The sequence below is a fragment of the Halomarina oriensis genome (genome assembly GCF_009791395.1).
Classification (GTDB): domain Archaea; phylum Halobacteriota; class Halobacteria; order Halobacteriales; family Haloarculaceae; genus Halomarina; species Halomarina oriensis.
Genome location: NZ_WSZK01000034.1, coordinates 1 through 115,343 on the forward strand (window position 1 = coordinate 1; position 115,343 = coordinate 115,343).

93 protein-coding genes and 1 pseudogene (1 of these 94 running past the window's edge) are annotated in these 115,343 nt (G+C 67.9%); 48 read left to right on the forward strand and 46 right to left on the reverse strand.

Annotated elements, in window-relative coordinates:
* From GQS65_RS17480 to GQS65_RS17490, 3 genes are all read right to left on the reverse strand, one after another.
* Positions 1–1,997: GAF domain-containing protein (locus GQS65_RS17480; protein WP_158205914.1), on the reverse strand; the 1,997-nt coding region annotated here is incomplete at its 3' end.
* A 155-nt stretch (positions 1,998–2,152) separates the two neighbouring features.
* Positions 2,153–3,211 carry an HTH-type sugar sensing transcriptional regulator TrmB gene (trmB, locus tag GQS65_RS17485; RefSeq protein ID WP_158205915.1) on the reverse strand — a complete coding sequence of 353 codons (1,059 nt, stop codon included), beginning with the start codon at positions 3,209–3,211 and terminating at the stop codon, positions 2,153–2,155.
* Between the two features lie 80 nt (positions 3,212–3,291).
* Positions 3,292–4,353, reverse strand: a complete 1,062-nt coding sequence (locus GQS65_RS17490; protein WP_158205916.1) for a glucose 1-dehydrogenase — start codon at positions 4,351–4,353, stop codon at positions 3,292–3,294.
* Between the two features lie 183 nt (positions 4,354–4,536).
* Between GQS65_RS17490 and GQS65_RS17495 the strand changes: the two genes are divergently transcribed.
* The 5 genes from GQS65_RS17495 (at position 4,537) to GQS65_RS17515 (ending at position 11,746) form a co-directional block, all read left to right on the forward strand.
* Positions 4,537–6,231 (forward strand): glycoside hydrolase family 13 protein, encoded by a 1,695-nt coding sequence (locus GQS65_RS17495; RefSeq protein ID WP_158205917.1) that lies wholly within the window; start codon positions 4,537–4,539, stop codon positions 6,229–6,231.
* 105 nt (positions 6,232–6,336) lie between these two features.
* A complete protein-coding gene (locus tag GQS65_RS17500; RefSeq protein WP_158205918.1) occupies positions 6,337–7,299 on the forward strand; it encodes a carbohydrate kinase family protein in 963 nt (320 codons plus the stop codon).
* Between the two features lie 130 nt (positions 7,300–7,429).
* On the forward strand, positions 7,430–8,860 hold the full coding sequence (locus GQS65_RS17505; protein WP_158205919.1) for an aldehyde dehydrogenase family protein: 1,431 nt from the start codon (positions 7,430–7,432) through the stop codon (positions 8,858–8,860).
* A 44-nt stretch (positions 8,861–8,904) separates the two neighbouring features.
* Complete coding sequence (gene pyk / locus GQS65_RS17510; RefSeq protein WP_158205920.1) at positions 8,905–10,668, forward strand: pyruvate kinase; 1,764 nt, start codon at positions 8,905–8,907, stop codon at positions 10,666–10,668.
* Between the two features lie 82 nt (positions 10,669–10,750).
* Complete coding sequence (locus tag GQS65_RS17515) at positions 10,751–11,746, forward strand: aldo/keto reductase (protein ID WP_158205921.1); 996 nt, start codon at positions 10,751–10,753, stop codon at positions 11,744–11,746.
* A gap of 11 nt (positions 11,747–11,757) precedes the next feature.
* On the opposite strand, the gene GQS65_RS17520 is transcribed toward GQS65_RS17515, so the two are convergent.
* Genes GQS65_RS17520 through GQS65_RS17530 form a run of 3 tightly spaced genes read right to left on the reverse strand, consistent with a single transcriptional unit; the run spans position 11,758 to position 15,032 of the window.
* Entirely contained in the window at positions 11,758–12,885 is a 1,128-nt protein-coding gene (locus GQS65_RS17520) for a Gfo/Idh/MocA family protein (RefSeq protein ID WP_158205922.1), read from the reverse strand.
* Positions 12,886–12,891: 6 nt separating this feature from the next.
* The gene (locus GQS65_RS17525) at positions 12,892–13,854 is read right to left on the reverse strand and encodes a sugar phosphate isomerase/epimerase family protein (RefSeq protein WP_158205923.1); all 963 of its coding nucleotides are present in this window, start codon (positions 13,852–13,854) and stop codon (positions 12,892–12,894) included.
* 32 nt (positions 13,855–13,886) lie between these two features.
* A complete protein-coding gene (locus GQS65_RS17530) occupies positions 13,887–15,032 on the reverse strand; it encodes a Gfo/Idh/MocA family protein (protein ID WP_158205924.1) in 1,146 nt (381 codons plus the stop codon).
* Positions 15,033–15,419: 387 nt separating this feature from the next.
* Here GQS65_RS17530 and GQS65_RS17535 point away from each other — a divergent pair, with 387 nt between their 5' ends.
* Positions 15,420–16,802 (forward strand): hemolysin family protein, encoded by a 1,383-nt coding sequence (locus tag GQS65_RS17535; RefSeq protein WP_158205925.1) that lies wholly within the window; start codon positions 15,420–15,422, stop codon positions 16,800–16,802.
* Between the two features lie 122 nt (positions 16,803–16,924).
* Complete coding sequence (locus GQS65_RS17540; protein WP_158205926.1) at positions 16,925–17,794, forward strand: universal stress protein; 870 nt, start codon at positions 16,925–16,927, stop codon at positions 17,792–17,794.
* Between the two features lie 213 nt (positions 17,795–18,007).
* On the opposite strand, the gene GQS65_RS17545 is transcribed toward GQS65_RS17540, so the two are convergent.
* The 7 genes from GQS65_RS17545 to GQS65_RS17575 all read right to left on the reverse strand — a co-directional run bounded on the left by GQS65_RS17545 (position 18,008) and on the right by GQS65_RS17575 (position 25,030).
* Positions 18,008–18,208, reverse strand: coding sequence for a hypothetical protein (locus GQS65_RS17545; protein ID WP_158205927.1), 201 nt, complete (start codon positions 18,206–18,208; stop codon positions 18,008–18,010).
* The gene (locus GQS65_RS17550; protein ID WP_158205928.1) at positions 18,208–19,389 is read right to left on the reverse strand and encodes an ABC transporter ATP-binding protein; all 1,182 of its coding nucleotides are present in this window, start codon (positions 19,387–19,389) and stop codon (positions 18,208–18,210) included. The genes GQS65_RS17545 and GQS65_RS17550 overlap by 1 nt, the downstream gene beginning before the upstream one ends.
* Entirely contained in the window at positions 19,389–20,339 is a 951-nt protein-coding gene (locus GQS65_RS17555; RefSeq protein ID WP_158205929.1) for a carbohydrate ABC transporter permease, read from the reverse strand. The genes GQS65_RS17550 and GQS65_RS17555 overlap by 1 nt, the downstream gene beginning before the upstream one ends.
* A gap of 1 nt (position 20,340) precedes the next feature.
* On the reverse strand, positions 20,341–21,327 hold the full coding sequence (locus GQS65_RS17560; protein WP_158205930.1) for a carbohydrate ABC transporter permease: 987 nt from the start codon (positions 21,325–21,327) through the stop codon (positions 20,341–20,343).
* Between the two features lie 4 nt (positions 21,328–21,331).
* Positions 21,332–22,831 carry an extracellular solute-binding protein gene (locus GQS65_RS17565; protein WP_158205931.1) on the reverse strand — a complete coding sequence of 500 codons (1,500 nt, stop codon included), beginning with the start codon at positions 22,829–22,831 and terminating at the stop codon, positions 21,332–21,334.
* Between the two features lie 83 nt (positions 22,832–22,914).
* A complete protein-coding gene (locus GQS65_RS17570; RefSeq protein ID WP_158205932.1) occupies positions 22,915–23,997 on the reverse strand; it encodes a TrmB family transcriptional regulator in 1,083 nt (360 codons plus the stop codon).
* Between the two features lie 40 nt (positions 23,998–24,037).
* Positions 24,038–25,030 carry an aldo/keto reductase gene (locus GQS65_RS17575; RefSeq protein WP_158205933.1) on the reverse strand — a complete coding sequence of 331 codons (993 nt, stop codon included), beginning with the start codon at positions 25,028–25,030 and terminating at the stop codon, positions 24,038–24,040.
* Positions 25,031–25,131: 101 nt separating this feature from the next.
* Between GQS65_RS17575 and GQS65_RS17580 the strand changes: the two genes are divergently transcribed.
* Positions 25,132–25,962, forward strand: a complete 831-nt coding sequence (locus GQS65_RS17580) for a hypothetical protein (protein WP_158205934.1) — start codon at positions 25,132–25,134, stop codon at positions 25,960–25,962.
* A gap of 87 nt (positions 25,963–26,049) precedes the next feature.
* Here the strand turns inward: GQS65_RS17580 and GQS65_RS17585 are convergent, their stop codons facing one another.
* The 3 genes from GQS65_RS17585 to glpK form a co-directional block, all read right to left on the reverse strand.
* Positions 26,050–27,225: a Cdc6/Cdc18 family protein gene (locus tag GQS65_RS17585; RefSeq protein ID WP_158205935.1), complete on the reverse strand. Its 1,176-nt coding sequence runs from the start codon at positions 27,223–27,225 to the stop codon at positions 26,050–26,052.
* 156 nt (positions 27,226–27,381) lie between these two features.
* Positions 27,382–28,449 (reverse strand): hypothetical protein, encoded by a 1,068-nt coding sequence (locus GQS65_RS17590; RefSeq protein ID WP_158205936.1) that lies wholly within the window; start codon positions 28,447–28,449, stop codon positions 27,382–27,384.
* 3 nt (positions 28,450–28,452) lie between these two features.
* The gene (glpK, locus tag GQS65_RS17595; RefSeq protein WP_158205937.1) at positions 28,453–29,985 is read right to left on the reverse strand and encodes a glycerol kinase GlpK; all 1,533 of its coding nucleotides are present in this window, start codon (positions 29,983–29,985) and stop codon (positions 28,453–28,455) included.
* Between the two features lie 436 nt (positions 29,986–30,421).
* On the opposite strand from glpK, the gene glpA reads away from it, so the two are divergent.
* The 4 genes from glpA (at position 30,422) to tenA (ending at position 35,558) form a co-directional block, all read left to right on the forward strand.
* Complete coding sequence (gene glpA / locus GQS65_RS17600) at positions 30,422–32,164, forward strand: anaerobic glycerol-3-phosphate dehydrogenase subunit GlpA (protein WP_158205938.1); 1,743 nt, start codon at positions 30,422–30,424, stop codon at positions 32,162–32,164.
* Positions 32,154–33,419, forward strand: a complete 1,266-nt coding sequence (gene glpB / locus GQS65_RS17605) for a glycerol-3-phosphate dehydrogenase subunit GlpB (protein ID WP_368280306.1) — start codon at positions 32,154–32,156, stop codon at positions 33,417–33,419. Before glpA ends, glpB begins: the two co-directional genes overlap by 11 nt.
* A complete protein-coding gene (locus GQS65_RS17610) occupies positions 33,416–34,786 on the forward strand; it encodes an anaerobic glycerol-3-phosphate dehydrogenase subunit C (protein WP_158205939.1) in 1,371 nt (456 codons plus the stop codon). The genes glpB and GQS65_RS17610 overlap by 4 nt, the downstream gene beginning before the upstream one ends.
* An 88-nt stretch (positions 34,787–34,874) precedes the next feature.
* Complete coding sequence (gene tenA / locus GQS65_RS17615) at positions 34,875–35,558, forward strand: thiaminase II (RefSeq protein ID WP_158205940.1); 684 nt, start codon at positions 34,875–34,877, stop codon at positions 35,556–35,558.
* 5 nt (positions 35,559–35,563) lie between these two features.
* Here tenA and GQS65_RS17620 read toward each other — a convergent pair whose 3' ends face one another.
* The 3 genes from GQS65_RS17620 to GQS65_RS17630 form a co-directional block, all read right to left on the reverse strand.
* Positions 35,564–36,013, reverse strand: coding sequence for a universal stress protein (locus GQS65_RS17620; protein ID WP_158205941.1), 450 nt, complete (start codon positions 36,011–36,013; stop codon positions 35,564–35,566).
* A gap of 72 nt (positions 36,014–36,085) precedes the next feature.
* Complete coding sequence (gene ppc, locus GQS65_RS17625; RefSeq protein WP_158205942.1) at positions 36,086–38,788, reverse strand: phosphoenolpyruvate carboxylase; 2,703 nt, start codon at positions 38,786–38,788, stop codon at positions 36,086–36,088.
* Between the two features lie 99 nt (positions 38,789–38,887).
* Complete coding sequence (locus GQS65_RS17630; protein WP_158205943.1) at positions 38,888–40,027, reverse strand: TrmB family transcriptional regulator; 1,140 nt, start codon at positions 40,025–40,027, stop codon at positions 38,888–38,890.
* Between the two features lie 192 nt (positions 40,028–40,219).
* Between GQS65_RS17630 and GQS65_RS17635 the strand changes: the two genes are divergently transcribed.
* On the forward strand, positions 40,220–42,280 hold the full coding sequence (locus GQS65_RS17635; protein ID WP_158205944.1) for a glycoside hydrolase family 15 protein: 2,061 nt from the start codon (positions 40,220–40,222) through the stop codon (positions 42,278–42,280).
* Between the two features lie 63 nt (positions 42,281–42,343).
* Here GQS65_RS17635 and GQS65_RS17640 read toward each other — a convergent pair whose 3' ends face one another.
* On the reverse strand, positions 42,344–43,471 hold the full coding sequence (locus tag GQS65_RS17640; RefSeq protein WP_158205945.1) for an ABC transporter ATP-binding protein: 1,128 nt from the start codon (positions 43,469–43,471) through the stop codon (positions 42,344–42,346).
* Between the two features lie 165 nt (positions 43,472–43,636).
* On the opposite strand from GQS65_RS17640, the gene GQS65_RS17645 reads away from it, so the two are divergent.
* The 3 genes from GQS65_RS17645 to GQS65_RS17655 are packed head-to-tail and all read left to right on the forward strand — an operon-like array spanning position 43,637 to position 47,050.
* A complete protein-coding gene (locus GQS65_RS17645) occupies positions 43,637–44,944 on the forward strand; it encodes an extracellular solute-binding protein (protein WP_199268497.1) in 1,308 nt (435 codons plus the stop codon).
* A 7-nt stretch (positions 44,945–44,951) separates the two neighbouring features.
* Positions 44,952–45,971 (forward strand): carbohydrate ABC transporter permease, encoded by a 1,020-nt coding sequence (locus tag GQS65_RS17650; RefSeq protein ID WP_158205947.1) that lies wholly within the window; start codon positions 44,952–44,954, stop codon positions 45,969–45,971.
* Positions 45,968–47,050, forward strand: coding sequence for a sugar ABC transporter permease (locus GQS65_RS17655; protein ID WP_394351458.1), 1,083 nt, complete (start codon positions 45,968–45,970; stop codon positions 47,048–47,050). The genes GQS65_RS17650 and GQS65_RS17655 overlap by 4 nt, the downstream gene beginning before the upstream one ends.
* 40 nt (positions 47,051–47,090) lie before the next feature.
* On the opposite strand, the gene GQS65_RS17660 is transcribed toward GQS65_RS17655, so the two are convergent.
* Positions 47,091–47,954 (reverse strand): DUF7351 domain-containing protein, encoded by an 864-nt coding sequence (locus GQS65_RS17660; RefSeq protein ID WP_158205948.1) that lies wholly within the window; start codon positions 47,952–47,954, stop codon positions 47,091–47,093.
* A 160-nt stretch (positions 47,955–48,114) separates the two neighbouring features.
* Here GQS65_RS17660 and GQS65_RS17665 point away from each other — a divergent pair, with 160 nt between their 5' ends.
* Positions 48,115–50,205 (forward strand): alpha-amylase family glycosyl hydrolase, encoded by a 2,091-nt coding sequence (locus GQS65_RS17665; RefSeq protein WP_158205949.1) that lies wholly within the window; start codon positions 48,115–48,117, stop codon positions 50,203–50,205.
* A gap of 81 nt (positions 50,206–50,286) precedes the next feature.
* Here GQS65_RS17665 and GQS65_RS17670 read toward each other — a convergent pair whose 3' ends face one another.
* The 8 genes from GQS65_RS17670 to GQS65_RS17705 form a co-directional block, all read right to left on the reverse strand.
* Positions 50,287–50,943, reverse strand: a complete 657-nt coding sequence (locus GQS65_RS17670; protein WP_158205950.1) for a helix-turn-helix domain-containing protein — start codon at positions 50,941–50,943, stop codon at positions 50,287–50,289.
* 110 nt (positions 50,944–51,053) lie between these two features.
* Positions 51,054–52,148, reverse strand: coding sequence for a LeuA family protein (locus GQS65_RS17675; RefSeq protein ID WP_158205951.1), 1,095 nt, complete (start codon positions 52,146–52,148; stop codon positions 51,054–51,056).
* The gene (locus GQS65_RS17680; RefSeq protein WP_158205952.1) at positions 52,149–53,366 is read right to left on the reverse strand and encodes a CaiB/BaiF CoA transferase family protein; all 1,218 of its coding nucleotides are present in this window, start codon (positions 53,364–53,366) and stop codon (positions 52,149–52,151) included.
* A 270-nt stretch (positions 53,367–53,636) separates the two neighbouring features.
* Complete coding sequence (locus GQS65_RS17685) at positions 53,637–54,395, reverse strand: DUF4396 domain-containing protein (RefSeq protein WP_158205953.1); 759 nt, start codon at positions 54,393–54,395, stop codon at positions 53,637–53,639.
* A gap of 339 nt (positions 54,396–54,734) precedes the next feature.
* The gene (locus GQS65_RS17690) at positions 54,735–55,373 is read right to left on the reverse strand and encodes an isochorismatase family protein (protein WP_158205954.1); all 639 of its coding nucleotides are present in this window, start codon (positions 55,371–55,373) and stop codon (positions 54,735–54,737) included.
* Between the two features lie 89 nt (positions 55,374–55,462).
* Entirely contained in the window at positions 55,463–57,313 is a 1,851-nt protein-coding gene (locus GQS65_RS17695) for a hydantoinase B/oxoprolinase family protein (protein WP_158205955.1), read from the reverse strand.
* Entirely contained in the window at positions 57,310–59,373 is a 2,064-nt protein-coding gene (locus tag GQS65_RS17700; protein WP_158205956.1) for a hydantoinase/oxoprolinase family protein, read from the reverse strand. Before GQS65_RS17700 ends, GQS65_RS17695 begins: the two co-directional genes overlap by 4 nt.
* A gap of 440 nt (positions 59,374–59,813) precedes the next feature.
* On the reverse strand, positions 59,814–60,218 hold the full coding sequence (locus GQS65_RS17705) for a DoxX family protein (RefSeq protein WP_158205957.1): 405 nt from the start codon (positions 60,216–60,218) through the stop codon (positions 59,814–59,816).
* A gap of 107 nt (positions 60,219–60,325) precedes the next feature.
* On the opposite strand from GQS65_RS17705, the gene GQS65_RS17710 reads away from it, so the two are divergent.
* Positions 60,326–62,071 carry an alkaline phosphatase D family protein gene (locus tag GQS65_RS17710; RefSeq protein ID WP_158205958.1) on the forward strand — a complete coding sequence of 582 codons (1,746 nt, stop codon included), beginning with the start codon at positions 60,326–60,328 and terminating at the stop codon, positions 62,069–62,071.
* 249 nt (positions 62,072–62,320) lie between these two features.
* On the opposite strand, the gene GQS65_RS17715 is transcribed toward GQS65_RS17710, so the two are convergent.
* Together GQS65_RS17715 and GQS65_RS17720 are read right to left on the reverse strand one after the other, a co-directional pair.
* Positions 62,321–62,572, reverse strand: coding sequence for a hypothetical protein (locus GQS65_RS17715; RefSeq protein WP_158205959.1), 252 nt, complete (start codon positions 62,570–62,572; stop codon positions 62,321–62,323).
* Between the two features lie 135 nt (positions 62,573–62,707).
* Positions 62,708–65,393 (reverse strand): annotated as a pseudogene (locus GQS65_RS17720) (heavy metal translocating P-type ATPase).
* 621 nt (positions 65,394–66,014) lie between these two features.
* On the opposite strand from GQS65_RS17720, the gene GQS65_RS17725 reads away from it, so the two are divergent.
* Positions 66,015–67,274: a glycosyltransferase family 2 protein gene (locus tag GQS65_RS17725; RefSeq protein ID WP_158205960.1), complete on the forward strand. Its 1,260-nt coding sequence runs from the start codon at positions 66,015–66,017 to the stop codon at positions 67,272–67,274.
* A gap of 393 nt (positions 67,275–67,667) precedes the next feature.
* On the opposite strand, the gene GQS65_RS17730 is transcribed toward GQS65_RS17725, so the two are convergent.
* Positions 67,668–69,083 (reverse strand): NAD-dependent epimerase/dehydratase family protein, encoded by a 1,416-nt coding sequence (locus tag GQS65_RS17730; RefSeq protein ID WP_158205961.1) that lies wholly within the window; start codon positions 69,081–69,083, stop codon positions 67,668–67,670.
* A gap of 1 nt (position 69,084) precedes the next feature.
* Positions 69,085–70,230, reverse strand: a complete 1,146-nt coding sequence (locus GQS65_RS17735; RefSeq protein ID WP_158205962.1) for a DegT/DnrJ/EryC1/StrS family aminotransferase — start codon at positions 70,228–70,230, stop codon at positions 69,085–69,087.
* A 188-nt stretch (positions 70,231–70,418) separates the two neighbouring features.
* Here GQS65_RS17735 and GQS65_RS17740 point away from each other — a divergent pair, with 188 nt between their 5' ends.
* From GQS65_RS17740 to GQS65_RS17770, 7 genes are all read left to right on the forward strand, one after another.
* Positions 70,419–71,363, forward strand: a complete 945-nt coding sequence (locus GQS65_RS17740; protein ID WP_158205963.1) for a polysaccharide deacetylase family protein — start codon at positions 70,419–70,421, stop codon at positions 71,361–71,363.
* 166 nt (positions 71,364–71,529) lie between these two features.
* Positions 71,530–72,534: a class I SAM-dependent methyltransferase gene (locus tag GQS65_RS17745; RefSeq protein WP_158205964.1), complete on the forward strand. Its 1,005-nt coding sequence runs from the start codon at positions 71,530–71,532 to the stop codon at positions 72,532–72,534.
* 39 nt (positions 72,535–72,573) lie between these two features.
* The gene (locus tag GQS65_RS17750) at positions 72,574–73,341 is read left to right on the forward strand and encodes an oxidoreductase (RefSeq protein WP_158205965.1); all 768 of its coding nucleotides are present in this window, start codon (positions 72,574–72,576) and stop codon (positions 73,339–73,341) included.
* Between the two features lie 84 nt (positions 73,342–73,425).
* Positions 73,426–74,160: an acylneuraminate cytidylyltransferase family protein gene (locus GQS65_RS17755; protein WP_158205966.1), complete on the forward strand. Its 735-nt coding sequence runs from the start codon at positions 73,426–73,428 to the stop codon at positions 74,158–74,160.
* Entirely contained in the window at positions 74,153–74,980 is an 828-nt protein-coding gene (locus GQS65_RS17760) for an SDR family oxidoreductase (RefSeq protein ID WP_158205967.1), read from the forward strand. The genes GQS65_RS17755 and GQS65_RS17760 overlap by 8 nt, the downstream gene beginning before the upstream one ends.
* Entirely contained in the window at positions 74,965–75,960 is a 996-nt protein-coding gene (locus GQS65_RS17765) for a Gfo/Idh/MocA family protein (RefSeq protein WP_158205968.1), read from the forward strand. Before GQS65_RS17760 ends, GQS65_RS17765 begins: the two co-directional genes overlap by 16 nt.
* Positions 75,957–76,790: a formyltransferase family protein gene (locus GQS65_RS17770; protein ID WP_158205969.1), complete on the forward strand. Its 834-nt coding sequence runs from the start codon at positions 75,957–75,959 to the stop codon at positions 76,788–76,790. Before GQS65_RS17765 ends, GQS65_RS17770 begins: the two co-directional genes overlap by 4 nt.
* Positions 76,791–76,829: 39 nt before the next feature.
* Here GQS65_RS17770 and GQS65_RS17775 read toward each other — a convergent pair whose 3' ends face one another.
* The 7 genes from GQS65_RS17775 to neuB form a co-directional block, all read right to left on the reverse strand.
* A complete protein-coding gene (locus GQS65_RS17775; protein ID WP_158205970.1) occupies positions 76,830–77,774 on the reverse strand; it encodes a methionyl-tRNA formyltransferase in 945 nt (314 codons plus the stop codon).
* A 57-nt stretch (positions 77,775–77,831) separates the two neighbouring features.
* Entirely contained in the window at positions 77,832–79,043 is a 1,212-nt protein-coding gene (neuC, locus tag GQS65_RS17780; protein ID WP_199268498.1) for a UDP-N-acetylglucosamine 2-epimerase, read from the reverse strand.
* Positions 79,040–79,726: a PIG-L deacetylase family protein gene (locus GQS65_RS22180; RefSeq protein WP_158205971.1), complete on the reverse strand. Its 687-nt coding sequence runs from the start codon at positions 79,724–79,726 to the stop codon at positions 79,040–79,042. The genes neuC and GQS65_RS22180 overlap by 4 nt, the downstream gene beginning before the upstream one ends.
* 262 nt (positions 79,727–79,988) lie before the next feature.
* Positions 79,989–81,263 (reverse strand): orc1/cdc6 family replication initiation protein, encoded by a 1,275-nt coding sequence (locus tag GQS65_RS17790; RefSeq protein ID WP_158206047.1) that lies wholly within the window; start codon positions 81,261–81,263, stop codon positions 79,989–79,991.
* 1,434 nt (positions 81,264–82,697) lie between these two features.
* Entirely contained in the window at positions 82,698–84,449 is a 1,752-nt protein-coding gene (locus GQS65_RS17795) for an ATP-binding cassette domain-containing protein (protein WP_368280307.1), read from the reverse strand.
* 118 nt (positions 84,450–84,567) lie between these two features.
* Positions 84,568–85,956, reverse strand: coding sequence for a hypothetical protein (locus GQS65_RS17800; RefSeq protein WP_158205973.1), 1,389 nt, complete (start codon positions 85,954–85,956; stop codon positions 84,568–84,570).
* Between the two features lie 86 nt (positions 85,957–86,042).
* Positions 86,043–87,065: an N-acetylneuraminate synthase gene (neuB, locus tag GQS65_RS17805; RefSeq protein WP_158205974.1), complete on the reverse strand. Its 1,023-nt coding sequence runs from the start codon at positions 87,063–87,065 to the stop codon at positions 86,043–86,045.
* A gap of 132 nt (positions 87,066–87,197) precedes the next feature.
* On the opposite strand from neuB, the gene GQS65_RS17810 reads away from it, so the two are divergent.
* The 16 genes from GQS65_RS17810 to GQS65_RS17885 all read left to right on the forward strand — a co-directional run bounded on the left by GQS65_RS17810 (position 87,198) and on the right by GQS65_RS17885 (position 105,565).
* Positions 87,198–87,590: a hypothetical protein gene (locus GQS65_RS17810; RefSeq protein ID WP_158205975.1), complete on the forward strand. Its 393-nt coding sequence runs from the start codon at positions 87,198–87,200 to the stop codon at positions 87,588–87,590.
* Complete coding sequence (locus GQS65_RS17815; RefSeq protein WP_158205976.1) at positions 87,587–88,465, forward strand: right-handed parallel beta-helix repeat-containing protein; 879 nt, start codon at positions 87,587–87,589, stop codon at positions 88,463–88,465. Before GQS65_RS17810 ends, GQS65_RS17815 begins: the two co-directional genes overlap by 4 nt.
* Before the next feature lie 230 nt (positions 88,466–88,695).
* Positions 88,696–90,105, forward strand: a complete 1,410-nt coding sequence (locus tag GQS65_RS17820; RefSeq protein WP_158205977.1) for a carbohydrate-binding protein — start codon at positions 88,696–88,698, stop codon at positions 90,103–90,105.
* 54 nt (positions 90,106–90,159) lie between these two features.
* Entirely contained in the window at positions 90,160–90,462 is a 303-nt protein-coding gene (locus GQS65_RS17825) for a hypothetical protein (RefSeq protein ID WP_158205978.1), read from the forward strand.
* Between the two features lie 6 nt (positions 90,463–90,468).
* Positions 90,469–91,683, forward strand: a complete 1,215-nt coding sequence (locus GQS65_RS17830) for a right-handed parallel beta-helix repeat-containing protein (RefSeq protein ID WP_158205979.1) — start codon at positions 90,469–90,471, stop codon at positions 91,681–91,683.
* A gap of 176 nt (positions 91,684–91,859) precedes the next feature.
* Positions 91,860–92,969 carry a glycosyltransferase family 4 protein gene (locus tag GQS65_RS17835; RefSeq protein WP_158205980.1) on the forward strand — a complete coding sequence of 370 codons (1,110 nt, stop codon included), beginning with the start codon at positions 91,860–91,862 and terminating at the stop codon, positions 92,967–92,969.
* 146 nt (positions 92,970–93,115) lie between these two features.
* The gene (locus tag GQS65_RS17840) at positions 93,116–94,972 is read left to right on the forward strand and encodes a DUF6541 family protein (RefSeq protein ID WP_158205981.1); all 1,857 of its coding nucleotides are present in this window, start codon (positions 93,116–93,118) and stop codon (positions 94,970–94,972) included.
* Positions 94,969–96,075, forward strand: coding sequence for a glycosyltransferase (locus GQS65_RS17845; protein WP_158205982.1), 1,107 nt, complete (start codon positions 94,969–94,971; stop codon positions 96,073–96,075). Before GQS65_RS17840 ends, GQS65_RS17845 begins: the two co-directional genes overlap by 4 nt.
* Positions 96,076–96,237: 162 nt before the next feature.
* On the forward strand, positions 96,238–97,257 hold the full coding sequence (locus tag GQS65_RS17850) for an NAD-dependent epimerase/dehydratase family protein (protein WP_158205983.1): 1,020 nt from the start codon (positions 96,238–96,240) through the stop codon (positions 97,255–97,257).
* Positions 97,258–97,262: 5 nt separating this feature from the next.
* Positions 97,263–98,567: a glycosyltransferase family 4 protein gene (locus tag GQS65_RS17855; protein ID WP_158205984.1), complete on the forward strand. Its 1,305-nt coding sequence runs from the start codon at positions 97,263–97,265 to the stop codon at positions 98,565–98,567.
* A gap of 156 nt (positions 98,568–98,723) precedes the next feature.
* A complete protein-coding gene (locus tag GQS65_RS17860; RefSeq protein ID WP_158205985.1) occupies positions 98,724–99,908 on the forward strand; it encodes a glycosyltransferase family 4 protein in 1,185 nt (394 codons plus the stop codon).
* Positions 99,909–100,018: 110 nt separating this feature from the next.
* Complete coding sequence (locus GQS65_RS17865) at positions 100,019–101,671, forward strand: capsular polysaccharide export protein, LipB/KpsS family (RefSeq protein WP_158205986.1); 1,653 nt, start codon at positions 100,019–100,021, stop codon at positions 101,669–101,671.
* Between the two features lie 209 nt (positions 101,672–101,880).
* Positions 101,881–103,686 (forward strand): ABC transporter ATP-binding protein, encoded by a 1,806-nt coding sequence (locus GQS65_RS17870; RefSeq protein ID WP_158205987.1) that lies wholly within the window; start codon positions 101,881–101,883, stop codon positions 103,684–103,686.
* A gap of 13 nt (positions 103,687–103,699) precedes the next feature.
* A complete protein-coding gene (locus GQS65_RS17875; protein ID WP_158205988.1) occupies positions 103,700–104,659 on the forward strand; it encodes a DUF1616 domain-containing protein in 960 nt (319 codons plus the stop codon).
* 89 nt (positions 104,660–104,748) lie between these two features.
* Positions 104,749–105,300 carry a metal-dependent hydrolase gene (locus tag GQS65_RS17880; RefSeq protein WP_368280308.1) on the forward strand — a complete coding sequence of 184 codons (552 nt, stop codon included), beginning with the start codon at positions 104,749–104,751 and terminating at the stop codon, positions 105,298–105,300.
* A gap of 46 nt (positions 105,301–105,346) precedes the next feature.
* Positions 105,347–105,565 carry a hypothetical protein gene (locus GQS65_RS17885; protein WP_158205990.1) on the forward strand — a complete coding sequence of 73 codons (219 nt, stop codon included), beginning with the start codon at positions 105,347–105,349 and terminating at the stop codon, positions 105,563–105,565.
* 56 nt (positions 105,566–105,621) lie between these two features.
* On the opposite strand, the gene GQS65_RS17890 is transcribed toward GQS65_RS17885, so the two are convergent.
* Positions 105,622–106,653 carry an AI-2E family transporter gene (locus tag GQS65_RS17890; protein WP_158205991.1) on the reverse strand — a complete coding sequence of 344 codons (1,032 nt, stop codon included), beginning with the start codon at positions 106,651–106,653 and terminating at the stop codon, positions 105,622–105,624.
* 366 nt (positions 106,654–107,019) lie between these two features.
* On the opposite strand from GQS65_RS17890, the gene GQS65_RS17895 reads away from it, so the two are divergent.
* Entirely contained in the window at positions 107,020–107,202 is a 183-nt protein-coding gene (locus GQS65_RS17895) for a hypothetical protein (RefSeq protein ID WP_158205992.1), read from the forward strand.
* Between the two features lie 15 nt (positions 107,203–107,217).
* Here the strand turns inward: GQS65_RS17895 and GQS65_RS17900 are convergent, their stop codons facing one another.
* Entirely contained in the window at positions 107,218–107,907 is a 690-nt protein-coding gene (locus tag GQS65_RS17900; RefSeq protein ID WP_158205993.1) for an SOUL family heme-binding protein, read from the reverse strand.
* Between the two features lie 357 nt (positions 107,908–108,264).
* On the opposite strand from GQS65_RS17900, the gene GQS65_RS17905 reads away from it, so the two are divergent.
* Positions 108,265–108,960, forward strand: coding sequence for a hypothetical protein (locus GQS65_RS17905; RefSeq protein ID WP_394351459.1), 696 nt, complete (start codon positions 108,265–108,267; stop codon positions 108,958–108,960).
* 72 nt (positions 108,961–109,032) lie between these two features.
* Here GQS65_RS17905 and GQS65_RS17910 read toward each other — a convergent pair whose 3' ends face one another.
* Positions 109,033–109,392, reverse strand: coding sequence for a DUF7344 domain-containing protein (locus GQS65_RS17910; RefSeq protein WP_158205995.1), 360 nt, complete (start codon positions 109,390–109,392; stop codon positions 109,033–109,035).
* 125 nt (positions 109,393–109,517) lie between these two features.
* Between GQS65_RS17910 and GQS65_RS17915 the strand changes: the two genes are divergently transcribed.
* On the forward strand, positions 109,518–110,312 hold the full coding sequence (locus GQS65_RS17915) for an SDR family NAD(P)-dependent oxidoreductase (RefSeq protein ID WP_158205996.1): 795 nt from the start codon (positions 109,518–109,520) through the stop codon (positions 110,310–110,312).
* 116 nt (positions 110,313–110,428) lie between these two features.
* Entirely contained in the window at positions 110,429–111,487 is a 1,059-nt protein-coding gene (locus GQS65_RS17920) for an NAD(P)-dependent oxidoreductase (protein ID WP_158205997.1), read from the forward strand.
* Between the two features lie 50 nt (positions 111,488–111,537).
* Here the strand turns inward: GQS65_RS17920 and GQS65_RS17925 are convergent, their stop codons facing one another.
* Positions 111,538–112,503 (reverse strand): transcription initiation factor IIB, encoded by a 966-nt coding sequence (locus tag GQS65_RS17925; protein WP_158205998.1) that lies wholly within the window; start codon positions 112,501–112,503, stop codon positions 111,538–111,540.
* A 234-nt stretch (positions 112,504–112,737) separates the two neighbouring features.
* Here GQS65_RS17925 and GQS65_RS17930 point away from each other — a divergent pair, with 234 nt between their 5' ends.
* Positions 112,738–113,241, forward strand: a complete 504-nt coding sequence (locus GQS65_RS17930; protein ID WP_158205999.1) for a hypothetical protein — start codon at positions 112,738–112,740, stop codon at positions 113,239–113,241.
* A 353-nt stretch (positions 113,242–113,594) separates the two neighbouring features.
* On the forward strand, positions 113,595–113,936 hold the full coding sequence (locus GQS65_RS17935) for a DUF7344 domain-containing protein (protein WP_158206000.1): 342 nt from the start codon (positions 113,595–113,597) through the stop codon (positions 113,934–113,936).
* Positions 113,937–114,003: 67 nt separating this feature from the next.
* Here GQS65_RS17935 and GQS65_RS17940 read toward each other — a convergent pair whose 3' ends face one another.
* Together GQS65_RS17940 and GQS65_RS17945 are read right to left on the reverse strand one after the other, a co-directional pair.
* The gene (locus GQS65_RS17940) at positions 114,004–114,336 is read right to left on the reverse strand and encodes a hypothetical protein (RefSeq protein ID WP_158206001.1); all 333 of its coding nucleotides are present in this window, start codon (positions 114,334–114,336) and stop codon (positions 114,004–114,006) included.
* Positions 114,337–114,412: 76 nt separating this feature from the next.
* Positions 114,413–115,343, reverse strand: the 3' portion of a protein-coding gene (locus GQS65_RS17945; RefSeq protein WP_368280315.1) for an MFS transporter. Its footprint extends 353 nt past the window's final position; 931 of the gene's 1,284 nt are visible here — the last part of the coding sequence; its start codon lies beyond the right edge, outside the window; the stop codon is at positions 114,413–114,415.

A 115,343-nucleotide genomic window follows, 5' to 3' on the forward strand; every position in this document is an offset into this window, starting at 1 on the left:
AGCGTCCGGTCGGTCGTCCGCGCGAGCGCGAGCAGGTCCTCGATGAGGTCGGTCATCCGGTCGTGTGCGTCCTTGATGCGGTCGAAGTGCTCGTCGTCGCCCGTCTCCCGAGCGATGTCGAGGAACCCGACCGCGGCGGTCAGCGGCGTCCTGAGGTCGTGTGCGACGACGCTGGCGAACTCGTCGAGTCGTTCGTTGGTCTCGCGCAGCCGTCGTTCGCGGTCGGCGCGCGTCAGGGCGGCCTCCGCGGCCGCACCGAGGATACGAACCAGTTCCAGGTCCTGTTCGTCGTACTCGTCCTCGACGGGCGAACCGGCACCGAGGACGCCGTGGTCGCCGATGGGGACGGCGATTCCCGAGCGAACCCCCTGGTAGGTCGGGTCGACGACACTCAGGTCGTCGTAGAGGACACACTCGCCCGCTCGGAACGCCGACCACAGCCGTTCGTCGTCGGGACCAAGCACTGGGAGACGACCGAGTCGCTCGCGTGCGGCCTCGCTCCTCGTCGTCGGGTCGAGACACTGGTCGTCCTCGTCGTATCGCCAGAACGCGGCCAGCGGGTAGCCGAGCACGTCGGCGGCCGCGTCGACGGCCACTCGTCGTATCTCTTCGGCGTCGGCGGCGACGTTCAGTTCGCTCGTCGTCGTCTGGAGCGCCCGGAGTTTCCGCTCGAACTCCCGCAGTTCGGTGACGTCGTCCATCACGCCGTACACCTCCCCGACGTCGCCGTCGGCCGTCCGGAACGGCGCGGTCGAGAGTCGGAGGTCGAGCACGTCGCCGTCGCGTGTCAGGCGACGGATGGACTTTCCGTGGTACTGCTCGTCGTCGAACGTCCGTCGTCGCATCTCCTCCGCGTCGGCCGACTCGGCGGCCGGGACGAGCGGGTAGTCCTCGCCGACGACCTCCTCGGCCTCGTACCCGAACATCGCCTCCGCGCCGGGGTTCCAGCGCGTGACGGTCCAGTCGTCGCTCACGCCGACGACGGCCAGCGGTATCGCCTCGACGAGCGATTCGAGGCGGTCGGTCAGCGCTTCGAGTTCACGCTGGCGACGCGCCCGCAACAGGTCGCTCCCGACCCACTCGGCGACGAGTCTGAAGAGTGCGACGTCCGCGTCCGTGACGGGGTCGGTGCGTGGCTCCTCGCTGGCCAGACAGACGGTGCCGTAGAGGCCCTCACCGACCGTGACCGGGAGGCCGAGGTAGGACTCCATCCCCATCTCACAGTAGGCGCGTTTCTCGACGGCCCCGGCGTCGGCGGCGTCGAGGAACCACTCGACGCTCGCCGAGTCGACGACCCGCTTGCAGTAGGTCCCGTCGAGGTCGAACGTCGCCCCCGCCGCGATGTGTTCGCCGGGCGCGTGGACGGAGCGAATCTCGTAGTCGTCGTCGCTGACCCGCGAGAGGACGCCCATCTCGAACCCGAGCGTCTCACAGCAGAGTTCGAGCAGGGCCGACGCCTGTTCGTCGAACGACGCCTCGGGGTCCATCGTGACGTCGAGAAACGAGTAGAGGAACGCCCGGTCGCGCTGGAGGCGTTCGGCCGCCACGGCGTCGTCCGACCCCACGTGCCGGCCGTCGGCCCTCGTTCCCTGCGAGGAGCGGTCCGCGCGGATGGTCCGTCGCGCCCGTGCCAACTGCTCGATACGACGCGCCGCCAGCGTCGCCCGCCCGTCGAGGCCCTCGGTCGTGAGGACGTCGGCAGCACCCGCCGTCGTGAGACGGTCGAGCGTCTCGTCCCCGAGGGGGCCGTCGTGGACGGCGACGACGGCGGTGTCGGCCGTCTCGACGACCTGCTCGATACGGCTGCCGGGGCGCTCGTCGTCCGTTCCGATGACGACGCAGTGAGGCGGGTCGTCGAGGGCGACGAGCGACTCCAGTGACGACGCGCGTCGATAGGCGAGTCCGTCGACCGTGTCGAACGCCGTCGACAGCGACCGAACGACGGCACTCTCGACAGCGACGAACGCGACCTGCGCACCCGACTCGTCGGTCCCCATAGTCGGTGCGAGCTAACGAGTACGGTGATATAAACGTATCCTGAATAGTCATAGACCTCTGCCGGTCCGTCGCGGTCGTCCCCGGACGACGACCGCCACCAGAAACCGCCGGAGTCGACGACCAGCAGGCGGACGAAGCCACCGGCGGGCAGCCCTCACTCGTCGAGTCCGGGAGGGTCAGAACGACCGATGTGAATCTCGCGGGCCTCGATGTCCTCCAGCGCGGCGACCTGTCCACCGACGTCGACGAGGCCCTCGCCCGTGTCGACGGTGAGCGCGGCCGTCTCGCGGTTGGTGCCGACGGAGACGTCGACGACCTCGCCGTGGACGGTTCGGCTCGCCCCGCCCTCGACGTCGCGGCCGACGATGCTGGCGTAGAACGGGCCGTCGGTCGCCGAGAGGTCGCTCACGCACCGTCGGATGGTCGCGTAGCGACGCGGGAACGCGGGGCGGCTGTCGTCGTGCTGGACCGTCGTCGCACTCGTCCAGACGACCGTGTTGAGGAAGCCCGAGACGAGAAAGCCCAGTTCCGACCGGTTGAAGATGACGCCGTAGCGGTCGCGGTCCGACCGGAGTGCGTCTCGGGTCGCGTACACCGAGTAGCTCCCGTCGGCGACGGCGACGACGGGCGTCGTGAGTCCACGGCGGGCGCGCGTGTGCGTCGCAATCCTGGCGTAGTCGTACTCCTCCGGTCCGGGCGCGTCGACCGCCGGCGAGAGCAGGAGTTCGATGGTGACGCCCGCTTCCCGTCGCTCTTGGAGTTCCTCCTCGAAGCGACCGACGAGGTCGGGCGAGACCGAGAGTACGAGTTCGTACTCGGCGGACTCGATGACGTCCGCGAGGTAGCGTAGGATGGTCGAGCGGGACTTGACGAGCGTCACGGCCTCCGAGTCGCGGACCGGCGAGGTGTACTCGCGTTCGAGGTCCTCGACGAGGTCGTCGAGCGAACTCCGGAGGTCAGTGAACGCCTCCTGCGGGTCGACGGCGAGCACGCGCATGGGCCGTGACTCCTGGAGTTCGACGAGACCGACGTTCGCCAGCCCACGGACGGTGTCGTAGACTCGTGGCTGGGGGATGTCGGTGTACTCGGCGATCTCCGAGGCGGTCAGTTCGCCGTGCCGGAGGATGGCGAGGTAGGCCTCGGACTCGTACTCGCCGAAGTCGAACCGACCGCTGAGGCGTTCGAGTGTCGCGCGCGGGTCGCCGGAACTCATCGGTCGTCCGTTGGCGAGGTGACCAAAGAGGTTGTTCATTCAAGCGAGCCGCGTGGGGTCAACGTTCACCGAGACCGGTCTCAGTAGGTGTCGAACTGGACCGCGGTCTTCAACACGGCGTCGTCGGCGACGAACGCGTCGGGCGCGTCGTCGAGGTGGTAGACGCCGCTGACGAACTCGTCGACGAACCAGTCGGGGAGGTCGGTGAGCGTGTCGACGGCCGACTCGAAGTGGGCCGCACCGGAGTTGACGCTCCCGACGATGGCCTTGTTGTTCATCACGACGTCCTTGTGGAACGAGCCACCGTCGACCTCGAACGACCACGACTCGGGGACACCCAGCAGCGCCGCGACGCCGCCGGGGGCGAGCGCGTGGATCCCGTCGAACGCGTGGCGGGCGTAGCCCGTCGCCTCGAAGACGAGGTCCACAGTCTCGTGGCTCTCGGGCACTTCGGCGACCGGCGTCCGGCGAGAGTCGACGTACGTCGCGCCGAGTCGTTCGATGATGTCGATGCTCGGGTCGGGCCGGTCGCGCCGGCCGAGACAGTAGGTGCGCTCGTAGTCGTCGAGCATCGCCAGCGTGAGCAGGCCGAGCGGGCCGTTCCCGAGGACGAGCGCGGATTCGGGTCGCCAGTCGAACGCCGACCGCGAGACGTAGGCGTGGTGGAGCGCCTTCTCCGTGATGGAGATGGGTTCGACGAGGAACCCCAGCGGCGCGAGGTGTTCGGGGATGGGCACCAGCGTCTCCTCGGGGCTGGTGAAGTAGTCGCTCATGAAGCCGTGTGCGCCAGAGATACCGCGTTCGAGACACTGGTCGGGTGGGGCCATGTCGGCCTGCCCGCGCTCGAAGTAGTCGTTCGTCCGTCCCTCGGGTCGTCGACGGACGGTGGGGACGACCACGTCGCCCACCTCGAACGACGTGCCGTTGGGGTCCTCGACGACGCCGACCGCCTCGTGGCCCAGGACGAGGTGGTCGTCACCCTCCGGATACCCCCCGTGTGTCCCGTCGATGACCTCCCGGTCGGTCCCGTCGACGCCCACCCGAAGCGTCCTGACGAGCGCTTCCCCGGTCGCTGGCTCCGGGCGGGGCTTCTCGACGACCGTCGGCGACGTCTCGCCGCGGCGGATGGCTACTGCTCGCATGTTCGTCCTCTGCGTCCCTCACGGATAAATATTTACCCGATTCTGAGTAAACACTGAATCCCCCCGACCGACGACTCGGCGACTCGGCTGTGTCGGACGGGTGTGGCGACGGGAGAAAACCGGGCGACCACAGTCCTGCCCCAAACGGTCAGTTTAGTACCGACGGCGGTACAAGCCGGACCGATGACGTCCTCACAGTCCGACCTCGACAGGCGGTGGTGGAAGGAAGCGGTCGTCTACCAGATCTACCCGCAGAGCTTCGACGACACGACCGGTGACGGTATCGGCGACTTACAGGGGATACTCGACCGTCTGGACTACCTCGACGAGTTGGGTGTCGACGTGCTCTGGCTCAACCCCGTCTACGACTCGCCACACCACGACGACGGCTACGACGTCCGTGACTACCGCGCGATTCGGGAGGCCTACGGCGACATGGACGACTGGAACGAACTGCTCGAGGCGGTCCACGACCGAGGGATGAAGCTCATCATGGACCTCGTCGTCAACCACACCAGCGACGAACACGCGTGGTTCGTCGAGGCCCGCGAGACCCCCGACGGCGAGTATCGGGACTACTACGTCTGGCGAGAGGGCGAAACGGACGCCGACGGGAACCGGGGGCCGCCGAACAACTGGGAGTCGGGGTTCGGCGGGTCGGCGTGGGAGTACGACGAACCGAGCGGCGAGTACTACCTCCACCTCTTCGACGTCCACCAACCGGATCTGAACTGGGAGAACCCGACCGTCCGCGAGGAGGTGTACGACATGATGCGCTGGTGGCTGGAGAAGGGTATCGACGGCTTCCGGATGGACGTCGTCAACGTGCTCTCGAAGCCCCAGGAGTTCCCGGACGACGACCCGAACCGGGGATGGGTCGGGATGGGGCACGTCAGCGACGGGCCGCGACTCGACGAGTTCCTGGGCGAGATGGCCACGGAGACGTTCGACCGCCACGAGACGATGTCGGTCGCCGAGATGCCCGAGGCGACGCTCGAACAGGCCCGACGCCTCACAGGCGTCGACGGGCCGCTCGACATGGTCCTCCACTTCGAGCACGTCACGCTCGACTACCACGACGAGGACGGCTGGTGGACCGTCCGTGACATCCCCCTCCCGGAGTTCAAGCGGGTCATCACGCGCTGGCAGACCGGACTCGACGAGGGGTGGAACGCCGTCTACCTCGGCAACCACGACCAGCCACGCATCGTCTCGCGGTTCGGAGACGACGACGAGTTCCGCTACGAGTCCGCGACGCTCCTCGCCACGCTGCTGTTGACGCTCCGTGGCACGCCGTTTCTCTTCCAGGGCGACGAGATCGGGATGTCGAATTACCCGTTCGAGTCGCTCGAAGAGATGGCCGACGCCCAGACGCTCGGCAACGTCGAGACGGCCATCGCCGAGGGCCGCATCGACGACTTCGAGGAGGTGAAAGAGCTCGTCCGCTACCGCTCGCGGGACAACGCCCGGACGCCGATGCAGTGGGACGACTCCGAACACGCGGGGTTCACCGACGGCGACCCGTGGCTCCCGGTCAACCCGAACTACGCCGAGGTGAACGTCGCGGCGGCCCGTGCCGACCCCGACTCCGTCTTCCACTACTACCGGAGACTCGTCGACCTGCGCCACGACGAGGAGACGCTCGTCTACGGCGAGTACGACCTGCTGCTCCCCGACCACGAACGCGTGTTCGCCTACACCCGAACGCTCGGTGACGACCGGTGGGTGGTCGTCCTGAACGTGGCCGCCGAACCGACGCGCGTCGACCTCCCCAAAGTCGCCGCCGCCGACTTCGTCGTCGGTAACGACGGCCGTCCCGACGACGCGGACGAACGACTCGACCTGCGGCCCTACGAAGCACGGGTCTATCGGGGGTGAGTGACTGGTCGGCGCTGTCGAGTCGGTGGAGTCGAGCGACGGTGATCCCCGGTCGCTCGACCGGGTCCCGGCGTGCTTTTGATTCTCACGGGAGAGTGTCGAGGTATGACCCACCGACCCGACGTCCTCGTCGCCGGCGAGACGCTCGTCGACTTCCTCCCCGGTTCGGCCGGCCCGCTGGCGAGCGTCGAACGGTTCACCAGACGCCCCGGCGGTGCGCCGGCGAACGTCGCCGTCGGCCTGGCGACGCTCGGCCACGCGCCGTGGTTCTGGACGCGCGTGGGAGCGGACCCGTTCGGCGACCTGCTCGCCGAGACGCTCGCCGACCACGGCGTGCCCGACCGGTTCGTCGAACGCGACCCCGAGGCGAAGACGACGCTCGCGTTCGTCGAACACGACGACGCGAAGGACCGTGCGTTCACGTTCTACCGCGACGGGACCGCCGACACCCGCCTCCGGCCGGGGACGGTCCCCGACGGAGTGCTCGCGTCGGTCGGGTGGGTGTACGTCGGTGGTGTCGCACTCGCCTCCGGGTCGTCACGGGAAGCGACGTTCGACCTCGTCGAACGCGCACGCGAGCGGGGAGCGATGGTCGTCTTCGACCCGAACGCCCGCCCGGAACTGTGGGACGACGACTTCGCGGCGGTCGCCACCCGCGCGCTCGAGGCCACGGACGTCGTGAAGGCGACGCCGGAGGACCTCGCGGCGGTCGGGTTGGAGGGGTCTCCCGCGGCGCTCGCGGAGGCCGTCCTCGACGGTGGCCCGCACACCGCTCTGGTGACGCGCGGGGCGAAGGGGGCACACGCGTCGTCGACGGCCGACGCGCCCTGGGGGGCCGACACCGTCGACCACGCCGGCTACCCGGTCGACCCGGTCGATACGACCGGTGCGGGTGACGCGTTCACGGCGGGGGCGCTCGCGGCGCTCGTCGACGGCGAGTCGCTCCCGGAGGTCCTCGCGTTCGCCAACGCCGTCGCCGCGGTGACGACGACGGCCGAAGGGGCGATGACCGCACTCCCCGACCGAGGGGCCGTCCGAGCGTTCCGGAGCGACCGTGACGGCGCGTGAGTACGCCTCCGACGCCGACCGAGAACCGGGCTTCGGTACCGACGCGTCCGTGGCCGGGCGCGTCAGCCACTAGGAGTAATTAATTCGTTTGTGAGTAAACTTCTTAGGGGTGGCTCCCCGACTGACGACTATGGCAGTGGGAACGGTACATCACGGCAAGACGAACCTCATCGACGGTCGCTGGGAACAGTCGGACGCCACCATCGAGGTCGAAGACCTGGCAGAAGGCGGGGTCTTCGCCGAGATAGCGAGTGCGACGGCGGAGCAGGCGACCGACGCCGTCGCCGCCGCCCACCGTGCGAAGGCTGCGATGCGGGAGACGACCATCGTCCAGCGCGCCGGGTGGCTGGAGGAGATAGCGGCGGGACTCGTCGAGCGAAAGGAGGAACTCGCGGAGGTCATCGTCCGTGAGGCGGGCAAGCCGGTCTCCAGCGCCCGTGGCGAGGTGGACTCCGCGGCCGAACGCTTCCGACGTGCCGCCGAGGAGGCGCGCAACCAGCAGGGCGAGTTCATCGAGGGCACTACCGAGGGCCACGAGGGCTGGGAGGCCATCGTCAAGCCCCAGCCGGTCGGGACGGTCCTCTGTGTCGCCCCCTACAACTACCCGCTGATGACGACGGCGCTCCAGGTCGCGCCGGCGCTCGCGGCGGGCAACAGCGTCGTCCTCAAGCCCGCCTCGAAGACGCCCATCAGCAGCGCCATCCTCGCGGAGGTCGTCTCGGAGGTCGGCCTCCCCGACGGCGGCTTCAACTTTGTCGCCGGCTCCAGCGGCGACATCGGCGACACGCTCGCCGGTGACGACCGCATCGACGCCGTCGCCATGACCGGGTCGTCGAGCGCCGGCACACACGTCGCCCGCGAGTCGGGCATGGTCGAACTCCACATGGAACTGGGCGGGAACGCCCCGGCCATCGTCTTCCCGGACGCCGACCTCGACGCCGCGGCTGCCGACTGCGCGAAAGGCTCGTTCAAGTACGCCGGGCAGCGCTGCTCGGCCGTCTCGCGCGTCCTCGCCCACGACGACGTCCACGACGAGATGGTCGAGCGCATCGAGGCGGAGATGGACGACTGGCGACCCGGCGACCTCTTCGAGGAGGACACCGCCATCGGCCCGCTCATCGACGAGTCGCAAGCCGAGTGGGTCGAGGAACTCGTCGAGGACGCCGTCGAGAAGGGCGCGACGCTCGTCCGCGGTGGCGAGCGCGACGGCAAGACGTTCGAGCCGACGCTGCTCGCGGACGTGCCCCACGACGCCCGTATCGTCCACGAGGAGCAGTTCGGCCCCGTGGCGGTCCTCACCCGCTTCGCCGACGAGGAGGAAGCGCTGAGCATCGCCAACGGCGGTGACCTCGGGCTCGACGCCGCCGTCTTCACCGCCGACCACGACCGCGGGATGCGCGTGGCCGACCGCATCGAGGCCGGCGCGGTCCGTCTCAACGGCGCACCCTCGCACGGACTCGGTGACATCCCGTTCGGCGGCGTGAAAGACTCCGGTATCGGCCGGGAGGGCATCGGCTACTCCATCGACGCGTTCACGACCACGAAGAGCATCGTCCTCTGAACCGGCCGCTTATTTCACCCGGCGACCCCACATTCCGACCATCTATGCGCAACACGAAGATAGTCTGTACCCTCGGCCCCGCCTCGAACGACCGCGCGACCATCGACGGCCTCGTCGCCGCCGGGATGTCGGTCGCACGACTGAACGCCAGCCACGGCACTCCCGAAGACCGTGCGGCCGTCATCGAACGGGTCCGGGCGGCCGACGCCGACAGCGACGACACCGTCGCCGTCCTCCACGACCTGCCCGGCCCGGAGATTCGGACCGCGCCGCTCGACGACCCCATCCACCTCGAAGACGGGTCGGAACTCCGGTTCGTCGAGGGCGACGACGCGACGCCCGAGGAGGTCGGCCTCTCCGTCGCCCTCGACGGCGTCTCGGCGGGCGACGTGGTGTTGCTCGACGACGGCCGTATCGAGACCACGGTCCTCGCCGTCGAGGACGACGGCGTCCGCGTCCGCGTCGACGACGGCGGCGAACTGTCGGGACGCAAGGGCGTCAACGTCCCCGGCGTCGACCTCGGCCTGGACCTCGTCACCGAGCGTGACGAACGGGAACTCGACCTCGCGGCCGAGGCGGGCGTCGACTTCGTCGCGGCGAGTTTCGTCCGCGACGCCGCGGACGTCTACACCATCAGCGAGGCGCTCGAATCACGAGGTGCGGACATCCCCGTCATCGCCAAGATAGAGCGTGCGGACGCCGTCGAGAACCTCGAAGGCATCGTCGACGCCTCGTACGGCATCATGGTCGCTCGCGGTGACCTCGGCGTCGAGTGCCCGCTCGAACAGGTGCCGCTCATCCAGAAGCGCATCATCGCCCGCTGTCGGGAGACCGGCACCCCCGTCATCACCGCGACGGAGATGCTGGACTCGATGGTCCACTCCCGGCGACCGACCCGCGCGGAGGCGACCGACGTCGCCAACGCCGTCCTCGACGGGACGGACGCGGTGATGCTCTCCGGTGAGACGGCCGTCGGCGACCACCCACCGCACGTCGTCGAGACGATGGACCGCATCGTCGGGGACATCGAAGCCAGCGAGGAGTACCACGAGTCACTGGAAGAACGCGTCCCGACCGCTGGCGACACCCAGACCGACGCGCTCGCGCGGTCGGCCCGCTTTCTCGCCCGCGACATCCGCGCCAGTGCGGTCGTCGCCGCCAGCGAGTCCGGTTACACCGCCCGCAAGGCCGCGAAGTACCGCCCGAACGTTCCCGTCGTCGCCGCGACACCGAACGACGAGGTCCGCCGCCAACTCGTCCTCTCGTGGGGTATCGTCCCTCGTCGCATCGAACTGCTCACCGAGGGAGCCGACCAGGTCATCCAGAACGCCGCGCAGTCGGCGCTCTCGACCGGCGTCGCCGAGTCCGGCGACACCGTCGTCGTCCTCTCGGGGATGATGACCGACCTCGACGGGACGGACACGACGAACCTGCTCAAGGTCCACGTCGCCGCCGAAATCGTCGTCTCCGGGCGGAGCGTCGTCGCGGGCCGGGTCGCCGGACCGCTCTTCCGGAGCGGCGACGGCGACCTGAGCGAAGCGCCGGAGGGCGCCATCGTCGCCCTCACCGCCGGGTTCGACGGCGAACTCACCGGCGACTACGACCGCGTCGCGGGTGTCGTCGACGCTCGCCCCGGTCTGACGGGGTACGCCGCCGTCGTCGCCCGCGAACTCGGCATCCCGATGGTCAGCGACGCGACCGTCCCCCCGGAACTGGACGACGGCGAGACGGTGACCGTCGACGCCGAACGCGGCGTCGTCTACGAGGGCGACGTCGTCCGCGAACACGACGACCTGCGCTGGCACTGACTCCCGACCACGGCGCTCACTCGGAGCACCCGGTGTCGCTGCCCGACCAGTTAAGCCGTCGGCCCGAGGTGTGTCGACCGTCATGGAGTACACTCGACTCGGCCGGACGGGCCTCCAGGTATCGCCGCTCTGTCTTGGCACGTGGCGGTTCGGTAAGGAGAACAGCGGCGTCGTCGAGACGGGGCGCGAAGAGGCCCACGAACTGCTCGACGCGTTCGAGGACCGCGGGGGCAACTTCATCGACACCGCCAACGGCTACGGCGGTGGCGACTCCGAACGCTGGATCGGCGAGTGGCTCGACGAGCGCGACCGGGAGGACTACGTCGTCGCCTCGAAGGTCTACTGGTCGCAGAACTCGCGGTTCGGGGAGAACCTCTCGCGGAAGAACGTCCGTGCCGAGATAGCGGGCACCCTCGACCGCCTGAACACCGACTACATCGACCTCTACTACATCCACCGCTGGGACGAGGACACCCCCGTCGAGACCACGCTTCGGGTACTGAACGACCTCGTACACGAAGGGACGGTCCACACCCTCGGTGCGTCGACGATGGCCGCCTGGCAGTTGACGAAGGCGCTCTGGAAGGCCGACGTCGACGGCCTCGACCGTTTCGAGGTCACACAGCCCCTCTTCCACGCGGCGTACCGCGACGACGTGGCGGACTACCTCGACGTCTGTGCCGACCAGGACCTCGCGGTCTGTCCGTACTCGCCGCTCGCCGGCGGCTTCCTCACCGGGAAGTACGAACGCGCTGGCGACGGGAGCGGCGACGTCGAGGCCCCCGACGGTTCGCGGGGAGCCATCGACGAACTGTTCACCGACTACTACGTCTCCGACCGCGGCTGGTACGTCCTCGACGAACTCCGGGCCGTGGCAGCGGCGTGCGACGCGACCCCCGCACAGGTCGCGCTCCGCTGGCTGATGGACCAGCGCGAGTTCTCGTGTGTCCCGATCGTCGGGGCCCGGACCGTCGACCAACTCGACGAGAACCTGGGCGCTCTGGACGTGACGCTGAGCGACGAGCAGTTCGAGCGCATCGACGACGCCCGCTACGACGAGGGCGGCGAGCGGTACTGAGGGCGGCCGACTCAGTCCACGTCGACCCACTCGCCCGCGTCGTCGCTGCGCTCGACGGCGTCGAGCACGCGCTGGACGGCGAGGGCGTCCTCGAAGTCCGGGTGGAACGCCTCGTCCCCATCGATGGCGGAGAGGAACTCGGAGTTCTCGTGGACGAACGTGTGCTCCCAGCCGACGACGTGGCCCGGCGGCCACCAGTGGTCGATGTACGGGTCGGACTCGTCGGTGACCAGCACCGTCTCGTAACCCCGTGCGTCGCCCGTCTGGACCTCCAGTTCGTTGAGCCGTTCGAGCGAGAACCGGAGGCTCCCCTCGGTGCCGTGGAGCGTGATCGTGTGGTCGTTCGCGTGGCCCGTCGCCACACGGGAGGCCTCGAACGTCCCCATCGCGCCCGACTCGTACTCTGCCTGTGCGGAGTAGGCGTCGTCGACGGTCACCTCGCGCGATTCGTCCACACCCTCGACGGGTCGTCGCTCGGTGAACGTCCGGAGGTGGCCCGACAGTCGCTCGACTTCGCCGACGTGGTCGCCGACGAGGAAGCGCGCGAGGTCGACGGTGTGTGCCCCGAGGTCACCGAGTGCGCCCGACCCGGCCATCTCCTCGTCGTTGCGCCACGACCACGGGGCCTCGGGGTCGGCCAGCCAGTCTTGCATGTAGCGCCCGCGAACGTGGCTGATGTCGCCGAGTTCGCCCGCGTCGACGAGGCGCTTCGCGTAGCGAATCGCGGGCACGAACCGGTAGTTGAACGCACACGCGGCGTGTGCGTCGCTGTCGCGGGCGGCCTCGGCCATCCGTTCGGCCCCGTCGAGCGTCGGCGCGAGCGGTTTCTCACAGAGCACGTTCGTCCCCGCTTCGAGCGCCGTCACCGTGGGTTCGACGTGGAGGTGGTTCGGCCCGAGGTTGTAGAAGACGTCCACGTCGTCGACGACGTCGCGCCAATCGGTGGCCGTCTCGGCGAACCCGAATCGGTCGGCGGCGGCCGCCAGCGCGGACTCGTCGCGCCCGACGAGAACCGCCCGTTCGGTTTCGGGGGCGTCCGGGAAGAACATCGGCAACCGAGCGAGGGCGTTGGCGTGGGCCTTGCCCATGAACCGGTAGCCGAGGAAGCCGACGCGAAGCGGGGGAGAGGTGTCACTCATCGGTGGTCACTCCGCCCAGTACGCCTCGCCCGGTTGCGTCTCGAACACCGCGCGGTCGAGCAGTTCGACCGCCTTCTCCAGTCCCTCGCGGGAACTGGTCAGGGAGTCCTCGTGTTCGATGGAGAGCGCCCCGTCGTAGCCGACCATCCGGAGCGTCGAGACGAGGTCCTTCCAGTGGCTCTCGCCGTGGCCGTAGCCCACGCTCCGGAAGAGCCACGAGCGCTCGGGTTCCTCGCGGTAGTCGGTCGTGTCGAGGACGCCCTTCACGCGGCTGTTGGCCTCGTAGACCTTCGTGTCCTTCGCGTGGACGTGGTGGATGGCGTCCCCGAGGAAGCGGACCGCCTCGGTGACGTCGATACCCTGCCAGTAGAGGTGAGAGGGGTCGAAGTTCGCGCCGAGACGCTCGCTGGTCGCGTCACGGAGTCGCTGCATCCCGTGGGGTTCGTAGACGAGCATGTTGGGGTGCATCTCGATGGCGACGTCGACGCCGTGGTGGTCGGCGTGGGCCGCGAGGTCAGACCAGTACTCCGTGGCGACCGCCCACTGGTAGTCGTGGGCGTCGGCGTGTTCACCCGGCCACGGTGCGGTCACCCAGTTGGGCACCTCGTCGTTCGGTCCGCCCGCCGGGAGCCCCGAGAAGCAGGTGACGGTGTCCACGCCGAGTTGGTCGGCCAGTCGGACGGCCTCGCGCAACTCCGTGTCCGCGCTCTCGGCACGGCTCTCGTCGGGGTGGAGCGGGTTGTTGTGGGTCGCCAGCGCGCTCACACGGGTGTCGTACTCGTCGAGCGTGTCGTGTAACTCGGCCTGGGCGTCCTCGTCGTCGAGCAACGCCTCGCGGGGCAGGTGGTCGTCGCCGGGGAACCCGCCACAGCCGAGTTCGACGGTCCCGACACCGAGGGCCGAGAGGTACGCGAGCGTGTCGTCGAGCGACTCATCGCCGAAGGGGACGGTCAGTACGCCGATGTCCATACGACCGCTACTCGGAACGGGTAGGTAAAACCTCAGTCCGTCGTCTCGACCTGGACCGCACTCGGCTGGTCGACCGGGTCGTCGAGTCGGACCGCACGGCCAGTCTCCGAGGACTCGTAGATGGCGTCGATGACGCGCTGGACGGCGAGTCCCTCCTCGACGGTGACCGGCGCGGGGCCGTCGTTCCGAACCGCGTCGACGAACCGGCGTTGCTCGGCGCGGTGTCCGTTCTCGCCACGCGTCGTGACTTGCGAGTCGGAGAAATGTGCCGCACCGAGGTCGCTCGTCTCGAACAGTTCCAACTCGTCGTCGACGTGGTTGTACGTCGCCCCCGCCTCCGTCCCGCGGACGACGATGTCGCTGTTCGGTGGCCGGTTCGACGCCCAGGCGACCTCCAGCGAGATAGTCTGGCCGTCCGCACAGCGAAGCAGTGCGGTCGCGGAGTCCTCGACGTCGACCGTACCGTCGCCGGACGACCCCCACTGGTCGATGTAGGTGTAGTCCTCGTCCGTGCCGAAGGCGTCGCGCGTGACTCCCGACACCTCGACGACCTCCGGATACCCCAGCACGTACAGCGCGAAGTCGATGGCGTGGGTTCCGATGTCGACGAGTGCGCCGCCGCCCGCGACGGCGTGACTCGTGAACCAGGAGCCACGGCCGGGGACGCCACGCCGGCGGACGTAGTTCGCCTCGACGTGGTAGACGTCGCCGAACCGACCGTCGTCGAGACAGCCACGGAGGACCTGCGCGGGCGAACCGAAGCGGTTGTGGAAGCCGACCATACAGAACCCGTCGGCCCCACGCGCGGCGGCCGCGATGCGCTCGGCGCTCGCCAGGTCGTGTGCCAGCGGCTTCTCGACCAGCACGTCGAGTCCGGCGTCGAGGGCGGCGACCGCGTACTCCTCGTGGAAGCAGTTGGGCGTCGTGACGATGACCGCGTCGACGGCCTCGAACAGTTCGTGGTGGTCGCTGTACGTCTCCACGCCGAACTCCGCCTCGAACGACTCCCGTGCCTCGGCGGCGATGTCCATCCCACCGACGAGCGTCACGGCCTCCTCCTCGTCGATGACCCGGAGTTGGTTCGCGTGGTGCCGGCCGATGTTTCCGAGTCCGACGAGTCCGAGTCGGACCGCCTCGCGCTCGATTAGTTCAGTAGTGGTCTCGTTCGTGTGCCCCATTCGTACTCTCTGCGACCGGCTACAACGAGTCACCGAAAGAGGGTTGCGGAACGTCCGCGAAAGCTGACAGTTCAGAAGACGGAACGACCGGACTCCGAGGAATGGCGACCGGGACCGGTGCTCACGGTGGGCGTGGAAGACACCGCGACGGGTCGTGCCACGACCGACGGGTCACGACCGACGAGCCACGAACCACGACGGGAGTCGGGTGTCACCGCACGAGAGAGGGACGGAGGGTGTCACCGCGCCCGAATTTTGGACTGCGTCACTTTCGGCGAGAACGGAGTTCGTTCCTTGCCGAAACCGCGGTGAGCGGTACTTTTCGTCGCAAAGTGGCCGCCGGTCTTCCCAAGGGTTACTTTTCTACTCCTGCAAGTGACGACACTGATGGGATCGTCCGTACTCACAGCAGTGTTCGAGGCCTGTCTCCTGCAGTACACCGTTCCGGTCTTCGGAATCGAACTGGGGGAGACGGGAGTGACCGTCGTCGGCGTTCTCATGATTCTGTTTCTCATCATGGGGTCGGGGTTCTTCTCGTCGTCCGAGATCGCGCTGTTCTCCCTCCCGGCCCACCAGATAGACGCGATGGTCGAGGAGGGCAAGCGTGGTGCGCGGGTGGTCAAGTCGCTCAAAGACGACCCGCATCGACTGCTCGTGACGATTCTCGTGGGGAACAACATGGTCAACATCACGATGTCGTCCATCTCGACGACCATCGTCGGCATCTACTTCGACGCGGGCACGGCAGTCATCGTCTCGTCGCTGGGTATCACGTCGATAGTCCTGCTGTTCGGCGAGAGCGCACCGAAGTCCTACGCCGTCGAGAACACCGACTCGTGGGCCCGGACGGTCGCCCCTCCGCTGAAGCTCTTCGGGAAGCTGATGTGGCCGCTCATCACGATATTCTACTATCTGACGGGCATCGTGAACCGAATCACCGGCGGTAGCTCGTCCATCGAATCGTCGTACGTCTCGCGGGCCGAGATACGAAACATGATCAAGACCGGCGAGCGCGAGGGCATCCTCGAGGAGGAAGAGCGCCAGATGCTCCAGCGGACCCTCCGATTCAGGAGCACCGTCGCCAAGGAGGTGATGACCCCTCGACTCGACGTGCGGGCCATCTCGACGGACCTGACCGTCGAGGAGGCCATCGAGGAGTGTCTACAGGCGGGACACGCTCGCCTGCCGGTCTACGAGGGGAGTCTCGACAACGTCGTCGGCGTCTTCGACATCCGTGAACTGGACCGGGACGCCGACGACGCCAGTCTCGACGTCGCGGACGTGTACAACCCGACGCTCCACGTCCCCGAGTCGAAGAACCTCGACGAACTCCTCGGGGAGATGCGCGAGAACCGGTTGCACATGGTCATCGTCATCGACGAGTTCGGTGCCACCGAGGGCATCATCACGATGGAGGACGTCCTCGAAGAGATCGTCGGCGAGATACTGGTGGGCGACGAGGACCACCCCATCGAGTTCGTCGACGACGACAGCGTCCTGACGAACGGTTCGGTCAACATCGACGAGGTCAACGAGGCGCTCGGTATCGACCTCCCCGAGGGCGAGGAGTTCGAGACCATCGCCGGGTTCGTCTTCAACCGCGCGGGCCGTCTCGTCGAGCAGGGCGAGTCGTTCGACTACGAGAACGTGACGCTCCGAGCCGAACGGGTAGAGAACACTCGGGTGCAGCGCGTCCGGGTGACCGTCGACCGCGACATCCCCGACCCGGTCGAACCGGTGTCACAGACCGACGAGGACGACAGCGACTGAACGGCGGCGTCTCGGCGACGTCGTTCGGCACGGACGGCCGGTTCCACGGCCCGGTCGCGTGGCCGTGAGCGACGGGTGAAAACCATTAGGCCACGGTGGGCGTAACCCCGTCGTACCGACAGATGTTCGAGAACATCCTCATCCCGTACGACGGTAGCGACGGCGCGGCGGAAGTGCTCCATCACGCCAGCGAACTGGCCCTGTGGGCCGACGCGACGATTCAGATCCTCTACGTCGCCGACACGACACGCGACAGCGTCACGGTCGTCCAGGGCCACACCGTCGACGCACTCGAACGACAGGGAGAGGACGTCGTCGACGAAGCCGCGAGAACGCTCGACACGCTCGGCGTCTCGTACGAGACCGACGTCGTTCAGGGCAACCCGGCCCCGACCATCGTCGACTACGCCGAACGGTACGACCAGGACCTGATCGTCATGCCGACACACGGCCGCGAGGGAGTCTCGCGGTACTTCGTCGGGAGCGTCTCCGAGAAGGTGGTTCGACTCTCCTCGGTCCCCGTCCTCACCGTTCGTATGCAGCCCGACGAGACGCTCGTGTTCCCCTACGAGAACGTCCTCATCCCGACCGACGGGAGTACCGCTGCGACGCACGCTGCCGGTCGGCTCGTCGAGTTCGCGGCGGCACTCGACGCGACCGTCCACGTGCTGTCAGTCGTCGACGACGCTACGCTCGGGTTAGACGTCGGCTCGACGGGGTCCGGTGCGGAGGACGAGGCGGCCGCCACCGACGCCGTCGACGCCGTCGTGTCGGAGGCCGAGACACACGGTGTCACGGACACGGTTCGCTACGTCGAACACGGAACCCCCGTCGAGGAACTCCTCGGCTGCATCGAGTCGAACGAAATCCACGCCGTCGGCATGGGGACGACGGGGAGACGTGGGACGGACCGTATCCTCCTGGGGAGTGTCGCCGAGAAGACCGTCCGGTCGGCACCGGTGCCCGTTCTGACCGTCGCGGAACCCGAGTGAGTCCTCACGAGGGGTCGGTCTCACCGCGCGTCACGTGCGGGTCACGAGGAGCGGCGGGGCGAGTGTCGACTCCGCTCGCCCCGTCGGGAGCGTGAACGGGGGCGTCGACCGGCCGAGAACACGGCGTCGGGAGTCGGCCGTGCGTGCAGGGTCGACGTCGCGGCCGACGCCACGTGTCACGGGGCCGCGACACGGCCACGGTCCCGACGGCGGTCAGTACAGCTGTTGTTCCGTCTGTTCGCGTTCCTCCTGTCGCTCCGCTTCGGCCTGCTGCTGTTGCCGACCGCGCCGGTACTGCCGCAGGCCGGGGACGAGCCGGTGGCGAACGTCTCGGACGAACGAGACGATGCCGTATATCCAGAAGAAAAACAGCAGCGTCCCGCCACCGAAGTAGAGGAGTGCTGCCGTCTCCATCAGTCGTCGCTCCCCGCTTCGGCCTCCTCGGTCGTCGAGTCTCGGGACGTCGGGTTCACCAGTCCGTGCTGGATGGCGTCGCCCGTCTCGCTGTCGAAGAGGTGAATCTTCGCACGGTCGAGGACGACCTGGATGTCCTGGTCGACGTCCACGTCGCTGTCGGGCGAGACGCTCATGAGCAACTGACCGGCCTCCGCGGCCTCGAAGTCCATCTCGATGTCCTCCTGGGTCACGAGGTAGACGAATATCTCGTCGCCCATCGGCTCGGTGACGTCCGTCCGGGCGTCGATACGCATCGAGGGGTGGCCGACGGACTCGCGCTGGTCGACCGGGTAGACGTCCTCGGGACGGACCCCGAGCGTGACGTGGTCCCCCGGTGAGACGCCCATCCGCGCGGGGTCGAACTCGATGTCGAAGCTGTCGGAGGTGAACCCCGACTCCGTGACGTCTCCCGTCGTGAAGTTCATCGACGGCGACCCGATGAAGCCGGCGACGAACAGGTTCGCCGGTTCGTTGTAACAGACCAGCGGCGGGTCGATCTGCTGGAGTTCGCCGGAGTCGATGACCGCGATGCGGTCGGACATCGTCATCGCCTCGGCCTGGTCGTGGGTGACGTAGATGATGGTCGTCTCCAACTCCTTGTGCAGGCGCTGGAGCTCCGTCCGCATGTGGACGCGCAGTTTCGCGTCCAGGTTGGCGAGCGGTTCGTCCATCAGGAACACGTCCGGGTTGCGCACGATGGCCCGGGCAATGGCGACACGCTGGCGCTGCCCGCCGGACATCTCGTCGGGCATGCGTTCGAGCATCCCCTCCAGTTGGACGATGTCCGAGGCGCGCTCGACGCGCCGGTCTATCTCCTCCGAATCGTACTTCCGGAGTCGCAGGCCGAAGGAGATGTTGTCCTTGACGTTCATGTGCGGGAACAGCGCGATGTTCTGGAACACCATCGCTACCCCGCGGTCTTTCGGCGGCAGTCGGGTGACCTCGCGGTCGCCGATCCACACCTCGCCCTCCGTCGGGAGCGTCAGTCCGGCGATGGTCTCCATCGTCGTGGACTTCCCACACCCCGAGGGGCCGACGAGGCAGACGAACTCCCCGTCTCTGATGTCGAGGTTCATGTCGTCGACTGCGGTGACGTCCTCGTAGCGTTTCGTGACGTGTTCGAGTTTGACTCGTGCCATTATTCTTTCAGTGCTCCTGCGGTCAGGCCGCTGACGATGCGTTCCTGGGCGACGATGACGAGAATCGCGACGGGGAGGACCCCGATGATGCTCGCCGCGGCGAACAGGTTGAACGACGTGGTGTACTGCGTCTGGTAGCTCAGGATACCGCCCACGAGCGGCGACCACTGGGTGTAGTCGTTCCCGAGCGCCATGATTTGCGAGAAGAAGTACTCGTTGTACACGCTGATAAAGGTTAGCACGCCCGCGGTCGCCACACCGGGTGCCGACAGCGGGATGATCACCCTAAAGAGCGCGCCGATACGGGTCGTCCCCTCGACGCGAGCGGCGTCCTCCAGTCCGTCCGGGATCTGCCCGTAGAACGTCGTGAGGACGAATATCGAGAGCGGCAAGAACAGCGCGCTGAACGGCAACACCATCGCTGCCGGCGTGTTGATGAGCCGTGGCGGCGTGAACAGCGCTATCTCGGTGAACGGGACGACGATGGGTGAGTTGCCGGTGAAGATGTCGAACAGCGGGACGACGAACGCCGCCGGTGGGAAGTAGCTGATGGCGAGGATGAGCAACATCAGCACGCCACGGCCGGGGAACTCCAGTCGGCCGAAGACGTAGCCCGCGAAACTGGCGATGAACAGGACGATGACCGTCGTCACTGTCGCCAGGATGAAGCTGTTCAGCATGTAGAAGTGGAACGGCACCTGCTGGAACACCTCCACGAACGCGTAGACGTTGAACCCCTCCGGAACCAGGCCGATACCGTTCAGAATCTCGTTGTTCGGCGTCAGCGCCAGCACGATGAGCCAGTAGAACGGGAACATCGTGGTGACGATGAAGAAGATGGCGGCGACGTAGAACATCGCCCGGTACGTCCGCTCCGGGTTCCGAATCGAACGGCTCGCCCAGCGGTTGAGCGGCCCGTCCGAGGTCTTGGAGTCCGACTCCGTCGCCATCTCAGAACCCCTCCCGGTACTGCTGGTAGATGATGACGCTGACTACCGCAGCGATGATGATGGCCGTCACGAACGCGATGACCGCCGCCACCTCGGTGTTGATACCGAGGTTGGCGACGACCATGCAGGACAGCGACGGCACGACCTCACACTTCGAGGTCGTGTCGATGACACCGTAGACGCGCATCGCCGCCACCGTGCGAAACAGGATGGCGACCCCGATGGTCGGCAGGACCAGCGGGAACGTGATGAGCTTGAACTGCTGCCACTTCGAGGCTCCCGCGACCTTCGCCACGTTGTAGAGCGAGCGGTCGATGCTCTGGAGACCCGCGAGGATGAGCAGCGCCATGAACGCCGACGTCTTCCAGATGTCGGCGATCATGACGATGAACAGCGAACTCCACGGGTCGTTGAGCGTGTTCGTCCCCTCGATGATGCCGAGGTCCGCGAGGAACGGCGTCGCGAAGCCGATGTTCGGCTGGAACATCAGCAGGAAGATCATCCCCTGGATGACGATGGGTACCGCCCACGGGATGATGATGGCGACGCGCACCCACCGCCGGCCACGGAAGTCCTGGTCGAGGACGAGCGCCTGCCCGAGACCGATGACGGTCTCGAACAGCACCGTCACCGCGGTGAAGATGAGCGTGACCATCAGCGAACTCCGGAGTATCGCGGTCAGCGACAGCGAGGACGGCAGGAACGTCGTCGTCCCCGGTAAGAACCCGTTGAGGCCGCCGTCGAACAGCGCGACGTAGTTCTCGAGGCCGATGAACTGCGGGTCCGTGTACGGGTCGGCGAACATCGACAGCTCCAGCGTCCGCAACAGCGGGTAGAACGCGATGGCACCGAGGATGACGAACACCGGTGTCAACAGCAGGTACGCGAACGCCGTCTCGCCGAGGTTCTCGACCCAGCGAGTGACGCCGGAGAGCGCACCGCCGCTCCCGGACTCCCGTCGTCTGTCCGCGGCTGTATCCGTGCTCATGGCATCAGGCGTTGTTCTCTATCTGCTCGATGGCACTCTGGAGGTCGCTCATCGCCTGGCTCGCCGACTTCGACCCGGAGACGGCGTTGTTGGCCTCCTGTGCGATGGTCGACGACTCGTTCGGCCAGACCTGTGTCACCGGTCGTGGCATCGTGTTCTCGCCGGCGATACGCATCGTCTCCATGTAGCCGCCGAGGACCGGCACCTCCTGTGCACGGTCGGAGTTGAACAGCGCCGGTTTCGGCGGGAGCCAGCCCTGAATCTCCAGCAGCGTCAACTGGAAGTCGTCCTGGGTCATCGCGGTGAGCACCTCGTAGACGGCCTCGAGGTTGTTGGAGTTCGGGTTGACCGTCGCGTGCCAGCCACCGAGTGCGGCCGTCGTGCCGCCGGTGCCCTGCTGGGACGCCTCGCTCTCGGACACCGCGTACGGGATGGGCATCGCGCCGTAGGCGTCGGTGCCGAGGGCGTCCTCCGCGGCGTTGAGCGCGATGGCGTACGGCCAGTTGCGCTGCATCACGGACTGGCCTTCGAGGATGGCGGTCCGTGCGTCCTCCTCTTGCCAGCCGGTGACGGCGTTGGGCATGATGCCGCCCGCGTAGCCGTCGAGCGCCTCGTCGTAGGCGTCCCCCTCGACGAACGTCCGCATCATCCGCAGGGAGTCGATGACCGGCTGTTCGTTGATGGTGACCGGGCGCTCGCCGACCGGCCCGAACAGGTTGCCCCGGCCGCCGAAGTACGCGCCGCCCCACGAGGAGAGCGCCTCGTTGAACGTACAGCACGCCGTCCCCTCGTAGACGTCCCACTGGGTGACGAAGCCGTACTGCGTCTCGGTCTGTTCCTGGATGTCGGCGGTGATTTCGGACCACTCCTGCCAGGTCATCGGCTCGGTAGCCCACGTCTCGAAGTCCGAATCGCCGTAGCCGGCTTCCCGCGCGAAGTCCTTGCGGTACTGCATCGTCGGGAAGTCCGGGAACACCGGCACGCCGAACAGGTTGTCGTTCTCCGGGTTCCGGGCCGTCGCGGTGAACCCCTCGAAGTAGTTGTTGTCGACGCTGTCGACGATGTCGCCCGGCGCGTTCTCCGTGAGGTTCAGGAGCCGGTCGTTCTGGATGAAGATGTTCACCCAGCCGTTGTCCATGAGGAACATGTCCGGCTGCGCCTCCCCGGCACGGAGGATACGGTTGTAGTTGTCCCGGCGTGTCCCGGTGTCCTGTGCGCCGGCGACGAGTTCGACGGTGATGTCGTCGGAGAGGCCGTTGTCGTGTAACGCCTGTTTGATGGCGTCGCCGTTGTCCTGTGCGGCCACCGGGTCGAACCCGAACTGCACGGTACCACCGCCGCCGCCGCCGCTGCCGTTCCCACCGCCACCACCGCCGCCACCGTCGCCGTAGATACAGCCGGCCAGTCCTGCCATCGCCCCGCTCGCACCGGCGGCTTTGACGAACGTTCGGCGAGAGACGGTCCGACCCCCTTCTCCACTGGTATGCGAACCCTTGTCGGGCATATCCCCTTATCCAATCGGTAAGGGTATATACCTACTGTCGGTACAACGGCCGTTGTAAACGGAGCCGCCCGGTGATTCGTCCGTCAAGCGTCGGGACCCCCACTCGAGCGAATCACACGTTCGACCGTGATAGTCGTCGCCTCCACCTCCTCGACGATAGCGCCCCAGCCGCCGACGCTCACCTCTCGTCCGTCCGTCTCGACCAGGAGCGTCACCTGGCCGGCGAGTTGGAGGACGCCGTCGGAGGCCGACCCGGGCGTGAAGCGGGTGCCGGTGACGCGGCCGTCGAACGAGACGGGGTCGCTGCTGGTGATGTCGAACCCTTCGACCCCCACCTCGACCGTCGCTCCCTCGTCGAGGAGGCCACGGACGTCGCGGACGCAGTACCGGATGTCGACGTACTTGACCGGTGGCTCCCCCGTCGGTTCGGCGTACAGCGGGTCGCAGTGCTCCCACAGCGAGGTCATGAAGTACCAGTGGAAGACGTAGGTGTGCGTTCGGTCGTCGACGACGACGCCGTAGAGGTCGTAGGAGTCGGGATGGTGTGCGAAACACGTCTGGTGACGGTCGACGAGCGCGACGAACGGTGCCGGGAGTCCGCGGTGGCGTGCCTCGGTACACGCCCCCCGTAGTCGGTCGAGAGCCGGCGGTTCGCCGGCGGGGTCGGTGTGGATGGAGAGCCGAATCGAGACGCCACGGTCGTGAGCGTTCATCAGCGCCGGGCGGAGCCGCTCGAAGTGTGTCGGTGTGACCGAGAGCTGAATCTGGTTCGTCGCCGACGAGATGAACTCCTCGGCCCGCTTGAGGACGATACCGAACTCCCGGACGATGGTCGCGTGGTTCCCTTCGAGTTCGGGTTGCTCCCAGCGCTCTTCGACCTCTTGGGCGGCCGCGTCGAGGCGTTCGGCACGGCCACGGAGCGTCGACAGCACCTCGTCGGGGCTGTGTGCGCTCGCACGGAGCGAGTCGTTCTGGTAGGTCTCGACGAACCCGCGGCTCTCGAGCGCGTCGAGCACGTCGTAGATACGAGGTTTCGGGACGTCGCTGGCCGCCGCGAGTTCCGTCGCCGACGCCGTGCCGAGGTCGAGCAACGTGACGTACGCTGTGGCCTGGTACGGCGACAGCCCCGCGTCCTCCAGCGTGGCCACGAGTTCCTCGGAGTCCATACGGGACGTGGACGAGCCAGGAACGTTAAACTCCGCCGCCTCAGCTGTCCTTCCCCGGCGCGGGCCACCGTGGCGTGATGGGAGCCTCGATACGCGAGACGTCGGCCTCCGACAGCGACACGTCGAGCGCACCGAGGTTGTCGTCCAGGTGGTCGACGGACTTCGGCCCGACGATGGGGGCGGTGACGACGTCCTTCTGCAACAGCCACGCGACGGACACCTGTGCGGGCGTCGCCGCTCGCTCCTCGGCGACGGCCCGAATCTCGTCGAGGACCGCCCAGTTCTCGTCGGTGAACCGCTCTCTCGTGTACTCATCGTCGGCCGCTCGCCCCTCCTCGGGGGCCTCGTCGCGCTCGTACTTCCCGCTGAGGAAGCCGCCGGCGAGCGGCGACCACGGGATGACGCCGACACCCTCGTCCGCACACGCGGGCAGGACGTTCGCCTCCTCGTGGCGGTCGACGGCGTTGTACTCCGGTTGCATCGAGACGAACCGTTCGAGGTTCTCGGCGTCCGCGCGGTAGAGCGCCCGCGTGAACTTCCAGGCGGGCATCGTGCTCGCGCCGACGTACCGGACGAGTCCCTCCTCGACCAGCCAGTCGAGGGCCGTCAGGGTCTCGTCGAGCGGCACGTCGTCGTCGTAGCGATGGATCTGGTAGAGGTCGACGTAGTCCAGGCCGAGGCGGTCCAGCGAGGCCCGAAACTGGTCGAGAACGTGTTTTCGGGAGAGACCCGACCGGTTCGGGCCGTCGCCCATCCCGAAGAACACCTTCGTCGCCACGACGAGTTCCGAGCGGTCACGGTCGGCGAGAGCGTCGCCGACGATGCGCTCGCTCTCGCCGCGCGAGTAGACGTTCGCGGTGTCGAGGAAGTTGATACCCGCGTCGAGGGCGTGGTCGAGCACCTCGTGGCTCGCCGCCTCGTCGTTCAGCATCCACGGTGCGCCGCTCCCGAAGTTCATACAGCCCAGACAGAGCCGCGAGACCTCCAACCCGGTCGAGCCGAGTCGGGTGTACTCCATCTCCACGTCGGTCATACGGACGTCCACGCACGTCCGGCGCAAAGCCCTACCGGCGGGCGCGACGGCAGGTGCCACACGGCGGAACGCTCATCCCGGTCGGCGTGAAACCGCTCCCCATGTCGTCGCTCGATGCCATCCGCCGCCCCGAACACACCGGGGACCGGCGGTGCTGGCCGTGTACGCTCGTCAACGGTGTCGCGGTCCTCGCCACCGCCTTCCTCGTCGCCCGGCGTCGCCGCGGGTTGGGACTCGTCGTCGCCGTCCTCGGGGGCGTGCTCGTCTGGCTTCGAGGCTACGTCGTCCCCTACACGCCCGCGTTCGCCCCACGACTGGTCGCCGCCTCGCCGCTCCCCGACGACTGGTTCCACACCGAGACGCAGTATCGCACCGCCCCCGAGGGGAGCGACGGCCCCGAGGCACCCGGCACGCTCGGGGCCGACGCCGGTCTCGACGGCGAGGAGACGCTGAGCGTGCTCCTCGACGCCGGAGCGGTCGAAGCCGACGACGACGGCATCCGACTCACCCCCACGTTCGAGGAGGCGTGGCGTGCGGAGATGACTCCGCTGGCCGACCGCGACACCGAGGCGCTCGCGGCCTCGGTCGGCGGCGTCGTCCCCGACCGGCCCGCGACGGTCGTCGAGGGCATCGACGACGAGTGGGTCGTCCTCGGGGACGGGACCCCCGAGGAGACGTGGCTCTCGCGTCCCGTCGCCGTCGCGGAACTCGCCGCGGTCCGGGCGCTCGACGGCGTCGTCTCGGCGGACGTGGCGCGGCAGGCCGCCGGTCCGCTCCGGATGTTCCTCTCGACGTGTCCGGACTGTGGGACGCCGGTCGTCGAGAGCACGACGGCGACGTGCTGTGGTGGGTACACGACGCCGCTGTCGGCACCCGACGACGTGCTGGCGTGTCCCTCCTGTCAGCTTCGGCTCTTCACGTTCGGGGAGTAGCGAGGCGCTCGCAGAGCGAGGGCCTCGAAGAACCGAGCGGTGCCGCTGAACGCGGTATCGGTATCGAACCCGCCGTCGGCGGCACGGTCACTGTCGGAGGTCGTACAGTCGCCGGAAGACGGTCGGCGGGAACGGGAACTCGATACGACTCGGCGGGCGGCCGCGGCCGTCGCTCCCCTCGACCCGGACCCGTTCGACGACGCCGTCCTCGGCCAGTTCGTAGAGGAACCGTTTCACCGTCCCCGGCGAGAGGTCGACCGCCGGGTCGGCGGTGATGGCCTCCGTCGTTCGGCCGACCGAGACGCGCTCTTCGGGGCGTAGTTCCGCGAGTCGCCGGAGGACGAGTCGTTCGTTCGGGGGTAACGCCAGCACGCGGCCCAGCGAGATGGAGGGACTGGGCATCTCCGTCGTCGCTTCGGTGACGTCGTGTTCGGTGAGTCGGGTTCTGTTCGCCGCGTCGGCGTGCGTGGCCGCGATGAACAGGACCGCCAGTGCGTCGTGGGCGTTTCCGTCGGCCCACTCGGCGATGCGCCGGGCCAGTGTGTGTTCGAGCGCCTGTGGAGCGAGGCCCAGCGAGGACCGTTGCATCAGCACGTCCACGAGCGGTTGCCGCCGGTAGCGGTCGACTGCGATGGTGCTCGCCGTGTACTCGACCAACTGCGTCTCGGCCGGGGGTGCTCGACCGATACCGAGCCAACTCACGTTGCTCGGGAGGCCGGCGAACAGGTCGACCAGTTCGTCGGTGTCGACGCTCCCCGGCCCGGTCACGTGGTCGACGGCGACGACGACGCCGGTACGCGAGGTTCCGAGTCGTCGATGGAGGCGGGCGCGCACCTCGTCGGTGCTGATGCCGTGTCGCGGAATCGGCTCTTCGACGAGCGCGTTGAGGACGTTGCGGTAGAAGGCGAACTCGCTCGTCGCCGTCCGCATGTCGACGTAGACGAACCCCGGCGACGTGGGTTCGGCCGCCCTGGTGCTCGTGTGGATGACCGACCGGGTCTCCGTCGGGAGTCGTCCCAGCCGCGAGAACAGCGCCGTGACGACGGCCGATTTCCCACAGCCGAACGGGCCGTGGAGATACGCGTTCGGCGGGAGGTTCCCGTCGAACACCGGGTCGAGGTGGTCGAGCAGTCGCTCGAACACCGGCCCCCTGTCCGAGGGGTCCTCGACGTGGGCGACCGGCGACAGCGATTCGAGGTCTCGAAGCAGCCGTGGGCCGTCGTCCCGGCGCTGTCGCCGCTCGATTCGCTCGTCTAAGTCCATCCCTTCACGTCCGTTTCCGTGACCGTCGGTTCGTCCGAGACCGGCAAAAGAATCGCGGTCGGCGAACCGAGGGCGGGTCGGTGCTCGCTGTCCGGGGGTCGGGCGTCGAACCCGGACGACAGCGGTGAGAGCGTCTGCATAGGGTGGTGCTCGTCCTCAGAGGTACCCCGCGTTCGGAATCACGCCCAGGAGGGCGAGCACGCCGAGCAGGAGCATCACGAGCACGATAGCCATCGCGGGCGGGTCGACGTGGGTGCCCGAGTGCGAGTAGAAGATTCGCTGGGTCACCTCCCCGAGGAGTCCGCTGAGGACCCCGAACGCGCCGGCCGCGAGCAGCGTGACGATGGGACTCCCGAGCATCGCGGAGACGACCACCGCACCCGCCGACCCCATCAGCGTGATGTGGTGGGTGACGGGGATCTTCTCCACCCCGAGGTTGAGGAACAGCAGGCTCATCGCCGAGATGGCGTAGCCCATGAAGATGCTCCCCGTCTGCAGCCAGATGTACCCCCCGATGATACCGCCGACGAGGCCGATGACGGTCACGCCAGCCCACTTGTACTGGTGGGGGAGCCACGGTTCGGTCGCGGGTCTGACTCGCCCGACGCCGCCGTCGGTCACCGCCCGTTCCTCGCCGCGCTCGAACGGCGACATGTCGAGGAGACTGTTCCCGGCGGCACGGCCGACGAGCGGGTAGCCGAAGACGACGCGGGCGAGCATCGCCGTCAGGAACACCGACAGCGCGATGGTGTCGGTCGGGGTACCGAAGTTGAGCGCGACCCGGTGGACGAGCATCCCGAGCACGCCGAACACCGCACCGACGGCGAGGATGTCGGGTTTCGTCCCGAACGCGTAGGTGATCTCCTTGCCGAAGTGGTAGCCCTCGCCGTCGCCGCCCATCTCGGGGTAGCGCTTCCCGGCGTAGGCCGTCGCGGCGACACCCCCCGCGAACGCGATGTGCGGCCCGGTGATAGCACCGAACCCGATGACGCTCGTGACGCCCGTGGCGATGTTACCACTCGTTGCGACGCCCGCGTCACCGAGGTTCTGTTCGAGGACGAAGAGCCCCTCACCGAGGAAGACGACGAACCCGGTGAAGACGAACGCCGGGAGCGCCCCCAGCGCGGCCCCGAACGCCCCGCCCGCGAGCGCCGTGATGAACAGGAGCAGGAACTGCTCCAGTTCGACGCCGACGACCGGAAGCTGTAGCAGGAGTCCGTGCATACATCACTCCTCGGTCGCCCAGTTCAGCGAGCGTTCGACGGCGTCGTCCCACCGAGCGTACATCCTGTCGGCGTCGTCGGCCGTCATCTCCGGTTCGAACTCGCGGTCGACCTGCCAGTTGTCCCGGAGTTCGTCGATGGTGTCCCAGTAGCCGACGGCGAGTCCGGCGGCGTACGCCGACCCCAGTGCCGTCGTCTCGTCGACCTCCGGGCGGGCGATGTCCGTCTGGATGATGTCCGACTGCAGTTGGCAGAGGAAGTTGTTCTTCACCGCCCCGCCGTCGACGCGCAGGGACGTCGTCTCGACGCCCGAGTCGTTCTCCATCGCCTCCGCGATGTCGCGGGTCTGGTAGGCGATGGCCTCCAGCGTCGCCCGGACGATGTGGGCCTTCCGCGTCCCGCGGGTCATCCCGACGATGGTCCCGCGGGCGCGGCCGTCCCAGTGGGGCGCGCCGAGACCGGTGAACGCCGGGACCATGTAGACGCCGTCGGTCGAATCGACCGAGCGGGCGAGTTCGGCGGTCTGGGCGGCGTTGTTGATGAGGTCGACGTCCTCGAGCCACTCGATGGCCGCGCCGGTGACGAAGATAGAGCCCTCCAGCGCGTACTGGACGGGTTCACCCGACATCTGGAAGCCGATGGTCGTCAGCAGGCCGTGGTCCGAGGAGACGGCCTCGTTGCCGGTGTTCATCAGGTAGAACGACCCGGTCCCGTAGGTGTTCTTCGCGTCACCGACGTCGAAGCACGTCTGGCCGAACAGGGCGGCCTGCTGGTCACCGAGTGCGCCCGCGATGGGCACCTCCGCGTCGAGGAAGCCGTCGGGGTCGGTCGTCCCGTAGAACTCCTCGTCGGAGGACGGCCGCACCTCCGGAAGCATGGCCTCGGGGACGTCGAACTCCTCGAGGAGTTCGGCGTCCCAGTCGAGTGCCTCGATGTCGTACAGCATCGTCCGCGAGGCGTTCGTGACGTCCGTGATGTGGTTGCCCGTCAGGTTGTAGATGAGCCACGAGTCGATGGTCCCCATCAGCAACTCCCCCGCCTCCGCCCGGTCACGGAGGTCCTGGGTTCGACTCGTCGAGAGCTTCAGCGGTTCGGCGTTGTCGAGTATCCACTCGGTCTTCGTCGCCGAGAAGTACGCGTCCGCTTCGAGACCCGTCTTCTCGCGGATCCACTCGACCTTGTCCTGGTCCTGTAGCGCCTCGACCCGGTCGGTCGTCCGGCGGTCCTGCCAGACCAGCGCGTTGTGGACCGGCCGGCCCGTCTCGGCGTCCCAGACCAGCGTCGTCTCCCGCTGGTTGGTGATGCCGATAGCTTCGAGTTGGGTCGCGTCGATGCCACCCTGTTCGAGCGCCGCCTGGACGACGCTCTGGGTGTTCTCCCAGATTTCGATGGGGTCGTGTTCGACCCAGCCGGGTTCCGGGTAGATCTGTTCGTGTTTCTCGTAAGCGTTGGCGACGACCTGACCGGCGTGGTCGAAGACCATGAACCGTGTTCCTGTCGTCCCCTGGTCGATCGCGCCGATGTACGTGTCCTCCATATGGTGTTCTCCGTCGACGGTATGTGCCCCACTGCCACCGTCGTCTCGCTAACAACTGTAATGTAGAACAATAACTGTTACCCAGACCCCCATACCTTTGGTAAAGAAAGCGTAGCGGGCCGCTCCCAACGGACCCCGGAACCGAGAGAGGCGGCATGGCGGGGAGAACGACACTCGAACGAGTCGAACGGTCGAACGATGTTAAGACGAACGGACGGCCAGGAGAACCCGGTCCGACACGAGGAACGTACCGATTTCCGACCACTCTCCGGGAGGAACCGACGGACTTCGCGTCCGGACGTGGTCACACCCGAGCGAGTCGAACGGCCGCGGGTCGGGACGAAACGAGGGCGAACGGTCCAGGAACCGATATATTTACTGCCGCGACGCCACCATCGGTGAAACAAAGAGGCTGGACCCCGAAGCACCGTCAGGAATGGCATCGGTACCACACATCACGGTCGTCGGTGGGGGGTCGACCGGCACCGGCATCGCCCGTGACCTCGCCATGCGGGGCCTCGACGTGACGCTCGTCGAGAAGGGGAACCTCACCCACGGCACGACCGGGCGGATGCACGGCCTGCTCCACTCCGGTGGTCGCTACGCCGTCTCCGACCAGAAGTCCGCCCGCGAGTGCGTCGAGGAGAACTACGTGCTCCGGGAGGTCGCCACACACTGCGTCGAGGAGACCGGCGGCCTGTTCGTCAAACGTCCCGAGGACGCCGAGGAGTACTTCGAGGAGAAGCTCCAGGGCTGTCGGGACTGCGACATCCCCGTCGAGGTGCTCTCGGGGGCGGAGGCCCGCGAGATGGAACCGCACCTCGCCGAGGACGTCGACAGGGCCATCTGGGTTCCGGACGCCGCCATCGACCCCTTCAGACTCTGTGTCTCGAACGCGCTCGACGCCGAACGCCACGGCGCACGCGTCGAGACCCACGCCGAGGTGACCGACGTGCTCGTCGAGGGCGGCGAGGTGACCGGCCTGGAGGTTCGCCACGACTCGGGGCCGGGAAAGCGCGTCCACGGCTCACCGGGCGGCACCGAGCGCATCGAGACCGACCACGTCGTCAACGCGACGGGCGCGTGGGCCGGCCGCATCGGTGACCTCGCCGGCGTGGACATCGAGGTCCGTCCCTCGAAGGGTGTGATGACCGTCATGAACACTCGACAGGTCGACACCGTCGTCAACCGCTGTCGGCCGAAGGGGGACGCCGACATCATCGTCCCTCACGAGACGGCCTGTATCCTCGGCACGACCGACGAGGAGGTCTCCGACCCCGAGGACTACCCAGAGGAGGGCTGGGAGGTCGACCTGATGATCGACGAACTCTCGGAACTCGTGCCGATGCTACAGGAGGCCCGGACGATTCGCTCCTTCTGGGGCGTCCGCCCGCTGTACGAACCGCCGGAGGTCGGCAGCGAGGACCCCACCGACATCACGCGGGACTTCTTCTTGCTCGACCACGAGGAACGCGACGACCTGCCCGGCATGACGAGCATCGTCGGCGGGAAACTCACCACGTATCGGCTGATGGCCGAGTCCATCAGCGACCACGTCTGTGCGCAGTTCGGGACGACCACGACGTGCCGGACCGCCGACGAACCGCTGCCGGGCAGCGAGGATTTCACCGTTCTGGCCGACGCGATGAAGCGCTTTGGCCTCCGGTCGCCGGTGGCGCGTCGCTCCTCGCAGCGACTCGGGTCCCGCACCGAGAGCGTGCTCTCGCGGTGTGACCCGAACCCGGTGCTCTGTCCCTGCGAGGCCGTCTCGCGGGCGGAGGTCCGGGACGCCATCGACCAGGCCGGGACGGACCTCAACGCGGTCCGACTCCGCACGCGGGCGTCGATGGGGAACTGTCAGGGCGGGTTCTGCTCACACCGCATCGCGGGCGAACTCCACCCCACACACGACGAACCGACGGTCGACGACGCGCTGACGGAACTCGTCGAGGAGCGCTGGAAGGGCGAACGCCACGCGCTGTGGGGCGAACAACTCTCACAGGCCGCACTGAAGTACACCCTCCAGGCGACGACGATGAACCGCGACGCCGACCCCGTGGACGACGACGTCGACTGGGGAGCGTTCGACGCCGGCGAGCGGTCGGCCGCCGACGGAGCGGTCACGGACGGTGGTCGGCGCGACGAGGGGAGCGACGGAGGGACGACCGGTGGCGATTGAGGACGACGTCCTCGTCGTCGGTGGCGGCCTCGCGGGCGTCACCGCCGCGCTCGCCGCCGCCGACACCGGGGTTCGGGTCAGACTCGTCTCGCACAAGGAGAGCACGCTCCGACAGGCGTCCGGCGTCGTCGACGCGCTCGGGGCGCTCGACGGGACGCTCGTCAGCGACCCGTACGAAGCCGTCGAGCGACTGTCCGACGGGCACCCCTACCGGACGCTCGGGGCGGACGCGCTCCGGTCCGGGTTCGACCTGTTCGACGGCACCGTGACGGGCTACGAGGGTAGCCACACCGACGCGAACGCGCTGGTCCCGACCCACGGCGGGACGGTGAAACCGACCGCCCGGTACCCGGAGTCGGTCGCGCCGGGACTGGCGAGCGACGACCGTCCCATGCTGCTCGTCGGCTTCGAGACGCTCCCGGACTTCGACGCGCCGCGGGCGGCCGCCCACCTCGAACGGGTCGGCGTCCCGTTCGCGGTCCACGGTGTGACACTCGACTTCCCGGGGAACCTGCGTGCGGACGCCGCCGTCACGCGCTACGCGGACCTGCTCGACGAGGCGGTCCCGGTCGACGGCGGCCGCGTCGACGCCCGGACGGCGCTGGTCGAGCGCGTCAAATCCCACCTCTCGGGGGCCGAGCGGGTCGGCTTCCCGGCACTGCTCGGCCACGAGGCACACGACGAGGTCCGTGCCGAACTGAGCCAGCGCCTCGGTGCCGACGCCTTCGAGGTGCCGATGGGGCCGCCCTCCCTGCCCGGCACGCGACTGGCCGACCAGTTGTACGCCGCGATGGACGACGCCGGCGTCGGCATCGAGACGGGCAACCCGGTCGTCGACGTGACGACCGACGGCGAGCGGGTCACCGAGGTGACGGTCGAACGGACCCACACGGCGGTCCCCTACGCCGCCGAGCAGTACGTGCTGGCGACGGGCGGCCTCGTGGGCAAGGGCATCGCGTCGAACCGCGAGAGCGTCCGCGAGCGGGTGTTCGACTGTCACGTGCCCCACCCGGCAGACCGGTACGACTGGTCGGTCGAGGGGGCGTACGGCGACCACGCGTTCGCGCGGTTCGGCGTCCGTATCGACGCCGACGGGCGGCCGCTGGACGCGAGCGAGGACGTGGAGTACGAGAACCTGCGGGCGGCGGGCGGCGTCGTCGGCGGGGCGGACGTGGCGGCGGAGAAGTCGGCCAGCGGCGTCTCGCTGGCGACTGGTTTCACGGCCGGGCGACTGGCCGGCGAGGAGGTTTCATGAGTTCACCATCCGACACCGACGTAGACGACCCGACAGGCAGCGCACCGGACGACGACTGGACGTACGTGTTCGGCGAACAGGGGTCGCTCGCCCCCGGTGAGTCCGACCTCCGCCCCGGCGCGGACTCCTGTTACAAGTGCTCGTCGTGTGATACGTCCTGTCCGGTCGCCGAAGTCGACGACTCGTTCCCCGGCCCGAAGTTCCAGGGACCCGAGCAGTGGCGACTCAAGCGACAGGGCGACGAGGACATCGACCCCTCGGTGATGGAGTGTTCGAACTGCATGCGCTGTGACTCGGCGTGTCCCTCCGGGGTGCCGCTGAGTCAGATGCACAACACCGCCCGCGCCGAGTACGTCGAAGAGCACGTCAGCAAGACGTCGCTGAAGTACTGGCGGAATCGCGTGCTCTCGAACTACGGCCTGCTCGCCCGACTCGGCTCGAAGGTCCCTCGTCTGACGAACGTCGTGATGGGGTCGCGGCTCACGCAACTCGTCAACGACCGCGTGTTCGGCATCACGAGCGAACGCGAGTTCCCCGAGTTCGCCGAACAGACGTTCGTCGAGTGGTGGGACGAACGGGGCGGCGACGAGGGGTCTCGGCGGCGCGCCCGCGAGACCCGGGCCGAGCGCGACGACTGCGAGGTCGACGACGAGAAGCGCGTCGCGTACTTCCACGGCGACTACTCGAACTTCAACACGCCCGAGGTCGCCCAGGCGATGGTCCGGGTGTTCGAACAGTACGGCTACGAGGTGGCGGTGCCCGACCAGCGCTGCTCGGGCACGCCGATGTTCGCCAACGGGATGCTCGACGACGCCCGCCGCGCCGCGAAGTTCAACGTCGAGACGTTCCACGCGCTCGTGGAGGACGGCTACGACGTCGTCTGCTCGTGTACCTCCTGTTCGATGGCGCTCCGCCAGGAGTACCCCGAACTGTTCGAGTTCGAGGGCACCGAGACGGTCTCGGCGCACACCTACGAGGCCCTGGAGTACCTCCGTATCCACGAGTCCGTCCGCGAGGACGTCGCCGACTCGGCGGTGGAGTTCCCGGACCTCGCGTACCACGCGCCGTGTCACGCCCGCAACCAGGGGCTGGACCGACAGGCGGTCGAACTGTTCGGCGACCTGGAGGGCGTCGCGGTGGACGACGTCGGCGACTCCTGCTCGGGCATCTCGGGCACCTACGGCTGGAAGAGCGAGAAGTACGACACCTCGATGGCTATCGGCGAGGAGATGTTCGACCACATGGAGTCCGTCGAGGGCGAGACGGGCATGACGGAGTGTCCGACCTGCGCGATGCAGATGGAACACGGCACCGGCTACGAGATTCGCCACCCCCTAGAACTGCTGGACGCGGCACTGGTCGACTGAGGCGACACTCCCCCCGTCCCCTCCACCATCGACAACCAAGTTGTATTCGCCAGTTATATTGCGGCGACGCCGCTCCCTTCGAGCGCCAATGGCGTTCAGTGACCACCTGCTCGACGTCGGCGAACCGCTCTGGAGCGCGCAGTACGACCACCCGTTCGTGCGGGAACTGGCCGCCGGCAGTCTCGACGAGTCCGCGTTTCGGGTCTGGTTAGCGCAGGACTACCGGTACCTGCTCGACTACGCCCGGACGTTCGCCGTCCTCGGGACGCACACGAGAGACGAGACGACGATGGGCCGCTGTTTCGGCGTCGCCGACGCCGTGCTCTCCGAAGAGCTGGACCTGCACCGTTCGTTCGCGGCCGACTACGGTCTCACGCCCGAGGACCTCGCGGCGACGGAGAAGACCCCGACCTGCGAGGCGTACACGAACTACCTCCTCCGAACGGCCCGAGAGCGACCGTTCGCCGTCGGGGCGGCGGCCGTCTTCCCCTGCGGACAGGGCTACCTCGACGTGGCCGAGCACATGGCCACACTCGCCGACGAGGACCACCGATACACGCCGTTCGTCGAGAAGTACACGAGCGAGGCGTTCCGCGAGTCGGTCGCGTGGATGCGGGCGCTGGTCGACCGGTGTGCGACCGCCCACCCGTCACTGAAACCGGAGATGGAGACCGCGTTCCGTCGAAGCGCCGAACTCGAACACGCGTTCTGGGAGATGGCCTACACTCGGGAGCGGTGGCCACACGAACGGGCGACGGCCGCCGACGACTGACCGAGTCACTCCCCCCTGACGAACGTCACCGGGCAGGGCGCGTTCAGGATGACCTCCTGTGCGGTCGACCCGAAGACCGCCTTGCCGGTCGGCGAGCGTTTGCGGCCGCCGACGACGACGAGGTCCGCCTCGAACTCCTCGGCCAACCGCACGATGGTCTCGCCCTCCTGCCCGACCGCACCGTGGTAGGTGAACTCGATGCCGGCGTCGGTCATCGCGTCGCCCAACTCGCGGATGGTGACGTAGCGTTTCGCCACCACGTCGGGCGTCACCTCGGCGTCACGGTCGAAGTCGAGCGCCTGTCGTGTCTCCCGGTAGCCCTCCTTCGAGAAGACGTGGGCGAGTTTCACCGTCGCGCCCGCCGGCCCCGCGATGTCCGCCGCCGTCCGTGCCAGTGCGTCGATTCGGTCCTCGTCGGTCTCCCCGACCGCCACGAGGACGGTGTCAAGACTCATACTCGGCCCTATTCGACGCCGGTACTTAATAAAACGGAATGTAATTCGGACCCGAGTAAATTTTTCTCCAGGTCAGCCGGTGTTCTTCATCCCGGCGGCGATACCCTTGACCGTCAGGCGGAGTGTCCGGTCTTCGAGGTCCGTGCGGTGGGTTCGGTCGAGGAGTTGCATCTGGAGGTAGTTCAGTGGGTCGACGTACGGGTTCCGTCGCTGGAGGTTCTCGACCAGCCAATCGCGGCTGATGAGGCGCTCCTCTTCGGTGACGTCGAGGACGAGGTCGCGGGCACGCTCGTACTCGTCGGTGATACGAGCGAACACGGTGGTTCGGAGGTCGTCGTCGGCCAGTTCGGCGTAGCCCGAGGCGATTTCGAGGTCCGTACGGGCGAGCGAGAGCGCCGCGTTGTCGAGCATCGTCCCGAAGAAGGGCCACTCGCGGTACATCTCCCGGAGCGTCTCGACGTCGCCGCCGTCGTCGAGGTACGCCTCCAGCCCCGCGGCCAGCGAGTACCAGCCGGGGATGATACACCGGGCCTGCGTCCAGGAGAACACCCACGGGATGGCTCGCAGGTCCTCGACGGTCCGCTCGCCCGAGCGTGAGGCGGGCCGTGACCCGAGGTTGAGGTTCTCGATGACGGTGATGGGGGTGGCCTGCTCGAAGAACGCGACGAACCCGTCGGTCTCCAGCAGGTCACGGTAGGCCCGTCTGGCGGCGGGTGCGGCCGTCTCCATCGCCTCGCGCCACTCGTTTTTGACGCGCACCCGGTCGCCGTCGAGCGCCCGGTGGCGTGCTCGAATCTGCGCGTTGAGCATCTGTTCGAGGTTCCGCTGGGCGATACGCGGGTTGGCGTACTTCTCGGCGATGGCCTCGCCCTGTTCGGTGAACTTCACCTGCCCGGTGACGGTGTCGGCGGGGAGCGCCAGTAGCGCGTCGTTCATCGGGCCGCCGCCACGCGAGATGGACCCGCCGCGGCCGTGGAACAGACGCAGGTTCACGTCGTAGTCGTCGCAGATGGCGGCCAGTCGCTTCTGGTTTCGATGCAGCGACCACTGGGCGGCGAGGTAGCCGTTCTCCTTGTTCGAGTCGGAGTAGCCGAGCATGATCTCCTGCGTGCCGTTGCGGGCGGCGACGGCCGCGGCGTACGCCTCGTTCTCGAACAGCGTCCCCATGATACGCCGGGCCCCGGAGAGGGCGTACTCGGTTTCGAGGAGGGGGACGACGTCCAGTCCGCAGTAGCCCGGCAGTTCGACCACGTCGGCCTGGTCGGCGAGGAACAGCACTTCGAGGACGTGACTCGGCTCCTCGCACATCGAGATGCAGTAGGTGTCGATGGCGTCGACGCCGAACTCCCCCTGCCACTCGGCGGTCCGCTCGAACAGTTCGAGCACCTTCTCGGCCGTCTCCGAGCAGTCCGTCCGGTCGTGCACGTCGACGAGCGGTTCGTCCTGCATGATGGCCTCGGTCAGCAGGTCGACGCGCTCGTCCTCGTCCATCGCGGCGTAGTCGACGCCCTCTCGCTCCAGCGTCTCGGTGACCGCCTGCGTGTGGTTCTGCTGGTGGTCGCGCAGGTCGAGACTCGCCAGCGAGAACCCGAACGTCGACACCTGCCGACGCAACGGGTCGACGTGCGCCTCGGCGACCGACCCCGCACCGTTCGCACGGAGGTCGGCCGCGAGCGCGTCGAGGTCACGGGAGAGCGCGCCCTCACCCTCGTAGCCACCCGGCCGCACGCTGTCGACGCGCACGAGGCGTTCGCGCATCAGCTTCAGCAGTTGGCGGTACGGTTCGTCCGGGTAGCGTGACTCGGCCTCCTCGGCGACGTTCGGGAGCGCGCCCGCGTGTTCGGCGAGACAGTGAGCGACGTCGTCGCCCACCTCGATACGGGTCGCGTCCTGACTGACGACGCCCGAGAGGCGTTTCAGCTCCTGGCGATAACGCGAGAGGACGACCGCACGCTGGCGCGTCAGCGTCTCTTCGGTCACGTCCGGGGTGACGTAGGGGTTGCCGTCCCGGTCGCTACCGGCCCACGAGCGGAACTCGAACAGTTTCGGCACCTCGACTCCGGGATACGCCTCGCCGAGTTCCGACTCCAGTTCGTCGTACACCTCGCCGACCACGTCGAACAGCGTGTTCTCCAGATACCACTGGACGTTGAGCGCCTCGTCGGTCACCTCCGGACGGCGTTTGCGGACCTGTTGGGTCTGCCAGAGACTCGTCACCTCGGCTTCCAGCGCCCGGTCGATGCGCTCGCGTTCGTCGTCGGTCAGTCGGCGTTCGTCGAGCGTCTCGATGTGCCCGGCGATGGAGCGGAGTTTCGCCTTCACCGTCTTCCGTCGCGCTTCCGTCGGGTGGGCGGTGAACGTCGGTTCGATGAGCACGTCGTCGAGGACGCGCTGGACGAGTTCCGGGTCGGCCTCGGCGTCGACCAGCGTGTCCACCGCCGCCGCGACGCTGTCGGCGAGCGTCCCCGACTGCGTCCCTCGGCGGACCGCCCGGACCCGTTCGCGCTCCTCGGCGAGGTTCACCAGTTCGAAGTACGACGTGAACGCCCGTGTGACCTCTCCCTGCCGCGAGGCCGAGAGGTCGGCGAGCGCGGCGTCGAGCGCCTGTCGGGTCTCGGCGTCGCCCCGACGGTAGTCGATGGCGGCCCCGCGGACCTCTTCGACCGTCTCGAACGCACCCTCGGTGGACAGGTCCGCCAGGACGTCACCCAACAGCGCGCCGAGTTCCCGTACGTCCTGGTCGACCCTCCTGTCATGCAGTCCCGTGTCACTCATACACACTCCGGAACGCGTGCCACTGTCTAAAAAAGACTACTACTCAGTTCCGAGTAAATTTTGCACCAACCGGAGGTCCGGGCGAGCCGTCGTCCGTGTTCAGTGTCCCCCGGGGGGTTCGGTGTCGGCCACGTCGACCGACGAGTCGTCGCCGGGGTCGGCGACTTCGAGCGTCACCTCGTCGGCCTCGACGTCCTCGACGAACGCGCCGCGCCCGCCGACGGTGTACCGACCGGTCTCCGTCTCGACGACGAGCGAACTCTCGACGGGGAAGGTGTTGTTCACCGGGACGACCATCCCCTGTCGAACCTCGACGAGTCGCCCGCGCAGTTCCGTGGCCGCCGGTTCCTCGGTGCGGTCGGACGGGTCGTCGGCGTCGAGCGCGCGCCCGCGTACCGTAGCGACGATGGGGGTCTCCTCTCGCAGGTGGAGCGTCGCCTGCAGGACCGCCTGCCGGAAGTCGCGGTAGGTGTCGGGAAGCGGCCGTCGGGGGGCGACGGCGACCTGCTCGGCGTTCGGCCAGTAGTTCCCGAAGAACGACCCGACCATCACGGGGGCGAGCTGTTCCTGTGTGAACGTGATGGCCTGCTCCCCGCTGTTCGAGCGCGTCACCATCGCCTGTGGCGCGATGACGCTCCGGGTCCGGTCGGCGGTGACCATCGTCGGCATCGCCTCGTACCAGACGCGGACGACACTCCCGAGACCGGCCAGTTCCTCGTCCAGTCCGGTCGCGCCGGGGTCGACGCTGGTCACTACGAGCAGGACGAGGAGGCCACGCTCGACGGCGTCACGGAGCGACGACTCGACCTCCGAGAGTTGACTGTAGGGGACCGAGAGGATGACCTCCTCGCTGGCCTCGTCGATGAGCGCCGCGATGCGCTTGCGGACCGTCACCCGTGATTTGACGACTTCGAACTCGTCGGCCGACTGCGGGGCCGTCGTGTACCGGTCTTCGAGCGCGGGGCGCATCCGCTCGACCTCCCCGGAGAGCGTCTCGATGACCTCCTCGGGCGGGTTGGCACGAATCGTCGTCGGTACGACGTGGTCGTTGACGGTGACGAACCCACGGGATTCGAGGTTCTCACTGATGCTGTAGACGTAGCGCTTCGAGACGCCCGCGTCGTCCGCGACCGTACTGGCCGTCGCCTCCCCGTGTTCCAGCAAGACGAGATAGGTGTCGATCTCCTTCTTCGAGAAACCGAACTGCTCCAGCAGGCCGGCGAGCGCCGAGTCGTCCATCGTGTGGTGCGAATCGGCGAGCGCCCCACTTAACTACCCGTGTCACCCGTCCGAGTCGGGCCGCCCGCACCTCCCGCCCACTATCGGCCACCCGTTCCGACGGCGACCGACGCCACCTCGCCGCACACGATATGAATTTGTGAACGACGATTACACCAAACACTCTTGGGGAGTGGTTCCCTCCGCACTGTCATGCAACTCCGCGACGCCCTCGACGACGTGAAACGGGTCGAGGGGACCGACGCCCGGTTTCCGGGCGAGCGCCGCACGACGACGGGTCTCTTCTCCGGTCTCACGCCCGACGAGGACGCGCGAGCAGCCGACGCGCGACTCGTCTACGTCGACCGCGACGGGACGACGACGGACTTCAGCTACCCACTGACGGGGCTGACGGGCGTCTCACGGGCACGGCTCGGTCTCAGAATCGACGGCGAGAGCGTCTGGTTCGACGGCTGTGAGACGACCGACCAGACCTACCACGAGGACACCGCCCTCGTCGTCACCGACCACCGGATCCCCGACGGCGACGTGACGGCCACGCAGTACGACCTCACCGTCGGTGCGGCCCACCTCACGCACGTCACCGTCGACGCGCCGGCCGACGCGAGCGTCGAACTGGTCGGCTTCTACGGCTTCTCGCCCGACGGTCGGGACACGCAGGTCGCTCAGCTTCGTCACGAGCGCTCGGTCGAACTGTTCCACGCCGCCGAACACGACTACCTGACGAGCGCGACGGGCTTCTCCTCTGTCACGGGACAGGTGCCACCGAGTTTCGCGGAACTGCTCGCCGACGACCCCGTCGAACGACCTCGTGGCGTCGACGCGGGCCGCTACGAGGAGGAGACACTGAGCGGCGACGTGCTCTGTACTGCCCCCGTCGAGGCCGGGGCGGCGACACTCGCCACGCTCCTGACCGACGCCGACCAGGTGGGCCGAGAGACGGCACTGACGCGACTCGATACGCTCGCCGAGGAGTTCACCGAGGCCACGGCGCTCGAACGGGCCGCTCACGAGCAGGTGACGCGGAGCGCTCCCGGCCCGTGTCCGGACGCAGCGGCCGCCGACCTGCGCGTCCTCAGCGCCCTCTCCGCGGGGACTGGTCTCCGAATCGCCGGTCCGGACTTCGACCCCTACTACGCCCACTCCGGGGGCTACGGCTACACGTGGTTCCGCGACGACGCCGAAATCGCCCTGTTCTGCCTGGAGGCCGACCAGCGGTTCGACCTGGACCTGGGCGCGTGGCACGCCCGGAGCGCGGCCGCGTACCGGACCGCCCAGCGGGCCGACGGCTCGTTGCCACACCGCGTCTGGCCACGTGACGGCCGACTCGCGCCGGGGTGGGCGAACGGTCGCCTCGAAGCCGGGGACGGCACGGACTACCAGGCCGATCAGACCGCGAGCGTCGTCACCTTCCTCGCGCGGGCGCTCGACGCCGGCGTCGTCGACCCGGCGACGGTCGAGGGGACGCTCGACAGCGCCCTCGCCAGTCTCGACGAGACGCTCGCGGCCGACGGACTCCCGAAATCCTGTCAGAACGCCTGGGAGGACGCGACGGGTCGGTTCGCACACACCGCGGCGACGTTCCTCGAAGCGTACTCGGCGGCCGGGGCGCTCGACGGCCGTCCCGTTGCCGAGGAGCGAGCGGAGCAGGTCTACGACGCCGTCGACGACCTCTGGGTGGGAGAGCGGAGCGCGTACGCCTACCGGCTCACCGGTGACGGCGAGCGCGACGACCGTATCGACTCCGCGTCGCTCGCCCTCGTCGCCGCCCACCGGGAGTACGACCGGGTCCACGGCGTCGACGACGAGCGACTGGACCGACTCGTCGCACACGTCGGGACGGTCCTCGACGTCCTCCACCGCGACCCGGACGAGAGCGCCGTCGAGGGACTGGTGCGCTACGAGGGCGACCCGTGGCGACAGGACGGACAGGACGCGCCGAAGGTCTGGACCGTCTCGACGGCGTGGGGGGCGAACGCCGCGGCCCACCTCGCGGCCCTCCTCACCGACCACGACGACCCGCGAGCCGAGACGGTCGCCGTTCGGGCGCGCGACCTGCTGGCACTCGTGTTGCCGGACGGGCCGCTCTCGACGAGCGGGGGCTACCTGCCCGAACAGTTCTTCGACGACGGGACGCCCGACAGCGCGACGCCGCTGGGGTGGCCCCACGCGCTGCGACTGGCGACGGTCGCACTGCTCGACGAACGAGGGCTGCTGGCGGCCGACCCGACGGTCGCCACGCTCGACGACTGAGGAGGACGCGAGGAGAACGGCCGGGGTGGGACGGGAGCGAGAGTGGGGGCCGACGGGTCCGACTCAGGCTTCGATCGGTTCTCGCTGTCTGGTCTCGAGGAGCGACTCGCCCGTCTCGGCGTCGAAGAGGTGGATGGCCGACGACGGGACGTCGACGAGCACCTCCTCGCCCGGTTCCGGTTCGACCGCGGCGTCGACACGCGCGATGAAGTCGTCGCCGATGTCGAGGTGGAGATAGTTGTCCGCACCGACCGGTTCGACCACCTCGACCGTCGCCGGAATCGCACCGCTCGTACCGGCGTCGACGACGGTGACCGACTCGGGCCGGATGCCGACGGTCACCTCGTCATGGCCCTGCAACGCGTCGAGCAGGCGCTGGTCGGTGACGTCGTACTCGAAGGTTCCGGCCTCGTCGACGAGAGTCGTCCGACCGGCGTCGGTGAAGACACCGACCGCCAGGAAGTTCATGCTCGGCGAGCCAACGAACCCGCCGACGAAGCGGTTGCGCGGGTTGCGGTAGACCGACTTCGGGGCACCGCTCTGCTGGAGTTCGCCGTCGTTGAGGATGACGATGCGGTCGCCCATCGTCATCGCCTCCTCCTGGTCGTGGGTGACGTAGACGGCGGTGATGTCGAGTTCGTTCTGGAGGCGCTGAATCTCGGTCCGCATCGTCGTCCGCAGTTTCGCGTCGAGGTTGCTGAGCGGTTCGTCGAAGAGGAACACGTCCGGTTCGCGGACGATGGCGCGGCCGAGCGCGACACGCTGTTTCTGCCCGCCCGAGAGCTCCGCGGGCTGCTGGTCGAGTAACTCCTCGATGTCCATCATCTCGGCGGTCTCGCGGACGCGCCGGCGGCGTTCGTCCTTCGAGAGGTCCGTCGACATCCGGAGGCCGAACGCCATGTTCTGTTCGACGGTCTTGTGCGGGTAGAGCGCGTAGTTCTGGAACACCATCGCGACGTCGCGGTCGCGTGCGTGGACGTCGGTGACGTCCTCGTCACCGATGGAGATGCGACCGGCGGTGGGCCGTTCGAGTCCCGCGACCATCCGGAGCGTCGTCGACTTCCCACAACCGGAGGGACCGACGACGGTGACGAACTCGCCGTCGGCGACCTCCAGCGACAGGTCGTCGACGGCGACGATCTGACCGCCGTCGAACTCCTTTCTGAGTGATTCGAGCGTGAGCGTCGCCATCGATACTGTGAGTTACCCTCACACTGTTTAGTCCTTTCCCTCTCGTGGCAACGTGTGGTGTTATGTTACTTCGTTCGTTCAACAGCGACCGGCGGTCCGCCCTCGTCGGTCATGAACGACCCCAAGGTTTAATATGTGAACTACTTATTCAACACTTATTCATCCATGAGCATGGAACGCAGGGATGTCCTCAAGCGAATCGGTGCACTGAGCGCGACTGGCGCGGTTGCGGGCTGTCTCGGCGTCCAGGAGCAGGGCGAGGGTGACGGGACCGACTCGTCGAGTGACGACGCGTCCGGGGACGGCACCGCGGACGACGGTTCGTCGGGGGACACCTCGACCGGCACGGAGTCCGGCCCCGCCGGGTCGGCGACGGTCTGGTACTCACTGCCCGACACGGAGACGCAGGCGCGAGAGCAGGCCATCGAGAGCTTCAACTCGAACTCGAGACACACCATCGACGGCGGTGACATCTCGGACCTCCGCAAGAAGACGACGAGCGCCATCCCCGCCGGGCAGGGACCGGCGTCGTTCGACTGGGCACACGACTGGGTCGGTGACTACGCCCAGCGTGGCTTCCTCGTCGACCAGAGCGACCAGCTATCGGTCGGCATGGACCAGTTCACCGAGGCGGCCGCGGGCGCGGTCCAGTTCGAAGACCAGGTCCTCGGCCTCCCGTACGCCGCGGAGACCGTCGCGCTCGTCTACAACGAGGAGTACGTCGACGAACCCCCGTCGTCGGTCTCCGAGATGGTGTCGGTGATGGACGAGCACCACGACCCGAGTAACGGCACGTACGGTCTGAGCTACCCGTTCGACCCGTACTTCACGAGCGCGTGGGTCCAGAGCCAGGGCGGCTACATCTTCGACCCCGAGCAGGACCCGATGCTCGGCCTCACGAACGACGCGACCGTCCAGGGTCTCCAGTTCGCGCTGGACAACTTCAAGCCGTACATGCCCAACGACCCGCAGTACGAGGCCCAGGCCGCCGCGTTCGCCGACGGCAACGCCGCGTTCGCCATCAACGGCCCGTGGTACCTGGCGACACTCAACGAGAAGGGTGTCGACTTCGGGACCGCGAAACTGCCCTCGGTCGACGGCGGCGAACCCAACCCCTACACCGGAATCCAGATGTGGTACTTCTCGACGGGGATGGAAGACGACGCGACCGCCGCGGCCGCCCGGTCGTTCATCGAGTGGCACGTCACGAACGAGGACCTCGTCCTGCAGGCCGCCGAGGAGCAGGGTGCGATTCCCGTGCTCTCGGAACTCGCCGGGAGCGACGAACTGCCGTCGAACGTCAAGGCGTTCTCGGAGGCCGTCCAGCAGGGCGTCCCGATGCCCACCCACCCGAAGATGAACGCCGTCTGGGAGCCGTACACGAGCGCGCTCATCAAGGCGTTCAACGGCGACACCGACGCGGCAGGAGCGATGGAGGAGGCGGCGTCGACCATCAGGTCGAACTGGGAGTGAGCCACCCATGAGCACGGCCAACCGCATCGGGCGTCGACTGGAGGAGGTGCCGTTCCTCGACCGGAGCGACGTCTCTCTCCTCCTCGTGTTGCCGGGCCTGTTCCTGTTCTCGGCGTTCATGCTGTTCCCCATCGTCTACCTGGTGGGTATCTCCTTTACGAACGCCGAGCCGTCGAACCTGTTCGCCGGCGAGGGCGCGTTCTCGGTGCTGACGTTCGGCGAAGCGGAGTTCGTCGGCCTGACGAACTACCTCAACGTGCTGTTCGACGGAACGTGGTCGCTCGTCCTGTTCGGCGAGACGTGGCTGACGCTGCCCATCAACGGCCAGTTCTGGAACTCCTTCGGCATCACGTGGCTGTTCGTCGCCACGAGCGTCCTGTTGAAGCTCGTCGTGAGCATCAGCATCGCGCTGGTCGTCACGGGCAAGCGCGTCCGCGGGAAGCGGGTCATGCGCTCGCTCATCATCGCGCCGATGGGGCTGCCGGCCATCTTCACCATCACCGTCTGGCGGGGCATCTTCAGCTCCGCCGAGTTCGGCCTGGCCAACCAGTTACTGACGAGTGTCGGCTTCTCGTCGGTGGCGTGGCTCAGCCAGCGCTGGATGGCGTTTCTCGCGTACAACGTCACCGAGGCGTGGCTCGCCTACCCGTTCATGGTCATCATCACCGTGAGCGCGCTCCAGGACGTTCCACAGGAACTCCACGAGGCGGCGATGGTCGACGGAGCCGGGTTCGTCTCCCGGTTCTTCCACGTGACCCTACCGTCGATCAAGCGGCCGGTGCTGTTCGCCACCATCCTCACCTCGGCGGCGTCGTTCCAGCAGTTCCTCATCCCGTACGTGTTCAACCAGGGTGGTCCCGCCCGGCAGAACGAACTCATCGTCGTCTACGGCTACAAGGAGGCGTTCTCGTTCTTCCAGTACGGTGAGGGCGCGGCCATCAGCATCATCGCCGTCCTGTTCATCGGGGCGTTCATGTGGCTCAACGTCAAGCGGGGCCGACTGGCCGACGGGGTGGACGAGGCGTGAGCCTCCTTCGTACCATCGGCCGCGGGCTGAAGGCCGACGCGACACGCGTCGTGATGACACCCGTCGAGTCGCTCCGTAACGCCCGCTACACCATCGAAGGCGTCCGCTCGGGGAAGATACCTCCGAGTCGGCCGCTGAAGACGCTCGCCATCACGCTCGGTGCGCTGGTGTTCGTCTCGCTGTTGCTGTTCCCGCTCTACTGGGTCCTGCTCTCGGCACTCTCGCCGTCCGGTGGATCCATCTACTCGACGGGCGGGTTCTCGCTGCTCCCCGACGAGGTGTCGTTCAGCGCGTTCCTCTGGGTGCTCGGGGACCTCATCCTCCCGGCGTACGATATCACGCTGGGAATTCCGTTCACGAACCTCGAAATCGTGTCGAGTACGCCCGGCATCGAACTGCTCGACGTCTCTGACTACGGCGTCACGAACCCATCGGGGTTCAAGGGGTTCTTCTGGAACAGTCTGACCGTCGCCATCCCGACGGTGCTGCTCTCGATGTCGCTCATCGTCCCGGCGTCGTACGCGCTGTCGCGGCGGAAGTTCATCTTCCGGCGGAAGATACTGTTCGGCTACGTCCTGCTGACGCAGGTCGGTGGCGGCTTGGGCATCGCGTTGCTCATCGGTCTCTACACCATCTACGTCCAGTTCGGGCTGAACGACAGCAAACTGGCGCTGTCGGTGTACTACGCCGCGACGGCCGTGCCGTTCAACACGTGGCTGTTGAAGACGTACATGGACGGCATCCCCGTCTCCTACGAGGAGGCGGCAGTCGTCGACGGTGCGCCGCCGTGGCGCGTCGTCACCGAGGTCATCCTGCCGCTGTCGAAGGCGGGGCTGGCGACGGTGTTCATCTTCACCTTCCTGACGGGGTGGACCGAGTTCGTCGTCGCACAGACGCTACTCGGCACGGACAACTACACGCTACCGGTGGGCCTGTTCTCGCTGGTCAGTGAGTACTCCGTGCCGTGGGCGAAGTTCTCGGCGTTCGCGCTCACCTTCGCCTCGCCCATCGTCGTCGTCTACCTGTTCGCCCAGCGCTACATCGAGGGCGGCCTCTCGTTCAGCGGGATGGAAGGGTAGCGGACGACCACGACACTCACTTTTCGACGCCAGCACACCGTCAGCGGCGCGTGACTCGGGTCGTCTCGACGACCGACCCGTCTTCGGCGACGGTCACCCGCAGCGTCTCCCCGTCGCGGTGAATCGGAACGGCGACGTGAAGCGGGTCCTCGCCGACGACGAACACCGCCGCGTCGTCGATGCAGAAGTCGAACGCCCAGAACGGTCGGTCGTCGACGCGTTCGCCGTGGTCGGCGAGGAAGCCCACGACTGCGGGGTCGGCGAGCAGTCGGAGGCCGACGGCCGTCGCCACCTCGGCGTCGCAGTCGACACACGCGCTGACCGCCGGGTAGTCGAGGTGGTGGTCCGAGCCTCGCTCGACGCGAGTGTGTGTCCGACCGCGGCAGAACGGACAGACGCCGCGGGCGGCGAGCGTGAACTCCCGCCACAGCACCTTCCCGTAGGCGGCGAACAGCGCCTCGGGGTCGCGGCCGGACACCGCCCGCGGCGGGAAGTAGCCGTAGTGGACGAGCGTCTCGCAGTCCGGGCAGACGAGTTCGACGTCCTTCTCGGCGTACCTGCCGTGGAGTCGCCCCTCACACTGCGGGCAGTCGGCGTCGAGCGGGTGGTCGACCACGGCCGGTGTCGACCCGAACCGCTCGTCGGTGACGATGTCGACGGCCTTCGACCCGGCGGCGGTGAGCCGGTAGCCCGCCTCTGTCTTCCGGACGAACTCCTCGAGCAGTCGGTCGAGGTGGTAGTTGAACCGACCGCTGTCCTCGAACCCGGCCGCCGTCTGGAGGTCGACGAACGGTCGGACGCGGCCGTTGCGAAGCGCGAGCAGGATGGCGATACGGTCGGCGTCCGCGAGCGACCCCAGTGCGCTCGCCGCGCGTTCGGCGTCCGGTCCGTCCCCTCGGTTCATACCCCGAGGAGGACGACCGGAGTAAAGAACGCTTCACATCCACCGGGCGCGAGTTCCGGGAACGGGTCGGGAGAGGCCACGAGACGGCGACGGGGAGACGGCGGCACCGAAGATCTCTTCAGAACAGCTTTATCGACGCTCCGTGCGCCGGTTCGAGCACATGCACCACCCCGGACCACCACGGTTCACGACCGTCGGGAAGTCGGTCGAACTCGCCCCCCGGAACCCGCCCGAGGACGCCGGCGACGCGTTTCGCTGGCGACTGACCGTCGCGCCCGAGAGCAGCGACGTACTGCTCGACGCGGGACCGGTCGCCCACCTCGCGCCGGACGTCCCCGGCACGTACCGCGTCGAACTCGACGCGCCCGACGGCACCCACCGCCAGACCATCCGCGCGTTCCCGGACGACCGCCGGGACGTCCGATTCCGCGTCGACGAGGACGACGTCGAGGGCGACGTGAGCGGTGTCGAACGCTGTTCGGTCATCGCGGCGTTCAACGACTTCACCACGGGCGTCCTCTTCGCCGAGCGTGAGGGCGAGGGCTGGGCCGTCGACGTCGCCCTCCCGCCGGGCGACCACGACGCCATCTTCACCTTCGACGACGGCTGGGAGCACTGGGCGAGCGACGGCGTCACCGTCGAGGGACCGGGCCGACCGCGACTCGCGCTCGACGGGCACGTGGAGGACGGCAGCGTCGTCGTGGCGGCCGACGCCGCGGCCGCGCCGAACGGCGACGACCCGAGCGTCGAGTTCCACCTCGACGACCGGGACGGCCTGACCGACGACGCGGTCGAAATCGCGGACGACGAACTGCGCGTCCCGCTCGCGGCGCTCCCCGACGACGAGACGGTCCGCGTCCACGCCGTCCCGGTCGCCGAGCGCCACGGGGTGGCGGACACCGTCGAACTGCGGCGGGTGGGCGACGACGTCCACGTCGCCGTTCCGGGGTCCCCACCGGAGTGGACGCGCGACGCGACGATGTACCAGATATTCGTCCGGTCGTTCTGCGGCGACACGCTGGAGACGACGTTCGCCGAACTCGAACGACGGGTGGCGTACGTCGAGTCGCTCGGCGTCGACACCGTGTGGCTGACGCCCGTCCTCGCCTCGCCGACGACCCACGGCTACCACATCACGGACCTGTTCGACACCGCCGCCGATCTCGGGACGCGTGCCGAGTTCGAGTCGCTCGTCGACCGGTTCCACGAGGCCGGCATCCGCGTGGTGTTCGACCTCGTGGTCAACCACACCTCGCGGGACCACCCCGCCTTCCAACTGCACCGCGCGGGAGTCGAGGAGTACGCCGACCACTACGAGCGTGTTCCCCGCGAAGCGGACACGACGGGCGTCGACTGGGCCGGCGAGGACGCCCCGGGCGTCTACTTCAACTGGGCACGCATCCCGAACGTGAACTACGACTCGCTGGCGGTCCGGCGGTGGATGCTCGACGTCGTCGACGAGTGGGCCCCCGTCGTCGACGGCTTCCGCTGTGACGTCGCGTGGGGCGTCCCCCACGGCTTCTGGAAGGAGGTCCGCGAGCGCGTGAAAGCCCACGACGACGAGTTCCTCCTGCTCGACGAGACGGTACCCCGCGACGTCGCGTTCGCGGAGAACGAGTTCGACGCCCACTACGACACGGACCTCTACGACGCGCTCAGAGACGTCGGGACCGGCGAGGCGTCGGCCGACGCCGTCCTCGACGCGGTCGGTGACGCCGAGCGGTACGGCTTCCCCGACGACGCCGCCCACATGCGCTACGTCGAGAACCACGACGAGGAGCGCTACGCCAGCGAGTGCGAGACGGGGACGCTCAGACCCGCGGCCGCCGCGACGTTCACCCTGCCCGGCGTCCCGATGATATACTACGGGCAGGAACGCGGCGTCCCCGAACAGCGTGGCCCGATGCGCTGGCACGACGGCGACGCCGACCTGACCGACTACCACCGCCGACTCGTCGCACTCCGCGACGCGTTCCCCGTGCTCCGCGAGGGGACCGTCGAACCGGTCGACGTCGACGTGCTGGAGGGAGCGACCGAGCGTGTCGTCGCCTACGCACGGACGGACGAGGACGCCACCGGAGACTCCTCGGACGACCTCCTCGTCGTGTTGAACTTCGCGGACGAACCGGTCCGCGTCGCCGTCGACGGTGGGGCGACCGACCTGCTCGCCGACGAGGACTTCTCGGACGACGGGGACTCCTCGGACGACGGGCCACTGGTTGTCGAAGATGCCGCCGTGGTGCGCTACTGAGCGCACTCGAACCGCATCGAACAGGCAGTTCGGCGGACGCCGTGCCGGCAGGCGTTCGGCGGACGCCACGAACCTGCCCGACTACGAGGTGCCGGCCGGGTCGGTGAAGCCGGTGCGGTCGGTGCGGGGCTCCGTGTCGTCGAGTGCCGCAGTGATGAGTTTCGACTCGGCCTTCCGGAGGTGTTCGAGCAGCGTCGCGCGACTGATGTCGAGTTCGGCGGCCAGTTGCTCGCTGTTGATGCGTCGGGGCCACTCGAAGTAGCCCAGTTCCAAGGCGACGGAGACCACCTCCCGCTGGCGGCCGGTGAGCTGGTGGGACGGTTCGTCGAACCGGGTTATCTTCCCGAGAGTCACCGCCCCGACCTGTCGGAACTCGTCGATCATCGCCCTGAGGTCCTCACGCCGGAACAGGAGGACGGTGTAGACCCGGTGGGTCGGCGTGATGTGGTTGCGGCGTCTGAGGATGCCGTGGTTCTGTTCGACCGCCGCGTACGCGCCACACGAGCGTTTCGTGACGAGGAACCGTCCAGACTCGAGTTCCTCGACGCGCTCGACCTGGTCGGCGGTTTCGAGGAACGCGACGTGCTCCGGTCGAGCGTCGTCGAGTTCGAGCACGAACGTCACGAGGTGGTCGTGGTGCTCCTCGATGGCGATGTCGAACGTCGCGTCGAATCGGTCGGCGAGACCGTGCAGGACGCAGTACTTCTCCTGCTGGAGATGGATTTCTGCTTGGAACATCACCGGGTGTCTCTTCCCGACAGTCGACGGTGAGACGGATTAAGCGTTTAGTAGCGATTCGGATGAGTCGACGGGTCGTGTCACTCGTCGGTTACGACCGGACGTGCTCGCTACTCCTCACCGAACCGCTCCGTGGCGAGAGCGAGTGCCCCGTCGAGGCCGAGGGGGCCGCGGTCGGCCAGCGCCTCCCGGTAGGCGGTGACCCGTTCCTCGCTCGTCGAGACGCCGGCGCGTTCGAGGAGTTTTCGTGCGCCGCTCTCGCCGGTGCCCGCGCCGAAGACGAGGTGGCGTTCCCCACCGAAGCGGTCGGGCGCGTACGGCTCCATCGTCGCCGGGTCGGTGAGCATCGCGGTCGTGTGAATCGAGGACTCGTGTTCGCCGACCGTCCGGCCGAGGACGGCCTTCCGGTCGTCCCACGACTCGCCGAGCGTCTCCAGGACGGTCCGACAGGTCGGAACGAGGTCGGCCGTCTCGACGCCCAGGTCGTCGTCGTGGTCGACCGCACAGGCGACGACGACCTCCTCCAGGGGGCTGTTTCCGGCGCGTTCGCCCAGTCCGGCGACGCTCACGTCGACCTTCCCGACGCCCGCTTCGTACGCCGCCAGCGCGTTGGCCGTCGCACAGCCCAGGTCGTCGTGGAAGTGGACGCCCACACCGCCGAGGTCGAGGTCCGTCGACAGCACGTCGAGGTAGTCGCGGACGCTCGCCGGTGTCCGTGCCCCGACGGTGTCCGCGAGCGTGAGGGACGGCACGTCGGCGATGGTCTCGGCCACCTCGAGGACGTGTGCTTGCTCGGTACGGAAGGCGTCGGCGAGCGTGACGTGGACCGTCGCCCCCCGGTCGTGAGCGTAGTCGACCGCCGAGGCGAGCATGTCGAGCATCTCCTCGCGGGCCATCCCGAGGAGGTGGTCGAGGTGGCGCTCGGACACCGAGACGAACAGTTCGACCACCTCGACCTCGGTGTCGACGACGGCGTCGACGTCCTCCTCCAGCGCGCGTGCTAACCCGACGACGTCCGCGTCGGTCGTCCCCGCGAGTTCCGAGAGCACCTGCTGGTCCTTCTCGCCGGTCGCCGGGAACCCCGGCTGGAGGAAGTCGAGGCCGAGTCCGTCGAGTGCCCGTGCACACTCGACTTTCTGCTCGGCGGTGAACTCGCGTCCGGGGAGTTGGTCGCCCTCCCGCAGCGTGACGTCCGAGAGGCGCATCTAGATGACCTCGTCGGCTTCGAGCGTCGCTATCTCCGCCGCCGAGAGACCGAGTTCGCTCCCGTAGACCTCCACGTTGTGTTCGCCGTGCTGTGGCCCGAGGAACTCCACCGCGCCGGGCGTCCGCGAGAACTTCGGGACCGGCGCGAACGTCCTGATGGGTCCCACGTCGGGGTCGTCCACCTCGACGAACGAGTCGCGGGCCTGGAACTGCTCGTCGGCGAAGATGTCGGCCATGTCGTAGACGGGGCCGACGATGGCGTCGTGTGATTCGAGGACGTCGATGGCCGCCTCGGTGGTGCGCTCGCGGGTCCAGGCCTCGATCTCCGCGTCGAGCGCCTCGACGTGCTCGACGCGCGTCGAGTTGTCCGCGAACCGCGGGTCGTCGACGAGTTCGGGCTTCCCGATGGCCTCGGCGACCCGTTCGAAGATCTTCTGGTTCGACGCGGACATCGTCATGTAGCCGTCCGCGGTCTCGTAGATGTTGCGCGGGGCGGTGTTGGGGTGGCGATTCCCCGTCCGCTCGTGGGTGTGGCCCATCCGGTCGTAGGCTTCGACCTCGCCGAAGAACAGTCGCCACAGCGGTTCGGTCAGCGAGACGTCGATGACCTGCCCCTCGCCGCTCCCGCCACGGCCGACATCACGCTCGAAGACGGCCATCAGCGTCGACTGGAGGGCGAACTGCGCGGCGGTGAGGTCCGCGAGGCTGATAGGCGGGAGGAGGGGTTCGCTGTCGGGGAAGCCGTTGGCGTGTGCCCACCCGGAGATGCCCTCGGCGACGGTCCCGAAGCCCGGTTTCTCTGACTTCGGACCGGTCTGGCCGTACCCCGACAGGCGGACCATGATGGCGCGTTCGTTCACCTCGTGGACGTCCTCGGGGCCGAGACCCCAGCGTTCCATCGTCCCCGGTCGGAAGTTCTCGAACACCACGTCGGCGTCCTCGACGAGGTCGAGGGCGAGGTCACGGCCACGGTCGGCCCCCAGGTCCAGCGTGATACAGCGTTTGTTCCGACCCAGTGACTTCCAGGCGAGGGACTCGCCGTCCTCGGTCTTCCGTGGCCACTCCCGGATGGGGTCGCCCACCTTCGGGTGTTCGACCATCACCACGTCCGCGCCGAAGTCACCGAGCATCGTCGTTGCGAACGCCCCGCTGATCATTCCCGACATGTCGATGACACGGAGACCGTCGAGCGGTCCCTGCCGTTCTCGTGCGGTCATTGTGCGTTGCTACCAACTCACCCCCGTGTCGAAAAACCGTTGCACCAACCTGAGTAGGCTATTTATAAGTCCGACGGCCGGTCGGTCGTCCAGACGGGGGAGCGATCAGACGCGAGTTCCGGACCGAGACACCCGGCGGTAGCGGCCACACCGAGCGTCGAGAGGACGGCCCGTCGCTCCACGAGTCACTCCTCGCGTGTGGACCGTCCCGACCTGTCGTTCCTCGTGACCCTCGTGGGAGCATCACCCCGTCCGTGTCGGGGGGTGCTCTCAATCCGTCGTCGCCCGCCCGTCGCCGTGGCCGTTCGACGGGGAGGCGTCGCCCATCTCGGCGGGGTTCTTCATCCCCTCTTTGACACCGGCGTAGACGAGGGCGACGTTGACGGGGAACGCCGCGAGAAAGCCCAGCGAGAGCGAGAACGCCAGTGACGCCCAGAACAGCACGTCGCCGACGTGGGCCTGCGAGGCGAGCAGGAGGTCCGTCGAGATGGCGACGACCTCCATCACCGTGATAGAGGGGGTCTCGCTGTAGAGTGCGTCCTTGATCGCCTCCCAGAACACGACGCCCTCCTGTAACAGTGGGCCGACGGTGAGCGCGTAGCCGAACGTGTAGGCGAACCCGAAGGTGATGGCGGCGACCCACCCGACGGCGAGTCCGAGTATCGCCTGCGCGAGCAGGATACCGACGACTTCCCCCGCTCCACAGCCGGAGTAGCAGTGCGCCGTCGAGCGGAGGCCGCGCCGCCACAGCGAGTCGCGGGTGATCTGGGTCCGGCCGGCGAACCAGTAGATAGCGAGCCCGAACGGCCCGGAGTACAGCACGACGAGCGACCAGACGCCCTTCATCGTCGACGGCAACGCCTGGTTGCGCTGGCGGAGGTCCCAGAGGAGGCCCCCGAGGGAGAACAGAACGACGACTCCCCAGACGACCAGCAGTGTGGGTTCGGACAGAACCGGCTTCAGGACCTGCCGTACCGGCTCGAACGCCCGTTCGACCTGCGTGAAGAGTGAACTGAGTTGCGTGGTCATCGTGAATCGAACACCGTGGGTCGCGGAGTCTCGACTCCGTCCCGGTGTGGGGCTTCGGGCGGGCCACTCTCCACCGTTGTGGACGAGATTCGAAACCGAACGACGCGTCGAACCTTCGAAAGTCGGAGGCGGTGTCGGCGGTAGACGCGACGATGAAGGGACGAAATCGGTCGATACTCCTCGAAAGCGACGACAGAGGTAGCGACTCGGTGGACTCCGAGAGCGAAGCTCCGGTTTCGATTCGAAGGGGCCTTCGGTGGGTTGTGAAGGTGGACTGTCGACGAGTGACGTGGCGGTCGAAGAGGCGAGGAGGCGAGGAGCCGAATCGAGAGACGACCGTCAGTCGAACCGCTCGGCGAGTGCTGTGACGACGGTGTCGACGTCCACGACGTCGCCGTACTTCGCGTCGATGTCGAACAGGTTCGCACGGTGGGGCCCCTCCGCCCGGTCCCCGACGGCGTCGGCCGGGACGACGGTCCGATACCCGTGCTGGAGGCTGTCGACCGCCGTCGCCCGGACACAGCCGCTCGTCGTCACGCCCGCGAGGACGAGCGTGTCGACACCGTTGGTCGTCAGCTCCGTCGCCAGGTCCGTCCCGAAGAAGGCGCTGGCGTACTTCTTGAGGACGACTCGCTCGCCGTCTTCGGGGGCGACCCGGTCGTCCACGCGGACGCGGTCGGTCCCGACCCGGAGTTCGCGCAGCGCGGGCACCTTCTCGACGAACACCCCCGCGTCGCCGTACGACGCCTCGTACGCGACGGTCGTGAAGTACCGCGGCAGGTCGTGTTCGCGGAACGCGGCGAGGAGTCGCGCCGTCCGGTCGAGGACGCCCTCGACGTCCGACCCGAGGTTCGACTCGGGGTCGGTGAACGCCTCGATGAGGTCGATGACGACCAGCGCGGGTCGGTCGCCGAAGCCGACCCGCTCGGCGAACTCGCGGTCCGCGTAGAACGCTTCGACGTCGTCGGTCCAGTCCATAGCTGTGGGTGCGTGTGGGGGAGTGATAGGTCGTACCGTCGACGTGGGCGGCGACGAGGAGGCCGGAGTCACGCCGACTCCCGACCGTTTCAGCGCCTTTCGAACGCGCGACGCTCCTCGGCGATGCGCTCGGCCAACTCCTCGTCGTCCGGGAGCGGGCCGTAGTCGAACTCCGAGAGCGCCTCGCGCTCGTCTCGCATCGTCGCCCGCCGGTCGTCGGTCGCCGCCTCGTCGACCGACCCGTCGGCCGCGAGGACGACGCCGTACGATTCGGTCGCGGCCGGCTCCGAGACGAGTCCACGTCGGACTTCGCGGGCGACCACCTCGGGGGCACGAGTCAGCGGGTCACCGAGTCCGCCGCCACCCGCCGTCCGGAAGACGAGTCTGTCGCCCGCGGAGACGGGTTCGTTCTCGACCTTCGAGGGGAGGTCCTCCTCCGTGCCGTCGGTGCGAATCAGCGTCTTCTCGCTCCGTTCGCCGTGGGTGCCGCCGTCGACGCCCCACGGGTAGGTGTGGGCGCGGTCGTCCTGGAACGTTATCGCGCCGTCCTCCTCGAACGTGAACACCTTCGTGATGCCGTGGCCGCCGCGAAACTCGCCGGGGCCGCCCGTGTCGGCGCGGGTGCTGTACTCCTCGATACTGAGCGGGTAGTACGCCTCCTGGTACTCCGCCGGGACGGTCCGGAAGAGCGGCCACCACGAGTGACCGTCGAGGCCGTCGCCACCGGGACGGGCCGGGATGCCGCCGTAGAGAATCTCCAGCATCTGGAACTGGTTGCCCTCCGAGTCGGTACCCGCGTAGACGAGGTTCGGCGAGGTGCCGTAGCTCCCGGCGACCGAGAACTGGTCGATGAGCTTCGAGAACGTCGCCTGCAGCACGTCGAACTGCCGGGCCATCATCGGCAGGCGGTTGCCCAGCGCGGCGGGGTACTCCGGCTGGACGACCGTCCCCTCCGGCAGTGTCACCTCGAACAGGTCGTAGTAGCCGTCGTTGAAGGTGAGCAGGGGGTCGAACGCCATGATGAGGAACACCCCGGTGAACATCTTGAACATCTTCTCGTTCAGGAGGAAGTTGACCGTCCCCGGCACCTGCGCGTCGGTGCCCGTCCAGTCGAGGTGGACGGTGTCGCCCTCCCGGTAGATTTCGAGGTGGAGTTTGATGGGGCCGTTACCCATCCCGTCGTCGTCGACGTAGTCCTCGAACGTGTAGCGCTCGCCCTCGGGGACGAACTCCCGGATGAGGTCGACCATCCCGTCGCGCGTCCGGTCGAGGATGGCGTCACAGCTCTCCAGATACGTCTCCGTCCCGAAGCGCTCACAGAGTTCCTGGACGCGCTCCTCGGCGACGGCCGTCCCCGCCGCGAGCGCCTTGATGTCGGCCTCGGCGTGGTCGGGCAGTCGCGTGTTGTGCGCGAACGATGCCAGCAGTTCCTCGTCGAGTTCGCCGGCCTTGTAGAGTTTGACGGGCGGGAGTCGGATACCCTCCTCGAAGACGGTGGTCGCCTGGACGGGCATGCTGCCGGGGGTCTTCCCGCCGACGTCCATCAGGTTGCCCCACTGACTGCCGAAGCCGACACGCTCGCCCTCGTAGAAGATGGGGCGCAACAGCAGCATGTCGGGAGTGTGGGAGACCGCTCCGGCACAGGAGTACGGGTCGTTGGTGGCGACGACGTCGCCCTCCTCCAGGTCGTCCCAGTCGAACGGGGAGTTCTCGATGATGGTGTCGATAGCCGACCCGAACTGCCCCATCACCATCCGTCCGTGGCGGTCGGCGATGAGCGGGAACTGGTCCGATTGCTCGCGGATGACCGGCGAGATGGCCGTCGTCTCCAAGACGCGGTCCATCTCGTAGCGGGTGTTCTCTAGCGTGCTCTCGACGATGTCGAGCGTGGTCGGGTCGACGTCGTGGTCGCCGACGAAGTCGGGGGGTTGGGTGCTCATTGGTCCTCCTCGCGGGTGATTTCGATGTTCGCGTAGCGGTCGACGGTCGCACGGTGGTCCGGTTGGACGACCACCGTCGAGTCGTCCTCGACGACGATGGCCGGCCCGGAGAGTTCGTTGCCTGGCGTCAACCGTGAGCGGTCGTAGATGGGTGTCTCGTGGTACTCGCCGTCGAAGTAGACGTCGTGGTGGCCGGTGACCGCCCCGCTGGCGTCGGCGTCCCCGAGGTCCCGTGCTTCGAGTTCGACGCCCTGGACCGCTCCCTTGCCGACGACCCGGAGGTTGGCGATTTCGAGCGGCGCGTCGAGCGAGAAGCCGAACTGGCGGTCGTGGCGCGTCTCGAAGTCGTCTTTTATCTCGGCGAGGCCGGTGTCCGCACGCAGGGCGTCGATGTCGACCGGGATGGACATCTGGATGTCCTGTCGGTAGTACCGGCAGTCGGCGAAGTACTCGAAGCTGTGGTCGGCCTCGGCGACGCCCTCGCTGTCGAGCCACGCGGTCGCCTCGTCGCGGATGGTCGCCAGTTCGTCGGCGACGTCCGCACCCGAGACGTCCCGGTCGGTCTGGAGGTACGTCTCGGAGAACTCGTTCTGGATGTCCGACGTGAGGAAGCCAAAGGCCGACATCACGCCCGGTCCGGGCGGGATTATCAACGGGTAGGCGTCCATCACGTCGACCAGCGCGTTGGCGTGCATCGGCCCCGCACCGCCGAACGCGACCAGACCGAACTCGCGGGGGTCGTAGCCGCGTTCGACCGAGACGACACGCAGCGCGCTGTACATGTTCTCGTTGACGATGTCGAGGATGGCCTGTGCCGCCTCCTCGACGGACGTGCCGCGGTCCTCGGCGATACCGGCGACGGCGTCGCGGGCGGCTTCACGGTCCAGTTCCATACGCCCCCCGAGTTGGACCGACGGGGGGATGCGTCCGAGGACGACGTTCGCGTCCGTCACCGTCGGCTCTTCGCCGCCCTGTCCGTAGCAGGCCGGGCCGGGGTCCGCACCGGCGCTCTCGGGACCGACCTGCAACGACCCGCTCAACTGGACGCGGGCGATGGAGCCACCGCCCGCGCCGACCGTGTTCACGTCGACGGCCCGCGATTTGAACTCCCGGTAGCCGACCTTCGTCTGACGGGTCGTCCCCGGTTTGCCGTCCTCGACGAGCGAGACGTCCGTCGAGGTGCCGCCCATGTCGAGGGTCAGCACGTCCGGGACGCCCTTCAGTTGCGCGATAGTGGCCGCGCCGACGACGCCGCCGCTCGGCCCCGAGAGCGCGAGTTCGACCGGCCGTTGCGTGGCGGCCCTCGGACTCATCAGCCCCCCGTCCGAGCGGACGACGTTCATCGTCGCCGACGAGCCGGCGTCGGAGAGCGACGCGTCGAGGTCGTCGAGGTAGCGAATCACCTGCGGACGGGCGTAGTCGTTGATGACCGTCGTCAGCGTCCGCTCGTACTCGCCGTACTCCGGAACGATCTCCGAGGAGATGCTCACCGGGAGCTCAGGCGCTTCCTCGGCGACGATGTCCCGGACCTGCTGTTCGTGGGCCGGGTTGAGATACGAGTTGAGCAGGGCGACGGTCAGCGACTCGACACCCGCTTCCTGGAGTTCGCGGACCGCCTCGCGCACGCCCTCCTCGTCGAGCGGGGTCGTCTCCTCGCCGTCGGGCGAACTGATGCGCCCGGCGACGCCCCGCGTGTCCACGAGGTCCGCCAGCGGGTCGGGTTTCTCCATCCCCATCCACCCGTACAGCGGGCCGGGGGTCCACGCACGCGCGAGGTGGAGGACGTCCTCGTGGCCCGCGCTGGTGAGCAGGCCGACGCGTGCGCCCGTCTCTTCGAGCAGCATGTTGGTCACGACGGTCGTTCCGTGGAAGAGGAGACCGAGGTCCGCCACGCTCGTTCCCGCCTTCTCGACGGCCGACTCGATTCCCTCTACGACGCCGTGTGACGGGTTCTCCGGCGTCGAGAGCACCTTGTCGATGGTCAGTTCGTTCGTCGCTTCGTCGAATACGATGACGTCGGTGAACGTCCCACCCACGTCGACGCCGAGATTGTGTGTCATACGGTATCGTATATGACATCGCTCTGTCGCTCTCAGGGTAAGCGTTCTCCCAACCCGAGTTGGGGGTTCTTATACTGCTCCTCGGACGCGTCGTGCTCCTCGGCCGGGAAGAGCGGCGGAAGGTGGTGGGGGAGTGGGGGGGAGCGTACTCGGCCGAATCGGCCGCCACGTGCCTCTGACTGTGCCGTCGACCGGCAGTGGTCGTTACTCGCTGTACCGTAAATCGGTGGTGCCTACCCCTGTTGGCCGATCAAGTCACTCCGGCCTCGACGTGTGACGACCGTCGCAGTGAGCGTGGTCGTCGGTCGAGGGGCGAAACCGGTGGCTCCGCCGTTCACGAGCCGTGAACCGAACGAGAGAACCACGGGCGACCGGACGGGAGCGACACGACCCGCGAGGAGGTGACCGGGGCCGAGCGTCGCGGCCGGTCGGAGCGACGGTCACTCCTCGCGGGCGAACGCCTCCCGGAGGAAGACGAGCGCACCGCCGAGCATCGCCAGGTTCCCCCAGAACGCCAGTCGTTCGCCGTCGCGGGAGTCCTCGTCCGCGTTCCAGAAGTCGTGCATCGTCAGCGTGACGACGGTCAGGAAGGTGACGACGGCACCGGTCGCCACTCTGGGCGCTCGCCAGAGCGCCAGCGCGACGCCGCTGACGAGCATCATCCCCGACGCGAACGGGGCGGCGAGTTCCGGCATCGGGACGCCAGCGGATTCGGCGTACTCGACGTTGTCCTCCATGTCTCGGAAGTCCTCGGAGGCCTGTAGCGCGAGCCCGAGGCCGAGCAACACCCGGCCGAGCCGTGACAGCGAGCGACGGCCGTCGCCCGCGTCTCCATCGGATACCATACCACAGCGCAGTCGTGCCAGCGACAAAACGCTTCGCGCCGAATCGAGCGTCGACGTCACGAGCGCCAACCGCAATCGGGATACGGGCCGCCGGTGAACCGCCTTCAATGGTCGGTGAAGCCGAGTCGGACGGCGTCGACGCCGCGGACGACCACGCACAGCTCCTCTCCGAGTTGGACGCACACGACCTCGCGTTCGCGATGGACGTCGTCGAGGTGAGCGACACGGCGGCCTTCTCGGCCGCCGAGGACGCCGACCCGGACGAGACGTTCCCACAGTCCGTCGCCAGCGGCGGCCCGACGCCCTCCGGCGTCATCCTCTGGACGCGACTCTCGCCGGACGCCTTCGACTCCGACAGCCCGCTCGCCGTCCGGGTCGCAACCGACCCCGACTTCGAGGACGTCGTCTTCGACGGCGTCGTGACCGACGGCGACCGTATCCGCGCTCACGACTACACGGTGAAGGTCGACCTCGACGGCCACCTCGACGCCGGTCGGACCTACCACTACCAGTTCGTCTACGATGGCACCGCCTCGCGGAGCGGACGCTGTCGCACCCTGCCTCACCCCGAGGACGCCCCGGAGTCGGTCAGCTTCGCCGTGCTCGCCTGTCAGAACTACCTCAACGGCTACTACGGCGCGTTCCACCACGTCGCCGAGGAGGACGTCGACTTCCTCGTCCACGTCGGTGATTTCATCTACGAGTCCGACGCGGGCGACTTCAAGGGACTGGGGTCGTACGACTACGAGGGCCGGACGCTGGACCTACCGAGCGGCCACAGTCGGGTCGACGACCTCGACGACTACCGGTACCTCCACCGCGTCTACCGCGAGGACGGCTTCCTCCAGGCGGCCCTGGAGCGCCACACGCTCATCGCGGGCTGGGACGACCACGAACTCGTCAACGACGTCTACTGGGACTACACGACCGACGCGCCGAACGGCGACCACCCCCGAAGCGACGACCCGGAGTACATGACCGAACTCATCGCCGACGCGATGCACGCGTGGTGGGAGTACATCCCCGCCCGCGTCTCGTACGACCCGAACGGTGAGGCGCTCCAGGAGCGGTTTCAGCTCTGGCGCTCGTTCGAGTTCGGCGACCTCGTGACGCTGGCGATGACCGACGAACGCCTGTTCCGCGACCCGCCACGCGAGGCCATCCCGACGCCCGACAACGTCGGCCCGCAGTACGAACCGCCGGGTCGGACGATGCTCGGCGACGAACAGCGCGAGTGGCTGGTCGACACCGTCACCGGGTCGGAGACGACGTGGACCGTCTGGGCCGACGAGGTGCTGACGGTGCCGTTCCGACTCGGCTCCGGCCCGCTGTCGGTCTACCCCGTCCAGGGTGGCTGGGACGGCTACACGCGCGAACGACAGCAGATTACCGAGGCCATCGGCGCGGCCGACGTCGACAACTTCGTGACGCTCACCGGCGACATGCACTGTTACGTCGCCGCCTACCAGCAGACCTCCTACCCCGGCCGCGTCTCCGGCGGCGAGGGGGTCGCACAGGGCGAGCGCATCGGCGTCGAGTTCATGACGCCCGCCGTCACCTCGCTCAACGCCGCCGAAGCGCTCCACATCACGCGCGGGTGGCGTGGCCGACTCACCGAGTCGCTGCTCACCAGACTGGTCACCGGGATGAACCCCCACATCGAGTTCTTCGACAGCCACGGCTGGGGCTACTCGGTCGTCGAGTTCACTCGTGAGGACTGCACCTACGTCGGCTACGCCGTCGACAAGACGGTCAACTCGCCGCTCGCCGACCGGTCGGTCGTCACCGCCTACCGCGTCCCCGAAGGGGACGTCGAACTCGAAGACGTCACCTCGTCGTACCGCGGCGAGTGAAGCGCTCTCCGACCGACCCACCGGGCCGCGTGACGGGGCGAGGCGAGCGCTACCGAAGCGGACGACCACCCGCACCGCAGCCACCTCAGCTAACGTAGCCGACTGAGGTGCGGTCGGCTCCCCGCGGTGGACGGGCGTCCGAGAACAGCGTGTCGAGACGGCACTCGGGACGGGGTCGGAGAGGAACGTGAGACGTTGCAGGCCGCCTTACGGCGGGGAGGGATGGTCGGCGGGGGGGGGCGTACCGCGTCACCGGCGCGACGGGAGTTTCGCCTCGACGGCGACGCCCTGTCCACGGGACACGACAGACGTCCCTACGGGGAGCATGCCCGACGCCACGGGGACGAGTTTGAGGCTCCGACCGCTCGGCGTCTTCACCCACTCGGTCCCGTTCTCGTCGTCCCAGCAGTACGGCGTCCACGACCCGTCCTCGAACCGTTCCCAGATCTGCGTCTCGCTCACGTACTCCCCCGTCGAACAGCGATAGATTGCTTCGTTCATCGATACCTCTCCCGGAAAGGACGTCGACCAGGAGCGACTACTTGCCCGTTGAGAGGACAACGTGGACTACCCCCCGTCGAAGAATCAATCCGTTCGCTGACACTCCGAGCCGGAGGTGCGACCGGCCGTCGGCGGTCACTCGTCGGGGGTGAGGTCGGGGGTGACCGACGAGAGGCGCATCGCGTTGCCGGTGACCCCGACGGTCATCCCCGCGTCACCGAACAGGACGGCGGCCCAGATGGGGAGGCCGAACGGGACGGCCACCGCGAGGGCGGCCTTCGCGGCGAGACTGGTCCAGACGTTCTGTCGGATGACACCGTTGGCGCGGTGGGAGAGGTCGTAGAGGTAGGGGAGTCGGGAGAGGTCGTCGGCCATCAGCGCGATGTCCGCCGTCTCCAGGGCGGTGTCGGTGCCGGCCGCACCCATCGCCACACCCACGTCGGCGGTGGCCAGTGCGGGTGCGTCGTTGATGCCGTCGCCGACCATCGCCACCGTGCCGTACTCGCGCCGAAGCGCCTCGACGGCGGTCACCTTGTCCTCGGGGAGCAGTTCCGCACGCACGTCGTCGACGCCGACCTGCTCGGCGATGGCGTTCGCGGTCCGTTCGTTGTCGCCGGTGAGCATCACGACGTGCTCGACGCCCAGTTCGTGGAGCCGCTCGACCATCGCGGCGGCGTCGGGACGGACCTCGTCGGCGACGGCGATGACACCCTCCAGTTCGGCGTCCGTACCGCCGGACTCCGTCCGGTCTCCGGTCGAGGGCCGCCCGGTGCGGCCGACGAGGACGACGGTCTTCCCCTCGGACTGGAGGCTCGGGACGGTGTCCTCCAGGAGGTCGAGGCAGTCGTTGCGCTCACAGAGCTGCTGGGTCGTCGTCGTGACCTGCCCGCCCTCCGTCGTCGCGTGGACGTGCGAGAGGTCGAAGCCCAGTTCCTCGAACAGTCCCGGCTTCCCCGCGACGTGGGGCGTCCCGTCGAGGGCCGCACGGACGCCCTTCCCGGTGAGGCTCTCGAAGTCGGCGACGTCGCGGTCACCGACCTCCCGACCGTCCGCCTGCGCGACGATGGCCTCGCCGATGGGGTGCTCCGAGCGCCGCTCCAGCCCGCCGGCACACCGGAGTACGTCCGCCTCGCTGTTCCCGTTGAGCGGAATCACGTCGGTGACGACGAGTTCACCCTTCGTCAGCGTCCCCGTCTTGTCCAGCGCGATGGCGTCGACTTCGCCCATCGCCTCCAGGTGGTCGCCGCCCTTGACGAGCACGCCGTTCTTGGCGGCGCTGGTGATGCCGGAGACGACGGAGACGGGCGTCGAGATGACGAACGCACACGGGCAGGCGAGGACGACGAGCGTCAGCCCGCGGACGAACCAGACGGTCCAACTCCCACCGAACGCCAGCGGCGGGACGACCATCGCCAGGAGTGCGACGCTCACGACGACGGGCGTGTAGTAGTCCGCGAACCGCTCGACGAACTGCTCGCGGTCGGTCTTGTTCGACTGGGCGTCCTCGACCATCGAGACGACGCGGGCGATGGTGTTCTCGCTGGCCGTCGCCGTCACCTCGATTTCGAGGTAGCCCCCCTCGTTGACCGTCCCGGCGTACACCTCGTCGCCGAGCGTCTTGTCGACGGGGACCGACTCCCCGGTGATGGGTGCCTGATTGACCGCGCTCTCGCCCTCGATCACCTCGCCGTCCATCGGTATCTTCTCACCGGGACGGACGACGACCACCTCGCCGACGTCGACCTCCTCGACGGGGACCGTCGTCTCCGTCCCCCCCCCTGCGGACCGTCGCCTCGTCGGGCGAGAGGTCCATCAACTCCCGGAGGGAGTCGCGGGTCCTGTCCATCGAGTGACGTTCGAGGAGTTCGGCGACGCTGAACAGAACGGCGAGCGTCGCGGCCTCGAAGTAGAGCGCCGCCCCGAAGCCGACGGACGCCACCAGCGCCCCGACGATGGCCCCACTCATCAGCAGGTCGATATCCAGGTTCAGGTTGCGTGCGGAGTAGTAGCCGTTCCGCAGGATGGTCTGCCCACCGACGGCGACGCCGACCAGGAACAGGACGTCCGCGGCCAGCAGTTCGCTCCCGAGGACGCTCGCCACCTCGACGTTCGAACCCCGCAGGACGAACTCGAACAGCAGTCCGACGACGACGACGACGCCGCTGACCCACGTCTTCACCGCGCGGGTGCTCCGCCAGACGCTCCCGGCGTCCGGGGACGCGTGAGCGTGACCGCGTCCGTCCTCGTCGGCGTTCGCTGTGGCGTTCTTCACCTCGTATCCGGCCCCTTCGATGGCGTCGACGACCTGCCGACGCGAGACGCGGCGCTCGTCGAACGTCACCCGGACGGTCCCGCTCGTCGGTCGGGTCTCGCAGTCGTCGACCCCGGCGACGCTCCCCAGTGCGTTCTCGACCTTCCCTGCACAGGACGCACAGTCCATGTCGGGAACGTCGAACGTCACCTCGCACGGGCCGTTCGACCCCTCGACCCGGTAGCCCGCACGCTCGACACGCTCGCCGATGGCGGCGGCGTCGGTCCGCCGGGCGTCGTACGCCACACGTAACCGGCCGCTCGTCACCCGCGGGTCGACACGGTCGATGCCCTCCAGACGCCGGACGCTCGACTCCACCTTGCTCGCACACGACGCACAGTCCATCTCCGGAACGTCGAGTTCGACGGTGGCGGAGGTCCGGGATCCCGTCTCCGACGCACGGTCCGTCTCGGACCGCCCACCGTCGGTGACCGGCCGGCCACCGCCGTCGGACCCTGCGGCCGCTGGGTCGTTCCGACCGCCGGCGGACTCGTCGCACTGCTCGGACATACTCGACGGTAGTCGGTGCGGGGTTATCAACTCGGCTGTTACGAACCGGCGTTCGATGTGGTGATTTTCACAATTCATCGGCTCTAGTTTAACAACAGCCGTCGGGGACTCCGCCACGTCGCTCGGCCGGCCGAGACGAGGAATCGGCCAGCGTCTCCGAGACCGGCCGACCGTCGCCCGTCTCCGGTCGTGTCACGCCCTCCGTCGACGGCCGCTCACCGCCGTCGTCGTGTAACTGCTGTTATCGCTCCCTTGCAACGGCGTCCTCACGAGAAACTGTCGGCGGAGTGGATCCGAATCCGGCCGCTACGGCCCCCGAACCGGACGAGCGAGTCGATATATAGAGCTTCGAGACGGTTGCAGGCGTTCTCGCCAGCGCCGACTCGCCGACCGGTCGAGAGTCCCACGTTCGACCGCGACATCGCCGCTCCGACGGGTCGGGGACCGAATCCGGGTTGATATCCGACAACACGCGAGCGGAATAACATGTCTATAGACTTTACACTACGAGACCCACCGACACTAAGGGATGATTGGGGGAGTATCGTCAGTAGCTCGACAGGAGTGTATCGCTCGGTCGACCGGTCGGAACGCACGGGGAGACGTGGCGAGGGAGGAGCGATGAGCGAGGAGTTGGCGGGTGTTCGGGGTCAGAAGCCGCTGTTGGCCCGTCTCGCCGTCGGACTCATCGCCACCGGTGAGAACGACGAGCGCGTCCTGCACGAACTGTTCTGGGCGGCGACGAACGACCAGGAGGTGTACGTCACGTACTCGACCCAACCCGTCCCCGCAGTCGTCGAGTTCGCGCGGCGTGCCGGCGGCGTCGTCATCGACCCCCACGACTGGACCGGCGACATCGACACCATCGAACGCCAGTTCGTGGAGGCGATTCGCGTCAGGACCGACAGACCGGTCGTCGTCCACCGGGAGCATCGATACACCGGCTCCGACAGCCTCCGGGGACGAGTCGGTATCTCGGACACCGTCGTCGCGGTGCCGGCGTACAACGAGGCCGGGAGCATCGCCGACGTCGTCGAGAACGCACTCGCGGTAGTGGACACCGTCGTCGTCGTCGACGACGGCAGCGAGGACGACACGGCACTCGTCGCGGAGCGAGCGGGGGCGACCGTCGTCAGCCACGACCGGAACGAGGGCTACGGCGGGGCGCTACGGACCGCGTTCCGGACGGCCGCCGAACTCGGTGCCGAACACCTCGTCACGCTCGACGCCGACGGACAGCACGACCCGCGGGACATCCCCCGACTGGTCGACCGGTTGGGAGAGAAGAAAGCCGACATCGTCATCGGGAGTCGGTACGCCGACGGCGGCGGCAGTGACTGCCCACGGTACCGACGAGTCGGCCTCTGGGTCATCAACACCCTCACCAACCTCAGCCTCGGATTCTGGCGGTCCGACGTCCGGATCCACGACACCCAGAGCGGGTTCCGCGCGTACAACGCCAGAGCCATCGGTGAACTGGCGACGAGCCCCAACGTCGGCGACGGGATGGGCGCGAGCATCGACATCCTCTACCACGCCCACCACCACAACTACACCATCGAGGAGGTCGGAACGGCCATCTCCTACGCCGTCGAGAAGGGGAGCACGTTCGGCCCCGTCTCACACGGCTACACGCTCGTCCGCAACATCTTCCGGACGGTCGAACGCGACCGACCGCTCTCGGTGCTCGGCGTCCCTGGCTTCGTGACGATACTCCTCGGACTCGTGCTCGGCTACTCGGCCGTCACGACGTTCTCCCGAGCGGGCACGGTGCCGGTCGAACTCGGACTGCTCGCCACGTTCTCGCTCATGATGGGCTTTCTCGCCTGCTTCACTGCGGTCATCCTCCACGCGCTTCACACCTACTTCGACCCAGTCTGAGCGCCGTTTCTCGTCGACGACCGTTCGAGACCACAGCGACCGGGAGGCCGCCGCCCGACGAGACACCGGAGGAGCCACGCGAACCCACTCGGCAGTCGTAGTGAGTCCCGTGAGACGAACGGACCTCGACGAGGCCGGCCCCGGCCGAGGGCCGCGAATGACATCGTGGCAATCCCGTGTCTGGGGTCGCCGGTCGAACCCACCGAAAGAACGGGGATAGCTCTCGTGTCGACACGACGCCGACCGGCCGGGCCGAGCGAGGACCCCCGGACGACCACGACCAGAACGACCACGTGCTCGAAAGCGCGTGCTCCGTCTCGTCGGCGTCGTGTACGTTCGTGAGCAGTAGTTCGTGACCGGCGTCCGTGCGTGAAGGAGACGGCCGCACCCTCGTCAGTCGGCGTGAGCCTCGACGTCGCTGTCCTCGACCGCCGTCTTGTAGTTGCTGTAGACTTTGTCCGTGTAGTCCTCGAACTCGCCGCGCTCGAAGGCCTCGCGGAGCTCCACACAGGCGCTCTCGATGGTGTGTTCGGCCTCGTAGTCGAGCACGTCGCGGAGCTTCGAGAAGTCGACCCGATAGCTCCGGTCGTCCTCCCGGTCCGCGTTGACGTCGAGCGACGCGTGCGGGTAGTGGTCGGCGACGATGCGTCCGATGTCCTCGACGCAGTAGTTCTGCGCGTTCGACCCGACGTTGAACACCTCGTGAGCGACCGTCTCGATGGGCGCTTCCAGACAGGCCACGTAGGCGCGTGCGGCGTCGGCGACGTGGACGTTCGGCCGGTACTGGTCGCCGCCGAAGATGGGGACGACCCCCTCGGTGTGGGCCTTCGCGTTGAGGACGTTGACGACGAGGTCGAAGCGCATCCGTGGCGAGAGACCGTACACGGTCGCCATCCGGAGGACGGTCGGCGCGAAGTTGCCGTCCATGTTCAGCAGTTCTCGCTCGGACTCTATCTTCGTCCGCGCGTAGAGCGAGACGGGGTTGAGGTCGTCTCCCTCGGTCAGCAGGTCGCCGCTCCCGGACTTCCCGTAGACGCTACACGTCGACGCGAACAGGAACCGGTTGATCTGGTGGTACTTGCAGATGTCCGCGACCAGTTTCACCGAGTGGAGGTTGAGCGCGAGCGTCCGCGACGGGTCGAGGCTCGATGCGGGGTCGCCGACCAGTCCACCGAGGTGGACGACCGCGTCGGCCCCCTCGATGGCGGTCATCACCGTCTCGATGTCGCACATGTCACCTTCGACGAGCGTGAACCGCTCGTCGTCGTAGTACTGGGAGATGCCGTGGTCGCCGAACAGCAACGGGTCCAGCACGCGAATCTCGTACCCACGTTCGAGCAACTGTCCACAGAGCACCGACCCGATGTAGCCCGCCCCGCCGATGACGAGGACGGTGTTGACGCTCCCGTTCGAGGGACGGGTGGGACCGGCGATCTCCCCACGCTTCGAGAGGAACGTGACGTCGGTCACCCGGTCGTCCTCGTCGACGATGGGGACGACCAGCCGACCCGTCTTCGGGGCCGCCGCTTCGAGTCTGGTCCGCGAGAACCGCGCGGCCACCTCCCGACGGTCCCACGACGCGCGGATGGCGACCGGGTCCTCGTTCATCACCGCCTCGACGGGCGCGTCGAGGCTCACACCGTCGAGGATGCCCCGACGGATGTCGCCGTCGGTGGCCGTCCCGACGAGGCGGGCGTCGTCGTCGACGAGGACGACGAGACCGAGGCCCACCTGGTCGATGCGGAGCATCGCGTCTTCGAGCGGCGTCGACCGGTGCGTGAGGATGTCCACCCGCGACGTGAGCCCCATCTCAGGCCACCTCGCGCTGTTCGACGAGTGCCTCGTCCACGGCGTCGACGACGCGCGACGTCTCCGTCTCCGTCAGACCAGGGAACATCGGGAGCGTGAGGACACGCCCCGCCACGTCGTCGGTCACCGACAGCGGCACGCGCAGGCTCTCGTCGTCGCCGAGATAGTACTCGGACTGGTGGACGGCGGGGTCCCAGTACACCTTCGAGGCGATGTTCCGGTCGGCCAGCCGCGAGATGAGCGCCTCCCGGTCGACCCCGCGGGCGAGTTCGACCGTGTAGAGCTGGTAGACGTGTCGACCCGAGGGCGACGTGTGGGGCCTGACGCCGTCGACGTCCGCGAACCCCTCGTTCAGGCGTGTGGCCGCCGCCCGGCGGCCGGCGACGAGGTCCTCGACCCGCTCCATCTGTGCACAGCCGATGGCGGCGACGACGTCGGCCATCCGCAGGTTCGCGCCGAGTTGGACGTACCGGCCCGTCTGGGCGGAGTCGAAGTAGCGTTCGGAGGCACGCCCGTGCGAGCGGAAGAGTCGTGCGTTCCGCGCCACCTCCGGGTCGTTCGTGACGACGGCCCCGCCCTCGCCGGTGGTCGCGATCTTGTTCTGACAGAAGCTCAGCGCGCCCGAGTGGCCGAACGTCCCGAGTGGCTTCCCGTTGGAGTCCGCCCCCAACACCTCGGCGGCGTCCTCGACGAGCAACAGGTCGTGTTCGGCCGCGAGCGCCACGAGTTCCTCGATGCGACACGCTCCGCCGTAGGGGTGAACCGGGAGGATGGCGGCCGTCTCCGGTCCGATACACTCCCGGACGGAGTCGGGGTCGAGGCCGAACGTCTCCGGTTCGATGTCGGCGAAGACGGGCGTCGCGCCCGCCAGTCTGACCGCGTTGGCCGTCGCGATGAACGTGAACGACGGAACGACGACCTCGTCGCCGGGGCCGACGTCGTGGGCGACGAGGGCGGTGACGAGGGCGCTCGTCCCGGAGTTGACGACGACGGCGTGTTCGACCCCGAGATAGTCGGCGATTCGCTCCTCGAACTCGTCGACGAACGGCCCGTTCGCCCAGTGACTCCCACGCCTGATGGACCTCGTCGCGTACTCCACGTCACGGTCGTCGGCGTCGATTCTGAACAGCGGGATTGTCTCGTGCATCGTCACTCACCTACTGCTGCTACTTGGCTATCTGCTGTTTAGTTATTGTTACATGACATTTTTACACCGCCGTCGTATCGGCGGAAAGGACGGCGTTCAGACGTCGGTCCGGAGCCGACGAACAGTTGCACAGTAGTTATCCTGTTGATATTTATCCCCTCGTGGGCGAGAATCACCGATAGAGACCGATGCGCGTCCCGATGTACCACTACGTCCGGCCGACCGTCGACCGGCCACCCGGCGGCTACTACCGACTCGCCCTCGCGGACTTCCGGGCGCAGCTCGACCGGCTAGCGTCGAGATACGACCTGCTGGACCGTGAACAGGCTCTCGCCGTGCTCCGCGGCGAGCGACCGCCACCGGACGACGGCGTCCTCCTCACCTTCGACGACGGACTCGTCGACCACCACGAGTGGGTGTTGCCGGAGCTCCGTGACCGCGGCGTCTGTGGCGTCTTCTTCGTCACGACCGGACCGCTCGACGGGTGCGTACCCGCCGTCCACCGTGTCCACGCACTGCTCGGAGCCGTCCCCGCGCGGGAGGTCCACGCGGCCCTGCGCGAGACGATGGCGGACCGAGACGTCTCGCCGGACCGCGGCAGGTCGGCAGACACCTACGACGAGGGGGGTGTGACCGGTGACGACGCCGAGGCGGCGGCGGCGGTCAAACGACTCGTCAACTTCGAACTCCCGCCGACCTCGGTGTCGAAGTTAGTCGGTGCCGTCGAAGAGCGACTGTCGAAGCCGACGCCGAGTGTCGACTCGTACTACCTGTCGGCCACACAGCTTCGAGACCTGGACGAGGCGGGGATGCTCCTCGGGGCACACACCGTGACGCATCCGGTGCTCTCTCGACTGCCGCCGGCCGCACAGCGCGTGGAGGTTCGAGATTCGTTCGACCGCCTCGAATCGCTCGTCGGCCCGCTCGACGTCCGACTGTTCGCGTACCCGTACGGCGGAGCCGAGACGTTCACCGACGAGACGACGGCGATACTCCAGGAGTCGGGCTGTGACCTCGCGTTCACCACCGTCTCGGGGACCGTCGACGCCGAGTCGCTCACCACGTCCCCCTACGAACTCCGTCGACAGGACTGCAACGAGTTCCCCCACGGCGGTGCGACGTTCGACCTGTGAGTCCGTACTACGAGACTGTTTCACCCCGAAATCTCCGGGTCGGCTCTCCGACGCCGGGACGACGGCACGTTCCGCGAGCGGCCGGCACACCCCCGCGAGGGTGAACGACACGCCCGGCGAGAGGACGGGGCGGCTAACATTGTATCCCCAGGCCGTTCGACGGGTGATGGAGAGACGCCACGGCAAGCCGGTCGACCCGAGGCAGTTCAAGCAGGACGACCTCGCCGACCTCGCCGGGGCCGTCGAGACGAACCGACGACGCGCCGAGTCGTTCGACGAGGACGAACGCGTCACCGTCGAGCGCTGTCCCGTGTGTGACGCCGGCGAGCGGTCCGTCGTCAGACGGGCGTTCGGCTACGAGTACGCCCAGTGTGGCGACTGCACGCACGTCTATCTCACGACACGACCGACCGAACGAGCGCTGTTCGACCACCTTGCGACGAGCGAGACGCTCTCGTCGGTCTACACCGATGACCGCCAGCGGGCGTACCGCCGCGAACACATCACGGAACCGAAGTTCGACTTCGCGCTGGAGCACGTCGACGCCGACACCGGCCGCTGGCTGGACGTCGGGTGTGGCATGGGCGAGTCCGTCGACTACCTCCGGTCGAAAGGGTGGGCCGCCGAGGGCATCGAACCGAGCGAGGAGTGCGTCAGGGCGGCACGAGAGGCGTTCGATGTCGACCTGATAGACCGGTCTCTGGACGAGTTCGCCGCGACGACTCCCGAGGGGAGCTACGACGTCGTCTCGCTGTTCGGCATCCTCGTCATGAACCCCGACCCGCTCGCACAGTTACGGCAGGTTCGGCGACTCCTCGGCGAGGACGGCTACGTCGTCCTCGGCGACGCCCACTACGACTCGGTGTCCTCGATGGTCCAGCGGACGATACCCGACCGGGCACATCGCCACTCGATCCCACCCGTCGGCATGCACCAGTTCACCGGCGACTCCATCGGCCGCATGTTCGAGGTCGTCGGGTTCGAACCCGTCGCGGTCTGGTACTTCGGCCTCGACTTCTACGACTTCCTCACCCACCTCCAGTTGGAACTCGACGGCTTCGCCGACAGCGACCTCTCCGACTACTTCATGGACAACCTCGACGACTTCCAGCGCACCATCGACGAGGACGAACGGAGCGACTACGTCGTGGTCGTCGGCCGGCGCGTCTGAGGCCAGAATGTTCTTCATTCGACACGACGAGAGGGCGTCATGGACGGACTGTTCGAACTGACCGGCCGGACGGTGGTGGTCGCAGGCGGCGCGGGACTCATCGGGACGGCGCTCTCGGAGGGGCTGGCGGCGCAGGGTGCGGCCGTCGTCGTCGCCGACGCGGCCCGTGACCGCGGCGAGCAGGTCGCCGAGACGGTCGGCGGTCGATTCGTCGAGACGGACGTGACCGACGAGGGGAGCGTCGAGTCGCTGTTCGAGACGGTGCTCGCCGAGGCGGGTCGTCTCGACGGCCTCGTCAACTGCTCGTACCCGCGCAACGAGAACTACGGTCGGCGCTACGAGGACGTCACCTACGCCGACTGGCGGGAGAACGTCGACCTCCACCTGAACAGCTACTTCCTGCTCGCCCACCGCGCCTCGCTCGTCATGCGCGAACAGGGCCACGGCAGCATCGTCAGCTTCGGGTCGACCTACGGCGTCCAGGCCCCCGACTTCTCGGTGTACGAGGGGACCGAGATGACCAGCCCCGTCGAGTACGCCGCCATCAAGGGCGGCATCCTCAACCTCACGCGCTACATGGCGTCGTACCTCGGGCGCGACGGCGTTCGCGTCAACACCATCAGTCCCGGCGGCGTCTTCGACGAGCAACACCCCACGTTCGTCTCCGAGTACGAACGACGCACGCCGCTCGACCGGATGGCCCGACCGGAGGACTTCGTCGGGGCCGTCGTCTACCTGCTCTCCGACGCCGCCGGATACGTGACGGGGCACGACCTCCGCGTCGACGGCGGGTGGACCGTCTGCTGAACGTGACGCGTCGTTAAGAGTGAGTTACAGGATTATCGCTACCGCTACTTATCTCCCCACAGTCGCAACTTCCGAGCCGTTCAGATGATTGACACCCACCGCGTCGTCGCCGTCGTCCCCGCCCGTGGCGGGAGCGAGACGGTGCCGAACAAGAACGTCCGGGGGTTGGGGGGGAAGCCACTCGTCGCGTGGCCCATCGACGTCGCTCGGGCCACGCCGGCCATCGACCGCGTCGTCGTCACCACCGACGACCCCAGCATCGCCGCCGTCGCCCGCGAGTACGGGGCCGACGTCGTCGACCGGCCCGCGTCACTGGCGACCGACGACGCACTCGTCGTCGACGCGCTTCGGCACGTCGTCGAGGAACTCCGCAGCGAGGGGGAGGACGCCGACCTCCTCGTGATGCTCGAACCGACCTGTCCGTTGCGGCGTCCCGAGGACGTGATCGCGTGTCTCGAACGACTCGCGGCCGGCGACTGTGACTCCGTCGCGACGTTCACCGAGGCGGCGGTCAACCCACATCGCATCTGGCGCATCGATGGCGGTGACCCCGAACCGTTCGTCGACGGAGCCGACCCGTTCCAGCCACGGCAGTCGCTTCCCGACGCCTACGAACTGACGGGAGCGGTGTACGCGTTCGCCGTCGACGCGCTCCCCGCCGAGGGGAGTTCGTTGCTGTTCGGCCGGCAGGGAGCCGTGACGATGCCCCGGGAACGGAGCGTCGACATCGACACCGAACTCGACTTCGCCGTCGCCGAGACGCTGCTCGCGGAGGGCGTCGTGACCGGCGGCCGACCCGTGGAGGCGACCAATGAGTGACACCACCGAACGGCCGACCGTCTGGGACCTGTTCGACCTGACGGGGCGGACCGCCGTCGTGACCGGTGGTCCGGGCAAACTCGGCTCGCAGATGTGCGAGGCGCTCGCCGAAGCGGGCGCGAACGTCGTCGTCACCTCTCGGACCTACGAGGACTGCGAGGCGAAAGCGCGCGAACTCTCCTCGCAGTACAACGAGGCGCTCCCCGTCGCCGCGGACGTGACCGACGAGGAGTCGGTGAAGGACCTCGTCGACACCACCGTCGACGCCTTCGGCGGCATCGACGTCCTCGTCAACAACGCCTACCACGCGACGGGCTACGGCACGGCCTTCGAGGAGTTGACGGCCGAGGAGTGGGCCGAGACGCTCGAAGGCGTCCTGACCCAGACGTTCGTGACGACGCAGGCGGCGCTCCCGGCTATCCGCGAGAGCGACGCGCCGAGCGTCGTCAACATCGGCAGTCACTACGGCGTCGTCCCGCCGGACCAGCGCGTCTACGGCGAGACGGGCATCAACAACCCGCCGACGTACGGGTCGGCGAAGGCCGGCGTCATCCACTTCACGAAGTGGCTGGCGTCGTACCTCCACGAGGAGCGGGTTCGGGTGAACTCCATCAGCCCCGGCGGGTTCTACAGCGAGGCGATGGAGGAGGTAGAGGGGTACACCGAGACGTTCGTCCCGAACTACGAGTACCGGACGATGCTCGGGCGGATGGGCGACGACACCGACATGAAGGGGATAATCGTCTACCTCGCCAGCGACGCGAGCAAGTGGATGACCGGCCAGAACGTCGTCCTCGACGGCGGGTGGACCTCGTGGTGACCGTCGTCCGCGAGGACGGACTCCGAGTCGTTGCCGACGGCGACGACCGGGACGAGGGCGGCCTCTCGCTCGGCGTCGTCGGCCTCACACCCGGCAACGGTCACCCCTACTCGTTCGCGGCCATCGTCAACGGCTACTCCGACGCCGGGTTCGCCGACTCCGAGTGGGGCGTCGTCCACGACTACCTCCGCAAGAAGTCGCCCGCCGAGTTCGGCTTCGACGGCGTCCGCGTCACCCACGCCTGGACCCAGGAACTCGCGGAGACCCAGCGTCTCGCCGCCGCCGCCCGCATCCCGGCCGTCGTCGAGGAACTGGAGGAACTCCACGACGAGGTGGACGCCCTCCTGCTCCTCCGGGACGACTTCGAGCGCCACGCGGAGATGGCACTCCCGTTCCTGGAGGACGGAACGCCCGTCTTCGTCGACAAACCGCTCGCGCTGGACGTCGAGGAACTGGAGCGGTTCCGCCCGCACCTCGAATCGGGACGACTCGTCTCCACCTCGGGGATGCGCTTCGCGCGCGAACTCGACGGTCCGCGGGCGACCCTCGCCGACTACGGCGACGTGACCGTCGCTCGTGGTACGGTCATCAACGACTGGGAGCACTACGGCGTCCACATGCTCGACGCCGTCTACGGCGTCCTCGACCAGCGCCCGGTGACGGTGTCGTCCTACGACGTCCCCCACGACGCGTTCGCGGTGGAACTCGACGGCGGGACGCTCGTCGAGATCGACGCGCTCGGCGAGGCCCCGTTCACGTTCGACGTGGCGTTCTACGGGTCCGAAGCGCACTCGACCCACCAGCTCCGTGATAACTTCACCGCGTTCCGCCGGACGCTCTGGGCGTTCGTAGAGACGGTCCGGACCGGCCACCCCGTCGTCGAACCCGAAGACACCCTCGACGTGATGCGGACGCTCGTCGCGGGGCGACGGGCACGCGAGACCGGCGAGGACGTCGCCATCGAGGACCTCGGGATATGAGCGACGACCGGGGAGCGGTCGACCTCGTCGACCTGCGTGTGGACGGCGATACCGCCGGAGCGGACGGCGACTCCGACGTCGAAGCGGACGACGGGGTGGACGACACGGCCGACGACGAGCGCCCGACCGTCGTCTTCCTCGGGGCGAACAACGTCGGACTGGAGGTGTACGACTGGCTCTGTGACCGCGAGTCGGTCGACGTGCTGGCGATGCTGACCGAGAAGTCCCAGCTCCCGCTGGTCGAACGCCTCCACCCCGACTTCGTCGTGGCCTGCGGGTTCACCCACATCGTCCCGCCGACGGTGCTCGCGGTGCCCGAGAGGGGCTGTCTCAACCTCCATCCCGGACTCCTCCCGTACGCGCGAGGCTACAACCCGAACGTCTGGAGCATCGTCGACGACGTGCCGGCGGGTGTGACGCTGCACTACATGGACGACGGCGTCGACACCGGCCCCGTCGTGGCGACCCGCGAAGTCGAGGCCCACTTCGACGACACCGGGAAGACGCTCTACGACCGCCTCGAACGGGCGACCGTCGACCTGTTCGCCGAGGCGTGGCCCGGCGTCGAGGACGGCACCGCCACGGCCCGCGACCAGGACGACTCGCTGGCGACGACCCACTACAAACGCGAGTTCGTCGACCTGTGCGAACTCGACCCCGACGAGGAACTGACGACGAAGGAACTGCTCGACAGACTCCGCGCACTGACGTTCCCGCCGTTCGACAACGCTCGCATCGACGTCGACGGCGAGACGTACTACGTCGAGGTGTCCATCACACACGAGGACGACACCGAATCGGGCGACGACGGTCGGCTGTCGTCGTACTGATTCCGCGACCGTTCCCGCGGGGGTCGGAGGACGCTCCCGCTACTCCACGAGGTAGTCCCGCGCGTCCACGAACCGGTCGCCGATTGCCGCGTACCCCTCTTCGACCAGCGCACTCGCCGGCAGTTCCTCGCCGTCGACACCGACCCGCGTCACCTCGACGGCCCCCTCCCAGACGCCGACGCGAAGCGCGTCGCCGTCGACGGACAGTAGCGCTCCCGGTTCACAGAACGCGTGCTCGGCGGTCGGTGGGGTCGCCGCCCAGAGCCGGACCTCGTGGCCGTTCAGTTCCGAGAACGCGCCGGGATAGGGGTGGGTCTGTCCGCGAATCCAGTCGTACACCTCGCGTGGCGGGCGGGTCCAGTCGACCAGTCCGTGTCGCGGGACGCGTTTCGGCCACCACGTCGCCGCGGCGTCGTCCTGTGGTTCGCGGGGCACCTCGCCGGCCTCGAATCGCGGGTACGCCTCCCGAATCAGCGACCGACCGGCCTCGACGACCTTCTCGTAGAGCGAGGCCGCGTCGTCCTCGACGGCGACGGGAATCGGCCGTTGACCCACGAGGTCACCGGCGTCGGCCTCCTCGGCGAGGTGGAAACACGACAGCGCCGTTTCGTCGAGGCCCTTGACGAGACTCCACGCGATGGGCGCACGTCCGCGCCCGCGGGGGAGCGGCGCGGGGTGCATCCCGAGCGCCGCGACGTTCGCCAGGTCGAACACCGCGGGGTCGACCAGACGCGACCACCCGACGACGAACAGCAGGTCCGGGTCCTCGGCCGCGATGCGTTCGCGGACGGCATCGGCGTTGACGTCGTCGACCTCTTCGAGCGGGACGTCGTGTGCCGACGCGAACCGCGAGAGGTCCGTCTGGTCGCTGATGCCCGGTTGCTGTGGCCGAGTGACCACCCGCCTGACGTCCGCGCCGAGGTCGACGAGTTCTTCGAGACAGGCGAGACCGAGGTCGTTGTGGGTGACGAAGACGACGCGCATACCCCCTCCAGTACGCCGAGGAGCATCAACGTGTACGCCGTTTGATGGTTCGGAGAGTCAGTAGGTCAGTCGCTTGCGGAGCAGCGACTCGTCCAGTTCGACCGACGCGAGACGGTCGGCGACGGTCCGACCGGCCCCGCCGTGGTCGTAGGGGTTCTCACAGTCGGCGACCCGCCGGCGGAAGGCGTCGTCGCTGAGACAGCGGTCGACGGCCTCGTGGACTGCGTCACGGTCGTGGGGCACCCGAATCGTGTGGTCGGCGCGCTCGCGGCCCTCCTGGCGGGGGCCGACGTCCACGACGGGGAGGTCGAGCGACGCGGCTTCGATGATGCCGCTAGAGGAGTTCCCGACCATCACGTCCGCGGCGGCCATCAGTCCGAGGTACGTCGCCCGTGGGAGACTCCTGAACGCCGTGAGGGCCGGCCTCGCCTCGATTTCGGCGATGACGCGTCGGCCCCCCGCATCGGAGTTCGGGTAGACGACGACCGGTTCGACGTCGAGGTCGGTCAGCGCGTCGAGCGTGGCCGCCATCTGTTCGCCCGCTCGCTCGGGAGCGGAGGTGAGCGGATGCTGGACGACGAGCGCGAGTCGGCGGTCGGGCAGGTCGAGTCGCTCTCGAACCGCCTCGGGGGTGTCGTACTCGCCGGCGAGGACGGCGTCGAGGCCGGGTGCGCCGACCGTCGTGATGCGCCACTCCTCCTCGCCCAGTCGCCGGATACGCTCGGCCGACCGCTCGGTGACGGGGAAGTGGAGGTGGGCGAACTTCGTCAGCGCGTGACGGATGCTGTCGTCGACGATGGCCCCCTCCATCGAGTCCCCACCGTGGACGTGCGCGACGGGGACGTTCATGTGGGCGGCCGCGAGGCCCGCTGCGAGCGCCTCGTCGCGGTCACCGAGGACGAGCACCACGTCGGGGTCGAGACTCGCAAGTGCGTCCGCCGTCCCCGAGACGCCGAGACCGAGCGACTTCGCCATCGCCACGCCGGAGTCGCCGTCGACGAGCGTCGGCACCTCGCGGGCGACGCCGAACCCGTCGTCGCGGATGTCGTCGACGGTGTGGCCGTACTGCGGCGAGAGATGCATCCCCGTCACGACCACGTCCAGTGTGAGCGCGTCGTGAGCGTCGATAGCGCGCATCGACGACGACAGGAGACCGTACTCCGCCCGCGTCCCGGTGACGACGACGACCCGTCGGGAACTGGTGTCGTCGCTCGTCTCGGCAGCGGTCGGGTCGTGGTCGTGCTCTCGGCCACTCGCGTGGTCGGTCACGGCGCTCCTCTCCGTTCCGTGACCAGACGGAACGCTTCGGCGGCGGACACTCCCGCGGCAGCGCCACGCATCGTCGCTCGCGCGCGGAGGCTCTCCTCGGAGCGCGGGTGGGGGAACGCACGGGTCTCGGACTCGTAGGCCGCGAACCCGGCGATCTTCGTGTCGAGGTGGTCGGTCACGTCGACGTACACCGTCGGGTGGAACCCGTCGGTCCCACCGCCCACCCAGTCCGTCGACGACGGTGTCTCGTAGGCGAGGACGCGCTCGACGCCGCTGTCCGGTCGGGTAGCGACGAGCGTCGAGTCGTAGACGGCGTGGTGGTCGCGGTTGACCTCCTGTCGTGAGTGCGTGTAGACGACCGATGGCTCGACGCTGGCGACACACTCCTCGACGACGGCGTTGACCTCGACGTGTGGCACGTCGTCGAGGCGCATGTCGGGCAGGTCGCCGAAGTGGACCGTCTCGACGCCGAGTCGGTCGGCACAGACCCGTGCTTCCTCGCGTTTTCGCTCGACGTACGACGGGTCGTCGTACTGTGCGGTCGAACCTTCCGTCACGATGAGGACGTGTACCTCGTCACCCTGCGCTGCGTGGGCGGCGAGCGTCCCCCCTGCTCCCAGCACCTCGTCGTCCGGGTGCGCACCGACACAGAGCACCGTCCGGGGGGCGACGGTCCGCGTCACGCGTCCACCCCCGACTCGGAGAACGCCGTCGAATCTCTCGAAGTCATCCTGTACCGCTACTAACTGCTCGTCGCAGAGGGCTTATACTCCACGGCGCTGTCGAGGACGATGCTATCGGTCACCGCGCTGTCGAGGACGGTCACGCCGAGTCAGGGCGACGGGGCTTCTGACGGGACGACTGCTCGTGTCCGACGACCGGGTACGGGGCCTCGGGGAGTCCGTCCGGCAGCGAGGTGTCCGGTGGGACGTGGGGGCCCTGAACTCAGACGAGTTCCTTGAGTCGGCTGTCCCGGAGGACGGATTTCAGGACGATACCGGTGTCCTGGACGAGACGGTGTTCGAGGTAGCTCCCCTGTCCGCGCCCCCCGCCGGTCCGGGTGGACTCGACGACGCCGAGGAACGCCTGCTCTTTCAGCAGTTCGTAGACGCGGTGTTCGCTGAGCACCGTCGCGTTCGTCTGGTCGGCGGTCTCGCCGTACCGCTCGTAGATGCGGCTGGTCGAGAAGGCGTCCGTCTCGGGGTCCTCCTCGGAGAGTCGCGCGAGCGCGTAGAGGATGAACTTCACCTGTGTCGTCGACCCGCGGAGCAGTTCCTCGAACCGGTCGACCTCCGCCCACTCCTGAGCGTTGCGAACGTGGTCCTCGGTGACCCTGCTGGCGTTCGCCCGCTCGGCGAGCTCCCCCGCGTGCCGGAGGATCTCGATGGCCTTGCGCGCGTCCCCGTGTTCCTGTGCGGCGACCGCCGCCGTGAGCGGGATGACGTCGTCGGAGAGGACCCCCTCGCAGAAGGCGTCACGACGGTGCTCCATGATCTCGCGCAGTTGATTGGCGTCGTACGGCTGGAAGACGAACTCCTCCTCCCGGAGGCTGGACTTGACGCGCTCGTTGAGCTGGTCGCGGTACTCGATCTTGTTGCTCACCGCGACGACGCCGAGGTGGCAGTCGGCCTTGCCGGACTCCTTCGCGCGCGTGAGTTGCATCAGGATGTCGTCGTCGTCGAGGCGGTCGACCTCGTCGAGGATGATGATAGCCGAGTCGTAGGCGATGTCGAGGATCTCCCAGAGGTAGTCGTAGTACTCGCCGCTCCCGATACCGGTCCGTGGGATGTCGAACTGGGTCTTCTCGTTCTCGTTGAGCGTCCGCGTGACCGTCCGTGCGACGCGCGTCTGGGTGTTGTGCTGGGCGCAGTCGACGTAGACCGTGCCGACCGGGATGTCGTTGCTCTCGGCGGCCCGGCGGGCGCGCTCGGTGACGTGGCGAGCGACGAGCGACTTGCCCGTCCCCGTCTTCCCGTAGATCATCACGTTGTTCGGCGGGTCGGCCCGGACGATGGGACGGAGTTCCGCCGCGACGGCTTCGATCTCGTCGTCACGACCGACGATGCGCGTACTCTCGGGGACGTGGCCCACCTTCAGTAGCTCCTTGCGCGAGAAGATGTCGACCCGGTCCGGGTCCTCGCCGATGCTGAACAGTGGGTCCTCGGACGGCTCTTCGAACCGGTCGTCGAAGTCCGAGAGGTTCGTCGACTCGTCGGCCATCAGTATCGTATCGTGCAACGGGGGCCTCTGTACTTAAGCGTTCGCACCCGGCCAAGAGTGTATCTCCCGGCGAGACCGCCGTCCGCCGACCCTCGGCGGACGATAGAGCGAGACGATCGACGACGACTGTGACTCGACCACCCCTCGTCCCGAGTGTAACGGACGAGGGACGAGCGACGGTTCGATCGCTCCCGAATCGGACGCCCGTTCACCGACCATCGCCACGTGGACACCCCCCGTCAAGAGTGTATATCGGGGGGAGCGCGACGACCACCCCTCGTCAAGAGTGTATCAGCGTGTCGGTGGGTCTCCACCCGTTCGTTCACGCTCGTTCACGCTCTCGTTGATGGGGGATGTGTCACGCTCGACGACACATACTCGACGACGTTCGGTTGGCCGCCCGTTCGCGGGCCGCCCGTTCGCGCCCGTCGACGACGGACGGGGTCGGAGGTCGTGTAACGTTCCAGTCGGGCGACGAGTGCCGGCCCACACCCCTCGTCAAGAGTGTATCGTCGAGACCGTCCGAACGGTGGGGCGGATGCCAGCTTTCGGGGGTCTCGCCGGCACCCACACCCCTCGTCAAGAGTGTAACAACGAGGAGGGGGGTGGGGGGGTCTGTGCTGTGTCGTGTCGTCGGTAGAACACGAATCCGGCCTCTCGTCGGTCGAAGAGGCCGTGAACGGCCGCGAGAAGGACACCGGCGGCTACCTCCCGCCGTCTCTGTGAGTCGTCTCACAGGGAGTATGCCAGTACCAACGACATGAGTAGTATACGTCATATCTGATTCCGAATATGAAAATACTCTAATATTAAGCTAGCTAGCTTATATAGTATGAGCGCTAATATCTCAACAAGTGCATTCTTGATGAACGTAGAGTGATGGCGGCATTCACTCGTATCCATCCGAACGACTGCTGACGTCTTCCGTGGTCGTGACGCCGTCCCTTCCGAGTCGTCGTCGGACGGTGACTCGGTGGGAACCCCCGTTTCAGCGGGTGAACTACCGGTATCCGGGCAGCAGACGCTTCGCTGGACGACCCCTCCGTCACCGTCACCCGGCCACCGAACCCCCTCTTCGAGTGGAACCCCCACCCCACCCTCGCACCGTTTACACTCTTGACGAGGGGTGTGTGTCTTCGAGGTCACGGCCATCGCCGCCCTCTCCTGGGGTCGTTCGGGAATCGTCTGCTCTTGGCGGGGGTTCGAACTTCTGATGGGGTCGAGCGACACGCGAAGTGAGGTGGGTTGGCAAGTGAGGGAGTCCCACCTCGTCTATTACGAGACACAACTACACTAAAACTATTGCGTCACCGGAGATGATTTATCGAACTTCCTCGACACGTCAGTGCAGTATCGGGTCTGGTGGATAGGCCCCGCGACTCCGGAGAACGCCGGTGGTTCCTCACGGGGAGCCACCGTATCCCTGACCGTCGTTCAGTCGCCGGCTTGCATCGCGTAGAGTCGGGCGTAGGTCCCCTCGCGTTCGACGAGTCGGGCGTGCGTGCCGGACTCGACGACCCGGCCGTCCTCGACGGTGTAGATGCAGTCCGCGTTCCTGACGGTCGACAGCCGGTGTGCGATGGCGACGACGGTGTACTCCTCTAGTCGTTCGATCTCGCGCTGGACCTCGCGTTCGAGGTCCGTGTCGAGGTTGCTCGTCGCCTCGTCGAGGACGAGGACGTCGGCCTCTTTCAGCAGCGCTCGCGCGAGCGCGACACGCTGGCGCTGGCCGCCCGATAGCTGGACGCCGTTCTCGCCGATGGGCGTCTCGAACCCGCGAGGCAGGTCCGTGAGGAACTCGTCGACCTGGGCGATGCGACAGACCCGTTCGAGGTCCGCGTCCGTCGCGTCCCGTCGGCCGAGGGTGAGGTTCTGACGGAGCGTGTCGTCGAACATGAACGGGTCCTGTCGGACGACGGCGATCCGCGAGCGCCACGCCGTCAACTCGAACTCGTCGATGGACGTCCCGTCGAGACGAATCTCGCCACCGTCGGGGTCGTAGAACCGGGTCAGCAGTGAGACGACGGTGGACTTGCCGGACCCCGACTGACCGACCAGCGCGACGAACTTCCCGCGTCCGAGTTCGAGCGAGAGGCCGTTCAACACTGGGTCGCCGGTCCGGTACGAGAACGTCACGTCGTCGAAGACGAGCGAGTGGAACGACCGGGGCGGTGTCCGCGACCCGCCGTCGTCCTCCTCGTTGGCGGCGAGTTCGTCGACGAACGCCTCGGTCCGGGCGACGTGCGGCAGGTCGCTCTCGATGGTGTAGAGACGTCGGTTGAGGTTGCTGACGCGGGGTGCCAGGCGGAACATGACGAACAGGAAGACCGCGAGGCCGGCGAACGAGAGCGTCGTGAACCGCAGGGCGAGGAAGACGAGGCCGAACACGGCCAGTGCCAACAGGAGCTGGTGGACGTTGCCGACGAACGAGTCGTTGCGATGGAGCGTGATGGAGGCGTCGGCGAACGCCTCGACGGCCCGGTGGTAGTCGTCGAGCACCTCGCGTTCGACGCCGAACAGCTTGACCGGACGGATGCCCTGTGTCCCCGCCTGGACGGCCGTCTGGATGGACTCGTTGGCGTCGGCCACTCTGTCACCCACGCTGAAGCCCGGCTCGACCACGTTCCGGACGAGATACGTGATGCCACCGATGGAGACGAACGCGACGACGGTGAGCGCCGGCGAGATGTAGAACGCGAACCCGAGGTAGACGAGGCTCAACAGCCCCTGTTCGAGGACGTAGACGAGGTTGCGAATCGCGTTGCCGGCGTACTTCGTCTGTGTGATGATGGCGTTCAGCACCTCGTCGGAGCCACGAGCGTCGAAGAAGCCGACCCGCGTCCGCAGTGCGTGCTCGAACGCGCGGGACTGGACGTCCCGGATGTACGTCGTCTGGAGGTAGCCCCGTGACCAGTCGACGGCGAAACTCGACAGGTAGCGACACGTCATGGCGACGCTGACGCCGAGAATCATGTACTCCAGCGTGAACGGGACGCCGAGGAACTGGTAGCCCCGATAGAAGACGCCGACGACGCCCCCGGCGTCGGCCGTGACGTCGCTACCCTGTGCCACGTCGACGATGGGGACGAGGAGACCGACGCCGACCCCTTCGAGTGCCGCGGTCAGGCAGCCAAAGAGCACGATGAGCGCGGTCAACGGCGGGTCGTACGCGGCGACGAGTGTCACCGACCGCCGTTTCCGACCGCCAGGGGAGTTCGGGGAGCGCACGGACCCTCCGATATATCCCTGTCGGCGGATTAAACGCATCGGCCGGTGTGGCGGCCGTCACGAGCGGCGGCGGCCGTCACGAGAGGATGTCCGCGAACGCCCGCTGGACGTTCGCCAGCGGGTCGCGGGCGAAGAAGGGGGTGGTGTCCTCGACCGTCCGGCCGGTCCCGAGTCGGTCGAGCAGGTCGTCGACGCCGTCGACGGTCATCCCCCGGTCGACGAGCGCGGGCGACGAGGGCATCCACGGGAAGTCGACGAGGTACGTCTCGACGCCGAATCGGAGGCCCTCGTAGAGCGCCGTCGAGTAGACGCCGACCTGTGCGCGTGACTCCGCGAACAGGCGGTGGAGCGGTCGACCAGTCTGGTCGACGACGTCGACGCCAGAACCGACGAGCCACGGGTACTCCTCGCGCCAGCGGTCGGCCTCGCCGGGGTGGAGTTTGTAGACGACCGACCAGTCACACGTCGGCCGTGCAGCCAGTTCGACGGCCAGTTTCGAGAGGACGTGGCCGACCTCGCCGGTCGAGACGAAGACGACCTGGTCGCGTCGAGGTACGTCGGCGTACCGCTCGACGCTCCGTTCGAGGTGGGGGTAGCCGACGGCGTGGATTCGGTCGTCGGGGATGGGGAAGGCCGCCCGCCGGTTCCAGAACTCGCCGAAGGTGAGCAGGTGGTCGGGGAACGCCCGCTTCGTCCGCCAGTCGGGAAACGAGTAGCCGTACTGGTACTCGTCGATGATACCGTGCTGGAGTTCGACGACCGGGATGTCGAGTTCCCGACAGGCGTCGATGAACGGCTCACGACCGGCGTAGCTGACGACGACGACGACGAGTTCCGGGTCGACCCGTGAGAGGAACCGTCTGTACAGCGGTTGTACGGTCCGACGGGACGCGAGATAGCGTCGCGCGATGTCGTCGACCGGGACGTGGTGGTCGAACCGGTCGTGGATGGCCGCCTCCACGTCGCCGAACCCGTCGAACCGTGGCCGGTCGAGCGCCCGCCCGACGACCGTGCCCACCTCGCCCGCGATCTCGATGGCGTCGACGTAGCGGAGTGCGCGGGTCTTCGTCGGGGTGAAGTGGTGGTTGAGGTGTGGCGCTTCGACGTGGAGGTAGTCGAGCGAGAGGCGCTCGGTGATGGGGTCACAGTAGACGTCCCACCAGAGACCGTCTTCGAGGCGTTTCCGACGGGCGTGCCCCCAGAACAGCACGTCGTGGTGCCCGCTCAGAAACGGGTTCCGGTGGACGAGGTTTCTCGCCAGTAGCCGTGTACGCGCAGCGTAGAGTTCGTGCGTCCGGTCGACGCGTGTGTGTGGCTCACCCCACCCATGACGGGCGGCGATGACCCGGCGGAACACCGTGAACCGGACCTGCTCCCACACGGGAACGCCGTCGTGACGGACGCCGAACGGCCGGACCGTCGCTTCGAGGTCCAGGAGTTCACGATGAGTGTCGTCGAACGCCATCCACTGTTCCCGGTATCCTCACCAGAGATATAACTGTCTAGTCACACACGTATCGACGGACGGAGCCGTCCCAAGGAACTGCCTCGTCAGTCCCCGCTCGGTTCGCCGACGGACTCCTCGGTGATTGGGTTCCCGGCGTCGAGGGCCACCCGTGCGGTCGTTCCCAGGACGCGCTCGTAGGTGGTCGGTGCTAAGCCGTCGGCCGGGCGGGTGATGGCGACGTTCTCGGCGGTGAATCGCTCGCCGGCGTCGATGGGGACGGCGGCGTGGAGCGCCTTTCTGATGACGTCGCGGTTCTCGCGTTCGGTCCGGGTCGGGCCCTTCTCGGCGCTGCCCAGGACCGTCTCGGCGTCACGGACCAGCGCGACGGCCGCCGTCAACTCGTCGGGTTCGAGCGAGGCGCGGTGGTCGGGGCCGGAGAGGGTTCTGTCGAGCGTGAAGTGCTTCTCGACGACGGTAGCACCGGCGGCGACGGCAAACGCGGGCACCTCGACGCGCGTCGTGTGGTCGGAGTAGCCGACCGGTACCGGGAGCGTATCGGCCATCGTTCGCATCGCCCGCAGGTTCACCTCGTCGAGCGCGGCCGGGTAGGCCGTCGTGCAGTGGAGGAACGTCACCGGAACGTCCTCGTCGACGCCGCGAATCGCCGCCAGCGCGGCCTCTACCTCCTCCATGGTCCCCATGCCCGTCGAGACGACCATCGGACGGCCGAACCCGGCGACGTGCTCCAGCAGGGGGTGGTTGTCGAGTTCGCCGGACCCGAGTTTCACTCGCGGGACGTCCAGTTCGTCCAGCAGTGTCGCGCTCTCGACGTCGAACGGCGTCGAGAGGAAGTCGATACCACGCTCTCGACAGTACGACTGGAGTCGGTCGTGATCCGCACGCGTCAGTTCCAGCGACTGGAGCATCTCGTGCTGTGACTCCTCACCGGTCGTCTCCTCCTGATACGGCGCTTTCGGCGCGTCGCGGGTCGCCAACCGGTCGGCGACGAACGTCTGGAACTTCACGGCGTCGGCTCCGGCCGCGACGGCGGCGTCGACGAGTCGCTCCGCCCGGTCCATGTCGCCGTCGTGGTTGACACCCGCCTCGGCGATGAAGTAACACGTCATGCTGTTGTCGGGTTATCTACACTCGTCGAGGGGCTTAGCTTCTCCGTGCTTCGCTCTCGTCGTCGGGACGTTCAGGGAGTGCGTGTGTTCTCAATCCACATGCTTTTGACAGCTGAGTCACAACTAGTAGCGATGGAATCGCGTCGGTCGATGCTGAAGCTACTGGGGGCGGGACTCGGCGGGGTGGCCGTCGTCGCTGCCGGTGGGTTCGCACTCGACCAGTCGCGGCGAGACGACCGACCGCCCGCTCGGCCGGGGTCATCCGCCGGCGAGACGACCGACCACCCGCTCGCACCGAACGGGAGGGCCTACTTCGTCGCTCCGGACGGCGCCGACGGGAACGAGGGGACGATGGCGGCCCCCTTCGGGACGGTCGACCGGGCCGTGGGGGCGTCGAGGCGGGCGACACCGTCGTCCTCCGGCGTGGGGTCTACGAGCGCGACAGCGCACTCGTCCTCTCCCATCTCGACGGACGGGCCGACGCTCGCTGTTCGTTGGTGGGGTACCCCGGGGAGCGACCGGTGATCAGGTTCGACGGGCCGTCGCCGGGCGGGTGGCAGGTCGACAGCGGCGTCGTCCTGGAGAACTCGGCGTTCTGGACGGTTCGGAACCTCCGCATCCGGAACAGTCGACACCTCGGGTTGAGACTCACCGGGACGGGGACACACGACACGCTCGTCTCGAACGTCGAGACGTCCGGCAACTACCTCTCCGGTATCGGCGTCTACGAAGGGGCGTCGAACAACCTCCTCAGCGACGTCTGGGCGCACGACAACTTCGACCGGGACAACGGCGGCGACGACGCCGACGGCATCCAGTTCGGTGCCGCCGACGGCAACGTCGTCCGGCGAGCGGTCTGTTACGGGAACTCGGACGACGGCATCGACCTGTGGGAGAGTCGTGACGTCCTCGTCGAGGACTGCTGGTGCTGGCAGAACGGCCGCGGGAAGACCGGGAACGGCAACGGGTTCAAACTCGGCGGTGGCGAGCGCTCCTCGGGCGGTCAGACCGTCCGGTGGAACGTCGCGTTCGCCAACCGTGCGGCCGGTTTCGACCAGAACGGGGCCGACGTGCCCATGCGTGTCTACAACAACACCGCCGTCGCCAACGCCGCCGCCTACGTCTTCTACGACGTCCCACACGACCTGAAGAACAACATCGCTTTCGGAGGGAGCGTCGACGTGAACGACGCCGTCCGGGATGCACACAACACGTGGTCGCTCGACATCACGGACCCGGGGTTCGTGAGTCGTCGCCCCCGCGACGAAGCGTTCCTACGCCTCCTGCCGACGAGTCCCTGCGTCGACGCCGGGGCCGACGTGGGCCTCGAGTACGCGGGCCCCCGTCCCGACCTCGGGGCGTTCGAGTTCATCCCTCGGTCGCCGACCACGACGGGGTGAGCGCAGTGACAGACTTCGTAACATTCGGAGTTTCGGACTATGTCGAGATTCGTATGGTTCTATCGAACTGGTAGTGTCTCGTCCCTCAATATCTCTCAGAAACCCCGAATTCAGGCTTCTGTGAGTGCTGTCAGATGCTAGTGATTTACGAAAATATCAAACAGTTTTGATACTATGAGTATTGCCAGTAGTGGTAAGTCCTCGGTCCCAAACAGGCCGTCAATGTCAACATGACCGAGGAGAGCCGAACCGACGACGAGGCCGCACCGAGTGGGCTCACGTCGAGACGAACGATGCTGAAGCTGGCGGGCGTCTCCGCCGCGTCGCTCGCGGGGTGTCTCTCCGGCACCGGCGACGAGGCGTCTCAGCCGGTCGCGTACGGATACGGGGGACAGCCGATGGCACTCGGCGAGTCGAGCACGGAGCGTTCGCTCGAAGCACAGTCCGTCGCCGAGCAGTCGGCCTTCGTCCAGAGTCTGACGGGCCGGCTACAGGCCGAGAACTTCGACCGCGGCGGCGAAGGCGTCGCGTACCACGACACCGACGCCGAGAACGCGGGCGGGAAGTACCGCCCCGACAGCGGCGTCGACATCCAGACCGTCGACGACGTCGGCGGGGGGTACAACGTCGGCTGGATGCGAACCGGCGAGTGGCTGGAGTACACCGTCGCCGTCACCGACGGCACCTACGACATCAACGCGCGGGTCAACTCGCCCAGCGGCGAGGGGTCGCTGCTGGTCGCACTCGACGGACAGCGCCTCGCCGAAGTGCCGCTTCCCGAGAGCGGGGAGTGGATGAACTTCCAGACGGTGACGATTCCCGGCGTCGAAATCACGGGTTCCCGCCAGAGCGTGCTCCGTCTCGAAGCGAACGCCGACGACTTCAACGTCAACTGGATCGAGTTCATCCCGTCCGAGTCGGGGTCACCCCCACCGACGGAGACACCCACTGAGACTCCCACGCCGACCGAGACGCCGACAGAGACACCCACCGAGACGCCCACCCCGACTCCCGACCCGAGTCAGGAACCGTACGGTGGGACGCCGGCGACGATTCCGGGTACGGTACAGGCTGAGGACTTCGACCGCGGCGGCGAGGGCGTCGCCTACGCCGACGCGACCGACGAGAACGCGGGCGGGAAGTACCGTCCGGACAGCAGCGTCGACATCCAGGCCATCGAGGACGGCAACGGCGGCTACAACGTCGGCTGGATAGCGGACGGCGAGTGGCTGGAGTACACGACGACGGTCGACGCCGGTAGCTACGACGTCACCGTCCGACTGGCGGCCCCGGAGGGCGGCGACCGGCTACGCCTCTCGATGGACGGCACGGGCCTCGGTGCCGTCGCCGTCCCCGACACGGGCGGCTGGATGAACTTCCGGACGGTGACGCTCCCGGACGTCCCGCTCGACGCTGGCGACGAGCGGGTCCTGCGTCTGGAAACCGTCGGCGAGCGATTCAACGTCGACTGGGTCCGCTTCGAGCAGGTCGACCGGACCGACCCGCCGAAGGAGACGCCGACGGAGACACCCACCGAGACGCCGACGGAGACACCCACCGAGACGCCGACGGAGACACCCACCGAGACGCCGGACGACTACGGCGACCAGGGCTACGGCGACCTGGGGTACGGCGGCTGAACACACGTATCGAACTCTGAACGACACGGACACCGATCAACGACACAGACACCAATGACGCAGAACCACAGCTACGATACACCACAGCGCGGCGCGACGAACTGGGACGTCCCCCTCAACGGGAACTTCGAAGCACTCGACACGGACGTCGAAATCCGTGACCGGGACACGAACAAGGGGAACTACGAGCCCAAGCGTGGCTCGAAGTTCCTCGCAACGGACACGAAGAACGTCTACCTCGGTGACGGCTCACAGTGGCAGTTCTTCGCCACGATGGGCGGCATCGAGGGGCGCATCTTCGTCCAGTCCTCGGAACCGAACGGTTCGGAAGGCGACGTCTGGATCGACACGAGCTAACCACCGATGACGACCTACTACGTTTCGACCGACGGCAGCGACGGGAACTCGGGTTCGAAGAGCGACCCGTTCGCCACCGTCGACGAGGCCGTCGGCCGCGTCGGTGCCGGCGACACCATCTCCCTGCGCGGCGGCGTCCACCGACCGAGCGGGACCGTCAAACTCTACGGCGCGAACGGGTCGGCGGGCGACCGTATCACGCTCACGGGCCACCCCGGAGAGCGTGCGGTCGTCGACTTCGGCGGGCAGTCCGGTGGCGGGTGGAACTCGTACGACGACGGCGCGATTCGCGTCGGGTCGTCGTACTGGACCATCAAGGACCTCGCCGTCCAGAACAGCCCGTACGGCGGTATCGTCCTGGAGAACTCCGGGGCACACCACAACCGACTGGAGAACGTCGACGTCTCGTACTGCTTTCTCCCCGGCATCCTGGGGCTGGAGGGTGCGAACGACAACGTTGTCGTCGACTCGGCGTCGCACGACAACTTCAACCCCGACGGCACCGGCGGGGACTCCGACGGCGTCCAGTTCGCCGGGACTCGCAACAACGTCGTCCGCAACACCGTCTCGTACAACAACGCCGACGACGGGTTCGACCTCTGGGAGTCCGTCGGCTGTCGCATCGAGGGCTGTGTCGCCTACGACAACGGCAAGCGCGGCGGCGACGGCAACGGCTACAAACTCGGCGGCGGCGAGTCCGGGGACAACACCGTCCTCCGCAGCGTCGCCTACGAGAACACCGCCGTCGGCTTCAACAACAACGAGGCCAACCGGCAGGTTCGGGTGTACAACTGCACCTCCTACAACAACGGCGACGTCGGCTACGCCGCGTGGGACGGCGGGTCGGGGACGACTCACGTCTACCGAAACTGCATCTCCTACGACGACGGCGGGCAGGCCGACACCGACGGCAGCGACACCACCGAGGCCAACACCTGGGACCTCGACATCGGGAACCCGGAGTTCGTCAGTACCGACCGGGGTGCGGACGACTTCCTCCGACTCACGGCGGACAGTCCCTGCGTCGGTGCGGGGGTGGCGGTCGGCCCCGTCGACAGCGACGGCTCTCCCGACCTCGGCGCGTACCCGTTCGACGGCGAGGAGAGCGGCGGGTCGTCCGGTTCGACGGTCCGCTACCACGACGGCGACGACTGGCGCGAGGGGACGCTTCGCTACCACGACGGGAGCGGCTTCCGGCAGGTCGACGTGAGACAGCTCTGAGACGACCGTCCGCCTCCCGACCGCCGCCCTGTCTCGCGGCCACTGACCAGTAACTCACCAAACACTTATCCCGAACTCCGGTCACCTGTCGGTACGCTACCGATGTGTCCACCGTGTTCGACGTCGACGCTCGCGTGCTGGAGCCGAGGGGTCGAACGCCGGCGGGGTGACTCGACGTGAGTCGTTTCCGGGTGTGTTTCGTCTCGCTGGAGGCGTACACGTTCTTCGTCCCGACGGAGGGCGTCTCGACGGGCGGTGCCGAACGACAGCTCTCCCTGCTCGGGCGGGAGTTGGCCGCCGACCTCGACGTCCACTTCGTCGTCGGTGACTACGGGCAGGCCGAGACGAGTCGGGCCGACGGCGTGACGCTCCACCGAGCCTATCGACCGGCCGCGAGCGCGACGCCGGTACGGCGTCTCGGTCACCTCCGGTCGCTGTTCCACGCGATGCGCCGGGCCGACGCCGACGTCTACGTCGTCCGTGGGGACGAACTCCTGGCGACGGCCTGCTACACGTTCGCCAGACTGCTCGGCCGACGCTGGGTGTACAACCTCGCGGTGGATTCGCAGGCCGAACGGTCGCCGGGGCCCGTCGGCAGGCTGACCGACCGCGTGTTCGGCGCGATGCTGCGTGATGCCGACCACGTCATCGCCCAGTCGTCCCACCAGCAGCGCCGTCTCCGGGCGTCGTTCGCCGTGGACGCGACGGTCGTCCCGAACGGCTATCCGGTCCTCGACGGCGGGACGGAGTCGTCGCCCCGTGAGGCGTTCCTGTTCGTCGGCCGACTCGACCCCGGACAGAAACGCCCGCACCTGTTTCTGGACCTCGCCGAACGCGTCCCGGCGGCATCGTTCGTCCTCGTCGGCCCCGACTCGGCCGACGAGCGGTACTCGCGTGCGGTCGCGTCGAGGGCCCGTCGCCTCGACAACGTCGAGTTCCTGGGCCGACTCCCGCCCGAGGAGGTGTACGACCAGTACGACCGCGCGCTCGCGCTCGTCAACACGTCGACACAGGAGGGGTTCCCGAACACCTTCCTGGAGGCGTGGCGGGCCGCCACTCCGGTCGTCAGTCTCACGGTCGACCCCGGCCGGTTCCTCGACGGCGCGGCCGTCGGCTGTGCGGACGGGTCGTTCGAGGAACTGGTCGCACTGACCGAGCACGTCGTCGCCGACCCGGAGCGCTGGACGGCCATCGGCCGCGACCATCGCGCGGCGTTCGAGGCCCGCTACGGTATCGCCGAGTGTGCGACGCGGTACGCGAACGCACTCACGCACGCCCTCGACTGACCGACACCGGCGCTCTCTGCCAGTCCGAATAGTCGACGAATCCGACGCTTCGGGCCTCAGCGCTGGATGTACGAGCGAAGCATTTAGGTCACATCATGATTATCTTGATTGACATGTATCCCTCTCGGTATCTCCCTCGCCACGATTTGGGATACCATCGCCAGGTGCAGGTGGGTCTCCTCGCTCTCGTCGCCCTCTGTACCATCGCCGTCAGTCTCTGGGCTGCCTCCTCGCCGCCGGCGACGGACTACGAGACCATCTACCGCGCGTACCCGACGGCGTTCTGGGCGCTCGTCGTCACGGGGTTGGGGGCGGCGACGGTCGTGTTCGCCCTCTCGTCGGTCACCAGCGACGGCTACTGGAAGGTCGCGCTGTTGCTGGTCTGTCTCCTCTACTCGGTGTTCCTGTTGCTCCCGCTGTTCCGTGGCTGGGCGTTGTACGGCCGGTTCTCGGCGGACGTGCTGGCACACATCGGCTTCACGTCGGTCGTCGTCGAGTCGGGCCACCTCTCGACCATCGACTACTACCCGGCCAGTCACCTCCTGATGGCGGAACTCGAACTCCTCGGCGTGCCGACCCGTGTCGTCCCGACGTTCCTCTCGGCGCTGTTCACACCGCTGTACATCGTCGGTATCTACCTCTTCAGCCGCCGCCTGTTCGACGACCACGGCGTCGCCGTCGCCACGCTCGCCTGTGCGGTCCCGCTGTTCTACACCGAGTTCCACCACTCGTTCCTCCCGGCCATCTACTCGTTCCTGCTGGTGCCCGTCTTCTTCTGGACGTTCCTCGGCTACGTCGAGACGCGTCGTGCCTCGCTGCTGGCGTTCACCCTCGCTCTGTCGGCGTTCGTCGTCCTGTTTCACCCCGTCACGGCGCTGTACGTCGTGGTCGCGCTGTTCGTCGCCGTGTTCGCGCGCTGGCTGTACAGCGTGGTGCGTGGCGGGCCCGTGGCCGTCGGCCCGCACCTCCTCGTGCTGGTGTTCATCGGCGTCGTCTGGGTGGCCTGGTTCGGACAGTTCACGTTCATCACGGAGTCGCTGGTCGAAGTCCTCGCGTTCGCCGACTCCGGTGGAAGTACGGTCGCCGACGAGTACGGTGCCGACCGGGTCGAGCAGACCCGCAGCCTCGGCCAACTCGTAGACGGGTTCGTCAACCTCTACGGCCCTATCTTCCTCGTCTGTGCGCTCGCCGGGTTCGGGGGGCTGGTCGTCGCCCTCCGGTTCTGGCGCGACGAGGCGACGAGTGCCGAAGTGTGGATCGCCGTGCAGTTCCTCGTCGGCGTCGTCATCAGCGTCGTCTCGCTGTTCACCTACGTCGTCGCGTTCGACCCCATCCGGAACTCCCGGTACATGATCCTCATGGCGACGCTCCTCGCGGGACTGTTCCTCTACTGGCTGCTGGTCGGGGAGACGAGCGGTGGACCGACGCTCGACTCCGACCGCTGGGGACGTGCTCGCCGGGTCGCACTGGTCGTGTCGCTCGTCCTCCTCGTCGCCGCCGTCCCGGTGGCGGCCGCGAACTCGTACGACACGAGATATCACATGACGTATTCGGAGCGCGACGGCGCGTCCTGGCTGTATCAGCACGAGACTCGAGACCGGCTGACCGTCTCGCACCACGTCAACGACAACAAGATGCTGATGTACACACAGCGGACCGTCGACTACAGTCCCTCCACCGTCGTCGGTATCGGCGAGGCCGGTTCGCCCGTGCCGAAGTTCTTCGGCTATCCGTCGAACGACACCCTCGGCGAGACGGTCGGCGACGAGTCCGTCTATCTGGTGACCAAGGAGTACGACACGGAGTACCAACTCGTCCAGCGGGAGTTCCTGCGCGACGAACTGGTCGTCTACGACCGGGCGACGCTGGACCGCCTCCACGGGGATTTCACGGCCGACAAGCTCTACACGAACGACGGCTACACCGTCTGGCTCGTCACGCCGGACGGCGGCTCCGGCGAGGGTGAGAGGGGCGGTGAGGCCGACACGGCCCGGTCACGATGAACGTCGGCTACCTCATCGGGACGTTCGGTCGTGGCGGCGCGGAGACGATGCTGTTGCGCCAACTCGAACACGGCGTGGGTGAGCGCGTGGTCTTCCGACTCGGTGGCGCGGACGACCTCGAAGCCGACTTCCGCGCGGCGGGGGCGACGACGGTGAACCTGGAGGTCGGCTCCGTCGTCGACCTCCGCGCGCTGAACCGGGCGCGACGGACCATCGCTCGCTACGACCTCGACGTCCTGCACGCGCACCTCCCACACGCGATGGTCGTCGCTCGACTGGCGGGGCGTGCGGCCGGCGTGGACGCCGTGGTCTCGACGCACCACAACGTCCTGGCCTCGGCGGACTACCGGTCGATATCGACGCTGGAACGCGCCACGCGCCCGCTCGACAGCCACGAGGTCGCCGTCTCGGAGGCGGTCCGTGAGAGCCAGGCGACGGTGTTCGACCGGCCCCCGTGGTCGGTCGTCTACAACGGCATCGACGTCGCGGGGTTCCGTGACGCCGTCCGGTCGGCGACCCCGCCCTCGCTGCCGGGCGACGACGGGGCAGGACCGACGTTCCTCAACGTCGGTCGGTACGACCCACAGAAAGGCCAGAAGTACCTCGTCGAGGCGATGTCGTCGGTGGTCCGGGAGCGCCCGGACGCTCGCGCGGTCGTCGTCGGCCACGGTGCGGAGCAGGCGGCGCTCGAACGACTCGTTCGCGCCCGCGACCTGACGGAGTCGGTCCACGTCACCGGGAAGGTCGACGACGTCCACGGCTACTACGCGGCCGCGGACGTCTACGTCATGCCGTCGCTGTTCGAGGGGCTCCCGCTCACCGCGCTGGAGGCGATGGCGGCCGAACTCCCGGTCGTCGGAACTCGCGTGCCGGGCGTCGAGGAGGTCCTCACGGACGGGGTCGGTCGGCTGGTCCCGGCGCGGTCACCCGAACGGCTCGCCGCCGCGATGCTCTCGCTCGCCGACGAGGACCTGTCCGCAGCCGGCGCGCGGGCGTACGACCACGTCGAACGTCGGTTCGACATCCAGACGCTCGTCGACGCACACGAGCGACTCTACGAACGACTCGTCGGTACACGGACGGTCCCGACGCCACCCGAGTGAGGTGTGGATGGCCCCGTTCGAGGGACGACCCGTCGTCCACTACGGCCGACACGTCTCGCGCCGACGCGACTCGTCCCGAGTTGGATTCACGATTGCTCGTTCAGGCTTCTGGACCGTTCGTGACAACCTATTTTAACTTGTATGTCGGTGTACTCACAGGAAATGAGTGACTGGTCCGGACAGCGAGTGTTGGTTACGGGCGGGGCATCGTTCATCGGGAGTCATCTGGTCGAGGACCTGGTCGCGGCGGGGGCGTCGGTTCGGGTCGCCGACGACTTCTCCAGCGGCCGGCGTGAGAACCTCGCGGCGGTCATCGACGACGTCGAGGTGTTCGAGGGGAACCTCAAACACTGGGCGTTCGCCGACCGGGCGACGACGGACGTCGATACGGTGTTCCACCTCGCGGCCGACCACGGGGGCCGGGGGTACATCGCCAACTACCCCGCCAACTGCGCGACGAACATGGCGCTCGACAACATCGTCTTCGAGACGGCCGCGAACAACGGTGTCGAGAACATCACCTACGCCTCCAGCGCGTGCACCTACCCGACGGACATCCAGACGGAACGCCAGCGCCTCTCGGAGGACATGGTCAGCTTCGAGGACCGTGGCGGGGCCTACGCCGACGAGACGTACGGCTGGGCGAAACTGATGGGCGAACGCTCGCTGACGGCGTTCCACGAACAGTACGGTATCGACGCCAGCATCGTCCGCATCTTCACCGCCTACGGCCCCCGCGAGAACGAGTCACACGCCATCATCGCGCTCGTCGCCAAGGCGTACGCCCGACAGGACCCCTACGAGATATGGGGCGACGGGACACAGACCCGGAACTTCACCTACGTCAAGGACATCACGACGGCGCTGCGGCGTGCCGCCGAGCGCATCGACGACGCGACGCCGGTCAACGCGGGTATCGAGGAGTACATCTCCATCAACGAGGTGGCCGAGGCCGTCTTCGACTGGTTCGACTGGGAACCCGACGAAGTCGCCTACCGGACCGACAAGCCCGTCGGCGTCGAACACCGCGCGGCCGACACGACCCGTGCGAGAGAGCTCATCGACTGGGACCCGGAGTACGACCTCCAGCGTGGCCTCGACCGGACCATCGACTGGTACACGAGTACGCAGGACGTAGAGCAGGTGAGCGCGGAACTGACCCAGCGTCTCACCAGCCGGTGACGTCCGTGGGGTCCGAGACGAACACCGTCCGCGAGACGCTGGACGCACCCCAGGGGGCGGCACTCGACCGCGAGTACGTGCTGGTGACGGAGTTCTTCAGCCCCGACACCGCCTCGACGGGCGAGTACATGACCGACGTGGCGGTGGGCCTGCGAGCACGCGGCCTCGACCTCTCCGTGCTGACCGCCCAACCGCACTACCACAGCGGCGACCACGAGCGCCAGCCACGCCGAACGACGGTCGAGGGGGTACCGGTCGAACGGCTCCGGGTGCCGCTGCTCAGAACCTCGACGACGGCCCGATACCTGTTCGACTGGGTCGTCTTCGCGCTGGCGGCGTTCGTCCACCTGTTGCTCGACGACGCGGGCGAGGACCGCGAGATACTGTTCGTGTCGAACCCACCCATCCTGACGGCCGTCGTCTGGGCCGTCTGCAAGCTTCGGGGCTGGGAGTACACGTACATCCTCTATGACCCCTACCCGCACACGCTCGTCACGGCGGGCTACATCGGGGAGGACAACCCCATTGCGCGCCTCTGGTACGCGCTCAACCGGCGCGTCTACCGCGACGCTCGTGGCGTCATCACCATCGGGACACAGCTGCGTGACCTCGTCGTCGAGGAAGCCGGACCGGGCTTCGACGCGGCGAAACTCGACGTCGTCGACCTCTGGGAGGACGAGGACGTGCTGGTCCCGCTGGCGAAAGCCGACAACCCGTTCAGCCGCCGACACGGTCTCGTGGACCCGTTCGTTGTGCTCTACTCGGGGAACATCGGCGTGATGCACGACCTGGGGACGCTCGTCCGTGCGGCGGCGGCGTTCGAAGACGAGGACGTACTGTTCCTCGTCATCGGCGAGGGAACCGAGAAGCGTTCGTGCGTCGAACTCGCCGCCCGACTCGGCCTCGACGAGGGGACGGTTCGGTTCCTGCCGTACCAGCCACTGGACGCGCTCCCGTACTCGCTGACCAGCGGCGACGTCTCGGTTGTCAGCAAGCGCGACGACATGCCCGAGGTGTCGTGTAAGGTCTACACCTCGCTGGCCGTGGGTGAACCGGTCCTCGTCGTCGCTCCCGACGCCTCCGACGAGGCGCGTATCGTCCGGACCCACGACGCCGGCCAGCAGTGCCCGCCGAGGGACGTCGAGGCCGTCGTGGAGGCCGTCGAGCGCTGGCGCTCCGATTCGGACCTGGTCGAACGCCAGGGCGAGAACGCCCGGCGAGCGTTCGAGCGCCACTACTCGAAGCCACGTGGCGTCGACGCGTACTACCGGTCGGTCACCGGTGTCGACCCGCCGGCCCCGGAGGAGTGACCGCGCCACCGTCGTCACTCGGCCCGTCGCTCGACCCCGCCACGGCCGGCCGGTCCCGGCAGCGTCGCCCCGGCAGTCTTATTCTCGGTTCTGTCATACGTGTGGGACGATGACCGTGGTGTCGTGGCGTCGGGTTCGTCGGTCGGGGCGGTGTCGATGAGCTATCGGCTCCTCGCGAGCGCGGTGAACCACCCGGACGCGGTGGACCCGTACGTCTCGCTGTTCAACCACCGGATGCTGGAGTCGCTGGCCCGTAGCGGCGTCTCGCTCGACGCCGTCGTCGCCCGTCCGTTCGCGCCGCCGGTCGGGCCGTACTCCGACTACTGGCACCTGCCGACCAGCACGCGGTGGGGGTCGTACTCGGTTCACCACCCGCGGTTCACCTACCTCCTCCCGAAACGTCTGTTCTACGCCCACGCCGGCGACTCCTTCGCCGCTCGCGTCCCCCGATACGTCGAGCGGACGTTCGACGTGCCCGACGTGGTCCACGCCTGCGACATCTACCCCGACGGCTACGGGATGCTTCGGTACTGCCAGCGCCACGACGTGCCGCTGTTCGCCGTCTCTCACGGCGTCCTGTTGAACACGTTCGCGGAGGCGAGCGAGGGCGTCCAAGAGCGGATACGCGAGACGCTCGACGGCTGTACCGAACTGCTCTGTGTCAGCGAGGCGCTGGCCCGGCGTGCCGAGCGCATCGCGCCGGGCGTGGAGACGACGGTGACCGCCCTCGGTGCGGACCCCGAGAAGTTCCCGGTGGGCAACGACGACGCCATCCGCCGGGAGTTCGGCATTCCCCGGGAGAAGGCCGTCGTCCTCTACGTCGGGCACTTCACCGAACGGAAGGGACTCGGGGAACTCCTGGAGACACTCTCGTCGATGGACCCCGAGCGAGTCGAGTTCCTCTTCGTCGGCCACGGCGGCGAACTCCGGTGGGACCTCCAGCGAGCGGTCGCCGAGCACGGGTTCGCCAACCACCACGTCTACTGGCGACTCGACCCCATCGCGGTCCGACGACTGTTCGCAATCGCGGACCTGCTGGTCCTCCCGAGTTACGCCGAGGGCCGCCCGACGGCGATCTACGAGGCGATGGCGAGCGACACCGCGGTGCTCGCCTCCACCGTCGGCGGCATCCCCGAACAGGTCGTCGACGGCGAGACGGGGAGACTGGTTCCGCCCCGGGACCAGGCCGCCCTCGAAGCCGTACTGACCGATATGGTGGGAGACCGCACGCTGCTCGCCGAGATGGGACGCGCCGGCCGGCGGCGACTGGTCGAGCAGGGGTGGACGTGGCAGGCCCACGCCGAGCGACTCCGCGCCCGACACGAGGCCGCCGTTCGCTGAACCCATCGACGTTCTAGAGACTCCGACTCACGCGGTAGCGGCGAACGCCGGACGCCGAACGCTCGCTGGTAGATTTATTAGCCACTATGATATATTAGTTGACAATAACGATGTTGGAACCTCTGTACACACTGCCACGGGCGTCGTTCGAGGCGGCCAGTCGACTCGGGATGGGTCGGCCGATGCTGGAACTGTTCGACGGCGTCGTGGGGATGCCCCGGTACGACTTCCTCGGTGGGGTCGACGAGCGCATCCGGAGCTACGAACCGGACTCGGGGGCGGCGAAGGGTGTCGTCCTGTTCCCCGTCTTCCCGGCGTTCGACGGCGTGCTCTACCGGGCGTGTATCCTCGCTCACGCGTTCCGGACTCGTGGCTACCGGCCGGTGATGCTCGACTGCAAGCGCGACTGTGACACCTGTCAGTTCGAGGACTGCCTCTACGAGATGGCCGGCGAAGTCGGTCCGACGACGCCGGTGCTCTGCCGGATGGACAGCCACGAGATTCCCGCAGCGTTCGGCCTGGAGACGTGGTCGCTGGGTGAGGTGCTCGACGACGGCTACGAACCACCGGTGGTCCCGTTGCGTCCCGACGCCACCTACCGGAAGGTCCCCGTGGGTCAGTACGCGCTGGCGTCGGCGCGCAAGTTCCTGAAGAAACACCACCTCGACCTCGACACCCCGGTCGACCGGTCGGTGTTCGGCAGCTACCTCCGGACGGCGACGACGCTCGCCGACGTCTACCACTCGCTGTTCGCGGACGACCTGTTCGACGTGGTCGTCACCAACGAGACGGTCTACGTCCACGGCGGCGTCCCGCTGTCGGTGGCCGACGCCTACGGGGTATCGGGGTACTCCCACGACGTCGGGTACCAGGACGGGAGCATCGTCTTCGGTAACACCGGCAACCGGAACACCGAACCGTACTTCTCCGACGACGCGGTGGTCGAGGCGTTCCTCGCCGAACCGCTCGACGAGGACCAGGAACGCGCGCTGACGGCGGCGATGGACGAGCGGAGCGGTGGCGAGGGGACGTTCCTCTTCTCGTCGATGGCGGACGTGAGCGTCGAGACACCCGCCGACCACGCCGTGGCCGGGATGTTCACGAACCTCGTCTGGGACGCGTCGCTCCAGGTCGGGCCCGACGACGTCGCGTTCGACGACGTCTTCGACTGGGTGGCCGCCACCGTCGACGACTTCCTCGAGCACGACGACCGGACGCTCGTCATCAAGACCCACCCCGCGGAACTGGACATCGGGACGAACGAGGACGTGACGACGTGGATTCGACGTCGGTACGGGGAGCTCCCCTCGAACGTCCACCTCCTGCCTCCCGACACCGCGGTCAACACCTACCAGCTCATGCGCGACATCGACGTCGGACTGACCTACACGACGACGGTCGGCATCGAGATGGCGTACACGGGGCTTCCGGTCGTCGTCGCCGGCGAGGCCTGCTACCGCGGCTACGGCTTCACGGTCGACCCGGACTCGCCCGCGGCCTACGTCGAACGACTGCACGCGCTAGAGGACCTGACGCTGACCGAGGAGCAACGGGCGAGAGCGCGCCGGTTCGCCTACTACGCGCTGGTCCACCAGTGTTTCCCGTTCCCGTACGTCTCCGTCGACATGAAGCGCCAGCAGTACCAGTACCACCCGGTCGCCCACGACGAACTCACGCCCGGCAACGAACCGTTCGACACCATCGTCGGGAAGATGAGCGGCGGCGACCCGGTCGTCCCCGGAGACCGGACCGACTCCGTGTAAGAGCCGTCCGGACGACGGTCTCGGAACGCGACAGAAAAGACGACCGATTGACCTGTTGCCGACACAATATATATGTGCGTCTCTGACCAACAGAGCTACTCGAAGATGGAAAGTCAGCCAGTTGAAAGGTATCGTCGACCGGTCGGCGCGACCGTGACTGCGTTCGCCACGCGGTCCGTCCCGCGTCCGACACCGGCGGCGGTGCCGACATGAGCGACGACGTCGAGCACAGGGAGGTCACGACCGAAGAGAAGTTTCGTGCCCTCAGGGCCTCGTTGGCCTATCGACCGGTGTTGACCGGGGTCGTCATGTTCCTCAGCGTCGTCGCGGCGGTGCTCGAGGGGCTCGGACTGAGCTTCATCGTCCCTATCGTCGAACAGGTCCAGTCGGGTGGGACGCCGAGCGAGGACCCGACGGGCGTGATGAGCGCGTTCTCGGAGGTGTACGGCTTCTTCGGCGTGGCGCTGACGCTGGAGTCCATCGTCGTCGGGGTGGTGCTGGTGATGATCGTCCGGTACACGACCAGTTTCGTCGTCGGGTGGATGGGGGCGTCACTGGAGGCCGACTACATCCGACACCTCCAGTCGGAACTGTTCGAGAACGCCCTCGACGCCCGCATCGCGTACTTCGACCGTAACGGCTCGGACAAGATCCTCAACAAGATCGTCACGGAGGCCTCCTACGCCGCGAAGTCGCTCCGGCAAGCCATCTACGTGTTCGAACAGTCCGTGCTCTGTCTCATGTATCTCGCCATCGCCGTCTACCTCGCGCCGGTGTTGACCGTCGGGATGGCGGTGTTCCTCGGCGGTCTCGTCTTCCTCATCCGTGGCGTGCTCGAATCCGGCTACGACGTGGGCGACCGCGTCGCGGCCGCCAACGAGCGCATCCAGGAGATCGTCCAGGCGGGAACACAGGGCATCCGCGACGTCAAACTGTTCGGGATGACCGACGAACTCTCCCGGAACTTCGGGGGAGCGGTCGACACGTTCGTCTCCTCGACGGTGACGCTCCGTCGGAACGAGACGGCCGTCGACCGACTCTACGAACTCGTCGTCGCGGTCACGGTGTTCGTCCTCATCTACTTCGCGGTGACCTTCGCCTCGATGTCCCTGGGCGCACTCGGCGTGTTCCTCTTTGCGATGTTCCGGCTGGGACCGAAGCTCAGCTACCTCAACAACCACGTCTACTCGCTGGAGGGTAACCTCCCCCACCTCGTCCGGACCCGGCGCACCATCGCCTCGCTCGCCGCGCACGCCGAACCGAACCCCGCGACCCGTCAGCTACCGACCCGCGTCCGGGGCGTCCGGTTCGACGACGTCGGCTTCGCCTACGACCCCGACGACCCGGTCGTCGACGGCCTCTCGTTCGCCGTCGACCGCGGGGAGTTCGTCGCGTTCGTCGGCCCCTCGGGGGCCGGGAAGTCGACCGTCGTCGCGCTGTTGACCCGGATGTACGACCCCGACCGCGGCGCGATATACGCCGACGACGTTCCCATCGAGGCGGCGGAGATCGGGCAGTGGCGCTCGCGGGTGTCGGTCGTCCGGCAGAACCCCTACATCTTCAACGACACGCTCCGGTACAACGTGACCGTCGGGAACCGCGACGCGAGCGACGCCGAGGTCGACCAGGCGTGTCGTATCGCGCAGGTCGACGAGTTCCTCGACGGCCTGCCGCGTGGCTACGACACGGTACTCGGCGACGACGGGGTCAGACTGTCGGGCGGGCAGCGCCAGCGTATCGCCATCGCACGGGCGTTGCTCGCCGACGCCGACGTGCTCGTCTTCGACGAGGCGACGAGCGACCTCGACACGGCGCTCGAACGCCACGTCCACCGTGGCATCGAGGAGATGGAGCGGGACGTCGCGCTCATCGTCATCGCCCACCGCCTCTCGACGGTGACGAACGCCGACCGCATCTACACGATGGAGGACGGCCACGTCGTCGAAGCGGGGACCCACGAACAGCTACTGGAGAACGAGGGGCGCTACGCCTCGCTGTACACCATCCAGACGTGACGGGGAACGGTCCGTGAGCGCGCTCGCCGACTACGTCGACCTGCTCGCCGTGGCGACTGTCGCCGCGCTGTTCGCGCTCGCGGTGTCACCGTTCGACGCGCTGGGGACGCCACCGGGTATCGTCCTCTCGCTCGTGTTCGTCGTCGTCCTGCCGGGCTACGTCCTCGTGGCCGTACTGTTCCCCCGTGGGTCGCCACCGGCGGCCGACCCGGCGGCCGACCGACCCGGTGACCGAGTCGACGGCCTCGAACGCGTCACGCTGACGCTCGTCGGGAGTCTCGTCGTCGCCGCGCTGGTCGGTTTCGCACTCACCTACACGCCGCTCGGCCTCACTCGTGGGACGTTCGTGACGACGATGTACGGCTATCTCCTCGTCGGCGTCGTCGCCGCGGCGGTCCGGCGGCGGCGGGTCCCGCGCGACGACCGGTTCAGCGTCGCGCCCGGCCCGTGGGTCCGCACTCGAGTGAGCGGCGGGTCGTCGGCCGACACGGCACTCGCCGTGCTCGTCGCACTCGCCGTCGTGGTCGCACTGAGCGCCTCGGTGTACGCGGTTGCGATGCCGATTCGCGGGGAGGCGTACACCGAGTTCTACGCGTTCACCGAGACCGACTCGGGTGCCCCCGTCGCCGCCGACTACCCACGGTCGTTCGTCGAGGGCGAGTCGCGGTCGCTCTGGCTCGGCATCGGCAACCAGGAGGGCGAGTCCACGCGCTACACGGTGGTGGTCCAACTCCAGCAGGTCGACGAGTCGGACGGTCGGCCGTCGGTCACGGCCAGCACCGAACTCGACCGCTTCGCGGTCACCCTCGACGACGGCCGCCAGTGGGAACGGGAGTACGACGTGACGCCGCCGACGACCGGCGACCGACTCCGCCTCGCGTTCCTCCTGTACGAGGGCGACCCGCCCGCGACACCGACGCTGGAGAACGCCGACGAGGAGATTCACTTCTGGATCTCCGTCGAGGCGTCCTGAGCGCCGTCGACGGGCCACACCGAGCGTCCGTCCGGACTCACGCTCGGCCGATGCGAACGCTGATACAGCGTCCGGTCTTCGGTTCGACCGTGTGGCCCTGGGGACATCTCGGCTTCGGCTATCTGTTGTACTCGCTGTCGCGGCGTGCGACCGGTCGTGGGCCGCCGACCGACGCCGCGGCGCTCGCCCTCGCGTTCGGGACGCAGTTCCCCGACGTCGTCGACAAACCGCTGGCGTGGTGGCTGACCGTCCTCCCGAGCGGCCGGTCGCTCGCCCACTCCGCGCTCTTCGGAACGCTCGTCGTCGCACTGGTCTGGTGGGTGCTCGCCAGCCGCGAGCACTCGGAGGCCGGAAGCGCGTTCGCGCTGGGGTACGCCTCGCACCTGCTCGGTGACAGCCTCGTCGACCTCTCGGCCGGGGCGTTCGGTCGGCTGACGTTCCTCCTGTGGCCGGTGCTCCCGGCCGTCGAGTACGACGACGAGGGGCTGGGGCCGCTCGTCGGCGAGTTCGCGCTCACCCCGTGGGTCCTGTTCGGACTCCTCGTCGGCGTGCTCACCGCCGTGCTCTGGGCGGTCGACGGGTTCCCCGGTGTCGCCGGCGTGACGCGGTGGTACCGTCGGGTTCGCAGTACCGTCGGCTGACTGCCGTCAGCGGTGGCTTTTCCCGAGTGGCGTCCGAACGGCGGCCGTGACCTACACGTGGCAGTACTACGACCTCGTGTTGCTGGGCGTGTTCTGTAGCATGGTAGCCGGGGCGCTCGTCGGGCAGTTCACGGCCGTTGCGACGACGACGGCCGTCACCGTCGCGGGTCTGCTCGCCGTCGTCATCATCGCACACGGCCTGTTCGTCAACGGGCCGGTCGACGCCCCCGAGGACCTCACCGACCCGGTCGAGTCGCTGAACTGAGCGGTCGCCGTTCGGTCGCGTCCGGCCCGTCGCCGTCCGGCCCGGCGAGTGACGGCTCACGCCTCGTCGCCGTTGACGCCGTGGCGGTCGGCCAGCACCTCGACGAGGTGTTTCGCCAGGCCGACGACGACCGGTCCCACGAACAGCCCCAGGAACCCGAACAGCGCGAGGCCGCCGAAGATGCCGACGACGACGAGGCCCGTGTTGAGCTGTGCACCACGGTGGACGACGAACGGGCGGATGACGTTGTCGGACCCGCTGATGACGAACGTGCCGACGACGAGGAGGACGACGGCGTCCGCGATTCGACCGACGAAGAGGAGGTAGGCGCTCGCGGGAATCCAGACGACCGACGCCCCGATGACGGGGAGCAGCGAGAGGAGGAACGTCACGAGCGTCCAGAACACGGCGTTGGTGAACCCGAGGAGGTTGAACGCGATACCCGTCAACACCGCCTGCACGGCCGCGACGACGACGGTGCCGACCAGCGAGGCCCACAGCAGGCGGTCGAACCGTTCGATGAGGTCGTCGGTCTCGGCCCGCGAGAGCGGTGTCACGTCCCGGACCCACGCGACCAGTCGGTCGCCGTCACGGAGCAGGTAGTAGAAGACGAACAGGAAGACGACGGTGCCGATGAGGAGGTGGGTCGTCTGACCGACGAGCGTGTAGACGTTCCCGAGCAACCCCTGTGACCCGGTCTGGACCGCCTCCGTGAGGAGGTCGACGAGCTCCATCGTCCCCATCTCCACGCCCAGTCGGTCCAGCACCGCGTCGCTGGTGTCGACCACCGACGACCGGGTGAGCCCGCTGACCAGCGACTGTGCCTGCGCCAGCGCGACGACGAACACGAACGCGAAGGGGGCGACGACCGACACCAGCGCGAGGACGACGGTGATGCCCGCGCCGAGCGTTCGCCCGACCAGCGCGGCGAGTCGCCGCGAGAACGGAAAGAGGACGTAGCCCAGCAGCCCCGCCAGCAGGACGTACTGGGAGAACGGGAGGAAAAGGAGCGCCGTGACGCCGCCGAACACGAGCAGTAGTGCCCACAGGAACACCGTCGACTGCGTGAACCGAACGCGACGGCTCATCGTCCCCTCCGGAGCGCCGCCGGGGCATCCCCCCGAGCGACGGTCCCGACGGACCGCCGACGCTGCCCCCACCGACGTGTCACACCGTCCGATGTTCTCATACCCGTCGTACAACGCGTCCCTACAAAACCGCTCGCTCGTGGACGTGTCCGGCGTCACACCGGATGCACCACGGCCGGACCGAGCACGCCCGCTCGCGGGTCGGGACGGTCGTGGCCGTTCGGGGCGGCGACGGGTCACCGCGGTCGGACACGTCGCCGTCGGTGAGTGTCTCGGTCGCGGCCGCTATCACTGTAGCCTCGCCTCGCCGGTGCTTCAACGCCTGTATGGGCACGACCCATACGGTCGGCGCGACTCGACCCGTGTATGCAGTCAGACAACGACCCGACCCAAGCCGACGTCGCCACCCTCGAACGGGACCTGCTCACCGCCATCGAGAACGTCGCCGCCAGCGGCGCGATGACCGAAGACGACCGCCACCTACTGAGCTACGAGGCCGAGATGCTGAGCGCGGAACTGCGCGGGTGCATCGAGTACGCCCCGGAGTGACCCGACGGGGGGTCCTCAGGTCCCGGCGTCGGCGGCGAGTTCGACGGCCACCTCGTTCCGGCGGACGAACGGGACCGACCACGGCGCGTCGTAGCCCATGAAGAAGGGGTCGCCGGTGACCGACACGTCCGCGTCGTCGAGCGTGTCGAGCAGTTCGTCCATCCGACGGGCGACCCGGCCGTCCGTCGCCCACCACGAGAACCGGAGGACCGCGAGCGTCCGCTCGGGGACGGCGCTCAGGTCCACGCGACTATCGGTCGGCCGGGGTGCGGTGTCGACGTCGTACGTCGCGGGGAGGTAGAACCCCATCCGGACCCCCTCGTCTCGTTCGGCCGTCTCGACGGGTGCGGTCATCGCCACCGACTCTCCACGGTCGTCCTTCTCCACCTCGACCGGTGTGGTCGTCGCTACCGACCGCTCCGTTCCCCCGCCGTCGACCTCGACGGGTGCGGTCATCGCCACGTCCGCCGCGCTCTCGTTGTCGCCCGCGATGTACCGGAAGAGGCGACGGAACGCCGCGCTCTCCGAGTGAGCGGTCGTCTCGACGAGCGCCGTCTCCGGATACTGCCTGACCTCCACGTCGCCGATGGTCTCGACCACGGTGTACGGGACCGTCTCGGTCGTCGCTCGCTGGTAGAGGTTCCACGCGCCGACCGCCGCGAGGACCCCACCGACCGCACCACCCGTCGCCAGCACTCGGTTCATACCGTCCCGAAGGGGACGCGTGGTCTTAACGGGACGCTCGGCGAGCGGTAGCGACCGCCGAACGTCGGTCAGTCGGTCGGTAACTAACCGGCTGTGGGGTGTCGAACCGGACGACGTGGGTTGTCAGTGTCACCGACTCCACGTCGCTCCTGTCGTATCGGTGGCGGCCGGGCCTGTCACCCCGGTCGACGCCACCACCCCTATCGTACCTCCGTTCCTCGCCGAGCCGCGCACATCGGGTAGACGTCGCTCGGTCGTCGCGGTGTCCGGCCGGTCGGCCTCTCCCGAGTCGCTCGGATGGCCCAAAGCGACGTTTGATGCTCCGGCGTGGTTATCCTCCGAGGCGTCGAACGTCGGGTGATGACGACACGACGGTCCCTGCTGACGTACTGCGCGCTCGCCACCCTCCCGCTCGCCGGCTGTCTCGGCACCGCCGACCCGGCCGACGACGAGTCGGGGGCCGACACCACCGACCCGACTCCCACGCCGACCCCGTCGGGGAACACGACCGACGACCTGCCGGGCGGCAACGCGACCGACGACGCTGGTGGCACCCGACTCCGCGGGACGGGCGGTCCCGGCGTCACCGTCGTCGACACCGACACGGTCGACGCGGCCGTCGAACACGCCGTCGAGGTCGTCACCGACGCCGCGACCGAGGACGCGCCGCCCGGACTGCGCGTCTCGGTCACCAACACGACCGACGAGACGCTCGCGGTCGGTGAGGGCCGAGCGGTCGTCTTCGCGTACGTCTCGGACACGGCCGGCTCCCTCGTCTTGCTCCCTCCAGAGGGCGAGTACCCCGCCGAAGCCGGCTGCTGGCGACTCGCGGACCCCGTCGCCGTCACCATGGAGTACCGGACTCGAACGCTCGACCCCGGCGAGACCGCCACACGGGAACTCGACGTCTACGCCCTGCCCGGCGAGGACGCCTGTCTTCCGGTCGGCGAGTACCGTTTCGAGACGACGTTCCGGACCGGCCCGGCCGACGACGGGGCGACCGGGGACGCCGCCACCGAGCACTCCTGGGGCTTCTCGGTGCTGCTGGAGTAGCTCTCGACGTACCTCCCTCCTCGATGGCTCCCGTTCCGGTGCGCGACCGACGGGACCACGCGGCCCTCGCGTTCACTCGGGGTCGTCCGCGAACTGAAGCAGCGGCAGCACGTCGCTCGCGGTCTCGGACAGTTCGACGTGCCCCGAGTCGCGGTCGTACTCGACGACGTCGTGGTTGTCGAGTTTCGGGAGGTGGAGATGGACCAGCGACGTGTCGATGGTCCGAAGTCGGTCGTCCTCGATGTCGGAGGGATGTGTCGCCTGCCGTCCGGCGGCGAGGATGTTCACCAGTTCTTCACGGGTGAGCGCCCCGTCGTCGGCTTCGAGCAGCGCGTGGACGACGTGTCGTCGCCGCGGTCGGGACATGAGCGTGAGCGCCTGCTCCTTCGAGAGGTCGTCCGGGGTCCACGACTCCGGCCCTGTACCAGTCATACTCGTCGTCGACGCTTCGGCGACGTATTATTACGAGCCACCTATACTGTAACCAGGTCCGAAGCACGCGGTCGAGTCCGCCCCCTCGCCGGTACGATTATGACCCGCTGGCACCCGTCTCTGCCATGCACGAACCGGACTACGGCGTCGCCGGACGGACCGCCATCGTCACGGGTGCGAGTCAGGGTATCGGGAAGGCCATCGCCGAGACGCTCGCCGCCAGTGGCGCGAACGTCGTCATCTGCTCGCGTGCGCAAGAGCGCGTCGACCCCGTCGCGGAGGCCATCGACGACGAGTGCGAGGGAACCGCGCTCGCCGTCGAGTGCAACGTCCGCGAACGCGAGCAGGTCGACGCGCTCGTCGACGCGACCGTCGCGGAGTTCGGTGGGGTCGACGTCCTCGTCAACAACGCGGGCGGGGAGTTCGTCGCCCCCTTCGAGGACATCTCGCCGAACGGCTGGAACGCCATCGTCGACCTCAACCTCAACGGCACCGTCCACTGCACGCAGGTCGCCGGCGAAGTGATGCGCGAGAACGGCGGCGGGAGCATCGTCAACCTCTCGTCGGTCAACGGCCAGCACGCCGCGCCCGGCGAGAGCCACTACGGCGCGGCGAAGGCCGCCATCATCCGTCTGACCGAGACGCTCGCCGTCGAGTGGGCACCACACGGGATTCGCGTCAACTGCGTCGCCCCCGGTCTGATTCAGACGCCGGGCGTCGCCGAGACGCTGGGTATCGACAGCGAGCAGATGCCCGAGCGCGAGGAGGTCGACCGCCGTATCGGGCACGGGGAGGAGATCGCGGACCTCGTCCAGTTCCTCGTCAGCCCCGCCGCCTCGTTCGTGACCGGCGAGACGGTGACGGCGAAGGGCGTCCCGAAGCCCGGTAACTCGATGAGCGAGGGACTGGGACTGGAGTGACCCCGCTTCGACCGACCGGCGGGCTACGTCGACGCCCGAGTGGGTCGGCGTAACAGCCTGCTCGCCGTGCCGATGCCAATCTCTTAGCGTGGTCCCGCCGCAGGGTCCGTCGAAGGATGACACCCGCCACGGAGAACGGTACGTACGACGCTATCGACACCGTCGGCCTCGTCGGCGCTGGACGCGTCGGGCAGTGGTTCGTCACGAAACTCGTCCGCGCGGGCTACGACGTCGTGGTCTCGGACGTGGATGCGGAGGCGGTCGCGGACGCGGTCGACCGCGGCGCACGGGCCGCCGAACACCCCGCGGACGCGACGGCACGCTCGAACGTCGTGCTGCTCGCGCTGCCGACCCGCGAGGCCGTCGAGGCGGTGATGGAGGGCGACGACGGAGTTCTCGACTCGCTCGACGCCGGGCAGACGGTCGTCGACACCGGCACGACGACGCCGGACGTGGACGTCCACTACCACGGTCGATGCCGTGACCGTGAGGTGGGCTACGTCGACTGCGGGCTGACTCGCCACGGTCCCGGCCCGACCGACGGCGACGAACCTGCCTACACCTTGTTCGTCGGTGGCGAACGTGAGACTTACCAGCGTCTCACCCCGATTTTCGACGCGCTCGGTCACACCCACGAGTTCTTCGGGGGTGTCGGGAACGGTCACGTCGTCAAACTCGGGGTCGTCCTCCGGGCGTCGATCCGAGCGGCGATGGCCGCCGAGGTCTGTACGTTCCTCTCGCAGAACGGTGTCGACCCGGAGCGGGTCGTCGACCTGCTGGAGTGGGACGTCCCGTCCGTGTACGTCGACCCGCCGTACTCGACGAACCGGGGGTTCGAGCGAGCGGTCGAGACCGACGAGGGCGAGACCGAAGGCCGGAGGGTCCGAGTCGACGAGAGTGGAGCGCGTCCGCGACTCCGGACGTCCTCGTGGGCGAAAGACACCGAGTACGCGCTCGACGTCGCTCGCGCCTCGAACAGCTACGTGCCGCTCCTGACCGCCGCACACCAGACGCGACTGCTCGCGGAGAACTACGGGGCGGCGCTCGCGGACCACGACCTCGCGTTCGGCGACGAGGCGTGGCAGCCGTTCCACCTCCGGTCGTTCTACCGTGCGCTCTGTCGCCCACAGGAGGAGTGGCGACGGCTCGGCAGGTGGAATCGAGAGGAGTCGTAATCGGTTCGAGCGGAGCTATCCGTCGACGGCGGGTGGAGCGTGCGCCCCGCTCAGATGCCCATGGCTTCGATCTGTTCTTGATAGCGGTTGCGGATGGTGACCTCGGTGACCTGCGCGACGTCTGCGACCTCGCGCTGGGTCTTCTTCTCGTTACAGAGCAGCGAGGCGGCGTAGATGGCCGCGGCGGCGTAGCCCGTCGGGGACTTCCCCGACAGCAGACCCTTCTCCGTGGTGACGTTGATGATCTCGTTGGCCTTCGCCTCGACCTCCTCGCTCAGTTCGAGTTCCGAGCAGAACCGCGGGACGTACTTCTTGGGGTCGACCGGCTCCATCTCCAGACTCAGGCTCTGGGAGATGTAGCGGTAGGTGCGACCGATCTCCTTGCGCTCGACCCGCGAGACCTCGGTGATCTCCTCGAGCGAGCGCGGGATACCCTCCTTGCGGCAGGCGGCGTAGAGTGCGCTCGTGGCGACGCCCTCGATGGAGCGGCCACGGATGAGGTCCTCGCTCAGCGCGCGCCGGTAGATGACCGACGCCACCTCTCGGACGGACTGTGGGACGCCCAGTGCGCTGGCCATCCGGTCGATCTCGGAGAGTGCGAACTGGAGGTTCCGTTCGCCGGCGTCTTTCGTGCGGATACGCTCCTGCCACTTTCGAAGCCGGTGCATCTGACTGCGCTTCTCCGAGGAGAGCGAGCGCCCGTAGGCGTCCTTGTTCTTCCAGTCGATCTGGGTGGTCAGTCCCTTGTCGTGCATCGTCTGCGTCGTGGGAGCGCCCACGCGCGACTTGCTCTGGCGCTCGGAGTGGTTGAACGCCCGCCACTCCGGGCCGGGGTCGATGTTCGTCTCCTCGACGATGAGTCCACACTCGTCACAGACGAGTTCGCGGCCGTCGTCGCTCTTGACGAGTCGGCCCGACTCACACTCGTCGCACACCCGCTCCCCCTCTGTGCCCTTCGATTGCTCCCCAGCCTCGCTCTCGGGCGCGCGCTCACGCTGTCGGGTGGAGTAGTCCATTTCATTCTGTAATGAACAGTTGAAGGGCTTAAGCCCTCGCCACGAATAGCTATCCGAAACCCGACAGGTCACGTCCGAACCTCGCCGGTCGAACTCCCGTTTCGAGCTTCGAGAGCACGTCGTGTGGCCGTTGAGCGGTTCCGGGTGACGCCGTACCATGCGGCACGGGCGCACACGTGTCGGCTACCCAGATAACCCCAAAGCCTGAACTATCTCTGGGTCGTATCTGTCGTCATGGCAGTGACTCAGCGACTCCGAGAGCTACGGGCGGCAGGGAAACACGAGTTGGCCGACACACTCGCTGTAGAGGCGCTACGTAACGAGCGCCCGACCGTGACGAGGGCGGGCGACCACGTCCGCGTCTCGACGCGGACGTTCGCCGGCGAGCACGCGCTCTCCTCGGCGTTCGACCCGACCGACGAGGCGTCCGTACGGGAGGCGCTCGCGCGACGCGGGACCTACGGTCTGGCCGACCACGACGGCCGGACGTTCACGACGGGGGCGCTCTACGACGCCGTCGTCGCGGCGATGCTCGACGACGGTGAGGAGTCGGCGTCGAGCGACACCGTAGCGGAGTCCACGCCCGCGCCGTCCGTCGACACCGGGACGGAGGCCGCGCCCGACCCCGCCGACGCCGACGAACAGGTCGGCCCGGTCGGTCCGGCCGAGTCCTCCCGTCGGCCGACCGCCGTGTTACGGCAGGCGGTCGCCGCAGTCCAGAGCCAGTTCCGGAACTGACCGACCGTCTCTCGGGTCGTCGCCGTCCTCCCGTCACCTCGGCAGTCGTCCCGCCCCATTCCGCCCCGCTTCGGTCCACTTCGGCGAGCAGCGACGGCCGCGCCTCGACTCCTCCATGGCCGGTTCGTCGACCGTCTTCGACGCCGCTCCCCTGTCTCTAGCGACGGTCGTTCGTGCCGTCGACGTGCAGCGGTGGGTGTCCGCGTCGAGTGGTCGAGCGGGGCGACCACGAGAAACTGACACACGGCGTCGCACTCGTTCGTTCGAAGGGATGAGCGACTGGAACGTTACCTACGTGATTAGGTGTGGCGCATAACTCCCGGTGTGTTGTTGGGCCGGTCAAGGGAAAACAGATGTCGATCCATAGCGCGACCCCACCGTTCACGGACGATTCGCCCCGACAGCCAGACGAGACGCTCGGGCGGGTCTTCGAGGACGCCCGTCGTCGCACGCTCCTCCGCGTGCTGGCGACCTGTACGGGGACCATCGAACTCGACGACCTGACCGACCGGGTCGTCGCCGCGGAGACCGACCACCCGAGTACGGGCGACGACGCCGACCGGTTCGACCGGGCGCTCGTCTCGCTGTACCGCTGTCACCTGCCGGCGTTCGTCGCTGCCGACCTCGTCGAACTCGACGAGAGCGGGGGTGTGTTCGTCACGCCGCTCACCGAAGTGATAGCGGAGTTGGTGTAGCGACTCCGGGCGTTCCGTCTCCGACCGCCGTCTGCCGTTCTCGGACCGACGCACTCTCGTGGCCGGTTCAGCTCAGCATCGCCTTCACCAGCGGGTAGGCGAACAGCACGGCGAAGACGAGAAACGCCAACCACGCGACGCCGCTGACGAGACCGGTGATGCCGGCGAGCAGCCCGCCGACGAACGGAATCAGCCCGAGGACGCCGCCGAAGAACGTGAACAGGATGGCGACCCCGAGTGAGACGAGCGCGTACTTCCCGTAGCGCATCACGCGGTCGGTCTTCTCCCTGGTTCGGCCGGGACGGTCCATCCCGGTCATCGAGTCGAGGCGGTCCCCGGCACGACTCCGGACGCTCTCGTCCGAACCGCTGTGGGTCCGCTCGGCTGACTTCTCGCTCATAATCCAGTTCCGTTACCGACACGTGTAAGCTTACCGTCGGTCCCCGCGGCGGCGACTCCCGTCGTCGTCGCCCACGTCACGGGCGTCCCCCCGTCTCGCCGGTCGTGGGTTCCGTCCCGGACCGCACCAGCGGGCCGGCGGCGACGACCAGCGTGAGGACGACCGCGCCGGCACAGAGCCAGTACGTCGCCTCGAAGCCGAACCAGGTGTCGACCATCGGGACGGCGAGCAGCGGGCCGAGACTCAGTCCCACGTCGCCCATGATGTTGTAGACGCTCCCCATGCGCCCGATCTCCTCGCCGGGGGTGATGTCGCCCAGAATCGCCAGGAGCGCCGGCCCGCCCCCACCGGTCCCCATCCCGATGAGTGCGGTCCCGCCGAACAGGCCGAGGAGGGTCGGCACCGCGGCGAGCACGGCGAGTCCGGTCCCCATCGCCAGAAAGGCCGGGACGAGGACGTACGCCCGGTTCGACAGGCTATCGGAGACCCGACCGCTGAGGAACGTCGTGGCGCTCGACGTGACGACGCCGACGCCCAGGACCACACCGCTGATACCGGCCGCGTCGAGGACGCCCAGTTCGACTCCGGTCGCCGCGGCGTACTTCACCACCGTCGCCAACAGCACCCCACCGAAGGTGAACCGGATGGTCATGTTCCCGATGCCGATGGGGAGGACGCGAGGCTCCCGGCGGACCATCGCGGGCAACTGCCGGAGACGTGTCCGCCCTTCCGTCGAGGGAGCCACGTCCGGGAGGACGACCAGCGCGACGAACCCGGCGAGCACGGCGAGGACACCGGCGGTCAAAAACGCCTCCTCGATACCCAGCAGGTCGGCCATCAGTCCCCCGACGACCAGTCCCGTCGGGAAGCCGAGCGACTGGCCGCCGCGCATGTAGCCGAGCCACCGCCCACGGTTGCCCGTCGTCGTGACGTGGGTGATGGTGGCGAACGCACCGAGGAAGACGAACGCGCTGCCGAACCCCCACATCGTTCGCGCGAGCAGGAAG

Coding starts and splice junctions, on each gene's coding strand:
- ppc (WP_158205942.1), bottom strand. CDS start 38,788: ATGAGTGACACGGGACTGCATGACAGGAGGGTCGACCAGGACGTACGG.
- GQS65_RS17550 (WP_158205928.1), bottom strand. CDS start 19,389: ATGGCACGAGTCAAACTCGAACACGTCACGAAACGCTACGAGGACGTC.
- GQS65_RS17690 (WP_158205954.1), bottom strand. CDS start 55,373: ATGGACTGGACCGACGACGTCGAAGCGTTCTACGCGGACCGCGAGTTC.
- GQS65_RS17675 (WP_158205951.1), bottom strand. CDS start 52,148: ATGCGCCTCTCGGACGTCACGCTGCGGGAGGGCGACCAACTCCCCGGA.
- GQS65_RS17705 (WP_158205957.1), bottom strand. CDS start 60,218: ATGGTATCCGATGGAGACGCGGGCGACGGCCGTCGCTCGCTGTCACGG.
- GQS65_RS17870 (WP_158205987.1), top strand. CDS start 101,881: ATGAGCGACGACGTCGAGCACAGGGAGGTCACGACCGAAGAGAAGTTT.
- GQS65_RS17860 (WP_158205985.1), top strand. CDS start 98,724: ATGAGCTATCGGCTCCTCGCGAGCGCGGTGAACCACCCGGACGCGGTG.
- pyk (WP_158205920.1), top strand. CDS start 8,905: ATGCGCAACACGAAGATAGTCTGTACCCTCGGCCCCGCCTCGAACGAC.
- GQS65_RS17865 (WP_158205986.1), top strand. CDS start 100,019: ATGTTGGAACCTCTGTACACACTGCCACGGGCGTCGTTCGAGGCGGCC.
- GQS65_RS17850 (WP_158205983.1), top strand. CDS start 96,238: ATGAGTGACTGGTCCGGACAGCGAGTGTTGGTTACGGGCGGGGCATCG.
- GQS65_RS17925 (WP_158205998.1), bottom strand. CDS start 112,503: ATGGACTACTCCACCCGACAGCGTGAGCGCGCGCCCGAGAGCGAGGCT.
- GQS65_RS17735 (WP_158205962.1), bottom strand. CDS start 70,230: ATGCACGAGACAATCCCGCTGTTCAGAATCGACGCCGACGACCGTGAC.
- GQS65_RS17620 (WP_158205941.1), bottom strand. CDS start 36,013: ATGAGTCTTGACACCGTCCTCGTGGCGGTCGGGGAGACCGACGAGGAC.
- GQS65_RS17820 (WP_158205977.1), top strand. CDS start 88,696: ATGACCGAGGAGAGCCGAACCGACGACGAGGCCGCACCGAGTGGGCTC.
- GQS65_RS17630 (WP_158205943.1), bottom strand. CDS start 40,027: ATGGACGACTCGGCGCTCGCCGGCCTGCTGGAGCAGTTCGGTTTCTCG.
- GQS65_RS17645 (WP_199268497.1), top strand. CDS start 43,637: ATGAGCATGGAACGCAGGGATGTCCTCAAGCGAATCGGTGCACTGAGC.
- GQS65_RS17560 (WP_158205930.1), bottom strand. CDS start 21,327: ATGAGCACGGATACAGCCGCGGACAGACGACGGGAGTCCGGGAGCGGC.
- GQS65_RS17565 (WP_158205931.1), bottom strand. CDS start 22,831: ATGCCCGACAAGGGTTCGCATACCAGTGGAGAAGGGGGTCGGACCGTC.
- GQS65_RS17650 (WP_158205947.1), top strand. CDS start 44,952: ATGAGCACGGCCAACCGCATCGGGCGTCGACTGGAGGAGGTGCCGTTC.
- GQS65_RS17920 (WP_158205997.1), top strand. CDS start 110,429: ATGACACCCGCCACGGAGAACGGTACGTACGACGCTATCGACACCGTC.
- GQS65_RS17500 (WP_158205918.1), top strand. CDS start 6,337: ATGACCCACCGACCCGACGTCCTCGTCGCCGGCGAGACGCTCGTCGAC.
- GQS65_RS17900 (WP_158205993.1), bottom strand. CDS start 107,907: ATGAACCGAGTGCTGGCGACGGGTGGTGCGGTCGGTGGGGTCCTCGCG.
- GQS65_RS17585 (WP_158205935.1), bottom strand. CDS start 27,225: ATGGACTTAGACGAGCGAATCGAGCGGCGACAGCGCCGGGACGACGGC.
- GQS65_RS17570 (WP_158205932.1), bottom strand. CDS start 23,997: ATGGACTCCGAGGAACTCGTGGCCACGCTGGAGGACGCGGGGCTGTCG.
- GQS65_RS17490 (WP_158205916.1), bottom strand. CDS start 4,353: ATGCGAGCAGTAGCCATCCGCCGCGGCGAGACGTCGCCGACGGTCGTC.
- GQS65_RS17540 (WP_158205926.1), top strand. CDS start 16,925: ATGTTCGAGAACATCCTCATCCCGTACGACGGTAGCGACGGCGCGGCG.
- GQS65_RS17810 (WP_158205975.1), top strand. CDS start 87,198: ATGGAATCGCGTCGGTCGATGCTGAAGCTACTGGGGGCGGGACTCGGC.
- GQS65_RS17515 (WP_158205921.1), top strand. CDS start 10,751: ATGGAGTACACTCGACTCGGCCGGACGGGCCTCCAGGTATCGCCGCTC.
- GQS65_RS17685 (WP_158205953.1), bottom strand. CDS start 54,395: ATGACCACGCAACTCAGTTCACTCTTCACGCAGGTCGAACGGGCGTTC.
- GQS65_RS17670 (WP_158205950.1), bottom strand. CDS start 50,943: ATGTTCCAAGCAGAAATCCATCTCCAGCAGGAGAAGTACTGCGTCCTG.
- GQS65_RS17935 (WP_158206000.1), top strand. CDS start 113,595: ATGTCGATCCATAGCGCGACCCCACCGTTCACGGACGATTCGCCCCGA.
- GQS65_RS17695 (WP_158205955.1), bottom strand. CDS start 57,313: ATGAGCACCCAACCCCCCGACTTCGTCGGCGACCACGACGTCGACCCG.
- GQS65_RS17740 (WP_158205963.1), top strand. CDS start 70,419: ATGCGCGTCCCGATGTACCACTACGTCCGGCCGACCGTCGACCGGCCA.
- GQS65_RS17610 (WP_158205939.1), top strand. CDS start 33,416: ATGAGTTCACCATCCGACACCGACGTAGACGACCCGACAGGCAGCGCA.
- GQS65_RS17830 (WP_158205979.1), top strand. CDS start 90,469: ATGACGACCTACTACGTTTCGACCGACGGCAGCGACGGGAACTCGGGT.
- GQS65_RS17895 (WP_158205992.1), top strand. CDS start 107,020: ATGCAGTCAGACAACGACCCGACCCAAGCCGACGTCGCCACCCTCGAA.
- GQS65_RS17575 (WP_158205933.1), bottom strand. CDS start 25,030: ATGACCGACGTGGAGATGGAGTACACCCGACTCGGCTCGACCGGGTTG.
- GQS65_RS17775 (WP_158205970.1), bottom strand. CDS start 77,774: ATGCGCGTCGTCTTCGTCACCCACAACGACCTCGGTCTCGCCTGTCTC.
- GQS65_RS17535 (WP_158205925.1), top strand. CDS start 15,420: ATGGGATCGTCCGTACTCACAGCAGTGTTCGAGGCCTGTCTCCTGCAG.
- GQS65_RS17545 (WP_158205927.1), bottom strand. CDS start 18,208: ATGGAGACGGCAGCACTCCTCTACTTCGGTGGCGGGACGCTGCTGTTT.
- neuB (WP_158205974.1), bottom strand. CDS start 87,065: ATGACGTGTTACTTCATCGCCGAGGCGGGTGTCAACCACGACGGCGAC.
- GQS65_RS17890 (WP_158205991.1), bottom strand. CDS start 106,653: ATGAGCCGTCGCGTTCGGTTCACGCAGTCGACGGTGTTCCTGTGGGCA.
- trmB (WP_158205915.1), bottom strand. CDS start 3,211: ATGAGTTCCGGCGACCCGCGCGCGACACTCGAACGCCTCAGCGGTCGG.
- GQS65_RS17660 (WP_158205948.1), bottom strand. CDS start 47,954: ATGAACCGAGGGGACGGACCGGACGCCGAACGCGCGGCGAGCGCACTG.
- GQS65_RS17745 (WP_158205964.1), top strand. CDS start 71,530: ATGGAGAGACGCCACGGCAAGCCGGTCGACCCGAGGCAGTTCAAGCAG.
- GQS65_RS17530 (WP_158205924.1), bottom strand. CDS start 15,032: ATGGGGCACACGAACGAGACCACTACTGAACTAATCGAGCGCGAGGCG.
- GQS65_RS17715 (WP_158205959.1), bottom strand. CDS start 62,572: ATGAACGAAGCAATCTATCGCTGTTCGACGGGGGAGTACGTGAGCGAG.
- GQS65_RS17590 (WP_158205936.1), bottom strand. CDS start 28,449: ATGCACGGACTCCTGCTACAGCTTCCGGTCGTCGGCGTCGAACTGGAG.
- GQS65_RS17800 (WP_158205973.1), bottom strand. CDS start 85,956: ATGGCGTTCGACGACACTCATCGTGAACTCCTGGACCTCGAAGCGACG.
- GQS65_RS17525 (WP_158205923.1), bottom strand. CDS start 13,854: ATGGACATCGGCGTACTGACCGTCCCCTTCGGCGATGAGTCGCTCGAC.
- GQS65_RS17940 (WP_158206001.1), bottom strand. CDS start 114,336: ATGAGCGAGAAGTCAGCCGAGCGGACCCACAGCGGTTCGGACGAGAGC.
- tenA (WP_158205940.1), top strand. CDS start 34,875: ATGGCGTTCAGTGACCACCTGCTCGACGTCGGCGAACCGCTCTGGAGC.
- GQS65_RS17640 (WP_158205945.1), bottom strand. CDS start 43,471: ATGGCGACGCTCACGCTCGAATCACTCAGAAAGGAGTTCGACGGCGGT.
- GQS65_RS17915 (WP_158205996.1), top strand. CDS start 109,518: ATGCACGAACCGGACTACGGCGTCGCCGGACGGACCGCCATCGTCACG.
- GQS65_RS17845 (WP_158205982.1), top strand. CDS start 94,969: ATGAACGTCGGCTACCTCATCGGGACGTTCGGTCGTGGCGGCGCGGAG.
- GQS65_RS17910 (WP_158205995.1), bottom strand. CDS start 109,392: ATGACTGGTACAGGGCCGGAGTCGTGGACCCCGGACGACCTCTCGAAG.
- GQS65_RS17750 (WP_158205965.1), top strand. CDS start 72,574: ATGGACGGACTGTTCGAACTGACCGGCCGGACGGTGGTGGTCGCAGGC.
- GQS65_RS17790 (WP_158206047.1), bottom strand. CDS start 81,263: ATGGCCGACGAGTCGACGAACCTCTCGGACTTCGACGACCGGTTCGAA.
- GQS65_RS17930 (WP_158205999.1), top strand. CDS start 112,738: ATGGCAGTGACTCAGCGACTCCGAGAGCTACGGGCGGCAGGGAAACAC.
- GQS65_RS17680 (WP_158205952.1), bottom strand. CDS start 53,366: ATGACCGCACGAGAACGGCAGGGACCGCTCGACGGTCTCCGTGTCATC.
- GQS65_RS17665 (WP_158205949.1), top strand. CDS start 48,115: ATGCACCACCCCGGACCACCACGGTTCACGACCGTCGGGAAGTCGGTC.
- GQS65_RS17755 (WP_158205966.1), top strand. CDS start 73,426: ATGATTGACACCCACCGCGTCGTCGCCGTCGTCCCCGCCCGTGGCGGG.
- GQS65_RS17710 (WP_158205958.1), top strand. CDS start 60,326: ATGGTCGGTGAAGCCGAGTCGGACGGCGTCGACGCCGCGGACGACCAC.
- GQS65_RS17700 (WP_158205956.1), bottom strand. CDS start 59,373: ATGACACACAATCTCGGCGTCGACGTGGGTGGGACGTTCACCGACGTC.
- GQS65_RS17580 (WP_158205934.1), top strand. CDS start 25,132: ATGTCGTCGCTCGATGCCATCCGCCGCCCCGAACACACCGGGGACCGG.
- GQS65_RS17725 (WP_158205960.1), top strand. CDS start 66,015: ATGAGCGAGGAGTTGGCGGGTGTTCGGGGTCAGAAGCCGCTGTTGGCC.
- GQS65_RS17760 (WP_158205967.1), top strand. CDS start 74,153: ATGAGTGACACCACCGAACGGCCGACCGTCTGGGACCTGTTCGACCTG.
- GQS65_RS17555 (WP_158205929.1), bottom strand. CDS start 20,339: ATGGCGACGGAGTCGGACTCCAAGACCTCGGACGGGCCGCTCAACCGC.
- GQS65_RS17505 (WP_158205919.1), top strand. CDS start 7,430: ATGGCAGTGGGAACGGTACATCACGGCAAGACGAACCTCATCGACGGT.
- GQS65_RS17635 (WP_158205944.1), top strand. CDS start 40,220: ATGCAACTCCGCGACGCCCTCGACGACGTGAAACGGGTCGAGGGGACC.
- GQS65_RS17770 (WP_158205969.1), top strand. CDS start 75,957: ATGAGCGACGACCGGGGAGCGGTCGACCTCGTCGACCTGCGTGTGGAC.
- GQS65_RS17730 (WP_158205961.1), bottom strand. CDS start 69,083: ATGGGGCTCACGTCGCGGGTGGACATCCTCACGCACCGGTCGACGCCG.
- glpK (WP_158205937.1), bottom strand. CDS start 29,985: ATGGAGGACACGTACATCGGCGCGATCGACCAGGGGACGACAGGAACA.
- glpA (WP_158205938.1), top strand. CDS start 30,422: ATGGCATCGGTACCACACATCACGGTCGTCGGTGGGGGGTCGACCGGC.
- GQS65_RS17495 (WP_158205917.1), top strand. CDS start 4,537: ATGACGTCCTCACAGTCCGACCTCGACAGGCGGTGGTGGAAGGAAGCG.
- GQS65_RS17520 (WP_158205922.1), bottom strand. CDS start 12,885: ATGAGTGACACCTCTCCCCCGCTTCGCGTCGGCTTCCTCGGCTACCGG.
- GQS65_RS17825 (WP_158205978.1), top strand. CDS start 90,160: ATGACGCAGAACCACAGCTACGATACACCACAGCGCGGCGCGACGAAC.